Here is a 110388-nt window from a genome sequence, read left to right as displayed (position 1 = left end):
TCCATTTGATACTGGATATTTCCAGAGGAAAGATTGCCCGGGACCCTTCTCAGCCAAGCGCAATGGAAAGTGGTTCATTGTCTTGGAGGACGGGTCCGCCCTCGGTGGCAAGAATGGCTTCGAGAACCTCTATCCATTTTTCGGAAACCACACGGCTGTTCAAGTCGATGGAAAATGGGGGGTCATCGACCGCTCCGGCGCCTTCACTGTCAAGCCCCGCTTTGCTCGGCTGCGACCGGATCGCGAAGGCATATTCGTCGTGGACGAAGGTAAAGCCCCCCAATGGATCAATGCCTACGGTAAGCGCGTTGAAAAGCCTGCCAGAGATAGGCTAACCCCCGAGCCGACACTGAACTGCGAGGGCGGATTGCGCTTCTTCGAGAAGGCTGGCCTGTGGGGCTTGCAAGACGGCAAAGGAAAAACAGTCATTGAGCCGCAGTTTCGCGCGCTGTCCTGCTTCAAACAAGGCGTTACATGGGCGGCTGCGCCGGACGGTAAGGCGTGGTGCCCGATCGGTCCGAACGGGCAAAGGCGTGATGCCATGGAGTGCCGCGAGGAATACTATCCGACTAGCTTGAGCCACCATCGCCCTGAAAAACTCAGCGATGACCCGTACGAAAGCAGTGTCCTTTGGAATCGCGCCTGGCTGGATTATCAGGCGGGCAAGCGTGACAAATCGCCCGAATGGATTCCATGGAGATAAAGTGACCAGAATCGAATAATTTGTTCGCAGATAAGGCATAAGCAGCGGAGAGAGCAACCTAGCATCTCAGTCAACCCGATGCGCTGGAGCGCGCCGGTAGCTTCAACCGTTGAACGTCTGCTGTCCCAAGTAGCGAACGGCAGCAAAGGGCACAAAGCTGCCGGCAGGCTTTCCCCCTGTTTTCTGAGTTTGAACACAGTCAGGTTGAATCAAAAAACCAATTTCCCTGCCCCCATTGAATTTCCGCCTATGCAAACGGCGTAGCACCCTGTTTAAAGATGTATAGTGAATAACACTCACCATAAGGTGGTCTTTATTCAAGGGAGATAATCATGCGCACCATGCTGCTCGCAATTACCGTTGCCTCAACACTGCTTTCCCTGCCGGTCAGGGCGGAAACCTTCAGCGGTAGCGAGGTCAATCTGGTGGGTTCCGCCGCCATGCAAAGCGGCGAGTTGCAGCTGACCGGCAATCTCCAGGGACAAGGTGGCGCCGCCTGGTTGACCAGCCCGCTGGCGACGGCCCGTTCGTTTACGGTGACCTACGATTTCTCGCTGGCCAATGCCGGCCGGGAAAACATGGCGGACGGCGTCGCGCTGGTCCTCCAGAACAAGGGTGCGAATGCGATCGGCAATGTCGATGCGGGCAGCTATCTTGCCTACTTCGGCCTGGATGGCGTCGGTTCGGTGGTGCAGACCTGGTTCAACAATACGGCGGGTCTGAATATCGACGGGAATCCCTCAACCAGCAAAAAGGCGCCGACCCCGCTCGGTACGGCCCAACTGGTCACTGGCAGCGAGACCGTGAGCTACGATGCCGCAGCGCACCAGCTGAGCATGAGCGGTACGCTCAATGTGGACGGCAAGGCTTTCCCGATCAGCGATAGCGTCAGTATCGACCTCGCCGCCAAGTTCGGCCCGAGCATGTATCTCGGTTTCACCGGTGCGACCGGCGCAGCCTTTGCCGACCAGAGAATTACCCGCTTTGCGCTCACCATTCTTCCGGAGCAGAAGGTTGTGGTCGTGCCGGGAGAAACTACCGTCGTTGTCCCGGAAGAAAAATCCCACACCCTGCTGCTCATCGGCCTGAGCGTGCTGCTCGGGCTGGGTATCCTGCTGGTCTTGCTGCGGCGCAAGGACTGATTTGCGGCAATCCCCCGGCCTGGCCGGGGTTAAGCCGCCAGTTGCAGCGCTTTCTGGATCAGACCGATATTGATGGCGATGGCCGAGGGACGGTTCAGGTTGTGCGGCAGGTTGTGCGGCTTCAGCCAGCGGAATTCGGAATGTTCGTGGTTGAGTCGGGGTTCGAATTCGCTGTCGGCGAGCAGCAGGTAGTAATGCAGTTCGCGCAAGGCTTCGACGTAGCCCAGGCCCTGGATTTCGCTATCGCTGACGCCGCCGAAGTGGACCAGATCATCGCCCTTGCGCTCGATACCGGCTTCTTCCGAGAGTTCGCGCAGCAAGGCCTGCTGTGGCGTTTCGCCCGGATCGACATGGCCGCCGAAGAAATTCCAGACGCCGGGCTTGTTGACCGTCTCGGAACGCCTGCCGAACAGGAAGGTGCCGGCCGCTGGGCAATAGATGATGGCCCAGACGCCGGCCTGCTTGTTGAGTTTCATGAGTGCTTTCCCGCTTGCTTCAATCGCGCAATTCGCGCCCGGTCAGCTTGATGAAGACGTCTTCCAGGTTGGAGGCGCGGTGCAGGTAGCGCAGGCCGTCGGCGGCAGCCAGTCGGGCGAGCAGTTCGCGCGGTTCGCGGCAATAGAAGAAGGCGGTTTCGCCGCTCGTTTCGACGCGTTCGGCGAGTTGCCGATTGGCCTCGACGAAGGCGCCCAGGTTGCCGCCGGCTTCGTCATAGACTTCGATGACCTGCGGTTCGATGTGCTCGGCGATCAGTTGGCGCGGGCTGCCTTCGGTGATCTTCTTGCCGTGGTCGATGACCATCAGTCGGTCGCACAGGCGCTCCGCCTCATCCATGAAATGCGTCGTCAGGATCAGCGTCTTGCCGGCCGACTTGAGTTGTTTCAGTCGATCCCAGATCAGGTGGCGGGCCTGCGGGTCGAGGCCGGTGGTCGGCTCGTCGAGAAAGACGATATCGGGGTCGTTGACCAGGGCGCGGGCCAGGGTCAGACGCCGCTTCATGCCGCCGGACAGCGTTGCGATGCGGGCGTCGGCCTTGCCGGTCAGGCCGGCGAATTCGAGCAGTTGCGGGATGCGCGCCTTGACGTCGGCGTCCTTGAGGCCGAAATAGCGGCCGAAGACGAGCAGGTTCTCGCTGGCCGTGAAATCCGGATCGAGGTTGTCGAACTGCGGCACCACGCCAACGCGCGCCCTCGCCTGCTGGGCATCGACCGGAATGGCGCAGCCGTTCAGGCTGATTTCGCCGCTGTCCGGGCCGGTCAGGCCGAGGCAGAGGCGCAGCGTCGTCGTCTTGCCGGCACCGTTCGGGCCGAGCAGGCCGAAGCAGATGCCGGGTTCGACGGCAAAGGACAGGCCGGCGACGACTTCCGTGCCGCCATAGACCTTGCGCAGATTGGAGACGCTGAGTGCCGTCACTTAGTGTCGCCAGGCGCGCGTGATGATGTCGCGGATCAGGTGCAGACGCCGGTGGAAGAAATGGTCGGCGCCGGGCACCATGACTACGGGCAGGTCGAGCGGCAGCGCCCAGGCGTAGACGTTGGCGGGCGGCACCAGCGTGTCGTCGGCACCATGGATGACGATGGTGTCGTGCGGCACGGCTTCGGTGTCGTATTGGCGGCTGCCTTCGACGTGGCCGGAGGCGGTGCCGACCAGGACCAGGCGCTGCGCCGGATGCCCGGCTTCGGCCAGGCGCTTGGCGACGCGGGTCTGACAGTAGGCGCCGAACGAGAAGCCGGCCAGCACGACCGGCAGGTCGCCGCAGCGGCGTTTGGCTTCTTCGAGCACGGCGAGCAGGTCGTCGGTTTCGCCGATGCCTTCGTCGTGCTCGCCTTCACTGCCACCAACGCCGCGGAAATTCGGGCGGAAGGCGGCATAGCCGAGGCTGACGAAGGTTCGGGCCAGCGTGTAGGCGACCTTGTTGGTATTGGCGCCGCCACCCATCGGATGCGGATGGGCGATCAGCGCAATGCCCTTCGGGGCGTCCGGCCGCTCCATGATGGTGTCGATATTGCCGACCGGGCCGGCGACGATGATTTTTTCTTCCGGGGCTTTCATGTTCAGATCTTCAGGCGTTCGACGATGCGGCCATGCAGCAGGTGTTCGTCGATGATTTCATCGACATCGCTCTGGTCGATGAAGGAATACCAGGTTTCCTGCGGATAGACGACCATGACCGGACCCTGGTCGCAGCGGCCGAGGCAGCCGGCCTTGTTGATGCGGATATTGCCCGGGCCGTTCTTCTTCAGCTGGCCGATGCGGTCCTTGGCGTAGGCGAACATTTCCGAGCCGCCAATGCTGTTGCAGCACTGTTCGCCGGCGTCGCGCTGGTTGGTGCAGATGAAGACGTGGTGTTCGAAATAGCTCATCGTTTTCTCCTTGGGGCTGAGCATTATAACTGCCCGGTTTCACGCTGAATGCCGGGCGTGGCTCCAGTATTTCTCCAGACCGATGAGCAACGAACTGGCGATGCCGACCGCAAAGATTTCGCCCCACTCCTGCCAGCCGATCGGTGCTGTCTGGAAAACGCGGTTGAGCGGCGGCCAATAGGTGAGCAGCAATTGCAGCAGCGCCATGCTGCCGATGCCGCCCCATACCCAGAGATTGGAAAAGAGGCCGAGGCTCCAGAAACTGCGGGTCAGCGAGCGGCAGTTGAAGAGATAAAGCATTTCGACCATCACGAAGACGTTGACCGCTACGGTGCGCGCTTCGGGCAGCGTGTGCCCCTGTTTAAGTTCCCACAGGAACAGTCCGAACGAACCGGCGAGCAGCAGGATGGAGACAAGCACGATGCGCCGGATCAGCGCGGCATCAAGCACCGGCGTTTCCAGGCGGCGCGGCGCGCGGCGCATGATGCCGCGCTCGATCGGCTCGAAGGCGAGCGGCAGGCCGAGCAGCACGGCGGTGCTCATGTTGATCCAGAGGATCTGCAGCGGCGTGATCGGCAGGGTGGAGCCGAAGAGGATGGCGGCGACGATGACCAGGCCTTCGCCGAAGTTGGTCGGCAGCGTCCAGGTGATGAATTTGACCAGATTGTCCCAGACGCCGCGCCCTTCCTCGACCGCCGCCTCGATGCTGGCGAAATTGTCGTCGGTGAGCACCATGGCGGCCGCTTCCTTGGCGACTTCGGTGCCGCCCCGGCCCATGGCGATGCCGATATTGGCCTGCTTCAGCGCCGGCGCGTCGTTGACGCCGTCGCCGGTCATCGCCACGACCTCGCCGCGCGCCTGCAGGGCGCGGACCAGGCGCAGCTTCTGTTCCGGTTCGACGCGGGCGAAGACGTCGGTTGCGTGAGCGGCGACGGCGAGCGCCGCTTCGTCGAGTTCGGCCAGCTCGCGGCCGGTCAGCGCCTGTCTGGCATCGATGCCGATCTGCGCGGCGATGGCGAGCGCGGTGACGGCATGGTCGCCGGTGATCATCTTGACCCGGATGCCGGCCGAGTGACAGTTGCGGATGGCCGAAATCGCCGCCTTGCGCGGCGGGTCGATCATGCCGGCCAGACCGAGCAGGGTCAGGTCATGCAGGCTGTCGTCGTTGAGTGCGGCGCCCGGCCGGTTGAGGCGGCGGGCGAGCAGCAGCACGCGCATGCCCTGCTCGGCCAGGCTGCGGGCGGCGGCCTCGATTTCGGCGATTGCGAACGGAACTGACTGGCCGTGCTCGTCCAGACGGTCGACGCAGCGCGGCAGCAGTTTTTCCAGCGCGCCCTTGATGTAGATGATCTGGCCGGCATCGCCGGCATGTGCCGTCGCCATGTACTGGCGGGTGGCATCGAAGGGCAGGACGTCCTGGCGCGGGAACAGCGCCTGCAGGGTGTGTTCTTCGAGCTTGCCCTTGCGCGCCGCGACGAGCAGCGCGGCTTCGGTCGGGTCGCCGGTGATTTTCCAGTGCTGGCCGCTGCGTGCCAGGCTGGCATCGTTGCACAGGGCGCCGGCAACCAGGGCTTCGCGCAGGGCGCCGGCGATGCCGGCCGGCTGTTCATCGAGGCGGATGTCGCCTTCCGGGTTGTAACCGTGGCCGCTGACCGCGTAGTGCCGGCCGGCGCAGAGCAGCGCATGCACGGTCATCGCGTTTTCGGTCAGGGTGCCGGTCTTGTCGGAACAGATGACCGTCGTGCTGCCCAGGGTTTCGACCGCGGCCAGACGCCGGATGATGGCCCGGCGCTTGGCCATGCGGGCGACGCCGATCGCCAGCGTGACGGTGACGGCGGCCGGCAGGCCTTCCGGAATGGCGCCGACGGCGAGCGCGACGGCCGCCATGAACATCTCGAATGCCGATTCGCCGCGCAGCAGGCCGACGCCGGCGGTCAGCAGCGCCAGGCCGCCGATTGCCCACAACAGCCAGTTGGAGAAGGTCGCCATCTTGCGGGTCAGCGGCGTTGCCAGTTCCGGCGCGCTGGCGATCAGGTCGGCAATGCGCCCGGTTTCGGTGGCATCGCCGGTGGCAATGACCAGGCCGCAGCCCTGCCCGGCGACGACGGTGGCACCGGCATAGGCCATGTTCAGGCGTTCGGCGAGCAGGGTGTCGGCGGGCAGCACGTCGGTGTGTTTGGCGACCGGCAGCGATTCGCCGGTCAGCATCGATTCGTCGGTGTGCAGTTCGTGTTCGAGGAAGAGGCGCAGGTCGGCCGGCACGCGGTCGCCGGCGGCGAGCAGCACGATATCGCCGGGCACCAGCTGGCTGGCGTCCATTTGCTGGCGGTGGCCGCCGCGGCGCACGGTGACCGGTGTCGCGACGCTTCTGGCGAGCGCTGCCAGCGCGCCTTCGGCCTTGGCTTCCTGCCAGTAGCCGATGCCCGCGTTGAGCAGCACGACGGCGAAAATGACGCTCGAGTCCACCCCTTCGCCGAGGCCGGCGGTGACCACCCCGGCGCCGATCAGGACGAGGACCAGCGGCTGGATCAACTGGTCGGCAAAGCGCTTCCAGGCCGGGCGGCCGGGCACGGCGCTGAGCTGGTTGGGGCCGTGTTCGAGCAGCCGGCGGGCGGCTTCTTCGTCGCTCAGGCCGGCAGCGGTGTCGACCTCAAGGTGTTGGGCGACGGCCGCGGCCGTCTCGGCATGCCAGCTTACGGTCGACGTGTCGTCAGGAGCAGAAACGGCAGGGTCAGGAAGGGCCATAGGGTACCTACCAGTCGGGTCAAACCATTGAAGTTCAGGAAGTGTCCTTGCCGCCAGGTGGCGAGTGCAGCCATCGAATACGGGTTGGGCGGGGCAAGGTTGACCAGCACGGTAGCAGACATCAGGGCCAATGCGGCGAGCATTAAGCGCAGGGTGGCCGGCAGGGCCAGGCTGACGGCAAGAAAGAGCAGGGCGACGAGCAGGCCCATCTGCGCGCCGGGGGTCAGCCAGGCCAGCGCCTCTCCCGGATTGATCAGGATCGCCGAGGCCAGGGTGCGGACGACCAGGCCGAGGATCAGGAACAGCGGTACGACGATGTAGGCCCAGAGCAGGCGGGCCGTGAGCAGGCGAAGGATGAGACCGACCGCGATCGCGTTGAGGGCGGTGATGCTGGCTTCGATCAGCGCAAAGCTGTCGGCAGCGAAGGGAACGGCCCCGGCCAGACCGAGTGTCTGGCGCAGATCGCCGGCGCCGAAGAGCAGGGTTTCCGGCGAGAGCGGCACGAGCAGCCAGAGACCGAGCAGGGTCAGGCCGAGTTCGGCGTGCGGGACCGGCGCGATCAGGCGATGTTCGAGCGCGGTGATGCGGGCGAAGATGCGCGGCCCGACGTATTGCGCCCAGATCGCGCCGAGCAGTCCGCCCAGGCTGTTGCAGGCGAGATCGAGGTTGGACGGAACGCGCGAGGGCAGCCAGGTCTGCAGGCTTTCCAGGCTGAAACTGACGCCGGCGGCGAGCAGCACGGCCAGCACCGGCGCGCTGTAACGGCCGGGAATGCGGTCAAGCGCCAGGGTCAGCAGGAAGCCGAGCGGGATATAGACGGCGACATTGACGGCGAGATCGAAGACGGTCCAGTAACGCGGCCAGCCGCCTTCGAGGAAGGCGAAGGGCGAGATGCCGGTGTCGCGCCAGCCGGAGAACGGATGCAGGCTGCCATAGATGACCAGCCCGCACCAGGCCAGGGCCAGGTAGCGGGCGAGCAGGATGGGGCCACGGCCGTGCTGAGTCATGCAGCGGATTTTAGGGTGTATCCGGCGTCGCGTCAGCCGGTTTGGACACAAAGGTGTCGGCGTGCCCGCCGTTCCGTAACATTGTCAGGGTGTTTGGTGCGGGCGCGGATGATCGCTGGCGTGATGCGTTTCGGCGGCGGCACGGTGATGCAGTTCGGCGTGAATATCGGCCTTCGGCGTCGGTCGACCGATCCATTGCGGCAATAATGAGCCGGCAATCATGCCCAGGATGCTGACGCCGAGGCCGATCAGCTGCGGCGGCACGAGTTGGCCGACATTGGCCAGCGCGTAGGCGTAGTCACCGCTGGAAACGCTACTGCCGACCAGCGCCTCGACCAGCAGCCACGAGGCCAGACCGCCGAAAATGGCGGCCAGCGCGCCCTGCGTCGTTGCCCGCTTCCAGAAGGCGCCGAAGAAGAGCGGCACGAAGGCGCCGGCCAGTGTCACCTTGTAGGCGTTCTCGACCATCTTGAAGATGCTGGCGTTGGAGTACAACGCAAAGGCGAGCACGATGCCGGCGAAAACGACGATCGCGGCGCGCATGACGCGCAGGAACTGGTGGTCGCCCATGTGCGGGAAGAAATCGCGGACGATGTTTTCCGAGAAGGCGACGGCGGGGGCGAGCAGCGTTGCCGACGAACAGCTCATGATCGCCGAGAGTACCGCGCCGAAGAAGATGGCCTGGGCGAAGACCGGCGTGTGCTGCAGGACCAGCGTCGGCAAGACGAGTTGCGAGTCGGTCTGCAGCAGGCCGTTGAACAGCGTCGGGTCGATCAGCGTCGCCGAGTAGGCGATGAACATCGGCACGAAGGTGAAGCAGAAATAGATCGAGGCGCCGAGGATGGATCCCCACAGCGCGATCTTCTGGCTCTTGGCCGAGGTGATGCGCTGGAAGACGTCCTGTTGCGGAATCGAGCCGAGCATCATGGTGATCCAGGCGCCGAGGAAGGACAGCCACAGCCAGGGATCGGGCGGTGGGAAGAAATCGAGTTTGCCGGCCTCGGCCGCATGCTGGATCACCGTTTCGACGCCGCCGGTCAGGCCGGACACCAGCCAGGCGATGAACAGCATGCCGCCCATGATGACGCCCATCTGCACGAAATCGAGGATGGCGACCGAGAGCATGCCGCCGAAGGTGGTGTAGGTCAGCACGATGGCGGCGCCGAGGATCATGCCGGCCGGCTGGCTGAGGTAGCCGTCGGTGACGACATTGAAGACCAGGCCGAGCGCCTTGATCTGGGCCGATACCCAGCCGAGGTAGGAAGCGACGATGCAGAGCGTGGTCAGCACTTCGACCGAACGGTTGTAGCGCAGGCGGAAATAGTCGCCGAGGGTCAGGATGTTGAGCTTGTAGAGTTTGCGCGAGAAGAAGACGCCGGCAATGATGAGGCACATCGAGGAGCCGAACGGGTCGGCGACGACGCCGGAGAGGCCGTCCTTGACGAAGGTGGCGGAGACCCCGAACACCGCTTCGGCGCCGAACCAGGTGGCGAACACGGTGGCGGTGACGACCGGCAGCGGCAGGTGACGGCCGGCGACGGCGAAGTCCTTGGCGCTGTGCACGCTTCTTGCCGCAAAGAGGCCGATGCCGATGGAAGCGAGCAGGTAGAGAACGACGAACCAGATCAGCATGAGCTTGTGGTGAACCGAGCCAAGAGGTTGAAAACGCGGAAATTATAAGGTGATTGCGCCCTGCCCGGATCAGAACGGCGGCGGGCAGTGGAAACGCAGCGCCTCACCGGTCAACGGGTGGGAAAAGGCCAAATCCATGGCGTGCAGCAACAGGCGATCTGCCTTGCCTTCGGCGGCGCCAGCGTAAAGGTCGTCACCGAGAATCGGATGACCGAGCTCGGCCATGTGCACGCGCAACTGGTGCGAGCGGCCGGTAAAGGGTTCGAGTTCGACGCGCGTGACCTTGTTGATCGGGTCAAGTTCGAGGCGGCGGAAGCGGGTCAGCGACGGCTTGCCGATGTCGAAATCGACCTTCTGGCGCGGCCGGTTCGGCCAGTCGCAGATGAGCGGCAGTTCGACCTCGCCCTGCTCTGCCTTAAGCAGGCCGTCGACGACGGCGACGTAGCGCTTGTCCACCAGGCGGTCGCGGAAAAGTTTCGAGAGCAGTCGGTGCATTTCCTCGCCGCGCGCCAGCACGAGCAGGCCGGACGTCGACATGTCCAGGCGGTGCACGATCAGCGCATCGGCAAATTGCACCTGGATGCGGCTGACCAGGCAATCCGCCTTGTCTTCGCCGCGGCCGGGCACCGAGAGCAGGCCGGCCGGCTTGTCGACGATGAGCAGCGTGTCATCGACGAAAAGCGGGGTCAGGCCGGTGTCTACCGGCGGGCAATAGGCGCTCATGGCTGGCGGGGCGGGACGTCGCTGCAGCGACTGTCGGCGAACGGTCCACTCTGCCGCAGCCAGCCTTTTGCCGGCGCCGTCTGGGCGCAGATGCGCTGGCCGTCGAGGCGGCTGGCCCACCAGTACCAGGCGGCGGGTTTGCCGACGGCAGCGAGGGTCGTGGTCAGCATGAGCAGAGCGAAGAGGTGTTTGAATTGCATCGGGCGAATAATTTGCTTGCCAATAGCTTACTGTAAATGTACTGTATTTATACCCAGTATCCGGTGGGCGCCAAATCAGCCGGCGAGAATATACCGCGTGTTCTGTCGCTTTCTCCGGGTAATGCAGCAAAAGGATATTTGTTTGTCTTGAACCGGCCTTTCTGCTGATGCAGCAATTTCTATTCCATCTTCGGCCCCTGTGCCATAATCCGCTCAAATTTTCGAGGTACCCCCATGGACGACAACAAGGCAAAGGCGCTCAGCGCAGCGCTGCAACAGATTGAAAAGCAGTTCGGCAAAGGCTCCATCATGAAGATGGGCGATGCCGAGATCGACGAAGGCATCCAGGTGGTGTCCACCGGTTCGCTCGGCTTGGATATCGCGTTGGGCGTTGGCGGTCTGCCGCGCGGCCGCGTTGTTGAAATCTACGGTCCGGAATCCTCGGGCAAGACCACGCTCTGTCTGCAGGTCATTGCCGAAATGCAGAAGCTGGGTGGCGTTGCCGCCTTCATCGACGCCGAACACGCGCTCGATCCGCAATATGCCCAGAAGCTCGGCGTCAATGTCGGCGACCTGCTGATCTCGCAGCCGGATACCGGTGAACAGGCCCTCGAAATCTCCGACATGCTGGTCCGTTCCGGCTCGGTAGACATCATCGTCATCGACTCGGTCGCCGCGCTGACGCCGCGTGCCGAAATCGAAGGCGAGATGGGCGACCAGATGGTCGGCCTGCACGCCCGCCTGATGAGCCAGGCGCTGCGCAAGCTGACCGCCAACATCAAGAAGACCAACACCCTGGTCATCTTCATCAACCAGATCCGTATGAAGATCGGCGTCATGTTCGGTTCGCCGGAAACGACGACCGGCGGCAATGCGCTCAAGTTCTACGCTTCCGTGCGCCTCGACATCCGCCGCATCGGCTCGATCAAGAAGGGCGATGAAGTCATCGGCAGCGAAACCAAGGTCAAGGTCGTCAAGAACAAGGTGTCGCCGCCCTTCCGCGAAGCCATTTTCGACATCCTGTACGGCGAAGGCATTTCCCGCCACGGCGAAATCGTCGAACTCGGGGTTGCCCACAAGCTGGTCGAGAAATCCGGCGCCTGGTATTCCTACAAGGGCGAAAAAATCGGTCAGGGCAAGGACAATTCCCGCGAGTTCCTCAAGGCCAATCCGGAAATCGCCGCCGAGATCGAGGCGGGCATCCGCGAGGCGGCCAGCACCAATGTCATCAAGCCGGTCAAGGCAGCCAAGGTTGATGGCTGATCCCTCTGCTGCGCTGCGGGTTGCCGCGCTTCGACTCCTCACCCGGCGTGATCACAGCCGGGCGGAGTTGAAGGCCAAGCTCGCCGCGCAGGCGGAGTCGGAAGAACAGCTCGAAGCCGTGCTCGAACGCCTGCAGGCCGAGCGCCTGCTTTCCGACTCGCGTTATGCCAGTCAGCGCGTCGTCGCCCGTGCCGGGCGCTACGGCAATGCGCGGCTGAAGCAGGAACTGCGGCAATGCGGCATCGGTGATGACGACATTGCCGACGCCTTGCCCGAGGCCGGCGATGAAGCCGAGCGTTGCAAGGCGGTATGGGCGAGAAAATTCCGCGAGTTGCCGCAATCGGCGGCCGAGCGGGCCAAACAGATGCGTTTTTTGCAATATCGCGGTTTTTCCGGCGACGCCATTCGCCGTGTCATGCGCGGAGCCGATGAATGAGCGATGTCAAAGTGTCCACCCTGAGTGCCCACAACCTCAAGAAGCGCTACAAGTCGCGGACGGTGGTCGAGGATGTTTCCTTTGATGTCAAAAGCGGCGAGGTCGTCGGTCTGCTCGGCCCGAACGGTGCCGGTAAGACGACCTGCTTCTACATGATTGTCGGCCTGGTCGCGGCCGACGGCGGCGAGGTCTATATCGACGATGTCCGCCTCACCCACCTGCCGATGCACAGCCGGGCCCGCCTCGGCCTGTCCTACCTGCCGCAGGAAGCCTCGGTCTTCCGCAAGCTCAATGTTGAAGAGAACATCCGCGCCGTGCTCGAGCTGCTCAAGCTGCCGGAACAGGAACTCGACGACCGCCTGGAAGGCCTGCTCAGCGAACTGCACATCGGCCATGTCCGGCACGTCAATGCGGCCGCACTGTCCGGGGGCGAACGTCGGCGTGTCGAAATCGCCCGTGCCCTGGCCACCAACCCGCGCTTCATCCTGCTCGATGAACCGTTTGCCGGTGTCGATCCGATTGCTGTACTGGAGATCCAGAAGATCATCCGCTTCCTCAAGGAGCGCGGAATCGGTGTCCTGATTACCGACCACAACGTGCGTGAAACGCTTGGTATCTGCGATCACGCCTATATTATTAACGCCGGACGCGTTCTGGCGTCTGGACGGCCGGACGAAATCGTTGATAATGAAAGCGTCCGCAAGGTTTATCTCGGCGAGCACTTCAAGCTCTGACCGCTAGGCAGCACCCCAACCCGAACCGATGAAGCCAGCTCTCCAACTAAAACTATCCCAGCATCTGGCACTGACGCCGCAGTTGCAGCAGTCGATCAAGCTATTACAGTTGTCGACGGTCGAGATGCAGCAGGAAATCGAGCGTTACCTGCTGGAAAATCCGATGCTGGAGCGTGAGGACGAGGCCGGTACGGAATCCTTTGGGGCGGCGCAGCAATTCGATTCGCCGGCCAACGAAACGACGCGCAGCGAACCGGCCGAAGAGCGCGAGCGGGACTCCCGCGAGGAGCGCGAACAGGAAGTGCCGAGTGCACCGTCCGAAGTCGACGACGACCGTTGGGCTTCCGATGCCGGGACCTTTACCGGTGCCGGGCGCGACGAAGACGACGACAGCGATTCACGCGACATCCATTCGGCTGCAACCAGCCTGCGCGAGCATCTCGGCTGGCAGCTGGGCATGACCCAGCTCAGCGAACGCGATCGCAGCCTGGTCCGTTTCCTGATCGAAGCGCTGGACGATGACGGCTATCTCTCGGCCACGCTTGAGGAGCTGTGGGAAACCCTGCCGCCGGAATACGAGATCGAGCTCGAAGAGCTGGAAATCGCCCTGCACCACATCCAGCATTTCGATCCGACCGGGATCGGCGCACGCAATCCGAGCGAATGCCTGGCGCTGCAACTGAAAGCGATGCCGGCCGACGAGATACAGGCCCTTGCCCTGGCGATCGTCGAGAAACATCTGGAACTGCTCGCGGCGCGCGATTTTGCCAAAATCCGCCGGTTGACCGCCTGTGACGACGATGCACTGAAGGCGGCGCAATCGCTGATCGTCAGCCTCAACCCGAGGCCGGGGGCGCGTTTCTCGCAGACCGAAGCGCGTTACATCACGCCGGACGTGATGGTCAGGAAGCTCAAGGGCAAATGGACCGCCTACATCAATCCGGATGCCTACCCGCGCCTGCGCATCAACCGCCTGTATGCCGAGATTCTCTCGCGGCAGCGGCGCGGCAATGGCAACCTGACCGGCCAGCTGCAGGAAGCGCGCTGGCTGATCAAGAATGTGCAGCAGCGTTTCGAGACTATTCATCGCGTGACGCAGGCAATTGTCGATCGTCAGCGCCAGTTTTTCGAGCATGGTGAAGTGGCGATGCGGCCTTTGGTGCTGCGCGAAATCGCCGATATTCTCGGTTTGCACGAGTCGACCGTATCGCGCGTCACCAGCCAGAAATACATGGCGACGCCGCGCGGCATCTTTGAATTGAAATACTTTTTCGGCAGTCATGTGTCCACCGATACCGGTGGTGCCTGTTCTGCCACCGCCATTCGCGCCCTGATCAAGCAATTGATCAGTGCCGAGGATGGCAAGAAGCCCTTGTCGGATAGTCAATTATCCGAAATACTAGGCCAGCAGGGAATTGTTGTAGCCCGACGCACGGTAGCCAAATATCGCGAGTCACTCAACATCCCGCCGGTCAATTTACGCAAGACCCTGTAGAGAGAGGAGAAAAAATGAATCTGCAGATCGCTGGTCACCACATCGAAGTTACCCCGGCATTGCGCGAATACGTCGAGAACAAACTCGATCCCGTCGTTCGCCATTTTGACAAAGTCACCGGTGTTAACGTGGTTCTGTCCGTAGAGAAGCTCAAGCAGAAGGCTGAAGTGACGTTGCATGTGCCGGGCAAGGACATTCACGTTGAAGAAAACGGCGATGACCTCTACGCCGCCATCGATGCGCTGTTTGACAAGCTGGACCGTCAGGTTCAGAAGTACAAGCAAAAGGTCCAGGATCACCATCGCGGTGACAAGCCTGTACACCACATGGCTGACTAATAGCCGACCGGCCGCAGCAGAAGTGTTGCGGCCCTGGTTTTCAAATTCCCTATGAACAACCCCCTAACGAATATTCTGCCGGCTTCGCAGGTGCTTCTCGACCTTGATGCCAGCAGCAAAAAACGGGTGTTCGAACAGGCCGGCATGCTTTTCGAGAGCCATCTCGGACTCGCCCGCTCGGTCATTTTCGACAGTCTGTTCGCCCGTGAAAAACTTGGCTCGACCGGTCTCGGTCAGGGCATTGCCATTCCGCATGGCCGCATCAAGGGTCTCAAGCAGGCCTCCGGCGCCTTCATGCGCCTGACCACCCCGGTCCCCTTCGATTCCCCTGACGGACGTCCGGTCAATCTGCTCTTTGTCCTGCTGGTTCCCGAACAGGCAACCGAGCAGCATTTGCAGATTCTTTCCGAACTCGCCCAGCGTTTTTCCGATCGTACCTTCCGCGAAGCCCTGTTGGCGGCGTCGGATGCGGCCGCGATCGTGACCCTTTTCCAGTCCTGACTTCAGCCGTGCGCCACATCAGCCTGGTCCAGCTCTATGAGGACAACCGCGACAAGCTGTTGCTCAACTGGGTAGCCGGCCAGCAAAGCGATTGCATGATCGAGCTGAAGGCGGCAAACAACTATGGTGCCGATGTTGTCGGCCATATCAATGTCATCCACCCGGAGCGCCTGCAGGTCATGGGCCAGGCTGAGTATGACTGGGCCATGCGCATCGGCGAGCGCCGTTTCGGCCAGATGTTCCAGGATTTGCTGGAGGCGCAGTCGCCGGCCGTTATCGTTGCCGATGGCCTGACGCCGCCGCCGATGCTGGCGGAAGCCTGTCGCCAGTTCAATACGCCATTGATCCTTTCACCCAAGCCGTGTTCGGCGGTCATCGACCTGCTGCGTATCTATCTCTCAGCACGACTGGCCGACACCGTCAATCTGCACGGCGTCTTCATGGATGTGCTGGGCATGGGGGTGCTGATTACCGGTGATTCCGGGGTCGGCAAGTCCGAACTGGCGCTCGAACTGATTTCGCGCGGTCACGGCCTGGTCGCCGATGATGTCGTCGAAATGGCCCGCATCGCACCGACGACCATCGAAGGCCGTTGTCCGGGCATGCTGCGCGACTTTCTTGAAGTGCGCGGTCTCGGCTTGCTCAATATCCGGACCATTTTCGGCGAAACCGCTTCGCGGCGAAAAATGAAGCTGAAACTGATCGTCCATCTGCAAAAGGCGCTGGCCGGCAGCGATGCGCCACGTTTGCCGCTTGATGCCCAGACCCAGGAAGTCCTTGGTGTCGCAGTGCGCAAGGTGCTGATCCCGGTCGCGGCCGGGCGCAATCTGGCGGTCCTTCTTGAAGCTGCGGTGCGCAATACCATCCTGCAATTGCGCGGCATCGACAGCATGCAGGATTTCATGGATCGTCAGCAGCGCATCATGCTTGACGATGACGCCTGAATCGCCGATAGTTTGCGAGCCTTTTCCCTACTGATTCAGGAGTCGTTAATGAAAAAATTGCTTAGCCTGCTTGCCCTCGTTATGGCTGTATCTTCTGTCTATGCCGCCGATGACTGTGCTGCCCGTGCCGCGGAAAAGAAGCTGGCGGGTGCCGCCAAGAACAGCTTCCTGAAAAAGTGCCAGGCCGATGCCAAGGGACCGGAAGTGAGCGCCTGCGAATCGACGGCCAAGGAAAAGAAACTGGCGGGTGCTGCGCGCAACAGTTTTGTGAAGAAATGTGTGGCTGACGCCCAGGCTGGCGCCAAATAATAGCCGTTCCTGGCTGCCAGAGCAGGCCATCGAAAGATGGCCTGTTTTCGTTTACAGGTGTTCGAAAATTGCCTGGTCGGCCTTGGGATCCTTGATCGAGGCACCGAAACAGATAATGCCGCTGCCCTGCATCAGGATCTCGTGTTGACGTACAAGCACTTCCTGCTGGCCGGCAAAATTGACAAAGGTACCGTTGGTACTGGTATCGACCAGATAGTAACCGTTGTTGCGCTTTTCGATCCGTGCGTGCGCCCGCGAGGCCTTGCGATCCGAGATGTACAGCTTGCTGCCGGGATCGCGCCCCAAGGTAAGAACCCGCACCTTGTCATCGAGCAGATGGGCTTGGCCATGGTAGCGGACGCAGAGACGGTCGACCGGCATGACGCTGAGCGAACTGAACTGGCCTGGCACCACGTTTGCAGACCAGTCGATCTGGAAAATGTCGAGTTGTTCGCCATTCTCCTGAATTGTTCCCAAACTCGGCATCGGGCGGGTGTTGAGTGCGCCAATCGGGCCGAGCTCGGCAATCAGTGTGGTGCTGCCGAGGATCTGGTCGCGGCGGGCCAGACCGACAACGCGAGCGGCAGTGGTGATTACCTCGCCACTCAATTCACTGCCTGTTTCATTGACCAGACCGGCATGCAGACCGATGCGGATAGTCAGCTTCAGGCCCGAAACCGGTGGCAGATCGGCGATGCGCTGTTGCATGTCGATCGAGGCCTGGCAGGCGTCCTCTGCGGTCTCGAAGGCGGCAAGTACTTCATCGCCGACCACCTGAACAATGCGACCGCGGTAGCTTTCGATCGAGCGATTCATGCGTTTCAGGCAGCGTTCCACGGCATGCATGGCTTCCGTGTCGCCCAGGCGTTCAAACAGGCGGGCGCTGCCGGATACGTCGGCAAACATGACAATCAATTTGCGTTGCTGAGTGCTCATGGACTGCTCGTTGCCGCAAGATATTGAAAACGCGATTATAAACGGATTGTTGCAATCCCGGCGTTATGCGCCAAACTGGATGGGAATGCTGCCGCTGATCGGCATTTCCGGGCTGTCGAAGACGATATCCCCCTCGTCGACTGCCGTATCCAGCGTCAGGCCGCGGAAGTCGAACAGCTTGTTGTCGGCGAGATGCGAGGGCACGACATTCTGCAGTGCCGTCATCACCGATTCGGTACGGCCCGGGAAGCGCTTGTCCCAGTCCTGCATCATCTCGCGGATTTTCTGGCGTTGCAGGTTTTCCTGCGAACCGCACAAATTGCACGGGATGATGGGGAATTCCATGCCGCGCGCGAACTTGGCAATGTCGTTCTCGGCGCAATAGGCGAGCGGCCGGATGACGACGTGGGCATGATCGTCGGTCACCAGTTTGGGCGGCATCGCCTTCATCTTGCCGCCGAAGAGCAGGTTGAGGAACAGCGTATGCACCATGTCGTCGCGATGGTGGCCAAGGGCGATCTTGTTGGCGCCCAGTTCCTTGGCGGTTTTATAAATGATGCCGCGGCGCAGGCGCGAGCACAGCGAGCAGGTCGTCTTGCCTTCCGGGATCTTGTCCTTGACGATCGAATAGGTGTCAGCCTCGACGATGCGATGCTCGATGCCGAGCGATTCGAAATAGCGCGGCAGGATGTCGGCCGGGAAACCCGGTTGTTTCTGATCGAGATTCATCGCGATCAGCCGGAATTTGATGGGAGCGCGCTGCTGCATGGCCATCAGCATGGCGAGCAGGGTATAGGAATCCTTGCCGCCGGAGACGCAGACCAGGATGGTGTCGCCGTCCTCGATCATGTTGTAGTCGCCGATGGCCTTGCCGGTACGGCTTTCCAGGTATTTGCGCAGTTTGAGCAGGGTGTTCGATTGGGTCATGATGATCTTTGCCGGACGGATGCTGCTGAATTTGCAGCGAAAGGCGGAGTTTACCCCGAGAAGGGCGGCAATTTTCCGTTGTTCCGGCATTGCGCGCTATCCGTCTGCCAGGCGGTCGACGAAAATAAACAGCCCGAATTCGAAAGGCGCCCGTTTTGCCGGATAAAATCCGCGTTTTTCGGAGTTGCCATGGACCTGCCTCTCCCCTCTCCCGACGCACAAGCCCATAGCGAAAAACTGACGCACGCGATCCAGCAACAGATCGTTGCCGCGTGTGGCTGGCTGTCCTTCGCCAGTTTCATGGAACTGCTGCTTTATGCGCCGGGCCTTGGCTATTACACGGCAGGTGCGCATAAATTCGGTGCGGCCGGAGATTTCATCACGGCGCCCGGAATGACCGGCCTGTTCGGGCAGGCGCTGGCTCGCCAGGTCGCCCAGATCATGGCGCAATCGGCGCCTGTCGTGCTCGAGGTCGGGGCCGGCACCGGTCGCCTGGCTGCCGATCTGCTGCTTGAACTCGAGCGTCTGGAAGCCTTGCCGGCCAGTTATTGCATTCTCGACCTGTCGGCGGACCTGCGTCAGCGCCAGCAGGCGACCCTGGCGGCCGAAGCGCCGCATCTGCTCGATCGTGTGCGCTGGCTCGATGCCCTGCCCGAAGATTTCTCCGGGGTGGTGATCGGCAATGAACTGCTGGATGCGATGCCGGCGGATATTGTGGCCTGGCGTGAAGATGGCATTTTTGCGCGCGGTGTGGCCCTGGATGCCAATGGTGCTTTCGTCTGGGAAGAACGACCGGCGACCGGTGAATTGCTTGCCGCTGCCCGCGAGATCGGCGAACAATGCCAATTGCCGCCCGGATTCGAGAGTGAAATCAGTCTCGCCTGTCGTGCCTGGGCGGCGGAATGGGGGCATCGCCTGCAAAGCGGCGCCCTGCTCCTGATCGACTATGGTTTTCCGCGCCGCGAGTTTTATCACCAGCAACGGGCGCGCGGCACGCTGATGTGTCACTACCGCCACTTTGCGCACCCGGACCCGTTCTACTTGCCGGGGCTGCAGGACGTAACGGTCCACGTCGATTTCACGGCCATTATTGCGGCGGCGCACGGCAATGGCCTGGAACTGCTCGGTTACACCAGCCAGGGCCAGTTCCTGCTCAACTGCGGCATTCTCGATCGTCTGGGCGCCCTACCGGCGGCGACGCCGGACTACATTCGCGCGGCGAGCGCGGTGAACAAACTGCTGATGCCGCATGAGATGGGCGAACTGTTCAAGGTCATCGCGATCGGGCGGGGCCTGGACGAGCATTCGTCCGAAGCACTGTGCGGCTTTGTCAGTGGCGATCAGAGCCGGCGTTTGTAGTCCGATTTTCCGAGCAATATTCGCGCTTTTGTATTTTTTATTGCTTTCCCCGGACGGGCCGCTAAACTGAAGGCCTGATCCGGATCGTCGGGAAGGAAGAAACATGGATGTCTCCTCCGTAGGAACCTTGAGTAGCGCACTGTCGCAAGCCCAGACGGGCGATGCTGTCAGTACGCTGGTGCTCAAGAAGGCAATGGATATTCAGGCACAAAACGCCATGCAGTTGTTGCAGGCGGTGCCGCAGATGCCGAACAACCCGCCGAACCTGGGCAACAGTATCGACGTCAAGGCGTGATGTCGTTCAGCCAGTCGCGCAACATGGCCGCAACCAGCGGCCATTCTTTTTCGTGGGTCACGGCGTGACCCATATTGCGGAAAATATGTACCGGTAAGCCATAGGTGTGCGCCGTTGCCTGCACCAGGAAGGCCGGCACCAGCACATCGAGTTCGGCGCCCAGGATCAGCATCGGCGGGCGATGCATGGCATGCAGGTTGGGCAGGTTGAACATCGACATGTCCCACAGCGCCCGATGCGATTCAGGCTGCATGCGGTCCAGCCAGGCGGCCAGCATGGTCGGGTCGATTTCACCGGCAAACAGCGCTTCCTTGAGGATTTCCGTATCCGGGTAATTGCCGCTCATGATGCTGTTGATGTCCATGAACAGCTGCGGCTTCTGGAACATCAGATGGAACTGGGCGGCGATCAGGCCTTGCGGCGGTACCGAGCAGACCAGCGCCGCACCGGGTACCTGATGATGCTCCAGATACTTCTGGACGACGAAGCCGCCCATTGAATGACCGACCAGAACGGGCGGCGTACCCAGCCAATTGACCACGGTATTGACGTCGGCGACGAAGTCGTTGATCGAGTGCCAGTCGATCTGGTCGATGCCGGCACTGCCGCCGTGCCCGCGCAAGGACAGCGCATAGCAGGGATAGCCGGCCTTGGCGAGGAAGGGCATGAAGGTTTCGGTCCACATCCAGCCGCCGGCAAAGGCGCCATGAACGAAGAGTACAGGCGGGCGATTCGTTTTTTTGGCAGGCAGGCAGGAAAATACTTCCAGCCCTTCAATCATTTGAGTTTTTAGCATGGCAATCTGTGGGGTTGAAGCGTGTTTAAATGCGATTTTCACCCTGCGGTGCAAGGCTCAATGTTGAAGTGGATACTGACGCTGGTCGTCGCGATTTTTTTGCTCGGGATCATCACTCCCCATCTCGCGCGTTTCATCCGGTTCGGTCAGTTGCCCGGCGACTTCAGCTTCCGGTGGCGCGGTCGTCGCTACATGTTTCCGCTGGCCACGACGATCATTTTCTCGGCTTTGCTCTGGTTAATTGCGAAAGTCATTTAGCTGCTCTTTGACGGCAGCAATGCGCGCCTGCTGGATGCGTTCCGGAATGCTCGACTTGTCGGCACAGGCGGCGGCGATTTTGCCCGCTTCGACGCGGTTGACCGCTGCCAGGGCAGAAAGCAGGCGGGCCGGACTGTCGTAGGGGCGATCTTCCCAACCGAGGCGGCCGGTAAAGTCGCACAGGCAGGTATCGAGCAGTTGCTGGAAGCGTTCCGGCCGGCGCAGGGCGTCGGTCTTTTCCAGCAATGAAACCATGGTAGCCGGTTTCAGCTCGGCCGCCCGATGAATATTGCCGTGATGTCTGGCCATCAGCAGCGCCAGGTCGCGGCAATCGTTGGGAACCTTGAGGCGGGCACACAGTTGTTCGCTGAGATCGACGCTGCGCGCTTCGTGGCCGATGTGGCGGGGCAGGATGTCGGCCGGCGTGGTTGCCTTGCCGAGATCGTGGGTCAGGCCGGCAAAGCGGACCGCTAACGGGAAGCGATGGCGGGCCGTCTGTTCGAGCACCATCATGGTGTGGATGCCGGTATCGATTTCCGGGTGGTAATCGGCGCGCTGCGGCACACCGAACAATGCATCGAGTTCCGGCAATAGCCTGGCCAGTGCGCCGCAATCGCGCAGAACCATGAACATGCGGGCCGGATGGTCTTCCATCAGGCCCTTGGCGAGTTCCTGCCAGACGCGTTCGGCAACCAGGTGATCGACTTCGCCGCTGCTCACCATGCTGCGCATCAGGCTCAGGGTTTCCGGAGCGACCGAAAATTCGTGAAAACGTGCGGCAAAGCGGGCAATGCGCAGGATGCGGACCGGGTCTTCGGCAAAGGCCGGGCCGACGTGGCGGAGGATTTTGGCCTGCAGATCCTGTTGACCGCCAAACGGATCAACCAGCGTGCCGTCGTCGCCTTTGGCCATCGCATTGATGGTCAGGTCGCGGCGGGCGAGGTCCTGTTCCAGCGTGACATCCGGCGCCGCGTGAAAGCTGAAGCCATGATAGCCGTGCCCGCTCTTCCTTTCGGTGCGGGCCAGCGCATATTCGTCCTGAGTCTGCGGGTGCAGAAACACCGGGAAATCCTTGCCGACCGGCCGAAAGCCGCGCGCCAGCATGATTTCCGGTGAAGCGCCGACCACGACATAGTCGCGGTCGGCATTGGTCCGGCCGAGCAATTCGTCGCGGACAGCGCCGCCGACGATGTAAATCTGCACGGGCGAAGCGGGCTGGATTTAGCGTCCGGCGCGGAAGCGGAAGCTGTCGAGCTTGCCCTTCGGCGTGTTCTGCGCGACGTAGGTCGGTGCAATGGCTTCGAGTGCCGTCGGTTTCCAGTCGGCCGGCGGATTGCAACTGCTGTCGCAAACGCTGTCGACCTGCATCGAGCGCAGGTTGTCCGGCGAAAGCAGCGGCTGCGGGGCCAGCCACATCAGGCCGGCCTGCAGGTAGGCCCAGCTTTCGGACAGGGCGATGATCCTTGCCGTGCTGCGGGTCAGTTCGGCGGTGTAGTCGACCAGTTCGCGCAGGGTATAAACCTTGGGGCCGACCAGGTCGTAGGCCTGACCAAAGGTGGCTTCGTTGCCCAGACTGTCGACGAAGGCATCGGCGACATCGGCGGCCCAGACCGGCTGGAAGCGGGCATGTCCGAAACCGAGCGGGAAGATCGGTGCCTTTTTCAGGACGCTGGCGAAGGTGGACAGGAAAGAGTCGCCCAGGCCGAAAATCACCGACGGCCGGAACACGGTGACGTCCAGATCGCTTCCGGCGGCGAGCACGACGGCTTCGCCTTCGCCCTTCGAGGCGAGATATTCCGACGGCGCCTGCGGATCGGCCTTGAGTGCGCTCATATGCACCAGACGACGCACGCCGCTTGCCTTGCAGGCGGCAATGATCTTCTTCGGCAGTTCGACGTGCGCATTACCGAAATCCGGGCTGTACGGGAACTGGACATCGCGGCTGTGCAGGATGCCGACCAGGTTGATCACCGCATCCTTGCCCTGCATCAGCGATGCCAGGGTTTTTTCGCAGTGGATATCGACTTCCGGCATATCGATATTGGGCTGAATGATCAGCGCCTTGGTCCGTTCGCGACGGCGGGTCGGAATGGTGACTTCGATGCCGCGTTGCGAGAGGCGATTGGCAATGTAGGTGCCGAGAAAACCGCTACCCCCCAGCAGCAAGACCTTTTTGATGTCCATGTGGAACCCCGGAAACAGAATGCGAAAAACTTGAATTTTAAGGCAATTTCAGCGTTGCTGACGCTTGTGCCGCGGCTTTTTTCAAAGAGCGGCCGGCGAATGCAGTGCCTGTTCGGCAGCCTTGTCGAACAGCGAGTCGTGCGTGCAATTGCGGGCGCTGCCTGCCTTGAGCTTTTGTTCGAGCAGATCGGGATGCATGGCGAGCGCAAAACCCCAGTCCGGATTGGCGATCAGCAGCAGACCGCTGTCCGGACTGATCTGGCAGAGCAGCCCGCAGATGGCCTGCTCCTCGATCTCGGTCAGGCGCAGCCAGGTGCCGACCGGCGGCAATGCCGTGCTGTGGCCGGGCAGCGTTGCATCGGCGCCCAGGTCGTGGATTTTCAGCAACAGCTTGTCGGTGCTCAATTCGCTGATTGCCAGGCTCTTGCCGGCGCTGGCATAAGCAGTCGGAACGGCGATATCGGCTGGATTTGCCGCTCCGCGCATGGCGGTCGTCTGCAGCGCGAAACAGGCGTCGAGGAAGCTGCTCTGGCTGGCTTCATCCAGACCGATACGTGCCATGCCGGCATTCAGGCGCTGGACCACCGCGGGCAGCATCTTGGCAAGGTGTTTGCGGTCGTCGATCTCGGTCTTGGGCTCGATGCTCCACAGCAGATCCTTGACCAGGGCGGTGTTGTCCTGCCAGAGCGTGCTTTGCTCGCCATTCTCCATCCAGCTGACGAGCAGCACCTTTTGCCAGTGCGTGCGCAAAAATGTTGCGATCACGGCCGGCACGTTCGGCGAGAGGTGTTGCTCGATGAGGTCACGGCAACGTTGCTGCGCATGTTTGCGCCGCTCGACCTGGTGCAGCAGGGGTAAATACGCCGCAGCCGAACGGCTAATCTGGTTGTCGCGCTCGGTAATCAGTGCGTTCAGTTCGCCGATCGCCTTTTCGAAAACCTTGATGTCACTGGCTGACTTGTTGCGTATTCCGGCCGCGATATTGTCGATGCTCGCACAGAGCGGATTTCCGGAGGGGGTGTCGGAGGGCAGGCCAAGGGCGGCACGGGCGATCCGGTCAACCAGCAGATGGCCCGGATGTGCTTTGTCCGTGAAAAACCGGCTGTCGAGCAGCGCCAGTTTGAGGAGCGGAATCTGCAGGCTGAACAGGATGGTCTTGATCGCCTCCGGTAGTTCCGGCTGGTCGAGAATGGCCCGGAAAATCAGCGCGATACTGTCGATGCTGGCTGCCGCAGTTGTACCACCCGGGATGCCCAACTCACTTGAACCGAGCGAGGCCGGTTGGGGCGATGCACTGTCGGCCGCGTCAAACAGGCCGGGAATGAGCATTTCCAGCGACGGGCTGGTCGCGGTTGATGAATGAACCGGTGGCAGGGTCAGTTTTCCCGAACGAGCCAGGTCATCGAGGCGGGCAAATAGCGCTTCAAATGCCGCCGGTGCGAGTTTCTCCGGTGTCGCCGTGGCCGGGCCGAGCAGGCGGCTTTGCAGGTTGGTAGCCGGAGTCGGGGCGCTGCCGGCCGGGCTGCCAGCCACCGGGGTGCCAGCCTCCGGTGTCGTGATAATGGCGGGCTGGGCCGGCGCAACATGCCGTTCGGCGAGGAAATCGTTGAGCGCTGAATACAGACCGGTCAACGACCGGGAAAAGCCAATTTCCAGGCGGTCGACACGGGCCAGGGTCTTTTCCTGGCTTTCGCCCATGCGCGCGCACAGCTCGACAATCCCCTGGGAAATGCCGCGCGGCCCGACCGGGTTGTCGGTCGTACTCAGATCCGGACGATTGAGCAGGGTCATGAAGCGCAGATAGACGCGCCATAGATCGCCGCCGGTGCTTTCCATCAGATGGGCGGAAAAATTGCCGAGGCGGATTTCCAGTTCGAGATCGCTTTCATCCACCAGCGTGATGCGCGACGAGGTCAGCCCTTTGGCGACCTCGAAACCGCTGCGCCGGCGCGTTGCCGTCATTTCGTCGTAATAGGTGCCGACCGCCTGCAGGAAGGCCTTCACGGCATTGACCGGCAGGTTTTCGACTTCGAGCAGCGCATGCTCAAGTAACTTGAGATACAGCGCACGACAGTCGCGCAGGACATGAAAGGCATCACCCGATGCCTGGGGCGTGGCAATTGTCGTGGTCAGGTCACCCATGGGGCGGTCGCATGCTGGACGAAATAAAGGTGCACTTTAGGGCAAATCGGCATCTTTGGGGGTGTCGTTGCTGCGCGGACCGACGATACCCAGCCTGGCTTTCAGTGAATCCGGCTTGCCGTTGAATAATATCGAATAATAGACGGCATTGCTCATGACCTTCTTGACGTAGTCACGGGTTTCGCTGAAGGGAATCGACTCGGCGTAAATGGCGCCTTCCAGCGCCTGATCGGCCCGCCATTTCTTGGCCCGGCCGGGACCGGCGTTATACGCGGCCGAGGCGAGCACCGGATGGTTGTCGAGATTTTCCATGACCAGGCGCATGTAGCTGGTGCCGAGCAGGACGTTGGTCTGGGCATCGTGCACCTGGCTCTGGCTGAAGTCGCGCAGGCCGATCTTCTTGGCGACCCATTTGGCGGTGGCCGGCATCAGCTGCATCAGGCCGGATGCACCGACACTCGACTTGGCACTGGTGATGAAGCGGCTTTCCTGGCGCATCAGGCCATAGACCCAGGCGTCGTCGAGCGACTGGTTCTGGGCGGCGGGGCGGACCTGCTCGCCGTAGGGCGCGAGAAAGCGTAGCGTGTAATCGTGTTCGTTTTTGGTCCGGTCAGCCGTGTTGATGGCGCGGTCCCAGATCTGGTTGCGGCGGGCGAGGTCGGCGGCGGCGAGCAGTTCGCGGTCTTCCATGCCGCGCAGCGACCAGTTCCACTCGCGGACGGCCTCGGTGCGCATGTCGAGCCGGAAAAAAGCCATGGCGCGGCGGATTGCCGGGTTGTCGCGAGCCGCCTTCTGTTCTTCGGCCGTCGCTGCCTTGGCCTTGGGCGGCGGCGTGATGGCGCGGCCGAGTTCCTCGTCGGCCAGATTGCCGTAGAAACTGGCCTGGCCGGCAATTTTCTCGAACAGGGCGTTGGCGTCGGTGGTGCGGCCGCCCGCCTTGTGGGCGCGGCCCAGCCAGTAGATCCATTCGGGCTGGGCGGCGAGTGCCGCCGGCATGGCGAGTATGGTGTTGTGGACGATGCCCCATTCCCTGGCGCGCAAGGCGGCGCGCACCTTCCACTGGTAGGCGTCGTCGGACAGGGCAATCTTGCCGGCATTCTCGTACCAGGCGACCGCTTCCGGCATGTGCTTCTTGGCGGCTTGCAGGCCGATCTGGCCCCAGGCCCACTGCTTTTCGCCATCCTGCAGGCGGCTCTTCAGCTTGTCGAGTTCGTCGGCGGCGGCCCGCGGATCATTGGTGGCGATGCGCTGGATGGCAAAAATCGCCAGTTCGCGGCCGCTGCGGCTGGCTGACCAACTGCCCGGCTGGCGGACCAGATAGCCCATCGGATTCGCGATGGCGGCGTCCAGCGTCTTGCTGTCGGGCAACTGGTTGTCCGGCAGGTAGTTCAGCGTCGTCTTCGTCCAGACTGGCCGGTTTGCTTCCAGCTGGCGGCGGGCGCGCGCCCAGACATCGTCGCTGCCCATGCGCTGGGCGACGACCAGCGCGTCAAGCACCGGCCGGCAGGGCTCGGGCGGCTCGATCTGGGTCAGCCAGAGTTTTTCTGCTTCGTCGAGGACGGCCTTGTCATTGCGGGCGAGGCGGGCCTGCTGGCTGTAACAGGTGACATCCGCTTCGGGGGCGATCAGCCGGGGATATTCGCTATCGACGTCGCTCCAGTTGGCGCGTTTGCCCAGCCAGCGGATCCAGTCGGCGCGCAGCTTCTCGGCGACATAAGTCTTGTCGTTGCGCTCAAGGAAGGCGCGCATGCCGGCGGCGTCGCCCTGGTCCATCCACATGCGCAGCCGGTAGTTTTCGACGTAGGCGGCCAGTTCATGGTTGCCGAGCTGGCTGCTGGCCCGCTCCAGCTTGTTGCGATCACCGCTGCGGAAGGCGTCACGGGCGGCGAGAAAGGCAAAGTCGTTGCTTTCCTGTGCTACAAGCGGGAGTGAAACCGCTAGACTTAATACGAATACGTGAAACTTCATGCTGGATTTGACATTTGACTAATGAATGAGCTGATCGAGGATAACACGGCCTGGCGACGGGCAATGCGGCGCGAGATGGTGGCGCGTCGGGCGGCGCTCGGCGAAGTGCAGCATGCAGCGCTGTCGGCGGCCATCGTGGCGCATCTGCTGGACTGCCTGCCATGTCCGCGCGTGGTCGCCTTCTGCTGGCCGATCAAGCATGAGCCGGATGTGCGGGCGTTGGTCGATGCCTGGGGGGCGCAGGGCGCCAAGGCGGCTTTGCCGGTGGTGGTCGCCGCAGATACGCCGCTCGCCTTTCGTCACTGGCTGCCGGGCGCCGAGCTGATCGCCGATCGCTACGGCATTCCGACGCCGGTCGCCGGAGATTTCCTGGTGCCCGACCTGATCCTGTTGCCCCTGAACGGTTTTGATGCGGCCGGCTATCGCCTCGGTTACGGCGGTGGCTATTTCGATCGCACCCTGGCGGCGCTGGAGCCGCGTCCGCTGGCGGTCGGCGTCGGCTTCGAGATCAACCGCCTGGACAGCATCCGGCCGGAAAGCCACGATCAGCGGCTGGACTGGATTGTCACCGAGGCGGGCGCCTTCAGGCCTGCCGCCTGAGACCGTAGATGCCGAGCGCAAAGAGCAGGCCGATCAGGGCCGCCAGAATGGCCTGGCGCAGATCGTAAAGGCCGGTACGCAGGGCCAGTTCGAGTGTGTAGCCGGAGTGCAGGGCGAGCAGTCCGGCGGCAAGGGTCAGCGCCAGCCAGGAACGGCGCGAGCCGCTGCCCTGCCCTTTGCGCCAAAACGATTCGGCGGCGATCCAGGCGGCGCTGGTCTGGGCGATGGCGGCGAGAAGCAGGGCGAGAACGGCGAGCAGGTAGGGATTCATGTGGTTTGGCAGGCTTTGCTGAAACGGCTGAGCGCTTCGTCCAGCGTCGCCCGGGTGCAGCCGAAATTGAGGCGCAGCCAGCCCGGCGCGCCGAAGTCGGCACCGTCCGAGAGGCCGAGGCCGTGTGCTTCGAAATGGGCGGCCGGCTTGGCCAGCCCGAGTTCGCGGACATCGATCCAGGCCAGGTAGGTTGCTTCGACATGACTCATTTTGGCTCCCGGCAGCGCGTTGACCGCTGCTTCCACGCGGTCGCGGTTGCCGGCCAGGTAGGCGACCAGTTCGCGGTGCCAGTCGGTGCAGTCGCGATAAGCCGCTTCGCAGGCGGCCAGGCCGAGCACATTGACGTGCGGCACGATGCCGTTCATGGCCCGTTCGAAACGCCGGCGCAGGCCGGGATCGGGAATGACGGCGAAGGCGCAACCGAGGCCGGGGATGTTGAAGGTCTTCGATGGCGCCAGCAGCGTGATGCTGCGCTGCGCCGCATCCGGCGACAGGCTGGCGAACGGGATGTGGCGCTTGTCGGCGTCGAGGATCAGGCCGCAATGGATCTCGTCGGAGCAGACGATCAGGTCGCGCGCGGCCGCGAAGGCGGCGAGCTCGAGCAGTTCGTCGCGACACCAGCAACGCCCGACCGGATTATGCGGATGGCAGAGCAGGAATAGCCGGCTGGCGGTCGACGCGGCAAAAAGGGCATTTTTGTCCCACTGCCAATGGCCGTCCGGGCACGCCAGTTCGACCCGGTGCAGGGCGCGGCCGGAGAAATGCGGTGCCGACAGGAAAGGCGGATAGATCGGCGTCGCCGTCAGCACGTCGCCGTCGACCGCGCGGCAGGCGACGTTCAGGCCGCTGACCAGGCCGGGCAGCCAGACCAGCCATTCCGGCTCGACCCGCCACTGATACTCGTCCTCAAGGTGGGCGAGTACGGCGTCGGTCAGCGACGGCCAGGCGCCGCCATAGCCGAAGACGCCGTGGCTCAGGCGTTGCTGCAGGCGCTCAAGGACGGCCGGCGGCGCGGCAAAGTCCATGTCCGCCACCCACAGCGGCAGGACATCGCGCCCGGCGTACTTGCTCCACTTGATGGAGTCGGAAGCACGCCGGTCGAGCGGCGTGTCGAAAATGCTCAAACCTCGAGGTGCTGGTAGAGCGGGGTCGACAGGTAGCGTTCGCCGAACGAGGGAATGATCACGACGATCAGTTTGCCGGCGTTTTCCGGGCGCTTGGCGAGTTCGAGCGCGGCCCAGGTCGCGGCGCCGGAAGAAATGCCGACGAGCAGGCCTTCTTCGGTCGCCATCTGGCGCGCCGTGCTGAAGGCGTCTTCGTTCTTGACGCGGATGACCTCGTCGTAGACGCCGGTATTGAGCACGCCCGGCACGAAGCCGGCGCCGATGCCCTGGATCGGGTGCGGGCCCTTGGCGCCGCCGGAAAGCACCGGCGAGGAATCCGGTTCGACGGCGACGATCTTGACGCCCGGCTTCTTCGCCTTGAGCACTTCGCCGACGCCGGTGACGGTGCCGCCGGTGCCGACGCCGGCGACGAAAATGTCGACCTGGCCGTCGGTGTCGCGCCAGATTTCCTCGGCTGTCGTGTGGCGGTGAACTTCCGGATTGGCCGGGTTTTCAAATTGCTGCGGCACGAAATATTTCGTATCGGCGGCGGCCAGTGCCGCAGCCTTGGCGATCGCGCCGCCCATGCCTTCGGGGCCCGGGGTCAGGATCAGTTCGGCGCCGTAGGCCTTCAACAGCAGCTTGCGTTCGCGGCTCATCGTTTCCGGCATCACGAAGGCGGCCTTGATGCCGCGTGCGGCGCAGACCATGGCCAGCCCGATGCCGGTGTTGCCGGAGGTCGGTTCGAGGACGACGGTATCGGGACCGATCTTGCCGGCGGCGATGGCGGCGTCGAGCATGGCGACCGCGATGCGATCCTTGACGCTGTGGCCGGGATTGAAGAATTCGAGCTTGGCGGCAATCGTCGCGCCACAGCCGGCGCTGACGCGGTTGAGGCGAACCAGTGGTGTGTTGCCGACCAGCTCGGTCACGTTGTTGGCGATTTTCATGTGGGGTCTCCGGTTGGGATCTGCGAATTGTAGGCGACTCTGCGCTCGTTGTGGGTTGGCCGGCAGTCGGCCGCCGGTTCGCCGAACAGGCGGCCCTGGCCGAGCTGGATGCCGGCGGCGCGCGCCGCGACCAGAGTATCGGTATTGTCGATGCCGGAAAGTTCGAAATAAAGCGGTTCCGGGCGGTCGACCGTGTCGGGCGGGCCAATTTCATTCAGGCGCACGATGGCCGGTTGCAGGCGCTGCAGCAAATCGGTGGCGAGCGCCGTCTGGCGCAGGGCGAGGCGGTAACCGCGCCGGCGGTAGTTGGCGAGTGCCGTGTCGAGGCGCTGGTCCGTGCCGATTCCGACGGCATCGATGTCGAGCACGATGTCTTCCGGCGCCAGGCCGCAGCGCTTGAGGATGGCTTCGTACACCAGGCCGTGCTGGCTTTGCACGGCGAGCAGGTGGCGCGGGTGGATGGCGAGCTGCAGGTAGCCGCCGGCGTAGCGCTGCTGCGCGAGAAAGTTGAGCGCATGCAGGGTGCGGCACAGGCGGTCGAAATGGACGATGGACTCGGGGCTGCTGCAGCGTTCGTAGGCCGTCTCCGGACTGAGCGGCGTGCCATCCTCGCTGCGCACGGCGAGCGTCGCCTGGTGCCCGACGATGCGTTCCTGCGCCAGATCGACGATGGGCTGAAAGCGCGAGGCGAGATGCAAGCCGTCATGCCAGGCGGCGACCCGCTTGCCCTCCGGGTAAAGCGTACTCTGCCCGGCACTGTCGGCGGCATTGAAATAGCGGACCAGTTCGCTGAGTGGCATGCGGCGCTCCTTTCCTACTTTTTCAGGTAAATGCGGTCGAAGCTGCCGCCGTCGGCGAAGTGCGCCTTCTGCGCCTTCTGCCAGCCGCCGAAGGTGTCGTCGATGGTGACCAGCTTCAGTTTCGGGAACTGCGCCGCGTATTTGGCAGCGACCTTGGCGTCGCGCGGCCGGTAATAGTGCTTGGCGGCGATGTTCTGGCCTTCCTCGGAATAGAGGTAGTCGAGATAGGCCTGCGCGGTGAGGCGCGTGCCGTGCTTCTCGGCAACCTTGTCGACGACGGCGACCGGCGGCTCGGCAAGGATGGACAGGCTGGGGGCGACGATCTCGAATTTGTCGCGGCCGATCTCGTTGACCGCCAGCTGCGCCTCGTTTTCCCAGGCGATCAGCACGTCGCCGAGGCCGCGTTCGACGAAGGTCGTGGTCGAGCCGCGCGCGCCGGAGTCGAGCACCGGCACGTTCCTGAACACGGCGGCGAGGAATTCGCCGGCTTTCTGCTCGTTGCCGCCCGGCTGCTTGAGGGCCCAGGCCCAGGCCGCCAGGTAGTTCCAGCGCGCGCCGCCGGAGGTCTTCGGATTCGGCGTGATGACGCCGACGCCCGGTTTGGCGAGGTCGCCCCAGTCGCGGATGTTCTTCGGGTTGCCCTTGCGGACGAGGAAGACGACGGTCGAGGTGTAGGGCGAGGAATTGTTCGGGAAGCGTTTCTGCCAGTCGGCCGGAATCAGCTTGCGCTCGACCAGGGCGTCGATGTCGTAGGCCAGGGCGAGCGTCACGACGTCGGCGTCGAGGCCGTCGCGCACCGCCATCGCCTGCTTGCCGGAGCCGCCGTGCGACTGGCGGACATTGACCTGCTGGCCGGTCTTGCTCTGCCAGTGCTTGCTGAAGGCGGCGTTGAAATCCTTGTACAGCTCGCGCGTCGGGTCGTAGGAGACGTTAAGCAGCGAGGTCTGGGCAAAGGCTGTGCCGATGGCCAGCGTAGCGGTCAACGCCGCGGAAAGGGCAAATTTGCGCATGAAAAACTCCGGTCATCGAATGATTTTGATGACCGGAGTTTAGGGAGGGCTGGTTATTCTGTAAAAGAATGGATTGTTAATTCGTTATAACAAATCTTGATTAGCCAAGAAAGAGCTTGTAGGCCGGATTCTGGCTTTCGTCCCAGTGGGCGTAGCCCAGGTTCTTGAGGAAATTCCGGAACTCGTCCATCTCGGCGGCCGGCACCTGTATGCCGACGAGGACGCGGCCGTAGTCGGCACCGTGATTGCGGTAATGGAACAGGCTGATGTTCCAGCCGGCGCTCATCTGGGTCAGGAAATTCATCAGGGCACCCGGCTTTTCCGGGAACTCGAAGCGGTAAACCAGTTCCTGCATGCCTTTTTCACAGACCTGCGGCGCATGTCCGCCGACCATGTGGCGAATGTGATTCTTCGCCATCTCGTCGTCGGTCAGGTCGAGCGCCGGGTAGCCGTGCTTGACCAGCTGTTCGACCAATTTGCCCGATTCGTGGCGGTCGACCACCTGGATACCGACAAAAACGTGGGCCTCGCTGGCCGTGTGGTAGCGGTAGTTGAACTCGGTGACGTTGCGCTTGCCGATCAGGCCGAGAAATTTCTTGTAGGCGCCCGGCTTCTCCGGCAGCGTCACGGCGAGCACGGCTTCGCGGCGCTCGCCGACCTCGGCGCGTTCGGCAACGAAGCGCAGGCGGTCGAAATTCATGTTGGCGCCGGAAGTCACGGCGACCAGGTTCTTGTCCTTCAACTTGTGCTGGCGCGCGTATTCCTTGGCGCCGGCGACGGCCAGAGCACCGGCCGGCTCGACGATGGAGCGGGTGTCCTCGAAGACATCCTTGATCGCGGCGCAGATTGCATCGGTGTCGACCAGGATGATGTCGTCGAGGTATTCCTTGCACAGGCGGAAGGTTTCCTCGCCAACGTATTTCACCGCCGTGCCGTCGGAGAACAGGCCAACCTGCTCGAGGCGGACGCGCTTGCCGGCGGCGATCGACTGCTTCATCGCATCGGCGTCGAAGGTCTCGACGCCGATCACCTTGATTTCCGGACGCAGGCGCTTGATGTAGGCGGCAACGCCGGCCGCCAGGCCGCCGCCGCCGATGGCGCAGAACACGGCGTGGATCGGTCCGTTGTGACGTGAGTGCTGGCGCAGGATTTCCATGGCGACAGTGCCTTGGCCGGCGATCACTTCCGGATCGTCGAAAGGATGCACGAAAGTCAGCTTCTCGGATTTTTCCAGCTCCAGTGCATGCGCGTAGGAGTCGTCGAAGGAATCGCCATGCAGCACGACTTCGCCGCCGCGGGCGCGCACCGCGTCGACCTTGATCGCCGGCGTCGAGGTCGGCATCACGATCACCGCCCGGCAACCCAGTTTTGCCGCCGACAGTGCCACGCCCTGGGCGTGGTTGCCGGCCGAAGCGCAGATCACGCCGCGCTTCATCTTCTCGGCCGAGAGGCTGGCGATCTTGTTGTAGGCGCCGCGCAGCTTGAAGGAAAACACCGGCTGCATGTCTTCGCGCTTGAGCAGGATCTTGTTGCCGACGCGGATGGAAAGGTTCGTCGCCAGTTCGAGCGGCGTTTCAATCGCAACGTCGTAAACCTGTGCGTTGAGAACTTTTTCCAGATAGTCGGGTACGGCGTGCATGGTGTTTTCCTGCGGGGTAAAAGACGAAATCTAGCAGCTTCCCGCGGTGTTTGTCTCTTCGGGGCATTGCACGGCGATATCCGGGGGCCCAGAATTGCCGGCTTATTAAAAAATAATCAGGAGAATCTGCATGCGCACCGGGAAGCTGGCTACCCGAGTTGCGATCACTGTGGCGGGCGTTTGTGGCCTGGCCTTTGCGATCGTGGCAATTTTTTCGTTGTTCACCTTTTCACGCGCCGAGCGGCTGAGTGCCGAAGAGGCGGCGCGCGGTCAGGTTTCGGCCGTCGTGGACCTGCTCGAACTGACCGCCAAGACGCACGAAGCGGCTGGCCGCAAGCGCATGGGTGTTCTCAAGATGATGCTGGGCGATACGCTGAAGTCAGCGGACGCGACCGGCGAGAAGGATGCTTTCGGCCTGCCCGTCTATCGGGCGGGCGGCGAAGTGGTCAATGGCAACGAAAAGCTGATGCTGCGCTGGAAGGAGCTGCTGATCGCCGAGCCGGCCTTGCTGTTGTTCAACGACAAGGGCGAGATGGTGCGGGCGGCGACGCTGCTCAAGGACAAGGACGGCAAGAGCATGGTTGGCAAGCCGATTGCCGCCAATACCCCGGAAACGAAGACGGTGCTTGAAGGTAATGAATGGTCGGGCGTCGTCCAGCGCAGTGGCAAGTTTTACGTCAGCGCCTTCCTGCCGATCAAGAATGGCCAGGGCAAGGTGGTTGGCGCCTGGTCGGTGCGTTCGAATGTCAGCGACGACATGGCGCGCCTGAATGAAACCCTGAAAGGCATGAAGTTCGGCGATACCGGCTATCCCTACGCGATCAAGGTTGAAGCGAACGTCGAAGACAGCTATTTCACGCTGCATCCCAAGCTTGAGGGCAAGAACACGAAGGAAGTGAAAGGCCCGATGCTGATGCTGGCCAGCGAAATGTCGGCCAAGGCGGAAGGAACGATTGTTTATCCCTATACCGACGAGAGCGGCAGGGAGCGCGAGAAGATCGTCGTCTTCAAGCGTTCGCCGGCCTGGGGCTGGACGGTGGCAGGTGGTACCTGGATCGACGAATACAACAAGAACGCCGCCGCGATGCGCTGGCAACTGGGCCTTGCCTGTTTGCTCGGTGCCCTGCTTTGCGCCATCGCCGCCTGGGTCGCCGCCAACCGCGGCCTGGCCGGGGTGATGCCGGTGGCGGAGGGGGTACGCCGGATGGGGGCGGGCGATTTCTCGCAGGCGATTCCGCCGGCCCACTGCGAAATCGGGGTGATTGCCAGCGAAGCGAATACTGCCAGGGAAAACATCGGCGGCCTGGTGCGCAACATCGCCCGCTCGTCGACCACGGCCTTTGCTTCGGCCGAGTCTCTTGAGCGTGCCGCCCAGTCGGTGGCTGCCGCGGCCGAAGAGCAGTCGGCGTCAGCCAGCGAACTGGCGGCTGCTGTCGAGCAATTGTCGGTGAGCATCACCCATACGGCCGATCAGACCCTGCATTCCGAAAAGGCGGCGAACGAAACACTGGCGCTGGCACGGCAAGGCATGGCGGCAGCGACCGCGGTCAGCAGCGAAATGCGCAAGATTGCCGAAGAAACGGCCAGCGCCGAAGCCCTGATGGCACAACTGGCAGGCAATGCCCGGGAAATCGCCGGCATGGCCGGGTCGATTTCCGAACTGGCCGACCAGACCAACCTGCTCGCCCTTAATGCGGCTATCGAAGCCGCCCGCGCCGGCGAGGCCGGGCGCGGCTTCGCCGTGGTGGCCGATGAGGTACGCAAGCTGGCGGAAAAATCCGCGCAGTTCACGGCGCAGATTACCCAGACCGTGTCCGCCACTTCGTCCGGTACCGCCAGTGCCGCCGAGAATGCCAAGCAGATCGCCGGTCAGGCCAGGGAGGCGTCGCGCCTCGCCGCCGAGGCCGAAACTGCTCTGGAGGCGATTGCTGAATCGGGCCGCCGCTCGGTCGAGGCATCCTCGGAAATCGCCAGTGCCGCGAACGAGCAGGGCACGACCAGCCATGCCATCGCCCAGGCCGTCGAGCGCATTGCCCAGTCGGCCGACTCGAACAGTCTGCAGGCGGGCAGCCTGCTCAGCGAGGTGCGCGCGCTGGAAAACGTGGCGCGCTCGCTGGAGCAAAGCGCGGCCAGTTTCCGCACTTGACCCTGCCCGAGTTCGATCCCGCTTACGGGCTGTGGGGCCTCGGCCTCTACAGCCTGCTCGCGGCGACGTTGTTGCCGGGTGGCTCCGAGCTGGCCCTGTATGCCTTCCTGCGCCAGGAGCCGAATCTGGTTTTTGCCGCGCTGGGCGTGTCGACCGTTGGCAATACGCTGGGCGGCATGCTGTCGTGGTGGGCCGGGCGCTATTTGCCGCGCTGGCAAAAGCTTGAGCGTCTGCCTTATCTGGCGGCGTTCCAGCGTTGGGGCAGTTCCGTCCTTTTGTTGTCCTGGCTGCCGCTGGTTGGCGATGCCTTTTGCGTTGCCGCCGGCTGGCTGCGTCTGCACTGGTTGCCCTGCTGCCTGTTCATGGCGATTGGCAAGTTTGTCCGTTACTGGCTGGTGGCGCAGACGGCCTTGCCGCACTGAGACTCTTAGCGGTTGGTGCCCGCTGAGTGTTCGCGTGCCAGCGCCTGCTTCTGTTCTTCCTTGATCTCCTGCCAGGAGCGTCCGGCTTCGATGCCGGAAAGACGGTTTTCGAATTTGCGGCAGGTCCTGGCGAGGACCGACTCAAGCGTGATGCCGTGCGCCTTTTCCAGCGCGATCACGGCATTCAGGCTGTTCCAGAGCAGGTCGCCCAGTTCGTCTTCCAGGTAGGCGCCGCGCTGCCGGGGAATTTCCTCGATAACCTCGTCGACCTCGTCCTTCAAGCCGTGCAGATAGCTTTCCGGGCCCTTGTACCAGGGATTGTTCCGGTCATACACGGCTTTGCGTCTGACGATTGCCAGCAATTTTTCGAAGTTTTCCATGGCAACCAGGTCGATTAACGGGGGCTGCCGCGATTTTGCCCGAGACATGCTGTCGTGTCGCCGGTCGACACGATGTGGGGCGGCATTTTCGCCTGGCCAAGGGCAAATCGGGCCGGCAAGCTGCGCAAACGGACTGAACCCCGGGCCGTTGTCGTGGTCGACTGAACCCGCGTCTTGCGCTGCAATACGCTAAAATCCACCTTTTGACGGACCCCCGGCTGCTTCCATGACTGCCCGCCTGCGCGAAATCCCCTACAACTACACCTCGTTTTCCGATCGCGAGATCGTCATCCGCCTGCTCGGCGCCGACAACTGGGCGGTGCTCGACGAACTGCGCAGCGAGCGCGTCACCGGTCGTTCGGCGCGCATGCTCTACGAAGTGCTCGGCGACATCTGGGTTGTCCAGCGCAACCCGTATCTGGAAGACGACCTGCTCGACAATCGCGAGCGGCGCGATGCGCTGGTCAGCGCCCTGCGTCACCGCCTGAGCGAAGTCGAAAAGCGGCGTGCCGAAAGCGCCCAGGAAGACAGCGTGCGCGCAGCCCGGGTCAAGCGCCTGGTCGAGGCGGCGCACGAAGCCGTCAATCGTTTCGAGGCCCGCTTCGGCGAAACCATCGACTTGCGTCGCAAGGTGCTGAAGTATCTCGGCAAGCATACGCGCAAGGACAACATCGCCTTCGACGGCCTGGCGCGTGTCTCGCACGTTACCGATGCGACCGACTGGCGCGTCGAATATCCTTTTGTCGTCCTCTATCCGGATACCGAAGAGGAAATCGGCCATCTCGTGCGCGGCTGCATCGAAGCCGGCCTGACCATCATTCCGCGTGGCGGCGGCACCGGCTATACCGGCGGCGCCGTGCCGCTGACGCCCTACTCGGCGGTGATCAATACCGAAAAGCTGATCGACATCGGCCCGGTCGAGGAGCTGGTGCTGGCCGGCCATGAAACGCCGTACGCGACGATCCGCACCGGCGCCGGCGTGGTCACCGATCGCGTCGCTGAAGCCGCCTCGCTGGCCGGCCGCGTCTTCGCAGTCGACCCGACCTCGGCTTCCGCGTCCTGCATCGGCGGCAACATCGCCATGAATGCCGGCGGCAAGAAGGCCGTGCTGTGGGGCACGGCGCTCGACAACCTGGCCTGGTGGAAGATGGTCGATCCGGACGGCAACTGGCTGGAAGTCGAGCGCGTCAATCACAACTACGGCAAGATCCACGAGCAGGAAAATGTCGAATTCCGCCTGAAGCGCTTCGACCCGAGCGGCAAGAAGCTGCTTGGCGAGGAAGTCCTGACCATGCCGGGCGCCGCCTGCCGCAAGGTCGGGCTGGGCAAGGACGTCACCGACAAGTTCCTCGGCGGCGTGCCGGGCGTGCAGAAGGAAGGCACCGACGGCATCATCGTCGCGGCGCGCTGGGTGCTGCACAAGATGCCGCCGGTGACGCGCACCGTCTGTCTCGAATTCTTCGGCCAGGTGCGCGAAGCCGTGCCGGCCATCGTCGAGATCACCGATTACTTCAAGCCGGGCGGAGCCGGTCTTGCCGCCGGCGTGCAGCTGGCAGGCCTCGAGCACCTCGACGAGCGCTACGTCAAGGCGGTTGGCTACGCGACCAAGGCGAAGCGCCACGGGCGGCCGAAGATGGTGCTGCTCGGCGATCTCGTCGGGCATGACGAAAACGCCGTGATGGCGGCCGCTTCCGAAGTCGTCCGCATGTGCAACGTGCGCGGCGCCGAGGGCTTCATTGCGGTCAACGCCGAAACACGCAAGAAATTCTGGCTCGACCGTTCGCGAACTGCCGCCATTTCGCGCCATACCAATGCCTTCAAGGTCAATGAAGACGTCGTCATCCCGCTGCCGCGCATGGGCGATTACTGCGACGGCATCGAGCGCATCAACATCGAGTTGTCGACGCAGAACAAGCTTGCCCTGTGCGACGCGCTGTCCGAATTTCTCAAGGGCGAACTGCCCTTGCACCGCGGCGACACGACGCTCGACACCGACGTGCTGATCGGCGATCGCCGGCAGGCGGCCCTGGACTATGTCGAGGCGGTGCGTCTGCGCTGGGAGTGGCTGCTCGACAATCTCGATCTGCCCTTGGCCGAAGCCGAATCGCGCTTCCTGTCCTATGGCGTGCAGGCCGGTGAGCTGAGCAACCGGGCGGAAAATCCGCGTCTCTTCCACCGTCTGCAGGATTACTCGGTTCGCGTCTCGTGGAAACAGGAACTGCATTCGCGGCTGTCCAAGATCTTCGACGGCAGCGTTTACCGCCCGATCATCGAGCGCATCGAGGCGATCCACAAGGAAACCCTGCGCGCCCGCGTCTTTGTCGCGCTGCACATGCATGCCGGCGACGGTAACGTGCATACCAACATCCCGGTCAATTCGGACAATTACGAGATGCTGCAGACGGCCAACAAGGCGGTCGAGCGCATCATGCACCTGGCGCGTTCGCTGAACGGCGTGATTTCCGGCGAACACGGCATTGGCATCACCAAGCTCGAGTTCCTGACCGACGCCGAGATTGCGCCCTTCCGCGCCTACAAGCAGAAGGTCGATCCGCACAACCATTTCAACAAGGGCAAGCTGATGCCCGGCGGCGACATGGGCAATGCCTACACGCCGTCGTTCAGCCTGCTCGGCACCGAGTCGCTGATCATGGAGCAGTCCGAGATCGGCAAGATCTCCGACATGGTCAAGGACTGCCTGCGCTGCGGCAAGTGCAAGCCGGTCTGTTCGACGCATGTGCCGCGTGCCAACCTGCTCTACAGCCCGCGCAACAAGATCCTGGCGACCTCGCTGCTGGTCGAAGCCTTCCTTTACGAGGAACAGACCCGACGCGGCATTTCGCTCAAGCATTTCGACGAATTCAACGACGTCGCCGACCATTGCACGGTCTGCCATCGCTGCGTCAAGCCCTGTCCGGTCGACATCGATTTTGGCGATGTTTCCGTCGCCATGCGCAATTTCCTGCGCAAACAAGACAAGAAGCGCTTCAGCCCCGGCACCGTGGCGGCGATGACCTATCTGAACCTGAAGGATCCGGCGACCATCAAGCTGATGCGCGGCGTCATGATGGACTTCGGCTTCAAGGCGCAGCGCCTCGCCCACAAGGCGGCCAAGGCGCTCGGCCTGATCCAGGACAGCCGCGCCCATCCGCCGGCCACGCTGGGTGCGCCGAGCGTCAAGACGCAGGTCATCCACTTCCTCAACCGGCCGATGCCGGGCAACCTGCCCAAGCGTACGTCGCGCGCCCTGCTCGACATCGAGGACGCCGAAGTGATCCCGGTCATCCGCAATCCGCAGAAGACGACCGAGGACTCGGATGCCGTCTTCTACTTCCCCGGTTGCGGTTCCGAGCGCCTGTTCTCGCAGGTCGGTCTGGCCACCCAGGCCATGCTCTACGAAATCGGTGCGACCACGGTGCTGCCGCCGGGCTACCTGTGCTGCGGCTATCCGCAGACCTCATCGGGCGACGAGGACAAGGGCCAGAAGATCACCACCGACAATCGTGTGCTCTTCCACCGTGTCGCCAACACGTTGAACTATCTCGACATCAAGACGGTGATCGTGTCCTGCGGCACCTGCATGGATCAGCTGCAGAAGTACCAGTTCGAGAAGATCTTCCCCGGTTGCCGCCTGCTCGACATCCACGAATATCTCATGGAAAAGGGCGTCAAGCTGGAAGGTGTCGAAGGCACGCGCTACATGTACCACGATCCCTGCCATACGCCGATGAAGGCCTATGCGCCGCTCGCCGTGACCAAGGCGCTGATGGGCCAGGACGTGCCGCTGACCGACCGCTGCTGCGGCGATTCCGGCTCCTTCGCCTATTCGCGTCCGGATATCGCGACCCAGGTCAAGTTCCGCAAGCAGGAAGAAATCGAGAAGGGGGCGACGGCCTTGCGCGCCGACGGCTTTACCGGTGACGTCAAGATCCTGACTTCCTGCCCGGCCTGTCTTCAGGGCCTGTCGCGTTACGATGACGATGCCGGCACCAAGGCGGATTACATCGTCGTCGAAATGGCCAAGCACCTGCTCGGTGAAAACTGGATGGTGCAGTATGTCGACCGTGCGAACAACGGCGGGATCGAGCGCGTATTGCTCTGATTTTTCGCTTTTTCTGGCCGTCTACCGGTAAATGCCAGGCATTCATCCGGTAGCGGCTTGCAGTATTCCGTTTCCGGTGTAATGCTTTCTCCATATAGGGGGATGCGAACGTGGATAACAGCGGCAAGGCTTGTGAATTGTGTGCGACGACTGGCGGAGAGGTGCTCTGGCAATCGTCGCTCTGCCGTGTCATCCGGGTGGCGGACCCGCACTACCCCGGCTTTTGCCGGGTCATCCTGAATGCCCATGTCCGTGAAATGACCGATCTTGACGCCGGCCAGCGTCGGCAGTTGATGGATGTCGTTTTTGCCGTCGAGGGCGTGGTCCGGGCCTTGTTCAAGCCGGACAAGATCAATCTGGCCAGCTTTGGCAACATGGTGCCGCATGTGCACTGGCACGTCATACCGCGTTGGCAGGATGACCGTCATTTTCCCGAACCGATCTGGGGGGCGGTACACCGCGATGGTATTGTCGGGATACCGGAAGTTGATGATGCCAGCCTGGTTGCTGCCTTGGCGCTGGCGCTTGGAACTGTCGGGCAATAGACTGGATCCATCATGAGCACGAATAACAACAATCTTTCCGAACTGTTGATTCCGGATCTGCAAAGCGGGATGGACTTCATCGCGCAATTGCCGCTGGCCAATCCGGCGCAGGCCGAACTGCAGCTGATCCGTTTTCTCGATACCCTGCTGGCGAGTCCGCCTGATCCCGGTGTGCTGCTGGCATTGCTTGAACAGGCGCGGGTGCCGATGTGTTTCGTCGAAGAGGAAATGGCGCGGCGTTATCACAACAAGGCTCTTCCGCTTGCCGACGAGGAAGAGAGCTGTTTCCAGCAGGTGGTGGCGGCCTGGCGTCGCATGAGCAAGGCGTATGCGCTGTGTGCCCGGATCGAGGAACCCGACGCCGAGAATCCCCAATACAACGCCCTGATGGCGGCCATCCTGCATCGCTGCCTGTACTACACCGGCATGGTTATCCTCGAGCACTACCGGGCGCGCCGCGAATTGCCGGCCGGCATCTGGATGGAGTTGCACGGCTATTACGAAACGGCCGAGGAATGGGGCGTTGCCTACACACCGGTCGAGGATGCCCTGGAAAACACCTTGCAGGCGACACACTGTGCGGCTGCCTATACGACCCTGTTGTTGATCGAAATTGCCAGTCCGTACAGCAACAGCGTGCGCAATCTCAATCTGATCCGACGCTGGGCCGGCATGTGGGCACCGCTGGTGTCGATTCATCCGCTCGAAAACGACTTGGAAGTTCCTCCCTACGTGGTCGAGTTGATGAAGGATGTCCCGCTGCACCCGGGGGCTGTCGCCGATGGTCCGGACGATGATGCCCGTCGGCTGGATACGACGCGCCTCGGTCTGCAGATCAATCACATGATCAGCCAGTTGCGGCAGCGCATGACGCCCTCCCAGCTTGGCCTGGGCGAGGAAACCTCCGGCCATGTCATCCAGCTCCTCGAGCATCTCTCGCGGCCCTGGACGCAGTCGGCTTCGCCGCGCAAATTCCGGCGCTTCGATACCGAGGGAATTGCACATGTGGCGACCGGCTTCGATGCCATGCATTATTGCGTGACCGGTCAGGAGTTCGAGCAGCCCGATTCCGCCAAGGCCTACTCGCGCGACGAGTTCGATCAGCTGTTCACCTTCCGCGACCGGGCCGAACCCGGGGTGGCGTTGAGCATCAAGCCACAGATCAGTTTTCCGGTTGATGAGTGGTCGGTGATCAATCATTCGGCGAACGGCTTTCGCCTGGCGAGAACCTGCGCCGGGCAAAAGCTGGCGCATAACCAGTTGATGGTGGTTCGGCCGCATGACGGCGAGCATTTCCTGCTCGTCTACGCCACCTGGCTGATGCAGGAAGAAAATGGCGGCCTGGTTGTTGGCGTCGCCATTTTGCCCGGCATGCCGAGTGGCTGCGCCGTTCGCTATGCCGGTGAGGGCAATTCGGTGAATCACCGCTTCATGCGTGCGTTTTTGCTGCCATCGGTGCCCGTCGTCCATGAAGAGGCATCCATTGTCTTGCCCGCCGGGGTCTATCAGGCCAGTCGTGTGCTGGAAGTTTTTTCCGGAGGGCAAATCTGGCAGTTGCGCCTCAAGCACATCCTGCAGCGGGGTATCGATTTCGACCGGATCAGTTACGACTCCCTTTGATACATCTTGCCGCCGGGGGAGAACGAGTGCGCTAAACTATCGCCCTCACTCCGGAGATCACTATGGCTGGCATTGATCGGGACACACCGATTCCAAGCGAAATCAAGCTGCACCAGAAATCACGTCGGCTGGAGATCGCCTACGCGGACGCTGAAAGTTTCACGCTCGATTTTGAATACCTGCGGGTCTATACCCCATCGGCCGAGGCACGCGGTCACGGTCCGGGACAGGAAACCCTGCAGACGGGCAAACGTAACGTCGATATCGAGCGTATCGAGCCGGTTGGTACCTACGCCCTGCGTCTGGTTTTTTCCGACGGCCACGACAGCGGACTTTATTCCTGGGACCTGCTCTACAACCTGGGCAAGCACCAGGCTGAACTCTGGGCGGAATATCTGAAACAAATTGAAGCGCAAGGCTTGTCCCGCGATGTCGATACGACCTCGCGCCCGGCGGCCGGAGGATCTTGCGGTCACCATCACTGAAACCATGACTAAAGACACTACACATTTTGGCTACGAGACCGTAGCCGAGCAGGAAAAAGCCCGGCGTGTCGCCGACGTATTCGATTCGGTCGCCAGTCGTTACGACTTGATGAACGATCTGATGTCGGGCGGCATGCATCGTCTGTGGAAGGCTTTCACCATCCAGCGTAGCGGTGTGCGCGAAGGCTCGCGCGTGCTCGATGTGGCTGGCGGTACCGGTGACCTTTCGCTGGCTTTTGCCAAGCGGGTCGGCAAGAGCGGCCAGGTCTGGCTGACCGACATCAATAACGCCATGCTGGCGCGCGGTCGCGATCGCCTGCTCGACAAGGGCTACATGGTGCCGGCTGCGCAATGTGATGCGGAAAAGCTACCCTTCCCCGACGACTGGTTTGATTGTGTGACGGTCGCTTTCGGCCTGCGCAACATGACGCACAAGGATGCGGCGCTGGCCGAGATGTATCGTGTCTTGCGCCCGGGCGGCCGTCTGCTGGTCCTCGAGTTCTCGAAAATCTGGAAGCCGCTGGCGCCGGTTTACGATTTCTACTCTTTCCAGGTCATCCCGCGTGTTGGCCAGCTGGTTACCAATGACTCGGACAGCTATCGCTACCTGTCGGAATCGATCCGCATGCATCCTGGTCAGGAAGAGTTGAAGGAGATGATGGAAAAAGTCGGCTTCGAGAAAGTTGAATATTTCAACATGGCGCTCGGCGTCGTCGCTCTGCATCGCGGCTTCAAATTCTGAAATGAGTACGCCTGGAAATCGCCTGTTTTCAGGCGTCGACCGCTACACGCCTGGTGAACCGGGATGAGCGCATTGCTTCGCCTTGTTCCCGCCGCCCTGAATCATCTGCTTCTTGCCGAGTCCTGGGCGCAGGAACGCCTGCGTTCCCACGCCGGCAGTCATGCACTGATCCAGGCGGGGCCGCTTGATCTGCATCTGCTGGTCGATAATGATGGCCTGTTCCAGGCAGGTTCGGCAGAGCACTCTCCGGCCGTGACCATCAGCCTGCCGCTTGATACACCGATTCGTTTCCTGACCGACCGGAAAAGTGTTTTTCAGGCGGCGAAGCTTTCCGGCTCTGCTGATTTTGCCGAAACCTTGGCGTTTGTGTTTCGTAATCTGCGCTGGGATGTCGAAGCTGATCTGGCGCATTATGTCGGCGATATCCCGGCTCGCCGGCTTGAAATGGCGCGGCATACCCTGAGCAGGCAAGGCCGGGAGTCGTTTACGCGCTTGTTCACAAATCTCGCCGAGTATGCGAGCGAAGACTCCGACTGGATTGTGCCGCGCCGCGAACTCGAGGCATTCGGGCGGCAGGTCGATGTTTTGCGCGACGATCTCGCACGCCTGGAAAAACGTCTGGCTCGTCTCTGACTACCAATGTTTCGAGCAAATAAAAAGGGCAGCCTAAGCTGCCCTTTTTGTCATCCGGATAACCGGAATCAGTGTACCGACTTGCGCAGACGCTGAATGGCCTGAAGCTGGGCGATGGCCTGGGCCAGCTCCGCTTCGGCAGAGGCGTAGTCCATTTCGGCTTGCCGGTTGGCAAGCGCTTCTTCGGCACGCTTCTTGGCTTCCAGAGCCTTGGCTTCGTCCAGGTCATGAGCACGGATGGCGGTATCTGCCAACACGGTAATCATGTCGGGCTGAACTTCCAGCATTCCACCAGACACATAGACCAGCTCGAAATCGCTCTGATCCGGCACCTTCAGACGAATGGTGCCGGGCTTGATGCGGGTGAGCAAGGGCGTATGGTGCGGCAGAATGCCGAGTTCCCCGGCTTCACCGGGAAACACCGCCATTTCCACCAGGCCGGAGAAGATGGACTCCTCGGCGCTGACGACATCACAATGAACAGTCATTACCATTACTGGCTCCTATGCCGACGCCGCATCACTGCAGCGTCTTGGCCTTCTCGATGACTTCCTCGATACCGCCGACCATGTAGAACGCTTGTTCCGGCAGGTGATCGTATTCGCCGGCACAAATGCCCTTGAAGCCCTTGATCGTGTCCTTGAGGGAAACGAACTTGCCCGGCGAGCCGGTGAAGACTTCAGCAACGTGGAACGGCTGCGACAGGAAGCGCTGGATCTTGCGAGCGCGGGAAACGGCGAGCTTGTCTTCAGGAGACAGTTCGTCCATACCCAGAATCGCGATGATGTCACGCAGTTCCTTGTAGCGCTGCAGATTCATCTGCACGGCACGGGCAACCGAGTAATGCTCTTCACCAACGACTTGCGGATCGAGCTGGCGCGAGGTGGAGTCGAGCGGATCGACAGCCGGGTAGATACCCAGGGAGGCGATGTCACGCGACAACACAACGGTGGAGTCGAGGTGCAGGAAGGTGGTAGCAGGCGACGGGTCGGTCAAGTCATCGGCAGGCACGTACACGGCCTGGATGGAGGTGATCGAACCCACCTTGGTCGAGGTGATACGCTCTTGCAGACGGCCCATTTCTTCAGCCAGCGTCGGCTGATAGCCCACGGCGGAAGGCATACGGCCGAGCAGTGCGGACACTTCGGTACCGGCCAGCGTGTAGCGATAGATGTTGTCGACGAAGAACAGGATGTCACGACCATCATCACGGAAACGTTCGGCCATGGTCAGACCGGTCAGCGCGACGCGCAGACGGTTGCCCGGCGGCTCGTTCATCTGACCGAACACCATCGCGACCTTGTCGAGAACGTTGGAGTCCTTCATTTCGTGATAGAAGTCGTTACCTTCACGGGTACGCTCACCAACACCGGCAAACACCGACAGACCGGCGTGTTGCTTGGCGATGTTGTTGATCAGTTCCATCATGTTAACGGTCTTGCCGACGCCGGCGCCACCGAACAGGCCAACCTTGCCGCCCTTGGCGAACGGGCAGATCAGGTCGATAACCTTGATGCCGGTTTCCAGCAGATCGACGGAAGACGACAGTTCGTCGAACTTCGGTGCGGCTGCGTGGATTTCGCGCAGTTCGTCGCTGTCGATCGGACCGGCTTCGTCGATCGGACGGCCGAGGACGTCCATGATGCGACCCAGCGTGCCCATGCCGACCGGCACGGAGATGCCAGCACCGGTGTTGTTAACCTTCATGCCGCGGCGCAGGCCGTCGGATGAACCCATGGCAATGGTGCGAACCACGCCGTCGCCCAGCTGTTGCTGAACTTCGAAGGTCAGGCCTTCTTCCGCCATGCCGTTTGCTTCAGAAGCATCGAGCTTGAGGGCGTCGTAGACCTTCGGCATTGCTTCGCGCGGGAAGTGGATGTCCACAACGGCGCCGATGCACTGAACGATTGAACCTTGACTCATATTCAAATCCCCAAAAATTAAAATCTACGCGTCACACCGCGGCGGCGCCGCTGACGATTTCCGAGAGTTCCTTGGTAATCGCAGCCTGACGGGCCTTGTTGTAAACCAGCTTCAAGTCACCGATGACGGTCTTGGCGTTGTCGGAAGCGGACTTCATGGCAACCATCCGGGCGGACTGCTCGGAGGCCATGTTTTCGGCCACAGCCTGATAAATCATTGCTTCGACGTAACGGATCAAAAGATCGTCGATGACCGCCTTGGCTTCCGGTTCGTACACGTAATCCCAGTTCGACTTGGACGAACCAACAGCTTCGCCAGTCAGCGGGAGAACTTGTTCGAAGACCGGTTCCTGCTTCATCGTGTTGATGAAGCGGGTGTAGCCGATGTAAAGCGCATCGATCTCACCGTTCATGTAGGCATCAAGTTGAACCTTGACCGGCCCGATCAGCTTTTCCAGATGCGGCGTATCGCCAAGAGCTGTTACGTGCGAAACGATCTTCGCACCGGCACGCTGCATGAAGCCGAGACCCTTGTTGCCGATGCAGGTCGCCTGAAATTTCGTGCCCTGAGCATCGAATTCCTTCATCTTGATCACCGCAAGGCGCAAGAGGTTGGAGTTCAAACCGCCGCACAGACCCTTGTCCGACGTCACGAGAACGATGCCGACATTGGCTTGTTCACGCTTGTTCAGGAAGGGATGCTTGTACTCGGTCAGGGCGTGCGACAGATTGCCTGCAACGCGCCGGATTTTCTCGCCATAAGGACGGGCAGCACGCATCCGCTCCTGCGCTTTGCGCATTTTGGATGCGGCCACCATTTCCATGGCCTTGGTGATCTTGCGCGTGTTTTCGACGCTCTTGATCTTGTTGCGAATTTCCTTGCCGCTAGCCATGCAATTCTCCTAGCCGATCAGGCCCAGCTGCTCTTGAAAGCGGCGATCCCGGCAGCAAGTGCCTTTTCGGTGTCGCCACTGAGGTCTGCAGTCGATTCCATGGTGTTCATGACATCGGCGCAGTTGGCCTTCAGGTAGCTGATCATGGCCTTTTCGCATTCCAGGGCACGCTTGACTTCGACATCGTCGAAATAACCCTTGTCAGCTGCGTACAGCGTGACGGCCATGTCGGAGATGTTCATCGGCGAGTACTGGGCCTGCTTCATCAGCTCGGTCACCAGGCGACCACGCTCCAGCTGCTTGCGGGTTGCTTCGTCGAGATCGGAAGCAAACTGGGCGAACGCAGCGAGTTCGCGGTACTGGGCCAGAGCCAGACGGACACCGCCGCCGAGCTTTTTGATCAGCTTGGTCTGGGCAGCGCCACCGACGCGGGACACGGAGATACCGGCATTGATAGCAGGACGGATACCGGCGTTGAAAAGGTCGGTTTCCAGGAAGATCTGGCCATCGGTAATCGAGATCACGTTGGTCGGAACGAAGGCAGAAACGTCACCTGCCTGGGTTTCGATAACCGGCAGTGCGGTCAGCGAACCGCTCTTGCCCGTGACTTCGCCATTGGTGAACTTCTCGACCCAGGCTTCGGAAACGCGAGCGGCGCGTTCCAGCAGACGGGAGTGGAGATAGAACACGTCGCCCGGATAGGCTTCGCGGCCCGGCGGACGGCGCAGCAGCAGGGAAACCTGACGGTAGCCCCAAGCCTGCTTGGTCAAATCGTCATAAATGATCAGTGCGTCTTGACCGCGGTCTCGGAAATACTCGCCCATCGTGCAGCCGGCATACGGAGCCAGGTATTGCAGAGCAGCGGATTCGGAAGCGGAAGCAGCAACGACGATGGTGTATTCCATTGCGCCGTGTTCTTCGAGCTTGCGCACGACGTTGGCGATGGTGGAAGCCTTCTGGCCGATAGCAACATAAACGCAGAAGAGGTTCTTGCCCTTCTGGTTGATGATGGCGTCGACTGCAACGGCGGTCTTGCCGGTCTGGCGGTCGCCAATGATCAGCTCGCGCTGACCACGACCAACCGGAACCATGGAGTCCACACACTTCAGACCGGTTTGCACCGGCTGGGAAACGGACTTGCGCCAAATAACGCCCGGAGCAACCTTTTCCAGCTTGTCGGTCAGCTTGGCGTTGATCGGGCCCTTGCCGTCGATCGGCTGACCGAGGGTGTTGACCACGCGGCCAAGCAGTTCCGGACCAACCGGCACTTCCAGAATTCGACCGGTCGTCTTGACGACGTCGCCTTCAGAGATGTGCTCGTATTCGCCAAGAATAACGGCGCCGACAGAGTCGCGCTCGAGGTTGAGTGCCATGCCGAAGGTGTTGCCGGGGAATTCCAGCATTTCGCCTTGCATGACGTCTTGCAAACCATGCACGCGCACGATACCGTCAGTGACGGAAACCACGGTGCCCTGCGTGCGCACTTCCGATGCGCCCTGCAGGTTCTGGATTTTGCTCTTGATCAGTTCAGAAATTTCGGAAGGATTCAACTGCATGAAATTCTCCTAGTTGTTCAGCGCCACGGCCATCGAGTCGAGTTTGCCGCGGACTGAAGCATCCAGCACCTGGTCACCGACGGCAATTTTCACCCCACCGATCAGGCTCGGGTCGATTACGACGCGAGCAGTCAGGCGGGTACCAAAGCGGGGCTCGAGCTGTTGCAGCAGAGCAGCGATTTGGCTGTCGTCAATGGGAAATGCGGAATGCACCACCGCCTCCTTGACCCCTTCTTCCTGGCTCTTGGCCAGTTCGAAAAGCCGGGAAATCTCCGGCAGGAGTGCGAGACGCCGGTTTTCTGCGAGGGTACGAATAAAGCTGCCAAGGGTTACGTCGCTGTCTTCAGACAGCGAAATCAACAGATCGGCAACCTGCTCGGCGGAGAGCCGGGGATTGCCCATGACCGAAGCCATGTCCCCGTCCTGGGCGATAAAGGCCAGACGCTGGAGGCGTGCAGACCAGATGCCCTGCGCCCCGGTTTCCTGAGCGATGCGAAATGCAGCGTCAGCGTAGGGGCGAGCGATGGTGACAGATTCAGCCATAAGCTTTACAGATCCTGTTTGATCGTGGCCAGAATATCGGCATGAGCCTGGGCATTGATCTCGCGACGCAGAATTTGTTCTGCACCGGCAACCACCAGGGAAGAGACTTGTTCGCGCAATTGTTCCTTGGCGCGTACAGCTTCCTGGTCGATTTCTGCCTTGGCGCCTGCGACGATGCGGTCAGCTTCGGCCTTGGCCGTTACCTTTGCTTCGTCGATAACCTGAGCGGCACGCTTTTCAGCGTTGGCGATCAGTTCGGCGGCCTTTTCCTTGCCTTCACGGAGAGCATCCGTGGAGCGCTTGGTAGCCAGTTCGAGATCATGCTTGCCGCGTTCAGCGGCAGCCAGTCCATCCGCGATCTTCTTCGCACGCTCGTCGAGCGCCTTCACAATGGGGGGCCACACGAATTGCATCGTGAACCACGCCAGAATGAAGAACACAACGAGCTGTGCAAACAACGTTGCGTTCAGATTCACGGTATTAGTCCTCTAAAGAGTTGATCGGTTGAGGACCGATTAAACCAGCTTGAACGGATTGGCGAAGGCGAACATCATGGCGATACCAACGCCAATCAGGAATGCAGCGTCGATCAGACCGGCCAGCAGGAACATCTTGGTTTGCAGAGCGTTCATCAACTCAGGCTGGCGGGCAGAGGCTTCAATGTACTTGCCGCCCATCAGGCCGATACCGATACAGGCACCGATAGCACCCAGACCAATGATCAGGCCGGCAGCCAGAGCAACAAAACCGAGAACGTGTTCCATGACAACTCCTTGCTAAGTTAAAAAATAAAAGACTACAAAGTTACAACGAAATCAGTGCGCTTCGTGAGCCTGGCCGACATAGACCAGCGTCAGCATCATGAAGATGAAAGCTTGCAGGGCAACAATCAGGATGTGGAAGATTGCCCAGATCGAACCGGCGACGATGTGGCCGAGGAACAGGGAAACGCCGGTGGCGCTTGCAGTCCAGGCTGCACCCATCAGTGCGATCAGCATGAATACCAGTTCGCCTGCATACATGTTGCCGAACAGTCGCATGCCGTGGGAAACGGTCTTGGCGAGGAATTCGATCATCTGCATGGCGAAATTGATCGGGTAGAGCAGCGGGTGGCTGCCGAACGGTGCGGTGAAGAGTTCGTGGATCCAGCCGCCAATACCCTTGATCTTGATGTTGTAGTACACGCAGACTAGCAGGACGCCGGCCGACATGCCCAGCGTGCCGTTAAGGTCGGCGGTCGGGACAACGCGCAGATAGGCGTGATGGTCATCGGTGATGGTCTGCCACAGCGTCGGCAACAGATCGACCGGCAGGAAGTCCATCGAGTTCATCAGGAAGATCCAGATGAACACGGTCAGCGCCAGCGGGCCGACGAACTTGCGGGATTCGGCGCTATGGACGATGCCCTTGGCCTGGTCGTTGACCATTTCAAGAACGATTTCGACGGCTGCCTGCATGCGACCCGGCACGCCGGAAGTGACGCTCTTGGCGACACGCCACATGACGAACAGACCCAGTACGCCCATCAGGACGGAAAAGATCATGGTGTCGAGATTGAGAACGCTGAAATCGATCACATCCTTCTGCGCATGACCGGTGGTATTCCATTGCGTCAGGTGGTGAACGATGTATTCGCCGGCGGTCGGCGCGTTTGCTGCTGTTTCTTCGTGGCCTGCTGTAGACATAATCAGGGTTTCTTCCAGAACGCTATAAAACCTGCATGCAAAACAATCGCGAAGCCGATCAACAAGCTGGGCCAGTGCATCTCGGGATACCCCTTGATGGCGATTGCCAGTAATCCAATGGTGACGCCGATCTTGAGGAACTCACCGATGAAGAAGTTCGCCGCGTAGATATTGCCGGGGCGGTTGCTCAACATCGTCAGCCGGACGGCAAAGAAAAGGTTGGGAAGTATGCTGGCGATCGCCGCCAATCCCACCGAAACAAGCCCCCGCGTTCCCACGATTAAACCAGCCCCGATTGCTGTTATCACTGCCGCACCAAATTGGAGATAAATCGCCTTGTACATGGTGCCTTGCAATCGTTGACCGGACGTGCCACACAGACCTAAATGATACAAGACTGGGCATTTCTACGTCAATGAAAATTAGGGGTTTTCCCGTAGGATTTCGTTGACTGGCGCGGTTTACCGGGGTTTAACGCAGTTTGCCGAGGATGCCGTCGAGTTGATCGAGGTCGCCGAATTCGATGGTGATTTTGCCGGCGCCCTTCTTGTTGCTGCGGATCGCGACATTGGCGCCCATGACATCGGAAAGTTCTTCCTGCAGGCGCAGCAGGTCACGGTCGACCGGGCGCTCGGCGGCTTTTTCCGGTGGTGTGAGGATCTGCTGCACAAGGCGTTCGGCTTCGCGCACCGACAATCCCTTGAGCACGATGCGCTGGGCAACGGCAACCTGCTGTGCTGCGGGCAGCGGCAGCAGGGCGCGGGCGTGGCCCATGTCGAGCTTGCCGGTCATCAGCAATTCCTGGGCGGCACCGGTCAACTGCAGCAGACGCAGCAAATTGGAGGCGGCCGGACGCGAACGGCCAACCGCATCGGCGGCCTGCTGGTGGGTCAGACCGAACTCGTCGATCAGGCGTTGCAGGCCCTGGGCTTCTTCGAGCGGATTGAGGTTTTCGCGCTGGATGTTCTCGATCAGGGCCATGGCCAGCGCCTGTTCGTCGGGGATGCTGCGCACGAGGACCGGGACTTCGCTCAGGCCGGCCAGTTGCGAGGCGCGCCAGCGGCGCTCGCCGGCGACGATTTCGTAGCGTTCGGCACCCGGCGTGCTGTCGACGGCACGGACCAGGATCGGTTGCATGACGCCCTGGGTCTTGATCGAGGCGGCGAGTTCGGCGAGCGACTCCTGGTCCATGTGGGTGCGCGGCTGGTATTTGCCGGGGCGCAGACGCTCGACCGGCAGATTGCGCTGTTCGTCACCCTGCGGCTTGTCGCTGCCGGAAAGCAGGGCATCCAGGCCGCGGCCGAGTCCTTTCATCTTGATCATGGGGCGACCCTCTCGAGAATTTCTTTGGCGAGCGCGCTGTAGGCCTGCGCACCCTTGGAGTTTTTGTCGAAGGCAATCACCGGCTTGCCGTAGGACGGTGCTTCGGCGAGGCGGACGTTGCGCGGCACGATGGTCTTGTAGACCTTGTTGCCGAAGTGGCTTTCCAGTTCGTTCGAGACCTGTTGCGTCAGCGTGCTCTGCGGGTTGTACATGGTGCGCAGCAGGCCCTCGATCTCGAGGCGCGAATTGAGGTGGTGGCGAACCTTGCGCAGGGTTTCGACGAGGTCGGAGAGGCCTTCCAGCGCGTAGTACTCGCACTGCATCGGGATCAGCACGGAATCGGAGGCGACCAGGCCGTTGACCGTCAGCATGTTGAGCGCCGGCGGGCAGTCGATCAGGATGAAGTCGTAAGTGGCGTGGCCGGCCTGTAGGGCGTTCTTGAGGCGGTATTCGCGCTGATCGAGTTCGATCAGCTCGACTTCGGCACCGGCCAGTTCGCGGTTGGCGGGCAGGATGTCGAAGTCGAATTCGGTCTTGATGCAGACCTCGCTTAGTGTCGCGGCACCGATCAGCAACTGGTACACCGTGGGCAGCGCTTCCTTCTTGGTGATGCCGGCGCCGGTCGTTGCATTGCCCTGCGGGTCCATGTCGATCAGCAGCACGCGCTGGCCTTCGGCGCCGAGCGAGGCAGCCAGATTGACGGCGGTGGTCGTCTTGCCGACGCCGCCCTTCTGGTTGGTTATGGCGAGTACTTTCATGACCCGGCTTTCAGAATGATCAAATGGCGTTCGGCATCCAGCCCCGGCACATGCAGTGGAATAATGGCTTCCACAACGATGTCGACCGGCAGGGATTCAAGTTCGGCATCCGGACGGACGCCCTTCATGGCCAGCCAGCGCCCGCCTGGCGCCAGCAGGTGGCGGGTTAGGCTGATGAACAGGCCGATCTCGGCAAAGGCGCGCGAACTGATCTGCGCATATTGTCCCTGCATTTCCTCGACCCGGGCGTGATGCGCCCGAATATTCTTCAGGCCGAGTTCGATCGCCGCCTGTTGCAGGAAAGTTGCCTTCTTCTGCACGGTATCGACCATGCTGACCGACAGTTCGGGGCGCGCGATTGCCAGCGGAATGCCGGGCAGGCCGCCGCCGCTACCGACATCGAGCAGCGCGCCGGGGCCGACATGCGGCAGGATCGCGAGCGAATCGAGCAGGTGATGCGAAATGACCTGTTCCGGATCGCGCAGCGCGGTCAGGTTGTAGGTCTTGTTCCACTTCAGCAGCAGGTCGCGGAAGGCGAGCAGCTTGTGCTGCGCCTCTTCCGGCAAGTCGATGCCGAGTTCGGCGAGGCCGGCGGCTAGGGTCATGGCGCTCATGCGGCCTGGCTCAGGTTGAAGCGCTTGAGGTGGATCAGCAGCAGCGAAATCGCCGCCGGCGTGATGCCCTGGATGCGCGAAGCCTGACCGATGGTCTGCGGCTTGTGCAGGGCCAGTTTCTGCTTCACTTCATTGGACAGGCCGGCCACCTTGCCGTAATCGAGATCGACCGGTAGCGCGGTATTTTCGTAGGAACTCGACTTGGCGACTTCCTCGGCCTGGCGGTCGATATAGCCCTGGTACTTGGCGGAGATTTCCAGTTGTTCGACGACCGCCGGGTCGCTCAGCGCTTCACCGGCGCCGGGCAGCGTCAGCAGCGAGGCGTAGGAAATTTCCGGGCGGCGCAGCAGTTCGAACAGGTTGTACTCATGCTCGATGGCCTTGCCGAGTACGCGTAGTGCATCCTCGGCCGGCAGGATTTTCGGATTGACCCAGGTCGCTTTCAGGCGCTCCTGCTCGGCGGCGATGGCATCGCGCTTTTGGCAGAAGGCAGCCCAGCGGCTATCGTCGATCAGGCCGAGCGCCCGGCCCTGTTCGGTCAGGCGCAGATCGGCGTTGTCCTCGCGCAGGCTGAGGCGGTATTCGGCGCGGCTGGTGAACATCCGGTACGGGTCGGAAACGCCGCGCGTGATCAGGTCGTCGACCAGCACGCCGAGGTAGGCCTCGTTGCGCTTCGGACACCAGCCTGCTTCGTTGCGCAGGTAGCGCACGGCATTGACGCCGGCGAGCAGGCCCTGCGCGGCAGCCTCTTCATAGCCGGTCGTGCCGTTGATCTGGCCGGCGAAGAACAGACCGTTGATCGCCTTCGACTCCAGCGTGTCCTTGAGGCCGCGCGGATCGTAGAAATCGTATTCGATGGCATAGCCGGGGCGCAGGATGTGGCAGTTTTCCATGCCGCGGATCGAGCGCACCAGTGCCAGCTGGATGTCGAAAGGCAGGCTGGTGGAGACGCCGTTCGGGTAGATCTCGTGCGTGGTCAGGCCTTCCGGCTCGAGGAAGACGTTGTGCTGGTTCTTGTCGGCGAAGCGGTGGATCTTGTCTTCGATCGACGGGCAGTAGCGCGGGCCGACGCCTTCGATGACGCCGGTGTACATCGGCGAGCGGTCGAGGCCGCTGCGGATGATGTCGTGCGTGCGCTCATTGGTTTCGGTGATCCAGCACGGCAGCTGGCGCGGGTGCTGGGCGGCGTTGCCGAGGAAGGAAAAGACCGGCAGCGGGTTGTCCGAATGCTGTTCTTCCATCACCGAGAAATCGATGGTCTTGCCATCCAGGCGCGGCGGTGTGCCGGTCTTCAGGCGGCCTTGCGGCAGATTCAGTTCCTTGAGGCGTGCCGCCAGCGATACCGAGGGCGGATCGCCCATGCGGCCGCCGGTGTAGTTCTCCAGGCCGACGTGTATCTTGCCGTTGAGGAAGGTGCCGGCGGTCAACACCACGGAATCGGCCAAAAAGCGGATGCCGAGCTGGGTGACGGCGCCGCAGACCTTGTCGCCTTCGACGATCAGGTCGTCGCAGGCTTCGGCAAAGATGGTCAGGTTGGGCTGGTTTTCCAGGCGCGAACGGATTGCCTGCTTGTACAGCACGCGGTCGGCCTGGGCGCGGGTGGCGCGCACGGCCGGGCCCTTTGAGGCATTGAGGATGCGGAACTGGATACCGGCTTCGTCGGTCGCTGCCGCCATCGCCCCGCCCAGCGCATCGACTTCGCGCACCAGGTGGCCCTTGCCGATGCCGCCGATCGACGGGTTGCAGCTCATCGCGCCGAGCGTGTCGAGATTGTGGGTCAGCAAGAGCGTGTTCGCCCCCATCCGCGCTGCGGCCAGCGCAGCCTCGGTGCCGGCATGACCGCCGCCGACAACGATGACATCAAAACGGGTGGGATAGAGCATGGGAATAGCCTTGCTGCGGTGCAGTATCGGGAGCCGGATTTTACGTCAGGTCGCTGAAAAATCGAAGTTTTCGCCGCGCCGCTGCCGCGCTGCGGCGAGTAGCAGGTCCGGGGCTGACCGGCGGCCGCATCCCGGCATGCCTTGCCCTGCCTGCCGAACTCAAGTAACTTGCCGAGATTCGCACTAGGCAAGCAAATAGCATGAGCGCTCTCGATAACGACGAGATGCTGCTGGTTTTGCAGCAGTCACTGACAAAAAAGCGGGTTTTGATCGTCGACCGGCACCCGCCGGCGCGCGAATCGCTGCGCCTGATGCTGGCTGCGCTCGGGGTGACTGCCGTTCACGGCGCCGGCAATTCGGCCGAGGTGATTCGCCAGGTCAAGACCAACCGTTTCGATATCGTGTTGTCCGACTTTGTTCTCGATGACGGCCGCGATGGCCAGCAGTTGCTCGAAGAATTGCGGCATGCCCATCTGATTCCGCTCGGCACGGTCTATCTGATCATCACCAGCGAGCGCGGTTACACCAACGTCGTGTCGATGGCCGAACTGGCGCCGGACGACTACCTGATCAAGCCGTTTACGGCTGACCAGTTGCAGGCCCGCCTGGTCAAGGCGATTTTCAAGAAACACGTATTGCGCCGGATCTACGAGCAGATCGAGCGCGGCGCCCTGCAGGAGGCGATTGCCGCCTGTGACCGGGTGATCCAGCAGCAACCGGCCTACATGTACGATGCGCTGCGCTTCAAGGGCGAATTGCTGCATACCCTGGGCAAGACGGCGGAAGCCGAAGAGGTGTTCCGCCGCGTGCTCGAAGGTCGTGTCGTGCCCTGGGCCAAGATGGGACTGGCCACCGCCTTGCGCGATCGCGGGGCGCTCGATGAGGCCGGCGATCTGGCCGAGCAGGTGCTGGAAGAGGCACCGGAGTTCCTTTCCGCCTACGATTTCCTCGCCTCCGTGCATGAGGCCAAGGGCCGTCTGGTCGATGCGCAGCATGTCCTGCAACGGGCGGCTGATGCCTCGCCGCACAACACCATCCGGCAGCGGCTGGTCGGCGATACGGCGGCGCGCAACAAGGATCTGCTCGGTGCCGAAAAGGCCTATGCCAAGGTGATTGATCGCAGTCGTGGCTCCAGCCTGCGCACCGTGGACGACTTTGCCAACCTGTCGCGGGTGCTTGTTGAAAAAGGCGACGTCGCCGCTTCGCGCAAGATCACCGCCGACATGAAGCGCGAATGGCGCGGCGACAAGCAGGCCGAACTGGCGGCACTGGTCACCGAAAGTCTCTGCCTCGACATGGAAGGTTCGTCCGACAAGGCGCAAGGCCTGGTCGAGCAGGCCATCGCCCTGCAGCAGGAGGTCGTTGCCGAGGCCGGTGCCAAGGGCAAGCATGTCTCGCAACGCCTGGCCGTCGATCTGGCGCACGCCTGCTACGCCACAGGCAAGCAGGATGCGGCGCAGAAAATCATGCGCCAGGTGGCTGCCGAAAATCATGAAGATCCGCATCTGATCGGGCATATCACCAGCGTGTTCGAAAAGACCGGGCAGCCGGATGCCGGTAAGGCCTTGCTCGATCAGGTCGGCAAACAGATCATCGAACTCAACAACAAGGGCGTCATGGCGGCGCGCAATGGCGATCTGGAAGGCGCCGTCGAGTTGCTGATCCAGGCGGCCGAACAGGTTCCCAACCTGCAGTTCCTGGTCAATGCCGCGAAGGCCATTTTCACCCTGCTCGACAAAAAGGGCTGGGACAAAGAGTTGGCGGCGCGCGCGCAGGATTATCTGCAGCGCGCCCAGCGCAAGGATCGCAAGAGCGCCAAGGTGGCCTCGGCGCGCGAACTCTATGTCACGGTGGCCAACAAATACGGCATCGAAGTCGACGCGGCCTGAACGGCGTTTGCCGGCAGCAACATCCTGAAACCATTTATTCTGCGGCGGGCGTCCATCGTCTGCCGCACTCGGGCGTTATTCGTTCATCTCACCGCCTGAATGTCCGGAGTTTGCCATGCGCCGCCAGCCTCTTTTCCTGCGTCTGTTCCTGATCCTGTTTGCCGTGCTGGCCGCTGCGCCGGCGCAGGCCGATCCGCCGGCGCGGGTCGGGCGTCTCGCGCTGGTTGAAAATGGTGTCAATTTCCGGGTTGACCGTGACGACGAAGGCGGGCCGGCCAGCATCAACTGGCCGATCAGCAGCGGCGCGGTACTTGAGAGCGAACGCCGCGGTCGTGCCGAGGTCTGGGTCGGATCGACGGCTTTTCGTCTGGCCGGCGGCGCCAGTCTTGCCTTTCCGGTGCTCGATGATCGCGAAGTCAGCCTGCAGTTGCAGCGCGGCACGCTGGCGGTGAGCATTCTCGACCCCGAGCAGAGCAATGACGTGACGGTGCAGACGCCGGAAGGCCGTATCCGCTTTGCGACGCCGGGGCGTTTTCGCATCGACGTTTTCTCCGATCACACCGAGTTGACCGCCCAGGCCGGTCAGGCGGTGTTCAATGACGGCGAACGCAACACGCCGGTGCGGGCGGGCCAGAAGGCCAGCCTCTACGCCGGCGAGCCGCTTCGCATCGCGGCCGATTACGATCGCGATGCCTTCGATTACTGGGTTGGCGAGCGCGAGAATGCCGCCCTCGCCAGCCAGTCACGGCGCCATGTTTCGCCGGCGATGACCGGTTACCAGGATCTGGACGCTTACGGTGACTGGCAGGTCCGGACCGAATACGGTGCCGTCTGGTATCCGCGGAGCGTCGCCGACGACTGGGCGCCCTACCGGGTTGGCCGCTGGGCCTGGGTTGCGCCCTGGGGCTGGACCTGGGTCGATCAGGCGCCATGGGGTTTTGCCCCCTTCCATTACGGCCGCTGGGTGCAGGTGCGCGGGCGCTGGGGCTGGGCGCCGGGAACGTATGTTGCCCGTCCGGTCTATGCGCCGGCCCTGGTGGCCTGGATCGGCAATCCGGGCTGGAGCGCCAGTTTCAGTTTTGGTGCGGCGCCGGCGGTCGGCTGGTTCCCGCTCGCCCCGCGCGAAGTCTATGTGCCCGGTTTTCATGCCAGCTCGGCCTATGTGCATCGGGTCAACCATGCGCATATCCGCGACATGGGCCTGGTTGACCGGGCAATGCGCAACGGACCGCCGCAATCCTATGTCCATCGCGCCTTGCCGCAGGCGGTGACGGTCGTGCCTTCGGCCTTCCTGCGCGAAGGGCGGCCGATCAACGCCGGCGACATGGGGCGGCACGAGCGGCGTGATCTGGAGCGCGTGCCGCAGGTTCGCGCCGCACCCGACAACGTATTGCGGCCGCCGGCCGGGGGCCGCCAGTTGCGTGATGAAAGCCGGCGCGACGCAGGCATGCCGTTCGGTGAAGGCCGGTCGTTCCGGCGTGACGATGGGCCGCGTCAGCCTGCGTTGCAGGGCGAGCCGCGCAGTCGTGATGGCATGCCGGCGGGCGATGCCGATGGTCGCCGACGTGACGTGATGCCCGGTCGTTTGCCCGAACGTAGCGAGGATGGGCGGCGGCCCGCCGTTGTGCGTGAAAATCCACTGTCGCCGCAAACCTTGCCCGCTGTCGATGCGCCGCGTCAGGAACGGGATAGCCGGCGTCCGGGCTTCACGCGTCAGGAGCGTGAAGTGGTCCGTCCGGTCGACGCGCCAAAAACACCGGAAATGCCGGTGGTGCGTGAAGAGCGGCGGCCGGCGGTGATGCGTGAGAACCCGTCGTTACCGTCTGCGGGTGGCGATATGCCGCGCCAGGATGGTGATAACCGGCGGCCGGGCTTCGTGCGTCCGGAGCGCGAAATCGCCCCTCCGGTAGACGCGCCGCGAACCCAGGAAATGCCGGTGGTGCGTGAAGAGCGGCGGCCGGCGGTTATACGTGAGAACCCGTCGTTACCGTCTGCGGGCGGCGATATGCCGCGCCAGGAGGGTGACAGCCGGCGTCCGGGCTTCATGCGTCAGGAACGTGAAGTCGCCCGTCCGGTCGACCTGCCGAGAATGCGGGAAATGCCCGTCGTTCGCGAAGAACGGCGGCCGCCCGTGGTGCGCGAGGCGCCGGCATTCCAGCCTGCTGCTGTCGAGCCGCAGGTTCGCCAGCGCGAAATCCAGCGTCCGGATTTTTCACGGCAGGAACGCGAGATGCCGCGCCCGGTCGACGTGCCGCGTCAGCGCGAAATGCCGCAGGCGGCACCGCAGCCGATGCGGGCACCGATGCCGCAGGCCGCGCCCGCCCCGGCCCGCGAAGCGCCGCCGGGCGACAAGCGTGGCGAACGTCGGCGCGAACGCGACGAGCGTTGATTGCATGAAATGAAAACCGGTCGGCCGTAGCGGTCGACCGGTAAAAAAGGCCGTTTTTACTTTTGCTTGTGACCGAGGCCGAGATAGGCCTCGATGACGCGCGGATCGGCGGCCAGTTCGGCGCTCGGGCCGGACAGCGAGACTTCGCCGGTTTCCAGCACGTAGCCGTAATCGGCGATCTGCAGCGCGGCGCGCGCGTTCTGCTCGACGAGCAGGATGGCGACGCCGGTCTGCTTGAGTTCGGCGATGATGCGGAAGATTTCCTTGATGATCAGCGGTGCCAGGCCGAGGCTGGGTTCGTCGAGCATCAAGAGCTTGGGCTTGGCCATCAGGGCGCGGCCCATCGCCAGCATCTGGCGTTCGCCGCCGGACAACGTGCCGGCGAGCTGGGCGCGGCGTTCTTCGAGACGCGGGAAGAGCTCGAAGACCTCGTCCATGGTTTCCATCTGGTCGCGGTGGCCGGTGCGGTAGCGGTCGAAGGCGCCGAGCAGCAGGTTGTCCTCGACGCTCATCTCGGCGAACAGCTCGCGCTTTTCCGGAACCAGCGTCATGCCCTGGCGGACCAGGGTTTCGACTTCGCGCTCGCGGCCCTGGGCGTGGCCCATGTAGACGATCTCGCCATCGGCCGGCAAGAGGCCCATCAGCGAGGCGAGCAAGGTGGTCTTGCCGGCGCCGTTCGGGCCGATCACGGTGACGATCTCGCCGCGCCGGATGGTCAGATTCACTTCGTGCAGCGCCTCGACCTTGCCGTAGGCGACGCGCAGGTTCTTCACGTCGAGGATGACCTCGTGGTCGTGCAGGTGTGCGTGCTTGCTCATCATTCAACTCCGCCGAGATAGGCTTCGAGCACCTTCGGGTCGCGCTGGACCTCTTCCGGCTTGCCCTCGGCGATCTTCTCGCCGAATTCCATGACCACGACGCGATCGGCCAGGCCCATGACGAAATCCATGTCGTGTTCGACGAGCAGGATGCCCATGCCTTCGGCGCGCAGTTTCTTGAGCAGTTCGCCGAGCGCGACCTTTTCCTGGTAACGCAGGCCGGCGGCCGGTTCGTCGAGGAGCAGCAGGCAGGGATCGGAAGCAAGGGCGCGGGCGATTTCGACGATGCGCTGCTGGCCGAGGGCCAGGCTACCGGCCGCATCGAACATGTGGTCTTTGAGGCCGACCCGTTCGATCTGGCGGGCGGCTTCGGCGAGCAGGCCTTGTTCTTCGGCGCGGTCGAGGCGCAAGGCCGCGGCCAGCACGCCCTTGTTGCCGCGCAGATGGGCGCCGATCGCGACGTTTTCGAGCACGCTCATGTTGCCGAGCAGGCGCACGTGCTGGAAGGTGCGGCTCATGCCGCGCCGGGCGATGTCGCGCGCCAGCAGCTTGCCGGTCGACTCGCCGAGGAAGGCGATTTTGCCGGAAGTGGCCGGGCTGACCGCCGAGATGCAGTTGAACATCGTGCTCTTGCCAGCGCCGTTCGGGCCGATCAGCGCCATCACCTCGCCCGCCTGCACCGACAGCGACATGTTGTTGTTGGCGACCAGGCCGCCGAAACGCTTGGTGACTTCCTCGGCCGTCAGCAGCACGGTGCCGGCAGCGGTAGCCGCGCGTTTGGGCAGCATTTCCGCCTGCGGTACGGCGCGTTGCAGCGAACGTGTCGGCAGGCGGCGCAGGATGACCGGCCACAGGCCGTCGCGCGCTTTCTGCAGGATCAGCACCATGGCGACGCCGAACACGATGATCTCGAAATTGCCGCTCTGGCCGAGAATCTGCGGCAGCCAGTCCTGCAGCCACTGCTTGAGGATGGTGATCAGGCTGGCGCCGAGCACGGCGCCCCAGACGTGGCCGATGCCGCCGACGACGCCCATGAACAGGTATTCGATGCCCTGCGCAATGGCGAACGGCGTCGGATTGACGAAGCGCTGCAGGTGCGCGTACAGCCAGCCCGAGATGCTGGCGAGCAGCGCGGCGATCAGGAAGATGACGATCTTGGTGTGCGGCGTATTGACGCCCATCGCCTCGGCCATCACGCTGCCGCCCTTGAGGGCGCGAATGGCGCGGCCCTGGCGCGAATCGAGCAGGTTGCGCACGGCCAGGATGGCGAGCAACACGAACAGCCAGATCAGGTAGAAAAATTCGCGGCCCGATTTCATGTCCCAGCCGAACAGCGAAACGGCCGGGATGCCGGTGATGCCGGTATGGCCGCCGAGCAATTCGAGATTGCCGAACAGGAAATACAGGCTGATGCCCCAGGCGATGGTGCCGAGCGGCAGGTAATGGCCGCCCATGCGCAAGGTGATGAAGCCGAGCAGAAAGGCGACGCTGCCGGTCAGGACAAGACCGATGAACAGGGTCGCCCACGGCGAGAAACCGTAGCTCGTGGTCAGGTAGGCGGTGGTGTAGGCGCCGAGCCCGACGAAAGCGGCCTGGCCGAACGAGGTCAGGCCGCCGACCCCGGTCAGCAGCACGAGGCCGACGACGACGACGGCGTAGAGGCCGATGTAGTTGAGCAGCGTGACGTGGAATTCGGGCAGGACCTGCGGCGCAATGCCGAGCAGGACGACGAAAATGGCGAGTGGGAGGTGGCGCATCACTCGGTCGCCTCCGAAAGATTGTGCATGATTGAAAATTCTGTTTGTCGGCGACAAGCGCGTTGCGCCGTACTCGCATCCCCGCCAAGCGGGGCCCCTGCTCGGTGGCGCATCACTCTTCCTCCTCCTCGACATGCTTGGAGGTCAATGAGCGCCACAGCAGCACCGGGATGATCAGCGTGAACACGATGACTTCCTTGAAGGCGCTGGCGTAGAACGACGAGTAGGATTCGAGCAGGCCGACCAGGATGGCGCCGAGGGCGGCGACCGGATAGGAGGCGAGGCCGCCGATGATGGCGCCGACGAAGCCCTTGAGGCCGATCAGGAAGCCGGAATCGTAGTAGATGGTGGTGATCGGCGCGATCAGGATGCCGGAGAAAGCACCGATCGCGGCCGCCAGCGTCAGGCACAGCTTGCCGGCGAGGGCGGGCGGGATGCCCATCAGGCGGGCGCCGGTGCGGTTCATCGCGGTGGCGCGCAGCGCCTTGCCGTAGATGGTGCGCTCGAAGAAGAAATAGAGGCCGATGATCAGCGCCGCCGAGGCGACCACGACCAGCACGGTCTGTCCTTGCAGCGGCGCGCCGGCCAGCTCGAAGCTGATTTCGGTGAACGGCGGTGTACGCGAGCCTTCGGCGCCGAAGAAGAGCAGGCCGAGACCGATCAACGCAACGTGCACGGCGACCGAGACGATCAGCAGCACGAGTACCGAGGCACTGGCCAGCGGCTGGAAGGCGAGGCGGTAGATCATCGGGCCGAGCGGCACGACGAGCAGCATGGCAATCACCACCTGCAGCCAGAGCGGCAGCTCGGTCGGTGGGATCGCGAACAAGCCGGCAGCAGCGAGCAGCGGCAGGCCGACATTGAAGATGAGCAGCGGCGGCAGCTTGGCGTAGCGTTTTTCGCGCAGCAGCTGAAAGCCGTCGAGCACGGCGATGGTCGCACCCAGCCCGACCAGCAGCCAGATGGTGCCCGGCACCTTGCCGGCCTGCAGCGAGGCAAGAGTCAGCGCGCCGTAGGCGACGAATTCGCCCTGCGGAATGAAAATGACGCGGGTGACCGCGAAGACCAGCACCAGCGCAAGCGCCAGCAGGGCGTAGATGGCCCCGTTGGTGATGCCGTCCTGGCCGAGAAGAAGAAGGATTTGAAGGTCCATGGCTTACCGATGACTGCTTGCCGGCGCCGGCCAAAATGCACCGCCGGCCGTGGAATCACGGCCGGCGGCGGGATTGGGCCAGCGTGGAGCGGCTAGATTATTTGACCAGTTTCCAGGCGTTGTTTTCGATGGTGGCCATGACGCGGGCGCGCTGGTCATAACCCTGGTGGTCGTTGGGCGTCAGGTTGAAGATGCCGTGGGCAGCCGGCAGGTTCCTGGTGCCTTCGATGGCGTCGCGCAGGGCGCGGCGGAACTCGACGCTACCCGGCTTGGCCTTCTTGAGGGCGACCGGAATGGCGCTGCCGAGCAGCACGCCGGCGTCCCAGGCGTGACCGCCGAAGGAGCTGACGCTGCCCTTGCCGTAGGCGGCTTCGTACTTGTTCACGTATTCCAGGGCCGATTTCTTGACCGGATTGTCGTTCGGCAACTGGTTGGCGATGACCATCGGGCCGACCGGCAGGAAGGCGCCTTCGACATCCTTGCCGCCGACGCGCAGGAAGTCGTTGTTGGCGACACCGTGCGTTTGATAGATCAGGCCCTTGTAGCCCTTTTCCTTGAGCGCCTTCTGCGGCAGCACGGCCGGCGTGCCGGCGCCGCCGACCAGGATGGCATCCGGCTTTGCAGCCATGATCTTGAGGATCTGGCCGGTCACCGAGGTGTCGTTGCGCTGGTAGCGCTCGCTGGCGACGATCTTCAGCTTGCGGGCTTCGGCGATCTTGGCGAACTCCTTGTACCAGCCTTCGCCGTAGGCATCGGCAAAGCCGATGAAGGCGACCGTCTGCACATTCTTATCGGTCATGTGCTGGACGATGGCGGTCGCCATGTGCGCGTCGTTCTGGGCCGTCTTGAAGACCCACTGGCGCTTGGCATCCATCGGTTCGACGACGATTGCCGAGCCGGCCATGGAAATCATCGGTGTTTCGTTGTCGACCGCTACGTCCATCATGGCCAGCGAGTTCGGCGTCGTGCTCGAACCGATCACGACATCGACCTTGTTTTCGCTGATCAGCTTCTTGATGTTCTTGGCGGCGGCGGTCGGGTCGGTGGCGTCGTCGAGGATGATGTAATTCACCTTCTGGCCGCCGATACTGGCCGGCAGCAGGGCAATCGTGTTCTTTTCCGGGATGCCGAGCGAGGCAGCCGGGCCGGTGGCTGAAACGGAAACGCCGACATTGATGTCAGCGAAGGCGGCGGCAGAAAATGCAGCGAGAACAGCCAGAGCCAGCTTTTTGGACATGATTTGCTCCATGGACGGATGTCGAAAGGTCGAAATTTTAACACGGTAGCGGCCGGACTCCTGCCCGGCCGCGCCTTGGCGGGGATAGGCGTTGCTATTTCGCCAGCTTCCAGGCGCCGTCCTGGATGTTGACCATGACGCGGGCGCGCTGGTCGAAGCCGAGGTGGTCGGTCGGGCTCATGTTGAAGACGCCATGTGCGGCCGGCAGGTTCCTGGTCGCTTCCAGCGCATCGCGCAGCGCCAGGCGGAACTCGCGGCTGCCCGGCTGGGCCTTTTTCAGCGCCGCCGGGATGGCATTGCCGAGCAGCAGGCCGGCATCCCAGGCATAGCCGCCGAAGGCGCTGATGCTGCCCTTGCCATGCACGGCTTCGTACTTGCTGACATATTCGCTGGCGGCCTTCTTGACCGGATTGTCGGCCGGCAGTTGCGCCGCGACCAGTACCGGGCCGGTCGGCAGCACCGTGCCTTCGCAATCCTTGCCGCAGACGCGCAGGAAGTCGTTGTTGGCGACGCCGTGCGTCTGGTAGATCAGGCCCTTGAATCCCTTTTCCTTGAGCGACTTCTGCGGCAGCGCGGCCGGCGTGCCGGCGCCACCGATCAGGATCGCATCCGGTTTGGCGGCAAGCAGCTTGAGGACCTGGCCGGTGACGCTGGTGTCGGTGCGGTTGAAGCGCTCGTTGCCGACCAGCTTGAGCTTGCGCACCTCGGCCAGCTTCGAGAATTCGTTCCACCAGCCTTCGCCGTAGGCGTCGGAAAAGCCGATGTAGGCAACGCTCTTCACGTTGTTGCTGGTCATGTGCTCGATGATCGCCGTGGACATCTGTGCGTCGTTCTGCGGCGTCTTGAATACCCAGCGCCGCTTGTCGTCCATCGGCTCGACGATGCGTGCCGAGGCGGCGAGCGCGATCATCGGCGTTTCGTTTTCGGCGGCGACGTCGATCATGGCCAGCGCATTGGGCGTCGTCGTCGAACCGATCACGACATCGACCCGGCTCTCGCTAATCAGTTTCTTGGTGTTCTTGACCGCCGTGGTCGTGTCGGAAGCATCGTCGAGCACGATGTAATTGATCTTCTGGCCGGCGATGGTTTTCGGCAGCAGCTCGATGGTGTTCTTTTCCGGAATGCCGAGCGAGGCGGCCGGCCCGGTCGCCGACAGGGTCACGCCGACATTGATGTCGGCCAGGGCGTTGGCGGCAAGTGCGGCGAGCAGTGTGGCGAGCAATTTTTGCTTCATTTTGTCTCCCTATGGTGAATTTATTCTGTAAAGGTGAAAACAGTATGCCCTGCCGGCTTTTCCCGCAAGTCGCCAGCGCCATGCCTCATGCTAAAGTCGGCGTTTTCTGCACAACAGGTTCTGCCATGTTCTCTGGAATCATCGCGGCGGTTGGCCGCATCACCCATCTGACGCCGCGCGAAGTCGGCTACCGCCTGACCGTCGACGCCGGCAAGCTCGACCTCGGCGAAGTCCAGTTCGGCGACTCGATCGCCCACAACGGCGTCTGCCTGACCGTGGTTGCCCGCGAAGGCAATCAGTTCATGGTCGATGTCTCGCCCGAGACGCTGTCCTGTACCGTCGGCCTCGACGCGCCCGGCCCGGTCAACCTGGAAAAAGCCCTGCGTTTGAACGATGTCATCGGCGGCCACCTGGTTTCCGGTCACGTCGACGGCGTCGGCGAAGTGCTGCGCTTCGACCCGGTCGGCGATAACCGCCTGCTCGAAATCCGCGCCCCGAAAGACATCGCCAAGTTCATTGCACGCAAGGGCTCGATCACCGTCAATGGCACCAGCCTGACGACCAATGACGTGAATGGCACTGACTTCACCATCAACCTGATCCCGCACACGCTGGAAAACACCACGCTGCAGTACCTGCAGGCGGGCAGCCGGGTCAATCTCGAGATCGACCTGCTCGCCCGCTACTGCGAGCGCCTGCTCAGCGCCGACAAGGCGGACTGAGGCAAGGTGGCCGGTCTTCCGCGCGCCAGCGGTCGACCGGCAAAAAAGCGCATTTTTCCCGGCCAGCGGCGAGCCGATCCGAGTTTTTCTACGGATTTGCCGGGGTGCGCCGGCCCGCTGTTTTCTGCGACAATTTGCCACACCCGTTGCTTGGCTTCGACCCCTTAGAATCGGCCTGCCCCGGATCCCGGCCTGGCCGGGTTTTGTTCATTTCACCGATTGCCCGCTACCGTGACTGCCGTTTCGCTGCCCCCGCTGGATCGTTCCGAAGTCAAGGCGACGCCCGGCGAACGCCTGATCAACGGGCTGGTCGTGCTGGCGCTGCATCTGCTGCTGCTCTACGCGGCGCTTTATGTCTCGGTGAAGAACGAACTGGTCGAGTTGCCGACCAGCATCAGCGTCCGCCTCCTGCCCATGCTCGAGGAACGCAAGCCCGATCTGCCGGCCCGCCCCTTGCCGCCGCCACCGAAGGCGGTGCCGCAGGTGCACAAGCCGGTGCAGGCGGCGCCGGTCCTTGCTGTCGAAACGCCGATGGCAGCGCCGGCGACCTTTGTTGTCGCGCCACAGCCACCGGCCCCGCCCGCGCCGCCGGTGATTGCGCCGCCGGCGCCGGTTGCCGTTGTCGCAGCCCGTTTCGATGCCGATTACCTGCATAATCCGAAGCCGGTGTATCCGGCAATTTCGCGGCGCAATGGCGAAGAGGGCAAGGTTTTGTTGAAGGTCCGGGTCAGCCCGCAAGGCGCGGCGCTGGATGTGGCGGTGTCGCGTTCCAGCGGTTTCAGCCGTCTGGACACGGCGGCGCTCGATGCCGTGACGCGCTGGCGCTTCGTGCCGGCCCGGCGCGGCGACGAAGCAGTTGAATCCTCGGTGATCGTGCCGGTCACCTTCGCGCTAGAGTAAGGAAAGGAAAAGCATGGAATCGCAAATGGGCCTGGCCCACTTCTGGGGGCAGGGCGATCTGGTCACCCACACCACGGCAGTCATTCTGGCGCTGTTGTCGCTGGCCTCCTGGTCGGTGATCGTCAGCAAGCTGATGTCCTTGTGGCGGGCTTCGCGGCTGCAGGAGCGGGCGCTGAGCGGGTTCTGGAATGCCGATTCCCTGCCCGAGGCACTCGAAGGTTTGCGCCGCGACGATGTCTCCGGTGTGTTTTCCGGTCTGGCGCTGACTGGCGCGCATGCCGCCCAGGCGCACCAGCAGAATGCGGCGCGCGGCATCGGCGCCGGCGTCAATGCCAGCGAGTTCGTGACGCGGGCGATGCGCTCGCACATCGTCAATACCCAGGCCCGCAACGAGCGTGGCCTGACCTTTCTCGCTTCAGTCGGCTCGACTGCTCCCTTCATCGGCCTGTTCGGTACGGTGTGGGGCATCTACCACGCGCTGGTCAGCCTGTCCGGCGCGACGCAGGTGGTACTCGACAAGGTCGCCGGGCCGGTTGGCGAGGCGCTGATCATGACCGCCGCCGGCCTGTTTGTCGCGATTCCGGCGGTGCTCGCCTACAACGCGTTCACCCGCGCCAATCGCCTGGTCGCGGTGCAACTCGACGGCTTCGCGCACGACCTGCATGCCTACCTGACGACCGGCGTGCGCGTTGGCGGCAATGCCAACCTGGTCAGTCTCGACGCCGCGCGCGGCAACCGGCAGGGCTGAGCCATGGCATTCGGCAGCTTCGACGAGAGCAGCAGTGGCCAGCCGATGGCCGAGATCAACACGACGCCGCTGGTCGACGTGATGCTCGTCCTGCTCGTCATCTTCATCATCACCGCGCCGCTCTTTCACCAGGCGGTGCCGATCGACCTGCCGCAGGTCAGCGCGACCAAGCTGGAAGACAAGCCGGTCGTCATCCAGCTGGCGATCGATGCCGACGGCAATATTTTCTGGGATGGCGCGGCCATGGCGCGGGCCGATCTCGATGCCCGCTTCGCCGAAGCCAGTGCGCGCCAGCCGGAACTGCACCTGCGCGCCGATCGCGGCGTGCGCTACGAAAAGGTGGCTGACGTGATGGCCGCGGCGCAGCGCGCCCACATCGTCAAGATTGCATTTCTGACCGATCCGGCGCGTTGACCGCTGGGATCAGGCTTGCGCCTGATCGTCGGGGCTGCAGTGGCGGTGGATGACTTCCAGCATGTTATCGGCGCGGAAGGGCTTGGCGATGAAATCGTCCATGCCGGCGGCCAGGCAGTTGTCGCGGTCGGCGCTCATGGCATTGGCGGTGAGTGCGATGATCGGCAGGCGCGGCCGGCCGGATTCGCTTTCCCGCACGCGTAGCTGGCGGGTCGCTTCGAGGCCGTCCATGTTGGGCATCTGCATGTCCATCAGGACCAGGTCGAACTGCTCGGCCGCACAGGCGGCCAGTGCCTGTAGTCCATCTTCGGCAAGGATGACTTCACACCCGAATTTTGCGAGCAATTTCTTGCCGAGGATCTGGTTGACCGGTGTGTCTTCGACGAGAAGGATTTTTTTGCCGGCCAGGCTGTGGTTCGGCAACGATGTGATCGTCGGAGTGCTGGCCGCGGTGTGTGGCGTTTCGGTCAGCCGGCAGCAGATCGAAAAGTGGAAAGTGCTGCCCTGGCCGGGCTGGCTGACGACATCGATTTCGCCGCCGAGCAGCTTGACCAGGCGGCTGACAATCGCCAGGCCGAGGCCGGTGCCGCCGTACTTGCGCGTGGTTGAGCTCTCCGCCTGGGAAAACGGGGCAAAGATCATTTCCTGCTTGTTGCCCGGAATGCCGATGCCGGTGTCGACGACGGAAAAGTGCAGTTCCAGCGCGTCGACCGTTGCCAGCGGTTCAGCCCGAACCTTGATGCTGACACTGCCGTGCTCGGTGAATTTCAGGGCGTTGCCAACCAGATTGCTCAGTATTTGCCGCAAGCGCACCGGGTCGCTGACGACCTGTCCGGGCAGCGTGTTGTCGGCCTGCCAGCCAAGCGACAGACCTTTTTCGCTGGCCTGGGCCGAGTAGATTCCGACCATGCTGTCGAGCATTTCAGTCAGGTTGAGCGAGACCGCTTCGACGCCAAGCTGGCCGGCATCGATCTTGGAGAAATCGAGGATGTCGTTGAGCACGCGCAGCAGGCTTTCGCCCGACAGCTTGACCCAGGTCAGGTATTCGCGCTGCTCGGCGGTCAACTCGGTGGATAGGGCCAAATCGGTCATGCCGAGAATGCCGTTCATCGGTGTGCGGATTTCGTGGCTGACGGTGGCCAGGAAAGCGGTTTTTTCGCGGGCACCGGCTTCGGCGGCCTGGGCCAGGCGCTTTTCCTCGTCGCGCGCTTCGGTCAGCTCGCGAATCCGTTCGGCGATGGCGCGCGACATCGCATTGAAGGTCGCACCCAGGCGCCCGACCTCGTCATTGCCTTCCGGCACCGGCGGCGGCGTCAGGTTGCCGGCGGCGACTGCCCGGCTGGCCAGGGTCAGCGCACTCAGGTGGCGGGTCAGGAAATAACCGAGCAGGGCCATCAGTCCTGCCGAGAGAATGATTTCGAGCAGCGCGATGCCGACTCCCTGCTTGAACAGCTGGCCGTGTGCCTGGATGATCTGTTTGAGACTGAGGCCGAAATGCAGGATGGCGAGTTTCTGGCCATAGGCGTCGACCGGAATCATCACGTCATAGCGTGGCGACGCCTTTTCGTTGTCGAAGAGACGGAATTCCTGGTCCGGCAGCGGCAGGTCCTGATCGGCCGGCCAGCCACTGCTGGCCAGGCGTTTGCCGCTGATATCGGTGACGGCAACGTAGTCGATGCCATCGACTGCCGAACTCTCGTCGAGTACGGCCTGCACGGTCGCGTAATCGCGCTGGGCGAGCGGCGCGACGATGGCGGCGATCAGCACCGGCGCGATCTGCTCGGCATGTACCTTGGCCTGGGTGCCCATGTTGTCGGTGAGCAGGCGCAGGCTGTTGGCGACTAGCAGCGTCAGCATCAGCGCTTCGACGGCAATGGCCACGAGCAGCAGTTTTCCCCGAACCGTATGCAGGGGGAGGAAATGCATCATTTGCCCTTGAGAATCTGCCGGGTTTCCGCCGCGTAGGGTTCCATCGCTTCGAGTTCTTTCGGACGCAGCTTGCGATAGCCTTCCAGCTTGTTCTGCTCAAAATATTTGCGGCCCTCTTCCGAGTCGGCGAATGACCACAAGGCCGCTTCGACCTTGGCTTGCTGACCGCTCTGCCGCTTGTTGAGCAGATAGACGCGGCCGGCCATGGCCTCGCTTTCGGCCACGATGCGCAGCGCCTCCTGCTGCTCGGCCGGAAGTTTCTGGAAGTTGGCCAGCGAGGTGAAGGCCAGCGCGGCATCGCCGGCCAGCACCTGGCGGCTGACGCTGTCGGCCGCCGACACGTAACGCACGGTCAACTCCTTGATGTTGTTGCTTTTCAGCCAGCGCACGCCCCACAGTGAAACCAGCGAGGTGGGTGACAGGGCGAGCACGGTTGCACCGTTAAGATCGCTCGGCTTGCGGTACTTGTTGTCCTTTGCCACCAGGGCGACGGCCTTGAAATCGGCCTTGTAGGTGAGCAGCGGCAGATAGCCGGCGTCGGTCTGGTAGAGACGCGCCTGGTGACCGGTCGTGACGGCAATGTCGTATTCCTGGTTCAACGCACGGCGCCCGAATTCCGTGAAGTCGGGTGCGGTCTGGATGTCGACCGGCTGACCCAGGGTGCGCTCGAGATGGTGGCGTAGCGGCTGGTACATTTCGAGAATTACCCGGGCGCTGGTGTGCGGTGCAATGCCGACCTTGAAGGTGTTGCCCTGGGCATGGGCGGTGGAAGTAAATAGGCTGGCTGAGAGCAGGAGCAGCCCGAATATTTTCTTGGTATGCATGGTGATGACTCAGCTATTGAGTTTTTCAAGCGCTTCGCGCAACTTGGCCGGCTCGTCGAGGCGGAGCATGCGGCGTACTGCGGGGGTGAGCTCGTTGACTTCGGATTTGAGGACGTGACTCTTGACTTGCAGGATCTGCGACGGGTGCATCGAGAAAATGCGCAGGCCCATGCCGAGCAGCAGGCGGGTCAGCGCGGTATCGCCGGCCATTTCGCCGCACACCGAAACCGGGATGCCGACCTTTTCGGCGCTCGCCAGCGTATGCGCGATCAGCATCAGCACCGCCGGGTGCAGCGGGTCGTAGAGGCTGGCGACCTGTTCGTCGGAACGGTCGATCGCCAGGGTGTACTGGATCAGGTCGTTGGTGCCGATCGACAGGAAGTCGAGGCGGCGCAGGAACAGGCCGACCGCCAGGGCGGCGGCCGGAATCTCGATCATGCCGCCGACCTGGATGTTCTCGTCGAAGCTGATTTTCTCGCCGCGCAGGCTGGATTTGGCCTGCTCGAGCGCGGCCAGCGTCTGGTCGATCTCGTGGGCGTGCGCCAGCATCGGGATGAGCAGCTTGATCGGACCGTATTTCGAGGCGCGCAGGATGGCCCGCAACTGCGTCTGGAACATGCGCGGCTCGGCCAGGGACAGGCGGATGGCACGGCGACCCAGTGCCGGGTTGGTGTGCACGCGGTCGTTGGCGTTGTTGTCGGGACGGATGTCCTTGTCGTTGCCGAGGTCGAAGGTACGGATGGTGACCGGGCGGCCGGCCATGCCCTTGACCACCTTCTTGTAGGCCTCGAACTGTTCCTGCTCGTCCGGCATGTCGCCACGGTCGAGGAAGAGGAATTCGGTACGGAACAGACCGATGCCCTCGGCGCCGGCGGCGAGCGAAATCGGCACGTCGCCCGGCAGCTCGATGTTGGCGAACAATTGCACGTCCACGCCGTCGAGGGTCTGCGACTTGGCGGTAATCAGGCGCTTGAGCTTGGAGCGCTCAAGCTCGATCTGGTTCTTGCGCAGCAGGTATTCTTCAAGGACGCGCGGGTCCGGATTGACGATGACGACGCCGCGCGTGCCATCGACGATGATCTGTTCGCCGTCGCGGATCAGCGAGCGGGCATTCTCCATGCCGACCACCGACGGGATCGCCAAGCTGCGGGCGAGAATGGCGGTGTGCGAGGTGGCGCCGCCGACATCGGTGATGAAGGAGGCGAAACGGTGGTCCTTGAAGGCAATGACATCGGCCGGCGACAGATCGTGCGCGACGACGATGCGGCTTTCTTCCTTGACGCCCTTGGCCGGTTTGAGCACCGCCTTGCCGGGGCGGCCGAGCAGTTCCTTGATGACGCGCTCGACGACCTGGACGACGTCGAACTTGCGCTCGCGCAGGTAGGGGTCGTCAAACTGTTCGAACTGTCCGACCAGGTGCTCCATCTGCTGCACCAGCGCCCACTCGGCATTGCAGCGCCGCTCGCGGATGATCTCGCGCGGCTTGTCGACCAGCTCCGGGTCTTCCAGGAACATGGTGTGGATATCGATGAAGGCGGCGAGTTCGGCCGGGGCGTGCTCGGTGGTTTCCTTCATGGTCAGCAGTTCGCTCTTGACCAGTGCGACGGCGGCTTCGAAGCGGGCAATTTCCTTGTCGACCATGCGCGGTGCGATGGTCAGGTGCGATACTTCCAGCGTTGCGTGCGACATCAGCATCGCCCGACCGATGGCGATGCCGCCTGAAACACCGAGACCGTGCAGGGTAAAGCTCATGGCGCCTTACTCCCCTTCGCCGAAGTAGTCGGCAATCAGCGCGAGCAGCGCGGCCATGGCTTCGGTCTCGTCGGCGCCGTCGGTTTCCAGCGTTACTTTCGAGCCCTTGCCGGCAGCCAGCATCATCACGCCCATGATGCTCTTGGCGTTGATGCGGCGGCTGCCCTTGCTCATCCAGACTTCGCACTGATACTTGCCGGCGAGCTGGGTCAGCTTGGCGGAGGCGCGGGCATGCAAACCCAGCTTGTTGATGATTTCGGCTTCCGTGGTCTGCATTTCAGTATTCCTGCATGTTGATGACGCCGTCGCGGCCGCCGCTGGTGGCGCGCGTCAGCAGGGTTTCCATGCCCTTGTCGCGGTAGGTCAGGGCGCGCAGCAGCATTGGCAGATTGACGCCGGCGATGCCTTCAATCCGACCCGGTTCGAGCAGCTTGAGTGCGAGATTGGCCGGGCTGGCGCCGAAGATGTCGGTGAGTACCAGTACGCCCTTGCCGTTATCGACCAGTTGCAGCATCTGGCGGGCCAGCGGCAGGAGGTCGAGCGGATCGTCCTGGGCGGCAACGCCGAGCTGGTTGAGCTGGACCGGGCGCTTGTTGAGGACGTGGCAGGCGTTCTGGACGAGAGCCTCGCCGTAGCTGCCGTGGGTGATGAGTAGAATTCCGATCATGCGTCGGATTCTACCGCCCTTTTTCAGCGTCGGCTGACGATCAGGATACCGACCACGACAAGGGCGGCACCGGCCATCTGGGCCAGCGAAATGTGCTCGTCGAGAAGCAGCCAGCCGAAGGCGATGGTGAGCAGCGGTCCGACCATGCCGTAGAGTGAGGCCTGGCCGGCGCCGATGCGGCGGATCGCTGCCGATTGGGCAAAAACCGGCACGATGGTGGCGAACACCGCCATCGCCAGACCCCAGCCGTAGACCGGCCAAGGCTGGATGAAGGCGGTCAACGGCTGGACAAGGGCAAAATGCAGCAGGGTGACGGCCGACGACATCAACATCGCCAGCGCCGAGAAGCGCATTGCCCCGAGGCGGGCGATCATCGGGCCGCTGCCCGACAGGTAGATGGCGTAGGAGATGCTGGAGCCGAAGACCAGCGCGCCGCCGAGCCAGACATCGCGCGCCTCGTTCAGGCCGAGGTCGTGCATGAACGCAAAGCCGATGCCGCAATAGCAGAGCACGACGGCAATGCCTTCGCGGCGCGAGAACGGTTTGCCCTGGAAGAGTATGCCGATCAGGATGGTCAGCGTTGGGTAGGTGAACAGGATCAGGCGCTCGAGCCCGGCCGAGATGTAGGACAGGCCCAGGAAATCGAGAATGCTGGCGCCGTAGTAGCCGCAGCAGCCGAGCAGGAAGAGTTTGCCCCAGTCGCCGCGGCTGAGGCTGGCGCCGGCTTTCTGGCCGGCCAACCCGACCCAGAGAAAGACCGGCAGCGCGAATCCCATGCGCAGCGCGAGCAGCGTGATCGCGTCGACGCCGTACGGATAGGCCAGCTTGACGAAGATCGCCTTCATCGAGAAACCGAAGGCGGCAAGCAGGGCGAGGCCCGCACCGAGGGCGGCATGGCTGGGCTGGGCGTTCGATTTTGGCAAAGTCGTTCTCGTGGATTGCAGTCAGGTGGTCATTGAATACGCCACACAGACGCTTGGCAATTGCTAATATCCAAAGCGAGCATTCGTTGGAGACGAAACCATGTATTACGACCTGCCCGATCTGCGCCTGGTCGCCGCGATCGCCGACAGCGGCAGCCTGACGCGTGGCGCGGCGCGCGTGCATCTCGCGCCCTCCTCGGCCAGCCATCGCCTGACCCAGCTCGAAGCGGCGCTGGGCGTGCCGCTGTTCAGCCGGCATGCGCGTGGCCTGGCACCGACGCCGGCCGGCGAGTCGCTGTTGCGCCACGCGCGCCAGGTTTTCGCCCAGCTCGAACAGATGCATGCCGACCTGGCACCCTACGCCAGCGGTCTCAACAGCCAGGTCACGGTGTTTGCCAACACCAATGCGATCAACTGCTTCCTGCCCGAGGATCTCGGCGATTTCCTGCGCGATCAGCCACGCATCCGGGTCAGCCTGGAAGAACAGCCGAGTCCGGCGATCATCCAGGCGGTGGCGGCCGGCCAGGTCGAGATCGGCGTCGTCGCCGCGGCGGGCAAGCCGGCCGGACTGGAAACCCTGCCCTACCGGCGCGACCGCCTGGTCCTCGTGGTGCCGGCGGCACATCCGCTGGCGGCGCGCGCGGCCGTGGATTTTGCCGAGGTGCTCGCTGAGCCCTTCGTCTGCCTGCACGCCGGCAGCGCCATCCACACCTTCATGATGAACGCCGCCGCCCAGCTCGGCGGCAGTCTCGATGTGCGCATCCAGGTGCGCAGTTTCAATGCCGTCTGCCGCATGGTCGCGGCTGGTGTCGGGATCGGCATGGTGCCGCGCTCGGCAGCGCCCGGCGTAGCGGTCGACGCGATAAAAACGGTCGAAATCAACGATGCCTGGGCGCCGCGCGACCTGCAGCTGTGCGTGCGTTCGCGCGCCGCGCTGAGCCCGGCGGCAAGCGCCCTGTTCGAGCATCTCGCCGGCAAGGGCGCTGCCGGCTAGGCGGGCTGCGGAAAAGCCGCGAATTTATTTAACATTGCCGTCGCAACATCGCTGCCGCCGGCCAACAAAAATACAGGGGCCGGCTTCATGATTCTGTGAGGAATTAGATGTCTTTCATGCCATGGACGGATGCCCTCGCAATGGGCATCCAATCCATCGATAACCAGCATCGCTGGTTGGTCGATGCCACCAACCGCCTGCATGCCGAAATCAGCAAGACGGCGCCCGAGCGTAGCGTGCTCGGCGAGATTCTCGAGGGCCTGGTCGATTACACGATGAACCACTTCGTGCTTGAGGAAGAGTTGTTCGAGCGCTTGGGCTATCCGGAAATGCCCGCCCACAAGGTCGAGCACGACGCGTTCACGGCGAGTGCCATGCAGTTGCTGCTGCAGTTCGAGAGCGGAGAAAGTGTCGGTCCGCCGGTCCTCGACTTCCTCAAGGAGTGGTTGCTGCACCACATCCTCAAGGTGGACCGCGCCTACGCGCCTTTTCTCAAGGCGGCCGGCGTTTCCTGAGCCGCTTCGGCTAGAGCGGCCGCTTGACGGTCAGGGCGCCGCGGATCTGGCCCTTGGTATAGCCGGTGGCCTGGTCGTGCGGGTAGCTCTCCGCCAGTTTGGCCTTGAGGCCTGCGTCCAGGCTCTCGGCCGGGCCGTGGCACTTGAGGCAGACATCGCCGGTCGGCAGCGCCTTCATGTAGCGCAGCACGGGCTTGCCGTCGAGCGTGACAATCTCGCTCTTTTCCAGGGTTTCCGGCTTTTCGCCATGTGCGGCGCGGATGTTGAAATCGGCGAGGACGCGGGCTTCCCAGAGATCGGGCGTGCCGCGTTCGGCATTGCGGCTCTTCAGGCTGACGCGGCGGATGTCCCAGCCGGTTTCCTTGCGTTTTTGCGCGATCAGTTCCGGCGCCTGTTCCTTGCAAACCGGAATCGCGCCGGCCACGCCCTTGTCGGCCACCGCTTCCTGCATGGCGTTGACGACCTTGGGCACGACCGGCAGCACGGCCTTCTTCGTTTCTGCGGTCAGGGCGGCAATATCCTGGGCCAGGGCGGGCAAGGCGGCGAGCAGCAGGCTGAGCGGGAGAAGCTTTTTCATGGCGGAGTCCGTTTGAAAATTAGAGAATGCTTATATTAAGCGTTTGTCCGCCGTGCCGGCAAAAGAAAACGGCACGGAAAACTCCGTGCCGTCGCAGCCTCGGGTTGCGCGAAGCCGGCTCAGAGCAGTTCCAGCAACTCGCCGGCCGGTGCCCAGGTGCATTGGTTGGGTTTGAGGTTGCTGTCCTTGCCGGCAAAAAAGGCACCTTCGAGTTGTTCGCTGGCGAAGAAGAACAGGCCGCCGGCGGATTTGAGCCTGGCGACAATGTCCTTCGATTTCATGCCGCGCGCCAGCAGGAATGCGTAGGCCGGCACGCACCAGCGTTCGCCACGGAAGGTCCATTGCTCCCATGGCATGCCGACATCCGGCTTGCCGGTTTCTCCTGTGGGTATCGGGTTGGCGCCGCTTGTCTTGATCAGTTTGAGGAACCAGTCCTTTTTCACCTTGCTGCCCGGGCAGGATTTGCGTGTGGTCGGGTCGTCGCGGTGGAACAGGATGCTCTCGGCGTTGACCTTGAGTCCCAGCCAGCTGCTCAGGGCGCTGCAGCTTGCCGCCGCAGTCTGCCAGCAGGCGAGGCCGCGGCCGCTCAGCGGGTCTTCCGTGTCGTAGTCACCGAGCACTTCGATGCCGATCGCCGAACTGTTGAAACTGACCGCATGCACGCCTTTTTTCTGCAGGTCGCACATGCCGAAGATTTCGTCATCGTCGATGAACAGGTGCGGTCCGGCGCTCCAGTGTTTCTCGTTCTGGTAAAAGTCGCGCAGGTTGCGGATGTGCTGCAGCAGAAAGCCGCGTGGTCGCTGGGCAAGCGACGGGGCGCCGGTGTGATGCAGGGTGATCGCCCGGCACCAGGCGGGCGGCTCAATGCTTGCGAGATATTCGACCAGTGAATCAGGGGTCCAGACCAGACCGACATTTTCGTATGCCATGGTGTCATCTCCTTGGGTCAGTGTGCTCCTCAACCCAAGGTAGATGGCGCGCCGGCAATGTCAAGGTCATTCCGGCGGCTTGCTTTACGCAAGACAGAAGGGCGGTGAAAACCGCCCTTTTTTCAGCGTCGACCGCCGAGGATGGAGCCGAGCACGCCGCGCAGGATCTGCTTGCCGAGTTCGCGCCCGACCGTGCCGGCCATGCCGCGCGCGGCACTCTTGGCGGCCGCCTCGATCATGCCTTCACGCTTGCCGCCGCGCGGGCCGGTGCTGCCGCCGAGCATTTCGCCGATGCTGTCGAGGATGCCGCCACCGGAAGCTTCGGGCGCCGGGGCGCTTTGTCGCGGCTGCGGGCTGGCGGTCGGTCGGGCCTGACCGGCATGGTTGCCCCAGTCGTCGACATCCGGGGCGGCGTTGCCGGCCGGCGGCGCGGGAATCGCACCGGGGGCCGGCTGCTGGGCGGCCGGTTTGCCGCGCAGGATTTCGTAGGCTGATTCGCGGTCGACCGTCTGGCCGTAGGTGGCGAGCAGCGGCGAAGCCTGGATCATCGCCTGGCGTTCGGCGGCCGTCAGAGGACCGAGGCGCGAGGCGGGCGGGAAGATGGTGCTGCGTTCGACCATGCTCGGCCGGCCCTTCTCGTCGAGGAAGGAGACCAGCGCCTCGCCGACGCCGAGTTCGGTGATCACGGTGGCGGCATCGAATTTCGGATTGGCGCGCATGGTCTGCGCCGCTGCCTGCACGGCCTTCTGGTCGCGCGGCGTAAAGGCACGCAGCGCGTGCTGGACGCGGTTGCCGAGCTGGCCGAGGATCTTTTCCGGTACGTCGAGCGGGTTTTGCGTGACGAAATAGACGCCGACGCCCTTGGAGCGGATCAGCCGGACGACCTGCTCGACCTTGTCGGTCAACGCTTGCGGTGCATCGGAAAAGAGCAGGTGGGCCTCGTCGAAGAAGAAGACCAGCTTGGGCTTGTCGAGGTCGCCGGCTTCCGGCAGTTGCTCGAACAGTTCGGAGAGCAGCCAGAGCAGGAAGGTGGAGTAGAGGGCCGGCGACTGCACGAGCTTCTCGGCGGCGAGCACGTTGATCACGCCGCGGCCGTTGGCATCGACCTGCATCAGGTCGTTGATGTCGAGCATCGGCTCGCCGAAGAAGACGTCGCCGCCCTGCTCTTCGAGCGTCAGCAGGCCGCGCTGGATGGCGCCGATCGAAGCGGCCGAGACATTGCCGTATTCGGTGGTGAATTCCTTGGCGTTTTCGCCGACGTACTGAATGCTGGCGCGCAGATCCTTGAGGTCGATCAGCAGCAGGCCCTTGTCGTCGGCGATCTTGAAGACCAGTTGCAGCACGCCGGTCTGCGTGTCGTTCAGATTGAGCAGGCGGGCGAGCAGCAGCGGCCCCATGTCGGAAATGGTGGCGCGCACCGGCACGCCGCCCTGGCCGAAGACATCCCAGAAGGCGACCGGATTGGCATAGGGGGCGAAGCCTTCGAGACCGAGTTCGGCGAGGCGCGCTTCCAGCTTCGGGGTAACCGTGCCGGCGGCGCCCATGCCCGACAGGTCGCCCTTGACGTCGGCCATGAAGACCGGCACGCCGGCAAACGACAGGCGTTCGGCAATCGACTGCAGGGTGACGGTCTTGCCCGTGCCGGTGGCGCCGGTGATCAGCCCGTGCCGGTTGGCCATCTGCGGCAGCAGCGCCGGATAGCTGTCTTCGGACTTGGCAAGGTACAGGGGCTCGGACATGGCAACAGACTCCTCGTGAATGATTTTCACATTCTAGCAATGCCGGCGCTGCCAATTGTCAATGAAGGTAAAACGGCCGCGTGCATGCCGTTCTGACGGGAAACGCCGCTGCAGGTAAAATGCCGCCTTCTTTGTTTATTGCAGTGAGAAAAGCATGGCAGGTCATAGTAAATGGGCCAATATCCAGCACCGTAAGGGTCGCCAGGACGAGAAGCGCGGCGCCGCCTTCTCCAAGATTGCCAAGGAAATCACCGTGGCCGCCAAGATGGGCGGCGGCGACAGCAACTTCAACCCGCGTCTGCGCGTCGCGATCGACAAGGCCAAGGGCGTCAACATGCCCAAGGACAAGATCGATACCGCGATCAAGAAAGGTACGGGCGAACTCGAAGGCGTCGAATACATCGAGATCCGCTACGAAGGCTACGGCATCGGTGGCGCGGCGATCATGGTCGACTGCCTGACCGACAACAAGGTGCGGACGGTGGCCGAAGTGCGCCACGCGTTTTCCAAGTTTGGCGGCAACATGGGTTCGGACGGCTGCGTGGCCTTCCAGTTCAAGCATTGCGGCCAGATCCTGTTCGCGCCGGGCACCGACGAAGCGGCGCTGATGGATGCGGCGATCGAAGCCGGTGCCGAGGATGTGGCGACCAACGACGACGGCTCGATCGAAGTGATCACCGCGCCGAACGACTACATCGCGGTCAAGGATGCGCTCGAAGCCGCCGGTTTCAAGCCGGAGTTCGGCGAAGTGACGATGAAGCCGGAAGGCGAAAACGTCTTTGCCGGCGAGGAAGGCGTGAAGATGCAGAAGCTGCTCGACGCGCTGGAAAACCTCGACGACGTCCAGGAAATCTACACCACCGCCGTCATCGAAGACTGATCGGCACCTCGATGGAGCTGCCGATCATCATCGACATCGAAGCCTCGGGCTTCGGGCGCGGCAGCTATCCGATCGAGATCGGCTACTACACACCGGACGGCGAATCGTATTGCACGCTGATCCGTCCGGAAGCCGCCTGGACGCACTGGGATGAGTCGGCCGAGCAGGTGCACGGCATCCCCCGCGCCTTGCTCGTCGAAAAAGGCCGGGCGGCACTTGATGTCTGTCTCGACCTGAACCGGCAATTGCGCGGCAAGGTGATTTATTGCGATGCCTGGGCCTATGACTACGTCTGGCTTAGCCTGCTTTTCGATGCGGTCGATCTGCTGCCTTCGTTCCAGTTGAAGGACCTGCGCGAGTTGCTGGGCGATTGCGAGCAGAGCCACTGGCATGCCAGCCGGCAACTGGTCGAAGTACGCCTGCAATTGCGCCGCCACCGCGCCAGCGGCGATGCCCGCACCCTGTTCGAAACCCTGCGCGAAACCCGCCTGCGCTGCGCCATCAAGTCCGAATCCGGGGCCTGAGCCGCATGCAGCGTTTCTATCCTGTCCTTTTCGTCTTCCTGTGGAGCACCGGCTTCATTGGCGCCAAGTACGGCCTGCCTTTCGCCGACCCCCTGTCATTCCTGCTCGCGCGTTACGGGCTGGTGATTGCGCTGATGACGGCAATTGCCCTGCTGACGCGGGCGCCGTGGCCAAAGACGCCGGTGCAATGGCTGCATATCGGGGTTTCCGGCGTGCTGGTGCATGCCGTCTATCTCGGCGGTGTGTTCATCGCCATCAAACACGGCCTGCCGGCCGGCGTGACGGCGCTGGTGGTCGGCATGCAGCCGCTGTTGACGGCTTGCGGTGCCGGCTGGCTGCTTGGCGAAAAGGTCAGTGGCCGGCAGTGGACCGGTCTGGCGCTCGGTTTCGCCGGGGTTGGGCTGGTCGTCTCTGGCAAGTTCGGCGATGCGGCGGCACTCGGCCCGATGTTGTTGCCGGCCGTGATTGCGCTGTTCGGCATTACTGTCGGCACGCTCTACCAGAAACGCTATTGCGCCCGCTTCGACCTGCGCACCGGCTCGGTGATCCAGTTCGTGCCGACTGCCCTGGTGACGGCCATCGCCATCGCGCTGACCGGCGAGTTCCAGATCGAGTGGAATGGCCAGTTCGTCTTTGCGCTGGGCTGGCTGGTGCTGGTCCTGTCGATCGGCGCGATCGGTTTGTTGAACCTGCTGATCCGCAGCGGTAGCGCGGTCAATGTCGCCAGCCTGTTCTATCTGACGCCGCCGACCACGGCACTGATTGCCTGGGCGGTTTTCGGTGAAATCCTGACGTTGACCGCTACGGCCGGCATGTTGCTGGCGGTGAGCGGTGTTTACCTGGTGGCGCGGGCGAAATGAGCGAAATACCCCGCATTCTCGGCCTCCGGCTTGTTGGCTTTAGCTCCGGCCGCGGGCTTTGCCCGCTTAACCGGCGCTGCCGATTAGCCTGCGCTGAAGCCGGTCACCTTTCTCGCAGGCGGAGTGGGGCATGAGCGTTCCACGCATTCTCGGCATCGACCCCGGCTTGCGCATCACCGGCTTTGGCGTCATCGAAAAGCACGGTAACCAGCTCCTCTACGTCGCCAGCGGCTGCATCAAGTCGAACGACAAGCAGTCATTGCCGGAGCGCATCAAGACGCTGTTTGCCGGGATCAGCGAGGTGATTGCGACCTATGCGCCGAATCAGGCGGCGGTCGAGAAGGTCTTCGTCAACGTCAATCCACAGTCGACTTTGCTGCTCGGCCAGGCGCGCGGCGCGGCCTTGAGTGCGCTGGTGCATGCCGACCTGACGGTGGCTGAATACACTGCGCTGCAGGTCAAGCAGGCGGTGGTCGGCCACGGCAAGGCGGCCAAGGAGCAGGTGCAGGACATGGTCGTGCGTCTTTTGTCGCTGCCCGCTTCGCCCAGCGCCGATGCCGCCGACGCGCTCGCCTGCGCCATTTGCCATGCGCATGGCGGGCAGGGTTTGGGGGCGCTGGCGACCGCCGGGTATCGCGTTCGCGGCGGCCGGCTGATAGGATGAGAACCTGTGTGAAATTACAGTACCTCGTCCTGAAAGAGATCGCGTCGCAATGATAGGCAGACTGACCGGCATCCTGGCCGAAAAAAATCCCCCGCAGATCGTGCTCGACGTCAATGGCGTCGGCTACGAACTCGATGTGCCGATGAGCACCTTCTACAACCTGCCGGCCAATGGCGAGAAGGCGACGCTCCTCACCCACTTCGCGGTGCGCGAGGACGGGCATTATCTCTACGGCTTCCTGAGCGAGGCCGAGCGCTTTGCCTTCCGCCAGTTGCTCAAGGTCTCCGGGATCGGCGCACGTACCGCGCTGTCGGTACTCTCCGGCCTGTCGGTTGGCGATCTTTCGGCGGCCGTGGCGCAGCAGGAACTCGGCCGCCTGATCAAGATTCCCGGCATCGGCAAGAAGACGGCCGAACGCCTGCTTCTCGAATTGAAGGGCAAGCTGGCCGAAACCACCGGCGTCGCTCTCCGCTCACCGGTCGACGATGCGAAACAGGACATTTCCAACGCCCTGCTCGCGCTCGGCTACAACGAAAAGGAAGCGGCTTCAGCGATGAAGCTGCTGCCAGCCGATGTCGGGACCTCGGACGGTATCCGCCAGGCCCTCAAGCTGCTCTCCAAGGTCTGATGTTCAATAGCGAAAATCCCAAGCAACTGGCGCAGGTCGCGCTGGTCGTGCTGCTTATCGTCGGCTGCCTGGCGGTGTTGTGGCCGATGATCGGCGCCGTGCTCTTTGCCTTCGTGGTCTGGATCTGCACCTGGCCGGCCTATTCGGAAAAGCTGCTGCCCCGCCTTGGCGGACGCGACACCCTGGGCGCCACGCTGATGACCCTGCTCCTCGTGCTGATCATGCTGCTGCCGACGGTTTTCCTGGCCGGCAGCCTGGCGCACGGCGTCGACAAGCTGATCGCCCTGGTCAAACCCTATGTCGAACAGGGTATGCCGCTTGACCCGCCGGCCTGGCTCAGCGGTCTACCGTTCTTTGGCGGCGAAATCCAGGCGTTCTGGCACAACATCGCGAGTAATCGCGATGAGCTGAATGCGCTGGTCAAGCAACTGGGCGGGCCAGCCCGCCAGTTTGCGCTGGCGCTCGGCGGTATTGCCGCCAATGGTCTGTTGCAGCTGGCGCTGGTTCTGTTCGTGGTGTTTTTCCTTTATCGTGATGGTGCCAAAGTGAGCAATGCACTGAAAGTGGGTGCTCACAAGCTGGGTGGTGAACTGGGCGAAGAAATGCTGGAAAAGACGCGCGGCACGGTGATCGGCGTCATGCTCGGTATTGTCGGCACGGCGGCAGCGCAGGGCGCGGTGGCGACGATCGGTTTCCTGATTGCCGGTGTGCCGGCTGCGATGCTGCTCGGCTTTGCCACTTTTTTCCTGTCGATGATCCCGATCGGCCCACCCCTGATCTGGGGCGGTGCTGCTGCCTGGCTGTACGCCCAGGACCAGACCGGCTGGGCGATTTTCATGGTGCTTTACGGTCTGTTCGTGATCAGCAGCATCGATAATTTCGTCAAGCCCGTCCTGATCGCCCGCGGCGCCGGCATTTCCATCCTGCTGATCGGCCTCGGTGTGCTCGGTGGCGTGCTGGTTTTCGGCTTCATCGGCATTTTTCTCGGGCCGGTGCTGCTGGCGCTCGGCCACATGCTGTTCGGGCGCTGGACGCGTGAGGAAGACCCCGCATGATCGAAACCGACAAACTGGTGGCGGTCGAGCGCATCATCGCGCCGCAGAGCAAATCGGCGCAGGAAGAAGCCCTCGAACGTGCGCTGCGCCCGAAGCGCCTGGCCGATTACACCGGCCAGGTGAAAATCCGCGAACAGCTGGAAATCTTCATCCAGGCTGCCAAGAATCGTGGCGACTCGCTCGATCACGTCTTGCTCTTCGGTCCGCCCGGCCTCGGCAAGACGACGCTGGCCCACATCGTCGCCCACGAAATGGGCGTCAACATGCGCCAGACCTCGGGGCCGGTGCTCGAACGCGCCGGCGACCTGGCGGCGATCCTGACCAATCTCGAGCCGCACGACGTGCTGTTCATCGACGAAATCCATCGCTTGAGCCCGGTGGTCGAGGAAATCCTCTACCCGGCGCTGGAAGATTTCCAGATCGACATCATGATCGGCGAAGGGCCGGCGGCGCGCTCGGTCAAGCTCGACCTGCCGCCGTTCACGCTGATCGGCGCGACGACCCGGGCCGGCATGCTGACCAATCCGCTGCGCGACCGTTTCGGCATCGTCGCCCGCCTCGAGTTCTACAACGCGCAGGAATTGCAGAGCATCGTCAGCCGTTCGGCTTCGCTGCTCAATGCGCCGATCGACCCGGAAGGTGCACTCGAAATCGCCAAGCGCTCGCGCGGTACGCCGCGTATCGCCAACCGCCTGCTGCGGCGGGTGCGCGACTATGCGGAGGTCAAGGCTGACGGCAGCATCACCCGCCCGGTCGCCGATGCCGCGCTGCACATGCTCGACGTTGACCCGGCCGGGCTCGACATCATGGACCGCAAGCTGCTTTCCGCCATCATCGACAAGTTCGGCGGTGGTCCGGTCGGCGTGGACAACATCGCGGCCGCGATTGGCGAAGCACGCGATACCATCGAGGACGTGCTCGAGCCTTACCTGATCCAGCAGGGCTACCTGCAGCGCACGCTGCGCGGCCGCATCGCGACGCCGGCCATCTATCGCCATCTCGGTCTGGCCGAGCCGAACAGCGCCGTGGTGCGCGACCTGCTCGCCGACGAATAGTCTCGCCAGACGGTCGACGCAAAAAAGCCCCGGACTTCCATCCGGGGCTTTTTTGTTCGGGAGATGCGCTTACTTGACGCTTGCAGCAGCCGGGGCAACCGCCGGAGCAACCGTGGCGGCGGCTTCAGCCTTGGCAGCCTTCTTTGCCTTGTGGGCCTTCTTGGCCGGCTTGCTTTCCGCGACCGGGGCAGCTTCGGCCTTGACCGGAGCGGCGCTCTTCACGGCTTCGGTCTTGACGGCTTCGGCAGCCTTCGGTGCTTCAACCTTCTTTTCGACGGCAGCAGCGGCCGGGGCGACGACCTTGGCAGTCGGTGCGGCGGCAGGCGCGGCGGCCGGCGCCTGGGCGAAAGCGGCAGAAGCGAAACCAGCGGCAACAGCAAGAGTGATGATGGACTTGAACATTTTGAATCTCCTTGAGCGGGGTGGTTTGGTTTTCCGGTGCTGCGATATTGCAGCGCCTTGTGCCGAATAACGCCGCTGGTTACCGCCTGGATGTCAGTGCGAATGTAAGCCGGTGTATCGCTGTGTGACCGGGATGTTTCCAGGCATTGCTGCTGAGCGGTCGACGCGAAAATCAGCAAGGAAACACACCGTTACATACTATTGTTGCAGCGCAAGGTAAAATCGCACGATGAAATACGAGCCCAAGCCCAACGCCTTTTCGATCCCCGTGCGCGTCTATTACGAGGATACCGATGCCGGCGGGGTCGTTTATTACGCCAATTACCTGAAATTCTTCGAACGCTGCCGCACCGAGTGGATGCGTTTTGCCGGTCACGACCAGTCGCAACTGGCGGCCGATGCCGGTATTGGCTTCGTTGCCCGCAAGGCAAGCTGTGAATATCTCAAGCCGGCCCGCCTCGACGACGAGCTGACCGTCGGCCTCGAAGTCGAAAAGCTGACCCGCGTCCGCGTCGTCTTCCGCCAGCATGTCCGGCGCGGTGATGAAGAGCTGGTCACCGGCTCGGTCGAGATTGCCTGTGTCAACATGGCGACGATGACGCCTTCCGCGATTCCCGAATTCCTGCACAGCAAACTGGAAACCCTTAAATGAACGTCACCCAGGACCTTTCCATCCTCCAGCTCATCCTGCACGCCAGCGCGGTGGTGCAGGTCGTCATGGCGCTGCTCGCCGGCGTCTCCTGCATGTCCTGGTACTACATCGCGATGAAGTGGTTCTCGGTGCGCCAGGCGCGCGCCAAGACCGAAAATTTCGAGCGCGACTTCTGGTCCGGCGGTGATCTCAACAATCTCTACAACAGCGCGGTCAACGACCGTCACCACGCCGGTTCCATGGAACGCATCTTCGAGGCCGGCTTCCGCGAATTCACCAAGCTCAAGGGCCAGAAGAACCTCGATCCGAAGGACATCGTCGATGGTTCGCGCCGCGCCATGCGCGCCACCTTCCAGCGCGAGATGGATGCGCTCGAGTCGCACCTCTCCTTCCTCGCCTCGGTTGGTTCGGTATCGCCGTATGTCGGTCTGTTCGGTACGGTGTGGGGCATCATGCATGCCTTCCGCGGCCTCTCCAATGTCGGCCAGGCGACGCTGTCGTCCGTCGCGCCGGGTATTGCCGAAGCGCTGGTCGCCACCGCCATCGGCCTGTTCGCGGCGATTCCGGCGGTGCTCGCCTATAACCGCTTCTCGCACGACATCGACCGCCTCGCGGTGCGTTACGAGTCGTTCATGGAAGAGTTCTCCAACATCCTGCAACGGCAGATGCGTTAAAAATGGCCACGCTTGCGCTGACTTCGTTGGCTCCTTCGCCGTGCGCGCAGCACTGTCTCACTCGCCGCCTGCCCAGCGCTGCGCGTGATCGATTTTCACGGGAGCTGTGATGCGCCAGCGCCGACTCAAAGCCGAGATCAACGTCGTTCCGTATATCGACGTGATGCTCGTATTGCTCGTCATCTTCATGGTGACGACGCCGATGATGACGACCGGTTCGGTCGACCTGCCGACCACCGGCGCCGCTTCGCAGAAGCCGGCCAAGTACGTCAAGGTTGAAGTCCAGGCGGATGGCAGTCTTGCGGTGTTCAACGTCAGCGGCAAAGAAACCAAGGTCAAGGGTGTCAGGGAAATGAAGGAACAGCTGAGTTCCCTCAAGGAAGGTGACGAGGAAATTGCCGTCCTGGTCGCCGGCGACAAGGAAACCCAGTTCAAGAACGTCATTGAAGTGCTCGATGAGGTCAAGCGGCTGGGCTTTGCCAAGGTTGGCCTGGAAACCGGCAGCAAATAGCATTCATGATCGACCAGCGCCCTGAAGAGCCCGGCAAGAAATACGCATTGGCGTTCACCTTCGTGGTGCACGTCGGGCTGATCGCGGCGCTCTTCCTCGGTGTGCAGTGGAAGCGCAGTCCGCCGGAAGTGATGGAAGTCGAACTGTGGTCGGCCCGTCCGGTCCCTGCGTTGCAACCGCCACCTCCGCCGCCGCCCGAACCGGAGGTACGGCCGGAACCGAAGCCCTTGCCCAAGGTCGAGCCTAAGCCCGAACCCGTGCTGAAAAAGCCGGATATCGTGGTCAAGGAAGACAAGAAAAAGCCCGAACCCAAGAAACCCGAGCCTAAGCCCGAACCGCCCAAGCCGGAACCGAAGAAACCCGAGCCCCCCAAGCCCGAGCCGAAAAAGCCGGATGCGCCGAAATTCGATTTCGACAAGGAATTGGCCAGGGAAACCAATCAGTTGAAGGCGTCGACCGCCAAGGCGACGGCTTCGGCACAGCAGATGGCCAACGCGGCGGCAGCGGAAGCCGAACAGCGGGCGTCGGCGAACAAGCGCGGTTTGGCGGATTACGTGAACAAGATCCGGGTGAAAATCAAAAGCAATCTTTCCATGCTGCCACCGGGAATACAGGGCAATCCCGAAGCTGTGTTCGAGGTCAGTCAGCTGCCATCGCATGAAATTCTGGACGTCAAACTAAAGCGATCCAGTGGTAATCCCGCGCTGGATCGGGCGATCGAAGCTGCTATCCGCAAATCCTCGCCCCTGCCCAAGCCGGACGACGCATCGCTTTTCCAGCGCACGCTCGAAATCAAATACAAGCCGTTTGAAGAGTAAAATCGCGCGAAACTTATTGAAAATGAACGACATGCATAAAATCTCCCGATATTTCCTCGTTCTGTTTGCGCTCTGCCTGAGTGCACTGGCCCAGGCCCAGCTTTCGATCGAGATCACCGGTGCCGGTGCCAATCGCATTCCGGTCGCCATTGCCGATTTTCTCGGCGATGCGACGGCCTCGCGCATCGTCACCTCGACCGTGCGTTCCGATCTCGAGCGCAGCGGCCTGTTCAAGCTGGTCGATACGACCGGCGTCGCGCTCGATGAAAATTCACCGGTCAATTTTGCCGACTGGAAGAGCAAGGGTTCCGATGCACTCGCTGCCGGCAGCCTGCTGCGCAGCCCGGATGGCCGCATGGAAGCGCGCTTCCGGATCTATGACACGCAAAAGGGTGTGGCGCTGGGCGGCGCGGTCTACGTGACCAGCAACCAGCAATTGCGCGCCGCTGGGCATCGTATTGCCGATTACATCTACGAAAAGCTGACCGGCGAGAAGGGCGTCTTCTCGACCCGCATCGCCTATGTCGTCAAGGCGCGCGGCCAGTTCCTGCTGCAGATCGCCGATGCTGACGGCCAGGGCGCCGCCACCGCGCTGACCTCGACCGAACCGATCATCTCGCCGACCTGGTCGCCGGACGGCAGCAAGCTGGCCTATGTGTCCTTCGAGAAGAAGAAGCCGGTGATCTACGTGCATTCGATCACCTCCGGTCAACGCCAGATTGTGGCCAATTTCAAGGGCTCCAATTCGGCGCCGGCCTGGTCGCCGGATGGCCGTCGCCTCGCCGTCGTTCTCTCCAAGGACGGCAATTCGCAGCTTTATGCGGTCAATGCCGACGGCAGCGGCGTTCAGCGCCTGACCCAGTCGGGTGGCATCGATACCGAACCGCGTTACTCGGCCGATGGCGGCAGCATTTATTTCACCTCGGATCGCGGTGGCAGCCCGCAGATCTACCGGGTTGGCGCCAATGGCGGTGATTCCCAGCGCATCACTTTCGAGGGCAGTTACAACGTCTCGCCGCGCCCGTCGCCGGATGGCAAGAGCCTGGCATTCATTGCCCGGCGCGAAGGTCGCTTCCAGTTGGCAGTTATGGATCTGGCCAGTCGCCAGGTGCAGGTGCTGACGGATTCCCACAAGGACGAATCGCCAAGTTTCGCCCCCAACAGCCGCATGATCCTGATCGCCACTGAAGTCGGCGGGCGCGGCGTACTATCGGCTGTGTCCAGCGATGGCAGGATCAAACAGCGCCTCTCGGTCGCCGCAGGTGATGTGCGCGAACCGGCCTGGGGCCCGTTCTATCAATAATCCCTCCCGGAGAATGTTGTGAAAAAATTATTTATCCCCGCCCTGCTTTCCGCACTCATCGTTGGTTGCAGCTCCACCCCGATTCCTGATGAAAATTCCGGTGCACCGGTCGAGTCGCGTGGCGGCTCGGGTGCCAGCACCGGTGTCGCCCCGGTGATTGCCGGTGGCGTTGATGCCAACGGCCTGCCGCGTGAACTGACTGATCCGAAGAGCGCGCTGGCCAAGCGCAGCATCTTCTTCGATCTGGACAGCTACGAAGTCAAGGGCGAGTACAAGGATCTGGTTGCCGCCCACGCCAAGTATCTGGTTGCCAACCGTGGCTTCAAGGTCCTGCTGCAAGGCAACACCGACGAGCGCGGCAGCCGTGAATACAACCTGTCGCTCGGCCAGAAGCGTGCCGATGCCGTGCGTCGTTCGCTGACCCTGCTCGGCGCCCGTGAAGACCAGGTTGAATCGGTCAGCCTCGGCGAAGAAAAGCCGAAGAGCGATGGTCATGACGAAGCCGCCTGGGCGGAAAACCGTCGTGCCGACATCCTTTACAAGGGTGCCGACGGTCGCGGCGAGTTCTGATCATGCGTCGCCTCCGTCTGGTTCTCCTGATCGCCTCACTGGGTGCCACACAGGCCCAGGCCGGCATTTTTGATGACGAGGAAGCGCGTCGCCAACTGACTGACTTCAGGATCAAGACGGAGGCGCGCTTTGACCAGCAGGCCAAGGCGCAGCTCGAGTTGTCGGCGCAGATCCAGCGCCAGGCGGATGAAATTGCCCGCCTGCGCGGTTTGCTGGAAACCCTGGGTTACAAGCAGGAAGTCGGCGACAAGCGGACGCAGGATTTCTATCTCGATCTGGATTCGCGCCTGCGCAAGTTCGAAACGCCGGTTGCCGCTGCGCCAACGCCGGATTCGACCAACACGCCGGCCGCCGCAATCAAAGGCGATCCGGCCAAGGAAAGCCAGGACTACGAAGGCGCCCTGAACCAGTTCAAGGCGGCCAAGTACAAGGAAGCTGCTGCGGCTTTTGCTGCTTTCGTGCAGAAATATCCGGACAGTTCGCTGGCACCCAATGCCCAGTACTGGCTGGGCAATGCCTGGTACGCCCAGCGCGACTGCAAGCGGGCGATCGAGGCACAGAGCATCGTGACGACCAAGTATCCGGACAGCGCCAAGGCGTCGGATGCCTGGCTGGCGATTGCGACCTGCCAGCAGGAACTGGGCAACCCGACCGGCGTCAAACGCTCGCTGGAGACCGTGATTGCCAAGTATCCGAATACCCCGGCTGCCGAATCGGCGCAGCAACGTCTGAAGAAAAAATGAGCGGCAGCGCTTCCGCGTGATGCGGGAGCGCCTCCGTTGCGCGGCCATGACGGCCGACTCGCGTGAGAGTTACCTGTGGCCCTGAGAATCACTGAAATCTTCTACTCGCTGCAAGGCGAGGCTTCCCGCGTCGGCCTGCCGACCGTATTCGTACGCCTGACCGGTTGCCCCTTGCGCTGTGTCTGGTGCGATACCGAATACAGCTTTACCGGTGGCGCCCCGGCAACCATAGCGTCGGTGCTGGCCGAAGTGGCGAAATACCCGGCCCGCCAGGTTTGCGTTACCGGCGGCGAGCCGCTGGCGCAGAAGGAATGTCTGCCGCTGCTGGCGGCGCTGTGCGATGCCGGTTACGACGTATCGCTGGAAACTTCCGGGGCGCTCGATATCGCAGCGGTCGACCCGCGTGTGGCGCGAATAATGGACTTGAAGGCGCCCGACTCCGGCGAGAGTGCGAAGAATCGCTGGGAAAATCTCGGCCTGCTCGACGAACAGGACGAGATCAAGATCGTCATCGCCAGTCGGGCCGATTACGAATGGGCACGTAGCGCCTTGCGCGAACACCAGCTCGATACCTTGTGCCCGGTGCTTTTCTCGCCGGCCCAGGGGCGCATCGAAGCGGCCGATCTGGCGGCCTGGATTCTCGAAGACGGCCTCAATGTGCGTTTCCAGCTGCAACTGCACAAGCTGCTTTGGGGTAACATGAAAGGCAAGTAAGGGGAGAGATCCATGACCAGCAACCGCCGCCAGTTTTCCCGTATTCGCTTCCAGACCGAAGCCAGCCTGTTTTTGCCGAGCGGCGAAATGGCTGTCGAGGTGCTTGATCTCTCGCTCAAGGGTGCCTTGGTGCGTCCGCATGCAGCGGTGTTCACCAAGATCGGCAGTCGCTGCACCCTGGAGGTCCAGCTCGACGATGCCGGCCCGATCATCCGCATGGAATGCACGGTCGTGCATAGCCAGGCCGAGCTGCTCGGCTTGTCCTGTCGCGAGATTGATCTCGACAGCATTACCCATCTGCGCCGCCTGGTTGCCCTCAATCTTGGCGATGAAACCCTGCTCGACCGCGAGCTCGGACTGCTGACCCACAGCTGACCGGATTCTTCCGGTGATGGTCCGCCGCAAGGATTGGTCTGACCTATCCTTGCGGCATTGTCATTGCTGGGCTAGTATCTTCGCCAAACTGAAACGAACGATCGTTGGAGATCGGCGCGAGAAGATGGGGGATGAGGGGGAAAAATGTCCGATGAATGGAACGAGTTGGTTTTCCGTCCGGTTTCGTTGCCGGTCAACTGTGTGACCGGCCCATTGTTGGCTGCTGCCCTCAATGGCTGATCGCATTCCCTCTGGTGCTTGTGTCCTGACCGAGCTTGAAGTGGCGCCCGGCAAGACCTTGCCGGAGCTCTGCGAGATCCAGCATGCCATCCTGGAAAATGCCGGGCGCGCCATCATTGCCACCGATACGACCGGCACGGTCATTTATTTCAACCCGGTAGCCCGGCACATGCTGGGTTATGCCTGGAGCGAGGTGGTCGGACAGCAGGTGGCGTCGATCTTCCATCTCGAAGCTGAAATCGAGTCGCGGGCCCGCCTGCTTTCGTTCGAGCTTGAGCGCGACGTCCGTCCCGATTTCGAGGTGTTCGTTGCCCGTCTGGCCGACAACCAGGCCGCACATGAGGAGTGGACCTATGTGCGCAAGGACGGTTCGCAGTTTCCGGTCGAGCTGACGGTCAGTGCGCTGAAAGATTCCCGCGGCAGACTGATCGGCTATCTCGGTATTGCCAGTGATATTTCCTGGCGTACCCGCCTTGAGCAGGACATGCAGATCGCGGCCCTGGCGTTCAAATCGCAGGCGGCCATCATGGTGACCGATGCCGAGCGTCGCATCCTGCGGGTCAATCCCGCCTTTACCACCCTGACCGGTTATTCCGCCGAAGAAAGCATGGGGCGAACGCCGGCGATGCTGAAGTCGGGCCGGCACGATGCGATGTTCTATCGGCAGATGTGGGATAGCCTGAATGCCAACGGACATTGGCAGGGGGAAGTCTGGAACCGGCGCAAATCCGGCGGCATTTTCCCCGAATGGTTGACCATCAGCGAGGTGCGGGACGATCGCGGGATGTTGACCCATTACGTCAGCACCTTCTCGGACATCTCCGATCTGAAGCTGGCCGAATCGGAAATCCACAATCTGGCCTTTTTTGACCCGTTGACCGCCCTGCCTAATCGGCGGCTGTTGCTCAACCGGCTTGGTCTGGCACGGGTCGCCGGCAAGCGCAGCCAGCAATTCGGTGCACTGCTGATCATCGATCTCGATCATTTCAAGAATCTCAACGACACGCTCGGCCATGATGTCGGCGACCGTCTGCTGGTTGAGGTCGCCCGTCGCCTGCGCGCCTGCATTCGCGAGGGGGATACGGCGGCGCGCCAGGGCGGGGACGAGTTCATCGTCATGCTTGAGGACCTGGGCAGCGAGGCGGAGATCGCCAGTATCCAGGCGGAAGCGGTTGCCGAAAAAATCCGGCTCAGCCTCAACGAGCCCTTCCTGGTCTGTCCCGATATCCAGCACTTTCATTCGGCGAGCATCGGCGTCAGCCTGTTCTGCGGCCACGACAAGACCACCGAGGCGCTGCTCAAGCAGGCCGACATCGCCCTCTACAAGGCCAAGGACGCCGGCCGCAACAGCGTGCGCTTTTTCGACAGCGCGATGCAGACCGCACTCGATACGCGGGCCAGTCTCGAATCGCGTCTGCGTCGGGCGCTCAGTCGCAATGAGTTCGTGCTCTACGTGCAGGCCCAGGTCAACAGCGCCCGCCAGCTGATCGGGGCGGAAACCCTGTTGCGCTGGCAACCGCCGGACGGTGCGATGATCGGCCCAGCCGACTTCATCCCGCTCGCCGAGGAAACCGGCCTGATCGTGCCGATCGGCACCTGGGTGCTCGATACCGCCTGCGCCCAGTTGCGGCGCTGGGCCGACAATCCGGCCACGCAGCGGCTTTACCTGTCGGTCAACGTCAGCGCCCGGCAATTCCGTCAGCCGGATTTCGTCGATCAGGTACAGGCCGCGCTGACGCGGCATGCCGTGCAGCCCAAATTGCTCAAGCTGGAACTGACCGAAAGCCTGCTCCTCGACAATGTCGAGGGCGTGGTCGCGAAGATGCAGGTGCTGCGCGAGATTGGCGTACGTTTCTCGCTTGATGATTTCGGCACCGGCTATGCCTCGCTTTCCTACCTCAAGCGTTTTCCCTTCGAGCAGCTCAAGGTCGATCGTTCCTTCATCCGCGACATTGCCGTCGATCCCGACGATGCGGCGATCGTGCGGGCGATCATCGCCATGGGCAACACGCTGCGCCTCAACGTGGTGGCCGAGGGCGTCGAGTCGGAAGCGCAGCATCGTTATCTGGTCGAGCATGGCTGCACCTGTTTTCAGGGCTATCTGTTCGGTCGACCGATCGCGTTTGCCGATTTTGAGGAAAGCCTGGCCGGCTACGGTCAACCGCTGGAAACGCCCGATAACTGGATGATCTAGTCGTTTCGACATGAGCCGAAGGGCAAAATCCTGCTGCAGGATGGGCCGGATGCCGGCACAATCGCGGCTGTTCAGTTTTTTCCTGCCCCACTATGAAACCTGCTGTCGTCCTTCTTTCCGGCGGACTCGATTCCGCCACCTGTGTTGCGCTGGCCAGAAGCCAGGGCTTTGACTGCTACTGCCTGTCCTTCGACTACGGCCAACGGCACAGCGCCGAGCTCGATGCGGCGCGCCGGGTGGCCGCGGCGCTCGGCGCCGTCGAGCATCGCGTGATCAATTTCGGCCTCGCCCAGTTCGGCGGTTCCGCGCTGACCGACACCTCCATCGCCGTACCGACCGGCGGCGTGCAGCCCGGCATCCCGGTGACCTACGTCCCGGCGCGCAATACCATCATGCTTTCGCTCGCCCTGGCCTGGGCCGAAGTGCTCGGCAGCCGCGACATCTTCGTCGGCGTCAATGCGGTCGACTACTCCGGCTACCCGGATTGCCGGCCCGAGTACATCGCCGCCTTCGAGAAGATGGCCAATCTGGCGACCAAGGCCGGCGTCGAGGGCGTCAAGCTGAGCATCCACGCGCCGCTGATCGACCTTTCCAAGGCGCAGATCATCCAGACCGGTACGGCGCTCGGCGTCGATTACGGTCTCACCGTTTCCTGCTACCAGGCCGATGCCGATGGCCACGCCTGCGGCGAATGCGATTCCTGCCGCCTGCGTGCCGAAGGCTTTGCCGCGGCCGGGGTGGCCGATCCGACGCACTACGCGGCCTGAGCATGGAAGCCCTTTCCGCCACCAGCATCATCTGGCTCGCCTTCGCCCTGGCCTTCTGTTTCGGTGCACTCGGCCAGAAGACCTCGTTCTGCACCATGGGCGCGGTTACCGATATCCTCGTGATGGGCAACTGGAGCCGCATGCGCATGTGGCTGCTGGCGATCGGCGTTGCGGTGCTCGGCGCCGGTGCGCTGCACGCGGCCGGTTTGATCGATCTCGACAAGTCGATCTACCGCGGCGCCAGTTTCAACTGGCTGTCCTGCCTGGTTGGCGGCGGCTGCTTCGGCGCCGGCATGGTGCTGGCTTCCGGCTGCGGCTCGAAGACGCTGATCCGCATCGGTGGCGGCAACCTCAAGTCGCTGGTCGTCTTCATCGTGCTCGGCCTGGTCGCCTACATGACGATGCGCGGCGTGCTCGGCGTCTTCCGTGTCGGCGTGCTCGACAAGGTGACGCTGACTTTGCCCGGCGGTCAGGACGTGCCGGCCTTGCTGCGCTCGGCAGGAGTCGAGGCGCAGACCGCTTTTGCGCTTGGCGTACTCGGCATCGGCGGCGGCTTGACCGCTTTCTGCCTGTTCAAGCGCGATTTCTGGACGCTCGACAACCTGCTCGGCGGCTTCGGGGTCGGTCTGGCGGTCGTCGCCGCCTGGTATGTCAGCGGCCATCTCGGCTATCTGGCGGAAGACCCGGAGACACTGCAGGAAGCCTTTGTGGCGACCAACAGCGGGCGCATGGAAGCCTTCAGTTTCGTCGCGCCGAGCGCTTATTTCCTTGAGTTGCTGATGCTGTGGTCGGATACCAGCCGCAAGATGAGTTTCGGGATTGCCAGCGTGCTCGGCGTGGTCGCCGGTTCGGCGGCCTGGGCCTTGCTGAGCCGCAGTTTCCGCTGGGAAGGTTTTGCCGGTGTCGATGACATCGCCCGCCATCTGATCGGCGCTGCGCTGATGGGCTTTGGCGGCGTCACGGCGCTGGGCTGCACGGTCGGTCAGGGGATCAGCGGCATCTCGACGCTGGCGCTCGGTTCCATCGTCACTTTCCTGGCCATTGTTGGCGGTGCGGCGCTGACCATACGTATCGAGTACTTCGGCGTTTCCGGCGGCTGCACGAAGTAGTTTTTGCCTTTTCCCGGCGGTCGACCGTTCAGGCGCCCTCGTTTTCCTTCAGTTTCTCGATGACCAGCGGAAAGGCGCCGGAGCCGATCAGGGCGACCGCGGACACGACAAAGGCCAGCCCGGCCATCGGGTCTTCAAGCACCGGATGCAGGCTGGCACCGAAACCGGCCAGGCTGATCAGGCCGGGAATGGCACAAAGCAGGCCGAGGCTGCTCAGGGCGACGAAGGAAAACGGGTAGCGGCGCATGCTCGGGATACTCGGAAAAAGGGGTTGGTCGGCGGAACGAAGCTCGCCAGTGTAGCCAGCCGTTGTGGCCGCCGGCAAGGCATTGATCGACGGCCAGCGGTCAACCCGCTGCAGCGGCACATTTTCCTTCGTGGATGGACTGTTTCAGCCAGCCGGCGACGGCTGCAGCCGGCATCGGCCGGGCGAAGTAATAGCCCTGGGCGACGTCGCAACCCATGGCGTCGAGGCGGCGGAAAGTCGCCTCATCCTCGATGCCTTCGGCGATGGTGCTGATGCCGAGCGAGGCGGCAAGCTGGATGGCGGTGAGTACGATTTCATGGCTGCGCAGCGAGCTGTCGATTTCCTGGACAAAGTTCTTGTCGATCTTGAGGCAGGAAATGGGCAGGCTTTTCAGCGTTTCGAGGCCGGCATAACCGGTCCCGAAATCATCGAGCGCGATCGCGATGCCAAGCGCCGAGAGTTGCTCCAGTACCTGACTGACGCTGTTTCTATCTTCGATGATGACCGTTTCGGTCAGCTCGATCTTCAGTTCGTGCGGCCGCATGGCATGGCTGTTAAGGAGCTGGCGGATGCGGTCGACGATGCTGAGGTCGCCAAGTTCATCGGCCGACAGGTTGACGCTGACAAAGGGCGGCAGGCCGCCGTCGGGCTGGCAGTGCTGGCGCAGGCCGGCCCAGTCGGCGACGGCGCGCTGCAACACCCAGGCGCCCAGCTTGTGGATCAGCCCGGTGCGTTCGGCCAGACCGATGAACTCGAGCGGCATGATCATGCCCAGCGTCGGGTGGCGCCAGCGGACCAGGGCTTCGAAGCCGACCAGGTTGCGCCGCGAAAAGCTGATCAGCGGCTGGTAATACAGTTCGAGCTGGTCGAAATCGAGGGCGTGCGCCAGATCGCGGGTCAGGGCCAGGGTGCGCAGGGCGCAGGTGCGGTCATCGCTGCCGGCCATCGCCGAGCCTTCGTCCGGGTGTTCGCGGTGCTTGCTGCGAAAGCGCTGCAGCAGCAGTTCGAGCAGGTGCCGGATGACCGGGTCGCTGCGCTTGAGCAGTTCATTGACATGCTGACGTTCGATGCGGACCAGGGTGGTCGGCTCCAGCGTGCGGACCGTGGCGGTGCGCGGCAGGTGGTCGAGCAGCGCGACTTCGCCGAACAGTTCGCCGACGCCAAGGATGGCGACGCGCTGCTGGTCGGGGCCGGCCAGTACTTCGACGCTGCCGCTTTCGATGGCGTAGGCCGAATCGCCCGGTTCGTCGATGCCGAACACGGTACAGGCGGCCGGAAAATGTTCGCGGGGGAGTTGGTCCATCATGCGCTGCCTTGCCGGATTGCGTGCTGCGATTATGCATCAGCCGGGAACGCCGGGCCGCTTTCGTACTCTACCTCTACATATTCCTGCCAACGCAACCATCCGGACCGCCATGAACGCACCTGCCTCGCCCCGCTTCGACAACAGCTTTGCTGCCTTGCCCGAGGCCTTTTACACCCGTCTGGCGCCGCAGCCCCTGAGCAATCCGCATGTCGTCGCGATCAGCGATGAAGTGGCCGGGCTGGTCGGTCTGGAAGCGGAGCTGCTGAACAGCCCGGAGTTCGCCGAAATCTTCGCCGGAAATCGTCTGCTGCCGGGCAGTCAACCGCTGGCCGCCGTCTATTCCGGACACCAGTTCGGCGTCTGGGCCGGCCAGTTGGGCGACGGTCGGGCGCATCTGCTCGGTGGCCTGCGCAACGAACACGGGCACTGGGAAATCCAGTTGAAGGGGGCGGGCCGCACGCCTTATTCGCGCGGTGCCGACGGGCGCGCTGTGTTGCGCTCGTCGATCCGCGAGTTTCTCTGTTCGGAGGCGATGGCCGGGCTCGGCATCCCGACGACGCGTGCCCTGTGCATCGTCGGCGGCGACCAGGCGGTGCGCCGCGAGCAAATCGAAACGGCGGCCGTGGTCGCCCGCGTCGCGCCTGGTTTCGTGCGTTTCGGTTCCTTCGAACATTGGGCCTCACGTGACCGGCAGCCTGAATTGAAGCAACTGGCCGATTACGTGATCGACACCTTCCGCCCGGCGTGCCGTGATGCGGCCAACCCCTACGCTGCGCTGCTCGCCGACGTGGCCCGCCGCACCGGCGAGATGATCGCGCACTGGATGGCGGTCGGCTTCATGCACGGCGTGATGAACACCGACAACATGTCGATTCTCGGCCTGACCCTCGATTACGGCCCGTTCGGTTTTATGGAAGCCTTCGACCCCGGCCATATCTGCAATCACTCTGATGACCAGGGACGCTACACCTACCGCAACCAGCCGCATATCGGTCAATGGAACCTCTATCGCCTGGCCGATGCCTTCCTGCCGCTGATCGGCCGGCCGGCGCAGTGCAAGGCCGCGGTCGACGAGCATTACGGCCCGGCTTTCGAAGGCAGGTTCGAACAACTGATGCGCGCCAAGCTCGGTTTGCGCGACGGCTTGCCCGACGACGAGAACTTCATCGGCGAAACCTTCGGCTTCCTGCAGCAGCACCGCCCCGACTTCACGCTGTTCTTCCGTTCGCTGGCGAAATTGCCGGCGGCGGTCGACCGCGAAAATATGGCCAAAACCGACGCCCCGTTGCGCGACCTGTTCGTCGACCGTAGTGCCTGCGACACCTGGCTCGCCGAGTGGCGCGCCCGCCTGGCGCAAACGCCGTGGCCGGATGCCGAACGGCAGGCGGCGATGCGGGCGGCGAGTCCGAAATACGTGCTGCGCAACTGGCTGGCCGAGGTCGCCATCCGGAAGGCGAAGAGCGGCGATTTCTCGGAGGTGCAGCGCCTGCTCACCTGCCTGCGCCGGCCTTACGACGAACAGCCGGAGTTCGAGGCTTACGCCGCCTTGCCGCCGGACTGGGCGAACGGACTCGCGGTCAGCTGCTCGAGCTGATTGGCAGCGCCGCGAAGTCGGCGGAGAATGCCGGCTTTAATCCGTGTCGCTTGCCGCTCATGAACCAGGTCGATTCCCCCGTCGTACTTTATGCCGAGAGCCCGGCGGCGCTGCTTGCCGCCCATTACCGTGCCGTCTGGCAGCGCGGCGAGCCGGACATGGCGGAAATCAATCCGGCGCTCGATGTCGAAAGCCTTGGCTTTGCCCGCCACGCCGGCGACTGGTTCGGCGTCGTCATCACGCCGTGGTTCCTGCGCCTTTACCTGTTGCCCGGCGGCGGCACCCTGTGGGGCGAGATTCCAGCCGGCCAGCGGCGCTTTCTCGAACTGCCGGGCGGTACACTGCCCTTCGTCTCGGCGCGCGAGGAGGAACTCGGTACCTATCAGTTCAGCACGCTGATCACGCCGATGAGTCTGGTGCCGGACATGGCCGCGGCCCGCCAGATAGCGGTCGACGCGCTGCAAGCCTTCATTTTCGGCATGCCGTCAGCAGTGCCGCCGAGCCTGCCCGCGGCACCGGCCCCCGACACTTCCCGGCGCGGCTTTTTCCGCCGCCTGGCCGGCAAGCGTTAGCGCTGTTAATAGATAACCAGGAACAAAATCAGGGCGATGTAGAAGAGAAAGCCGGCCAGCGCCTGGCCGGCCCGGCATCATCGACCCAGGACAGGCGGCTTGCCCGGCCGGGCGGCGCGCTATCGCTCATGCTGGCGGTCAGCCAGCGACCCAGGCTGATCACTGGCACGACCGCCTTGCCGGTGTAGTAAAAGACAATCTGGACGAGGACTTCGCCGATCACGGACACGATGAACTCGCCGATGATTGAGGCTGCCATGTGCACCTCCGTAAAAAAAGGCCGGCTGGATTGCTCCGCCGGCCTTCTGCCATCTGCTGCGTCAGTGTTACTGGACTTGCTGGATACCGGCCAGCACCCAGCCGCCATTGCCGCTGCGCGGCTTGGTCATGTGCCACATTTCGTCGAAGGCTTCCGGCGCGGCGTTCTTTTCCTCGCGGATCAGGCCGGTGAAGCGCACGCTGACGACGTAACGGCTGGCTTCTTCGGCAACGTCGAGCACTTCGGCGTTAAGCTGGACGACGTCGGTTTCCTGCTTTTCAGCGCCGCGTTCGGCCATGCCCAGCTTGATCTCGGCAAACATCTCGGGCGAGGTGAATTCGCGGATGTCCTCGAGGTTGCCTGCATCGTTGGCGGCCTGCAGACGGATGAAGTTGACCTTGGCGTTACGCACGAAGCCATCGACATCGAAGCCGGCCGGAATGTTGCCGCTGTTCGCTGCATTGGCAGCCGGGGCGGCAGCAGAACCGCCAGCCGGAATGAAATCAGGCTGCGGTGCGGCATTGCCGCCATAACCGGCGTTGGCATTGGCGTACTGCATGCCGGGTTGGGCACTGGCCGCCTTCTTGCGCATCAGGAAGCCGAACAGCATCACGGCGCCCATGACCAGCAGGCCGATCATCATCATGTTGGCCAGGCCTTCGCCGAAGCCGAAATGCGAAGCCAGCGCGGCGAGGCCGAGACCGGCGGCGAGGCCGGCGAGCGGGCCCATCCACGAGCGCTTGGGCTGGGCTTGCGGTGCGGCGGCCGGTGCTGCCTGATTCTGGGTCGGGGCGGCGTTGGTCGCCTTGTTCGGGGTCACGGCCTGGCGCTGCATGCCGGAAGAGCTGCCGCCACCGAGGCGACGGGCGGCTTCGGCGTCACCGGTGGTCAGCGTAAAGCCGAGGACCAGAGCCGCGGCCATCAAAGCAAATGATTTCATGTTTGTCTCCATCGAGGTGAGTGCTACGGGCCGGATCATAGCCGGCTTATGTTTCCAGAAAAATATGGATTAAATGCATTTACTCTTCGTAAAAAACGGAGAGTATCAGGCGAACAGGGCGGCGCAGGCGAGCGGGTTCGATGGAAAGTAGAAATGCACGTAGGAAGCGGTCAGGCGCGCCAGCCGGTAAATCGCCTCGCCACTACGGCCATCCGGAGTATGCGCGCGGAGGAGCGGCGTGAGCGGTGTTTCGCTCTTCGAATAATGGAAGGTGTGGCCGGCCAGCCGTCCTTCCGGCAGATCGGCGAACTGGGTGCCGAGGGCGGCCAGGCGCGGTTGCATGACCGAGACGCCGGGCAGCAGGCCGGCGAAGGCATGTGTCGCACCGGCCTTGTCGGTGACCTGCTCGAACAGGCTCATCATGCCGCCGCACTCGGCGAGCAGTGGTTTGCCGGCCGCGACGTGGGCGCGCAAGGCGGTCCACAGCGCCGAGTTGGCCGAAAGCGCCGTGGCATGCAGTTCGGGATAGCCGCCGGGCAGCCAGACGGCGTCGCACGCCGGCAGCGTTTCGCCGGCGATGGGCGAGAAGAAGTGCAATTCGGCACCGAGCGCCGTCAGCATTTCCAGGTTGGCCGGGTAGATGAAGCCGTAGGCGGCGTCGCGGGCAATCGCGATGCGCCGGCCGCTGAGCAGTGGCGCGACGCCGGGTGCGGCAACATTGGCGAATTCGATGCTGTTTGGCAGGTCGACCGTTGCGGTGGCGGCCAGCGCATCGGCGAGTTGGTCGAGGCGGCTTTCCAGATCGTCGATCTCGGCCGCCTGCAGCAGGCCGAGGTGACGTTCGGGCAGTGCCGCCGCGGCATTGCGCGACAGCGCGCCGAACCAGCCCATGCCGGGCGGCAGGCTGTCCTTGAGCATGCCGGCATGACGTTCGCTGCCGACGCGGTTGGCGAGCACGCCGGCAAAGGGCAGGCCGGGCCGGTAGCTGGCGAGGCCGTGCGCAACGGCACCGAAAGTCTGGGCCATCGATCCGGCATCGATCATCGCCATGACCGGAATGCCGAAGCGGCAGGCGATGTCGGCGGCGGACGGCGTTCCGTCGAACAGGCCCATGACGCCTTCAATGAGGATCAGGTCGGAATCGCGCGCGGCGCGCGCCAGCCGCCAGCGCGCATCGTCCTCGCCGCACATGCCGAAATCGAGGTTCTGGCACGGTCGACCGCTGGCCACGGCATGAATCTGCGGATCGAGAAAATCCGGGCCGCACTTGAAGACGGTAACGCGCCGGCCTTGCCTGGCATGCAGGCGGGCGAGCGCCGCAGTGACGGTGGTCTTGCCCTGGCCGGAGGCGGGGGCGGCGATGAGCAGGGCGGGACAGGCGAGCGACATGGCGGCTCCGGCAGGTAAAACGGGGTTTGTGGCTAGGCGTGGAACTGGCCGGGACTCACCACTCCAGCCCCGGCATCGCCTTGATGCCGGCCTGGAAGGCGTGTTTCTCGTTGCCGATGTCGCTTACCGTGTCGGCGGCGGCGCGCAGGGCTTCCGGGGCGCCGCGGCCGGTGACGATGACGTGCTGCATGAGCGGGCGGGCGAGCAGTTTGGCGATCACGGCATCGAGATCGAGCCAGCCGTACTTGAAGGCGTAGGTCATCTCGTCGAGCACGACCAGGCCGATTTCCGGGTTGCCCAGATGTTCGCCGGCAATCGACCAGGCGTGGCGGGCAGCGGCGGCATCGCGTTCCTTGTCCTGGGTTTCCCAGGTGAAGCCTTCGCCGCCGACATGCCAGGTAACGTTCGGCTGGGTGCGGAAAAAGGCTTCCTCGCCGGTGTCCGAGCGACCCTTGACGAACTGCACGACGCCGACCTTGAGGCCGTGACCGAGGGCGCGGGCGACGACGCCGAAAGCAGCCGACGACTTGCCTTTGCCATTGCCGGTGTTGATCAGCAGCACGCCGCGTTCGGCCTGGGCGGCGGCGATCTGGTTGTCGATCACGGCCTTCTTTTTCTGCATGCGTTGTTCGTGGGTAACCATGTCTTACTCCGGGATGAAGCAGCGCCGGCCGTTGTCGTCGATCTGGCGCAGGGTGTAGCCGTAGAGTCCGGACAGCGTTTCGCCGGTCAGGACGGTGTCGACCGGTCCGAGTTCGTAGTGGCCGTCGCCGTGGATGAGCAGCGCGCGGTCGCAAAAACGGTGGGCCAGCGCCGGGTCGTGCAGGACCATGACGACGCCGGCGCCGCAATCGCGCGCCGTACCGGCAAACAGTTCGAGCGCGGCCATCTGATGATTGAGGTCGAGGTGCGACAGCGGCTCGTCGAGCAGGTAGAGCGGCGCCGCCTGGGTGAGCAGCGTGGCGATCGACAGACGCTGGCGTTCGCCGCCGGACAGCGTGTGGATCTGGCGTTCTTCCATGCCTTGCAAACCGACGGCGGCCAGTGCGCCGCGCGCCAGATCGGCATCGCGCGTCGTTTCCCAGTCCCAGCGTCCGAGATGCGGATGGCGGCCAGTCAGCGCCGTTTCGAGTACGGTCGAGCCGAACGGATCGGCGTGGAATTGGCCGAGCCAGGCGCGGCGCAAGGCAGCGTCGCGCGGCGGCAACAGCGCGGCATCCTCGCCGCCGAGCAGCACGGCGCCGGCAGCCGGTGGGCGCAGGCCGGCCAGCGTCGCGAGCAGCGTCGATTTGCCGGCGCCGTTGCGGCCGAGAATGGCCAGGCGTTCGCCGCCGTTCAGCGCCAGATCCAGACGGTCGACGACGCGCCGACCGCCGATTTCGACGGCCAGTTGGCGGGCTTCGAGCAAGGGGCCGGTCATTTCGGTTGCCGCGCGAGCAGGATGAGGAAGACCGGCACGCCGATCAGCGCAGTGAGCACGCCGACCGGCAGTTGCTGCGGCGCGATCAGCGTCCGGGCCAGCGTATCGGCCAGCACCAGCAGCGCACCGCCGGCCAGCACCGAGGCCGGCAGCAGCAGGCGCTGGTCGTTGCCGGTCGCCAGACGCACCAGGTGCGGCACGACCAAGCCGACGAAACCGATCGAGCCGGCCGTGGTCACCGAAGCGGCGGTAGCCAGCGAAGCGAGCAGGAAAATGGCATAGCGCAGGCGGTTGACCGCTACGCCGAGCGCCTGCGCCTGCAGCATGCCGCGCGCCAGCAGGTTGAGTTCGCGGGCAAAGGGCATGGCCAGGGCCAGACCGACGACCAGCGCGAGCAGGCCGGGCAACCAGCCCGAAGCCTGGGCGAGATCGCCCATCAGCCAGTAGAGCATGCCGCGCAGGCGATCTTCGGGGGCGATGGCGAGCATCAGCGCGACCAGCGCACCGCAGCCGGCAGCGACGATGACGCCGGTCAGCAGCAGGCGCGTCTGCGTCCAGCTGCCGTCGCCGTGCGCCAGCCCGAACACCAGGAACATCGCGCCGAGCGCGCCGGCAAAAGCCAGCCCGTCGATGCCGAGCGCCGGCAGGCCGAGCAGGATGGCAAACAGCGCGCCGCAACCGGCGCCGCCGGAAATCCCCAGCACGTAAGGATCGGCCAGCGGATTGCGCAACAGCACCTGCATCAGCGCGCCGGCCAGCGCGAGCAACCCGCCGCAGGCAAAACCGGCCAGCGCGCGCGGCAGGCGCAGTTCGAGCACGACATCGATGCCGGGCACTTCACGCCCGAGCAAGGCAGAGAAAACGTCGGCCGGCGGAATGCGCAGACTGCCCACCGTCAACGCCAGCCCGATACTCAGCACCGCCAACAGGGCAAGGCTGGCAAGGATCAGGAAGGCGCGGCGGCGGGTGGGCATGGCTTTTAGAAATTCGCCTGGATACCGATGCGCCAGGCCCGGCTGAAGTTAACCGGATAAATCGCATCATCGCGAATCCAGATACCGTTCTTGCGGGCAAACAGGTTTTCGATCGAAGCGAAAAGTTCGAATTTTTGATAGCGATAGCGATATGCAACATCGGTCGATGCGTAAGCTCGCTGCTTTTGTGCATTGTTGTTATCAAAATCTTCGGCCGCCCATGCCGCGGAGCGCCACGCCTGATTCAGGCTGATCGTGGAGCGTTCGCCAAAGCGATAGGTCGCCCCCAGATTGACGGTGTGTTTTGAAACGCCGGGCAGATCCTTGCCGTTATAGGCGCCACCGCCGTCCTGTTCCCGATCAATGATGGCGCGGGTGTAGGCGTATTTGCCTGAAACAGACAAGCTGTCGGTTGCTTTCCAGGTGTTCTGGAATTCGATCCCGTATTTATGTGACTTGTCGATGTTGGTGTTGTAAGACGTAAGCCAGCTGCCAGTTGAGTAGTAATAAATTTCGTTGTCGAGTTTTGCATGGAATAGCGTCACCTTCAGGCGGTTTGCTGCCGTAACGTGATTAATCCCGAGATTGAGCGTGTTGACCTTGGCCGGGGCGATGAACTGGTTGAAAGTGCCGAAATTGAAGAAGCGGTCAATGTCGGGGGCCTGGAAGGCATGGTTCAGGTTGGCAAATGCGGATAACTGGTTGTTGAAGCGGTAATTGGCGCCAATATCCCAGCCTTGGAGGTCATTGTCCTGTTTGAGCGACGTGCCAGCCGTCGGATTGTAGGCATAAGCGACTTTTTCTTGGCGAAGGCCGGCAGACAGGGTCAAGGCATCGATGAATAACTGTCCGTTTGCAAACCAGGCTGAGTTTTTCTTGGTAGTCTGATCGGAACTGCCAAAGCGGGTGCCGTCAAATTGCTGGTAGCCACCGGTGAGAGCTATGCGACTGCTTTCATAAGTGGCAACAATTTCGTCGGTCTTGTGATCGTAATTGGAAATCCAGCCGACAAAGGCGGATTGCTTGTCTTCTTGGGCGTGGCTAGCGCTTAGTTTTAGTTGCTCGGTAAGTTGGTAATCGAGGCTGCCGCGAACGTAGTTCGACTTGAGTTCCTGATAGGAGTAGGTATTTCCAGCGCTTTGTGACGGGTTACTGTTGAACTGGCTTTGCGTAAGGGAGCCGGGGTAGCGAGTTTCCAGATTGGCGTTATAGCCATCCAGCTTCACGGTTAGCGCATCGCCAAGTTTGCCGCTGAGGGTAAGGCGGGCGATTTCACTGTCAGAACTTGCTTTGTGTCCGGCAACATCGGCCTTGCTCGCGCCATCCGTCGCGCTGCGGTCATAGCTTCCGCTGATTGAGAAATACTCGTTGCGGGTTCCTGCCGTGACAGTTGTTCCGAAGCTCTGGTTGTTTCCGGCATAGGCCTGAATGCTCACGCCTTGGTGTGCCTTGGTGTAGATCTGTATCGTTCCGGCGGTGGCGCCATCACCATAAATCACCGAGCCACTACCCTTGGTGATCTCGATCCGGTCAATGTCGGACAAGGCGACGCCACCGATCAATTGGGGATTCATGTCGATATTGTTGAGGCGCTGACCATCGACGCTGACGACGATGTTCTGGTAGCCATCGCCGATGCCATAGCCGCGCATGTCGATTTTTGGCGTGAATCGATTGCCGTAGCTGGGCATGACCGAAACAGAGGTATGGTTGGCCAGGTAGTCGTAAAGCGTCAGGGCGCCAGAATTGTCGATATCGGCTCTGGTGTGTACTTCTGAGGCGTAAGTTGCGGCAACGTCAGATGTCGGAATGCGTGCTGCCGAGACGACGATATTGGCGAGTTCTTGAGGCTGGCTAGCGGCCGTGGCGATGTTTGCAAACAGGATGGGCAGCAGCGCAGCCAGCGGCTTTAAACGTGGATTCATGATTTCCCCTTCCCGACAGGCGTCCCCGCACGTCGGAACAGCATTGAAAAGGAAGCGCAGGGAGTGAGTTCAGGTCGGGGACCGGCACCACCGCCCCGTGGTACTTCCATTGGTGTCCAGGCCGGTATCCGGGCTTGCAAGTCTTGACGCGCCGCCTTCCCAGGTTTGCACCCAGTGGCCTGATGACGCGCCCGCACTTGCTTACCGTTGCGGGGGCAGCAGCGGAATGGTCTCCTTGGAGACGCACCGCTTTCCCGTTTAACTGCGCTTGGAGAGTCCGTGCACAGCACCTGTAACGGCGCGCATTCTACCTTGTGACGTATTGCTGCGCAGCAAAAATTACAGTTTGTCCTTCTACAAACTACTTTGAGAATAAAGGCTTAGTCCTTGACCATGCGGGGTTTTAACATTTATAGTCCGGGCCATGAATAGCGAACTCGAAGCGCTCGAAGGCAAGGTTGAACAGGTCGTTGCCCTGGTTCAGCAGTTGCGTGCCGAGAACGAAGTACTGAAGAACCAGATGGCTGCGGCCGAGGTCGAGCGCCTGCATTTGCGGCAGACCATGGCGGCTGCGCGCGAACGCCTCGAAGGCCTGGTCGACAAGCTGCCCGAGGATGTCTGAGATGAGCGCCGAGACCAATTTCCTTGATGTCAAGATCATGGGCCGCGAGTACCGCGTTGCCTGTACCGCCGAGGAGCGCGATGCGCTGTTGCTGGCGGTCGATCTGGTCGACGGCAAAATGCGCGAAATTGCCCAGCGCACGAAGAGCACCATTGCCGAGCGTGTTGCTGTCATGGCTGCCCTGAACATCGCGCACGAGCTGCTTTCCGGGGATTCCCGCAGTGGCGAAAAAAGCTTTGCGGAAGCGGTTGATACTTCCGAAGCAAAGCGTAGAATCGACGACATGGGAGCACGGATAGACACCGTGCTGGCGCCCCAGCAGCAACTGGATCTCTGATCAATTCCTGCTGATCCCGGCGTCGTCCGCCGAGTGTCCCCTGCGGTGTTTGTTAAGGCCATATATTCCTTGAACCAATGCTAATTGGCATCGGTTGCGGACCGTCAATCCGCTGTTGTGCGTGCTCTTCGTCGAGCGTGCCTGATGCGGAAGGAATGCAGCCACTCTGGACTCAGGTTCAGGATGCCGGCCTGACGGCACTTGCGGGGGCCAATCTTCAACGGGTGGCAGAATTTCTGCCACCCGTTTTCATTTCCGAAATCGTGACATGAACTACTGGTTGATGAAATCCGAGCCCGACGAGGTGTCGATCGACGACCTTGCTGCCGCGCCCGATCGGACGGTGCCCTGGTTCGGCGTACGCAACTACCAGGCGCGCAATTTCATGCGCGACGCGATGCAGATCGGCGATCTTGCCTTCTTCTATCATTCCGGCTGTGCCGAGCCGGGCATCGCCGGTATCTGCGAGGTGTGCTCCGAACCCTATCCGGATGCGACGCAGTTTGAGCCGAAGAGCACAACACCGGCCGGGCGCAGGGATAACCCGTATTTCGATCCGAAGGCGACACCGGATAATCCGCGCTGGCTGTTGCGTGACGTCTGTTTTGTCAGCAAAACAAGTTTTCTCTCACTCGGCGAACTGCGTCGCCATCCGGAACTGGCTGGCATGCGCCTGCTGGCGCGTGGTAATCGCCTGTCGATTATGCCGGTGGCTGCAGACGAATGGAGTTTCATCGTCGGGCATCTGCTGGGCGATGATCCACTGAAAGGGTCTTGAACATGGCTGTTGAATGGCTGATTGCCTATTTGTTGCTGGGTGCCCTGGTCGGGGTGTTCGCGGGTCTGCTCGGGGTGGGTGGTGGCGGCATCATGGTGCCCCTGCTGACGGCGATGTTTGCTGCCCAGGGGGTGGGTAGCGAGCATCTGGTCCATCTGGCACTCGGTACGTCGATGGCGGCCATCGTCTTGACTTCGCTCTCCAGCCTGCGTGCCCATCATGCGCACGGCGCGGTGCGCTGGGATATCGTCAAGGCGATTGCGCCGGGTGTCCTGCTTGGCACTTTTGCCGGTACTTTTGTCGCCTCGCAGGTGCCTACCCGTCCGCTCGCCATCTTCTTTGCCTGCTTCATGGCCTATGTGTCGCTGCAGATGATTCTCAACGTCAAGCCAAAGCCGACGCGCAACCTGCCCGGCGCCGCCGGCATGGCGGGCGTCGGGGCGGGCATCGGGATCATTTCGGCGCTGGTGGCGATCGGCGGCGGTTCGCTGTCGGTGCCGTTCATGACCTGGTGCAACGTCAAGATGCAGAATGCAATCGGCACCTCGGCGGCGATCGGCTTGCCGATCGCGCTGGCCGGGGCGCTGGGTTACCTGATCAATGGCTGGGGCAGTGCCGGCTTGCCGGACTGGTCACTCGGCTATGTTTACCTGCCGGCTTTCCTGCTGATCAGCAGCGTTTCCTTTTTCACGGCGCCGCTCGGTGCGCGCCTGGCACACCGCCTGCCGGTCGCGACGCTGAAAAAGATCTTCGCCGGGGTGTTGATTCTGCTTTCGGCGAAGATGCTGCACACGGTGTTTGGCGGCTGATCAGCGCGCCTTGAACACCGGTTTGCGCTTGGCCAGGAAGGCGTCCAGGCCTTCCTTGTAGTCCTCGGTGTCGAGGAAGGCGAAGGACGCGGCTTTTTCTTCGTCGTTGAGCGGTCGACCGTTCTGCAGACGGCGAATCCATTGCTTGTGCCAGCCCGCGACCAGTGGCGCACCGTTGCAGATGCGTCGGGCGGTGGCGTAAGCCTCGTCCTCGACCTGAGCATCCGGCACGACGCGCGTCACCAGGCCTTTTTCGTAGGCCTCGGTGGCGGTCAGGATGCGGCCTTCGAGCAGGATTTCCTTCATAACCGCAGCGCCGGCCAGCTTGAGCAGGCCTTCCATT

Annotated in this window: 116 protein-coding genes, 1 other RNA gene and 1 riboswitch (2 of these 118 only partly in view); of the genes, 56 read left to right on the top strand and 61 right to left on the bottom strand. The window is 62.7% G+C overall.

What is annotated here, in order from left to right:
• Positions 1–703, top strand: the final stretch of a protein-coding gene (locus tag KIG99_RS09835) for a WG repeat-containing protein (RefSeq protein WP_226460001.1). 1280 nt of this gene lie to the left of the window's left edge; the window shows 703 of its 1983 coding nt (coding positions 1281–1983); the start codon falls outside the window, past its left edge; its stop codon occupies positions 701–703.
• A gap of 332 nt (positions 704–1035) precedes the next feature.
• Complete coding sequence (locus KIG99_RS09830; RefSeq protein ID WP_226460000.1) at positions 1036–1845, top strand: L-type lectin-domain containing protein; 810 nt, start codon at positions 1036–1038, stop codon at positions 1843–1845.
• Between the two features lie 29 nt (positions 1846–1874).
• On the opposite strand, the gene KIG99_RS09825 is transcribed toward KIG99_RS09830, so the two are convergent.
• From KIG99_RS09825 to KIG99_RS09785, 9 genes are all read right to left on the bottom strand, one after another.
• Positions 1875–2321, bottom strand: coding sequence for an NUDIX hydrolase (locus tag KIG99_RS09825; protein ID WP_226459999.1), 447 nt, complete (start codon positions 2319–2321; stop codon positions 1875–1877).
• Positions 2322–2340: 19 nt separating this feature from the next.
• Entirely contained in the window at positions 2341–3258 is a 918-nt protein-coding gene (locus KIG99_RS09820) for an ATP-binding cassette domain-containing protein (protein ID WP_226459998.1), read from the bottom strand.
• Positions 3259–3897 carry an alpha/beta hydrolase gene (locus KIG99_RS09815; protein ID WP_226459997.1) on the bottom strand — a complete coding sequence of 213 codons (639 nt, stop codon included), beginning with the start codon at positions 3895–3897 and terminating at the stop codon, positions 3259–3261.
• Positions 3898–3899: 2 nt separating this feature from the next.
• The gene (locus tag KIG99_RS09810; protein WP_226459996.1) at positions 3900–4208 is read right to left on the bottom strand and encodes a (2Fe-2S) ferredoxin domain-containing protein; all 309 of its coding nucleotides are present in this window, start codon (positions 4206–4208) and stop codon (positions 3900–3902) included.
• 39 nt (positions 4209–4247) lie between these two features.
• Complete coding sequence (locus tag KIG99_RS09805) at positions 4248–6953, bottom strand: cation-transporting P-type ATPase (protein WP_226459995.1); 2706 nt, start codon at positions 6951–6953, stop codon at positions 4248–4250.
• A complete protein-coding gene (locus tag KIG99_RS09800) occupies positions 6902–7960 on the bottom strand; it encodes a VanZ family protein (protein WP_226459994.1) in 1059 nt (352 codons plus the stop codon). The genes KIG99_RS09805 and KIG99_RS09800 overlap by 52 nt, the downstream gene beginning before the upstream one ends.
• An 84-nt stretch (positions 7961–8044) precedes the next feature.
• A complete protein-coding gene (locus KIG99_RS09795) occupies positions 8045–9592 on the bottom strand; it encodes a sodium:solute symporter family protein (RefSeq protein WP_226459993.1) in 1548 nt (515 codons plus the stop codon).
• Positions 9593–9661: 69 nt separating this feature from the next.
• Positions 9662–10315, bottom strand: coding sequence for an RluA family pseudouridine synthase (locus KIG99_RS09790; RefSeq protein WP_226459992.1), 654 nt, complete (start codon positions 10313–10315; stop codon positions 9662–9664).
• The gene (locus tag KIG99_RS09785; RefSeq protein ID WP_226459991.1) at positions 10312–10515 is read right to left on the bottom strand and encodes a hypothetical protein; all 204 of its coding nucleotides are present in this window, start codon (positions 10513–10515) and stop codon (positions 10312–10314) included. The genes KIG99_RS09790 and KIG99_RS09785 overlap by 4 nt, the downstream gene beginning before the upstream one ends.
• A 234-nt stretch (positions 10516–10749) precedes the next feature.
• On the opposite strand from KIG99_RS09785, the gene recA reads away from it, so the two are divergent.
• The 8 genes from recA to KIG99_RS09745 are packed head-to-tail and all read left to right on the top strand — an operon-like array spanning position 10750 to position 16535.
• Positions 10750–11778, top strand: a complete 1029-nt coding sequence (gene recA / locus KIG99_RS09780; RefSeq protein ID WP_226441725.1) for a recombinase RecA — start codon at positions 10750–10752, stop codon at positions 11776–11778.
• Entirely contained in the window at positions 11771–12214 is a 444-nt protein-coding gene (recX, locus tag KIG99_RS09775) for a recombination regulator RecX (protein WP_226441724.1), read from the top strand. The genes recA and recX overlap by 8 nt, the downstream gene beginning before the upstream one ends.
• Positions 12211–12948 (top strand): LPS export ABC transporter ATP-binding protein, encoded by a 738-nt coding sequence (lptB, locus tag KIG99_RS09770; RefSeq protein WP_226459990.1) that lies wholly within the window; start codon positions 12211–12213, stop codon positions 12946–12948. The genes recX and lptB overlap by 4 nt, the downstream gene beginning before the upstream one ends.
• A gap of 28 nt (positions 12949–12976) precedes the next feature.
• Complete coding sequence (locus KIG99_RS09765) at positions 12977–14443, top strand: RNA polymerase factor sigma-54 (protein ID WP_226459989.1); 1467 nt, start codon at positions 12977–12979, stop codon at positions 14441–14443.
• A gap of 14 nt (positions 14444–14457) precedes the next feature.
• Entirely contained in the window at positions 14458–14781 is a 324-nt protein-coding gene (gene hpf / locus KIG99_RS09760) for a ribosome hibernation-promoting factor, HPF/YfiA family (protein ID WP_226441721.1), read from the top strand.
• Between the two features lie 51 nt (positions 14782–14832).
• The gene (ptsN, locus tag KIG99_RS09755; protein ID WP_226459988.1) at positions 14833–15282 is read left to right on the top strand and encodes a PTS IIA-like nitrogen regulatory protein PtsN; all 450 of its coding nucleotides are present in this window, start codon (positions 14833–14835) and stop codon (positions 15280–15282) included.
• 8 nt (positions 15283–15290) lie between these two features.
• A complete protein-coding gene (gene hprK / locus KIG99_RS09750; RefSeq protein ID WP_226459987.1) occupies positions 15291–16226 on the top strand; it encodes an HPr(Ser) kinase/phosphatase in 936 nt (311 codons plus the stop codon).
• A gap of 48 nt (positions 16227–16274) precedes the next feature.
• Positions 16275–16535 carry a hypothetical protein gene (locus KIG99_RS09745; protein WP_226459986.1) on the top strand — a complete coding sequence of 87 codons (261 nt, stop codon included), beginning with the start codon at positions 16275–16277 and terminating at the stop codon, positions 16533–16535.
• 51 nt (positions 16536–16586) lie between these two features.
• Here KIG99_RS09745 and KIG99_RS09740 read toward each other — a convergent pair whose 3' ends face one another.
• Positions 16587–17471 carry an adenylate/guanylate cyclase domain-containing protein gene (locus KIG99_RS09740; protein WP_226459985.1) on the bottom strand — a complete coding sequence of 295 codons (885 nt, stop codon included), beginning with the start codon at positions 17469–17471 and terminating at the stop codon, positions 16587–16589.
• Between the two features lie 63 nt (positions 17472–17534).
• Positions 17535–18398: a tRNA 2-thiocytidine(32) synthetase TtcA gene (ttcA, locus tag KIG99_RS09735; protein ID WP_226459984.1), complete on the bottom strand. Its 864-nt coding sequence runs from the start codon at positions 18396–18398 to the stop codon at positions 17535–17537.
• A 189-nt stretch (positions 18399–18587) separates the two neighbouring features.
• On the opposite strand from ttcA, the gene KIG99_RS09730 reads away from it, so the two are divergent.
• Together KIG99_RS09730 and KIG99_RS09725 are read left to right on the top strand one after the other, a co-directional pair.
• Positions 18588–19757, top strand: a complete 1170-nt coding sequence (locus KIG99_RS09730) for a class I SAM-dependent methyltransferase (protein ID WP_226459983.1) — start codon at positions 18588–18590, stop codon at positions 19755–19757.
• 103 nt (positions 19758–19860) lie between these two features.
• Positions 19861–20052, top strand: a complete 192-nt coding sequence (locus KIG99_RS09725) for a YjfB family protein (RefSeq protein WP_226441714.1) — start codon at positions 19861–19863, stop codon at positions 20050–20052.
• On the opposite strand, the gene KIG99_RS09720 is transcribed toward KIG99_RS09725, so the two are convergent.
• Positions 20042–20833 (bottom strand): alpha/beta hydrolase, encoded by a 792-nt coding sequence (locus tag KIG99_RS09720; protein ID WP_226459982.1) that lies wholly within the window; start codon positions 20831–20833, stop codon positions 20042–20044. The two genes, KIG99_RS09725 and KIG99_RS09720, sit on opposite strands and share 11 nt — an antisense overlap.
• A 75-nt stretch (positions 20834–20908) precedes the next feature.
• On the opposite strand from KIG99_RS09720, the gene KIG99_RS09715 reads away from it, so the two are divergent.
• Positions 20909–21106, top strand: a complete 198-nt coding sequence (locus tag KIG99_RS09715; RefSeq protein ID WP_226441712.1) for a DUF2905 domain-containing protein — start codon at positions 20909–20911, stop codon at positions 21104–21106.
• Here the strand turns inward: KIG99_RS09715 and KIG99_RS09710 are convergent.
• The 4 genes from KIG99_RS09710 to KIG99_RS09695 form a co-directional block, all read right to left on the bottom strand.
• Positions 21086–22309 carry a multifunctional CCA addition/repair protein gene (locus KIG99_RS09710; RefSeq protein WP_226459981.1) on the bottom strand — a complete coding sequence of 408 codons (1224 nt, stop codon included), beginning with the start codon at positions 22307–22309 and terminating at the stop codon, positions 21086–21088. The two genes, KIG99_RS09715 and KIG99_RS09710, sit on opposite strands and share 21 nt — an antisense overlap.
• Positions 22310–22327: 18 nt before the next feature.
• Positions 22328–23290 carry a complex I NDUFA9 subunit family protein gene (locus tag KIG99_RS09705; protein ID WP_226459980.1) on the bottom strand — a complete coding sequence of 321 codons (963 nt, stop codon included), beginning with the start codon at positions 23288–23290 and terminating at the stop codon, positions 22328–22330.
• Between the two features lie 81 nt (positions 23291–23371).
• Positions 23372–25432, bottom strand: coding sequence for a DUF1631 family protein (locus tag KIG99_RS09700; protein WP_226459979.1), 2061 nt, complete (start codon positions 25430–25432; stop codon positions 23372–23374).
• Positions 25433–25468: 36 nt separating this feature from the next.
• Positions 25469–27400 (bottom strand): lytic transglycosylase domain-containing protein, encoded by a 1932-nt coding sequence (locus KIG99_RS09695; RefSeq protein ID WP_226459978.1) that lies wholly within the window; start codon positions 27398–27400, stop codon positions 25469–25471.
• A gap of 21 nt (positions 27401–27421) precedes the next feature.
• On the opposite strand from KIG99_RS09695, the gene KIG99_RS09690 reads away from it, so the two are divergent.
• The gene (locus KIG99_RS09690) at positions 27422–28000 is read left to right on the top strand and encodes a 5-formyltetrahydrofolate cyclo-ligase (protein WP_226459977.1); all 579 of its coding nucleotides are present in this window, start codon (positions 27422–27424) and stop codon (positions 27998–28000) included.
• Here the strand turns inward: KIG99_RS09690 and KIG99_RS09685 are convergent.
• The 6 genes from KIG99_RS09685 to ilvA form a co-directional block, all read right to left on the bottom strand.
• Positions 27984–28271 (bottom strand): hypothetical protein, encoded by a 288-nt coding sequence (locus KIG99_RS09685; RefSeq protein WP_226459976.1) that lies wholly within the window; start codon positions 28269–28271, stop codon positions 27984–27986. The two genes, KIG99_RS09690 and KIG99_RS09685, sit on opposite strands and share 17 nt — an antisense overlap.
• The gene (locus tag KIG99_RS09680; RefSeq protein WP_226459975.1) at positions 28268–29395 is read right to left on the bottom strand and encodes a MalY/PatB family protein; all 1128 of its coding nucleotides are present in this window, start codon (positions 29393–29395) and stop codon (positions 28268–28270) included. The genes KIG99_RS09685 and KIG99_RS09680 overlap by 4 nt, the downstream gene beginning before the upstream one ends.
• Positions 29392–30324 carry a cysteine synthase A gene (cysK, locus tag KIG99_RS09675; RefSeq protein WP_226459974.1) on the bottom strand — a complete coding sequence of 311 codons (933 nt, stop codon included), beginning with the start codon at positions 30322–30324 and terminating at the stop codon, positions 29392–29394. The genes KIG99_RS09680 and cysK overlap by 4 nt, the downstream gene beginning before the upstream one ends.
• Positions 30321–31124 (bottom strand): EAL domain-containing protein, encoded by an 804-nt coding sequence (locus KIG99_RS09670; RefSeq protein WP_226459973.1) that lies wholly within the window; start codon positions 31122–31124, stop codon positions 30321–30323. Before KIG99_RS09670 ends, cysK begins: the two co-directional genes overlap by 4 nt.
• Positions 31125–31138: 14 nt before the next feature.
• A complete protein-coding gene (locus KIG99_RS09665; protein WP_226459972.1) occupies positions 31139–32134 on the bottom strand; it encodes a sulfate ABC transporter substrate-binding protein in 996 nt (331 codons plus the stop codon).
• Between the two features lie 100 nt (positions 32135–32234).
• On the bottom strand, positions 32235–33773 hold the full coding sequence (gene ilvA, locus KIG99_RS09660) for a threonine ammonia-lyase, biosynthetic (RefSeq protein WP_226459971.1): 1539 nt from the start codon (positions 33771–33773) through the stop codon (positions 32235–32237).
• Positions 33774–33903: 130 nt separating this feature from the next.
• Here ilvA and KIG99_RS09655 point away from each other — a divergent pair, with 130 nt between their 5' ends.
• Positions 33904–35919 (top strand): methyl-accepting chemotaxis protein, encoded by a 2016-nt coding sequence (locus tag KIG99_RS09655; RefSeq protein ID WP_226459970.1) that lies wholly within the window; start codon positions 33904–33906, stop codon positions 35917–35919.
• Entirely contained in the window at positions 35916–36341 is a 426-nt protein-coding gene (locus tag KIG99_RS09650; RefSeq protein WP_226459969.1) for a YqaA family protein, read from the top strand. The genes KIG99_RS09655 and KIG99_RS09650 overlap by 4 nt, the downstream gene beginning before the upstream one ends.
• Before the next feature lie 5 nt (positions 36342–36346).
• Here KIG99_RS09650 and KIG99_RS09645 read toward each other — a convergent pair whose 3' ends face one another.
• Positions 36347–36721, bottom strand: a complete 375-nt coding sequence (locus KIG99_RS09645) for a MazG nucleotide pyrophosphohydrolase domain-containing protein (RefSeq protein WP_226459968.1) — start codon at positions 36719–36721, stop codon at positions 36347–36349.
• Between the two features lie 226 nt (positions 36722–36947).
• Here KIG99_RS09645 and KIG99_RS09640 point away from each other — a divergent pair, with 226 nt between their 5' ends.
• The 6 genes from KIG99_RS09640 (at position 36948) to KIG99_RS09615 (ending at position 44848) form a co-directional block, all read left to right on the top strand.
• Entirely contained in the window at positions 36948–40823 is a 3876-nt protein-coding gene (locus KIG99_RS09640) for a DUF3683 domain-containing protein (protein WP_226459967.1), read from the top strand.
• 110 nt (positions 40824–40933) lie between these two features.
• A complete protein-coding gene (locus KIG99_RS09635; protein ID WP_226459966.1) occupies positions 40934–41368 on the top strand; it encodes an HIT family protein in 435 nt (144 codons plus the stop codon).
• Positions 41369–41380: 12 nt separating this feature from the next.
• Entirely contained in the window at positions 41381–42988 is a 1608-nt protein-coding gene (locus tag KIG99_RS09630; protein ID WP_226459965.1) for a hypothetical protein, read from the top strand.
• A gap of 62 nt (positions 42989–43050) precedes the next feature.
• Positions 43051–43473: a gamma-butyrobetaine hydroxylase-like domain-containing protein gene (locus KIG99_RS09625; protein WP_226459964.1), complete on the top strand. Its 423-nt coding sequence runs from the start codon at positions 43051–43053 to the stop codon at positions 43471–43473.
• 4 nt (positions 43474–43477) lie between these two features.
• A complete protein-coding gene (ubiE, locus tag KIG99_RS09620; RefSeq protein ID WP_226459963.1) occupies positions 43478–44215 on the top strand; it encodes a bifunctional demethylmenaquinone methyltransferase/2-methoxy-6-polyprenyl-1,4-benzoquinol methylase UbiE in 738 nt (245 codons plus the stop codon).
• A 63-nt stretch (positions 44216–44278) separates the two neighbouring features.
• Positions 44279–44848 (top strand): ubiquinone biosynthesis accessory factor UbiJ, encoded by a 570-nt coding sequence (locus KIG99_RS09615; protein WP_226459962.1) that lies wholly within the window; start codon positions 44279–44281, stop codon positions 44846–44848.
• 68 nt (positions 44849–44916) lie between these two features.
• On the opposite strand, the gene KIG99_RS09610 is transcribed toward KIG99_RS09615, so the two are convergent.
• From KIG99_RS09610 to mnmG, 13 genes are all read right to left on the bottom strand, one after another.
• A complete protein-coding gene (locus KIG99_RS09610; RefSeq protein WP_226459961.1) occupies positions 44917–45342 on the bottom strand; it encodes a F0F1 ATP synthase subunit epsilon in 426 nt (141 codons plus the stop codon).
• Between the two features lie 25 nt (positions 45343–45367).
• On the bottom strand, positions 45368–46771 hold the full coding sequence (gene atpD, locus KIG99_RS09605; RefSeq protein ID WP_226459960.1) for a F0F1 ATP synthase subunit beta: 1404 nt from the start codon (positions 46769–46771) through the stop codon (positions 45368–45370).
• 31 nt (positions 46772–46802) lie between these two features.
• Entirely contained in the window at positions 46803–47663 is an 861-nt protein-coding gene (atpG, locus tag KIG99_RS09600; protein WP_226459959.1) for a F0F1 ATP synthase subunit gamma, read from the bottom strand.
• Positions 47664–47680: 17 nt separating this feature from the next.
• The gene (gene atpA / locus KIG99_RS09595) at positions 47681–49219 is read right to left on the bottom strand and encodes a F0F1 ATP synthase subunit alpha (RefSeq protein ID WP_226441688.1); all 1539 of its coding nucleotides are present in this window, start codon (positions 49217–49219) and stop codon (positions 47681–47683) included.
• 9 nt (positions 49220–49228) lie between these two features.
• On the bottom strand, positions 49229–49762 hold the full coding sequence (locus KIG99_RS09590) for a F0F1 ATP synthase subunit delta (protein ID WP_226459958.1): 534 nt from the start codon (positions 49760–49762) through the stop codon (positions 49229–49231).
• Positions 49763–49767: 5 nt separating this feature from the next.
• A complete protein-coding gene (locus KIG99_RS09585; RefSeq protein WP_226441686.1) occupies positions 49768–50238 on the bottom strand; it encodes a F0F1 ATP synthase subunit B in 471 nt (156 codons plus the stop codon).
• A gap of 39 nt (positions 50239–50277) precedes the next feature.
• Positions 50278–50526, bottom strand: coding sequence for a F0F1 ATP synthase subunit C (atpE, locus tag KIG99_RS09580; protein WP_027457100.1), 249 nt, complete (start codon positions 50524–50526; stop codon positions 50278–50280).
• Positions 50527–50577: 51 nt separating this feature from the next.
• Positions 50578–51447, bottom strand: a complete 870-nt coding sequence (gene atpB, locus KIG99_RS09575; RefSeq protein WP_226459957.1) for a F0F1 ATP synthase subunit A — start codon at positions 51445–51447, stop codon at positions 50578–50580.
• Between the two features lie 2 nt (positions 51448–51449).
• Positions 51450–51791 carry an ATP synthase subunit I gene (locus KIG99_RS09570; RefSeq protein ID WP_226459956.1) on the bottom strand — a complete coding sequence of 114 codons (342 nt, stop codon included), beginning with the start codon at positions 51789–51791 and terminating at the stop codon, positions 51450–51452.
• Between the two features lie 127 nt (positions 51792–51918).
• Positions 51919–52770, bottom strand: coding sequence for a ParB/RepB/Spo0J family partition protein (locus KIG99_RS09565; protein ID WP_226459955.1), 852 nt, complete (start codon positions 52768–52770; stop codon positions 51919–51921).
• Positions 52767–53528, bottom strand: a complete 762-nt coding sequence (locus tag KIG99_RS09560) for a ParA family protein (protein WP_226459954.1) — start codon at positions 53526–53528, stop codon at positions 52767–52769. Before KIG99_RS09560 ends, KIG99_RS09565 begins: the two co-directional genes overlap by 4 nt.
• Entirely contained in the window at positions 53525–54142 is a 618-nt protein-coding gene (gene rsmG, locus KIG99_RS09555) for a 16S rRNA (guanine(527)-N(7))-methyltransferase RsmG (RefSeq protein WP_226459953.1), read from the bottom strand. The genes KIG99_RS09560 and rsmG overlap by 4 nt, the downstream gene beginning before the upstream one ends.
• The gene (mnmG, locus tag KIG99_RS09550) at positions 54139–56025 is read right to left on the bottom strand and encodes a tRNA uridine-5-carboxymethylaminomethyl(34) synthesis enzyme MnmG (RefSeq protein ID WP_226459952.1); all 1887 of its coding nucleotides are present in this window, start codon (positions 56023–56025) and stop codon (positions 54139–54141) included. The genes rsmG and mnmG overlap by 4 nt, the downstream gene beginning before the upstream one ends.
• 200 nt (positions 56026–56225) lie before the next feature.
• Between mnmG and KIG99_RS09545 the strand changes: the two genes are divergently transcribed.
• Together KIG99_RS09545 and KIG99_RS09540 are read left to right on the top strand one after the other, a co-directional pair.
• Complete coding sequence (locus KIG99_RS09545) at positions 56226–57914, top strand: response regulator (RefSeq protein ID WP_226459951.1); 1689 nt, start codon at positions 56226–56228, stop codon at positions 57912–57914.
• Between the two features lie 115 nt (positions 57915–58029).
• Positions 58030–60303 carry a DUF6600 domain-containing protein gene (locus tag KIG99_RS09540; protein WP_226459950.1) on the top strand — a complete coding sequence of 758 codons (2274 nt, stop codon included), beginning with the start codon at positions 58030–58032 and terminating at the stop codon, positions 60301–60303.
• Positions 60304–60359: 56 nt separating this feature from the next.
• Here KIG99_RS09540 and KIG99_RS09535 read toward each other — a convergent pair whose 3' ends face one another.
• The 5 genes from KIG99_RS09535 to KIG99_RS09515 form a co-directional block, all read right to left on the bottom strand.
• Positions 60360–61121 (bottom strand): ABC transporter ATP-binding protein, encoded by a 762-nt coding sequence (locus KIG99_RS09535; protein ID WP_226441677.1) that lies wholly within the window; start codon positions 61119–61121, stop codon positions 60360–60362.
• The gene (locus KIG99_RS09530; protein WP_226459949.1) at positions 61121–62878 is read right to left on the bottom strand and encodes a branched-chain amino acid ABC transporter ATP-binding protein/permease; all 1758 of its coding nucleotides are present in this window, start codon (positions 62876–62878) and stop codon (positions 61121–61123) included. Before KIG99_RS09530 ends, KIG99_RS09535 begins: the two co-directional genes overlap by 1 nt.
• Positions 62879–62990: 112 nt before the next feature.
• Positions 62991–64031: a branched-chain amino acid ABC transporter permease gene (locus KIG99_RS09525; RefSeq protein WP_226459948.1), complete on the bottom strand. Its 1041-nt coding sequence runs from the start codon at positions 64029–64031 to the stop codon at positions 62991–62993.
• A gap of 97 nt (positions 64032–64128) precedes the next feature.
• Positions 64129–65268, bottom strand: a complete 1140-nt coding sequence (locus KIG99_RS09520) for an ABC transporter substrate-binding protein (RefSeq protein WP_226459947.1) — start codon at positions 65266–65268, stop codon at positions 64129–64131.
• A gap of 94 nt (positions 65269–65362) precedes the next feature.
• Entirely contained in the window at positions 65363–66502 is a 1140-nt protein-coding gene (locus KIG99_RS09515; protein WP_226459946.1) for an ABC transporter substrate-binding protein, read from the bottom strand.
• 125 nt (positions 66503–66627) lie between these two features.
• On the opposite strand from KIG99_RS09515, the gene KIG99_RS09510 reads away from it, so the two are divergent.
• From KIG99_RS09510 to KIG99_RS09495, 4 genes are all read left to right on the top strand, one after another.
• Positions 66628–67224: a riboflavin synthase gene (locus KIG99_RS09510; RefSeq protein ID WP_226459945.1), complete on the top strand. Its 597-nt coding sequence runs from the start codon at positions 66628–66630 to the stop codon at positions 67222–67224.
• Between the two features lie 231 nt (positions 67225–67455).
• On the top strand, positions 67456–68124 hold the full coding sequence (locus KIG99_RS09505; protein WP_226459944.1) for an energy transducer TonB: 669 nt from the start codon (positions 67456–67458) through the stop codon (positions 68122–68124).
• Between the two features lie 13 nt (positions 68125–68137).
• The gene (locus KIG99_RS09500) at positions 68138–68872 is read left to right on the top strand and encodes a MotA/TolQ/ExbB proton channel family protein (RefSeq protein WP_226459943.1); all 735 of its coding nucleotides are present in this window, start codon (positions 68138–68140) and stop codon (positions 68870–68872) included.
• Between the two features lie 3 nt (positions 68873–68875).
• Positions 68876–69286: an ExbD/TolR family protein gene (locus KIG99_RS09495; protein WP_226459942.1), complete on the top strand. Its 411-nt coding sequence runs from the start codon at positions 68876–68878 to the stop codon at positions 69284–69286.
• A 9-nt stretch (positions 69287–69295) separates the two neighbouring features.
• Here the strand turns inward: KIG99_RS09495 and KIG99_RS09490 are convergent, their stop codons facing one another.
• The 6 genes from KIG99_RS09490 to KIG99_RS09465 are packed head-to-tail and all read right to left on the bottom strand — an operon-like array spanning position 69296 to position 75381.
• Positions 69296–71215 (bottom strand): ATP-binding protein, encoded by a 1920-nt coding sequence (locus tag KIG99_RS09490; RefSeq protein ID WP_226459941.1) that lies wholly within the window; start codon positions 71213–71215, stop codon positions 69296–69298.
• The gene (locus KIG99_RS09485; RefSeq protein WP_226459940.1) at positions 71212–72039 is read right to left on the bottom strand and encodes a phosphate/phosphite/phosphonate ABC transporter substrate-binding protein; all 828 of its coding nucleotides are present in this window, start codon (positions 72037–72039) and stop codon (positions 71212–71214) included. The genes KIG99_RS09490 and KIG99_RS09485 overlap by 4 nt, the downstream gene beginning before the upstream one ends.
• A 9-nt stretch (positions 72040–72048) precedes the next feature.
• A complete protein-coding gene (gene ptsP, locus KIG99_RS09480) occupies positions 72049–73791 on the bottom strand; it encodes a phosphoenolpyruvate--protein phosphotransferase (RefSeq protein WP_226459939.1) in 1743 nt (580 codons plus the stop codon).
• A 6-nt stretch (positions 73792–73797) separates the two neighbouring features.
• Positions 73798–74067, bottom strand: coding sequence for an HPr family phosphocarrier protein (locus KIG99_RS09475; protein WP_226459938.1), 270 nt, complete (start codon positions 74065–74067; stop codon positions 73798–73800).
• Position 74068: 1 nt separating this feature from the next.
• Complete coding sequence (locus KIG99_RS09470) at positions 74069–74458, bottom strand: PTS sugar transporter subunit IIA (protein WP_226441664.1); 390 nt, start codon at positions 74456–74458, stop codon at positions 74069–74071.
• 23 nt (positions 74459–74481) lie between these two features.
• Complete coding sequence (locus tag KIG99_RS09465; protein ID WP_264180405.1) at positions 74482–75381, bottom strand: DMT family transporter; 900 nt, start codon at positions 75379–75381, stop codon at positions 74482–74484.
• A 100-nt stretch (positions 75382–75481) separates the two neighbouring features.
• Between KIG99_RS09465 and KIG99_RS09460 the strand changes: the two genes are divergently transcribed.
• The gene (locus KIG99_RS09460) at positions 75482–76375 is read left to right on the top strand and encodes a LysR family transcriptional regulator (protein ID WP_226459937.1); all 894 of its coding nucleotides are present in this window, start codon (positions 75482–75484) and stop codon (positions 76373–76375) included.
• Positions 76376–76482: 107 nt separating this feature from the next.
• Positions 76483–76890, top strand: a complete 408-nt coding sequence (locus KIG99_RS09455; RefSeq protein ID WP_226459936.1) for a bacteriohemerythrin — start codon at positions 76483–76485, stop codon at positions 76888–76890.
• A gap of 10 nt (positions 76891–76900) precedes the next feature.
• On the opposite strand, the gene KIG99_RS09450 is transcribed toward KIG99_RS09455, so the two are convergent.
• The 3 genes from KIG99_RS09450 to KIG99_RS09440 form a co-directional block, all read right to left on the bottom strand.
• Positions 76901–77467, bottom strand: a complete 567-nt coding sequence (locus tag KIG99_RS09450; RefSeq protein ID WP_226459935.1) for a Tll0287-like domain-containing protein — start codon at positions 77465–77467, stop codon at positions 76901–76903.
• A gap of 119 nt (positions 77468–77586) precedes the next feature.
• Positions 77587–78396 (bottom strand): peptidoglycan recognition protein family protein, encoded by an 810-nt coding sequence (locus KIG99_RS09445; RefSeq protein ID WP_226459934.1) that lies wholly within the window; start codon positions 78394–78396, stop codon positions 77587–77589.
• 122 nt (positions 78397–78518) lie between these two features.
• The gene (locus KIG99_RS09440) at positions 78519–80135 is read right to left on the bottom strand and encodes a helicase HerA-like domain-containing protein (protein WP_226459933.1); all 1617 of its coding nucleotides are present in this window, start codon (positions 80133–80135) and stop codon (positions 78519–78521) included.
• 154 nt (positions 80136–80289) lie between these two features.
• On the opposite strand from KIG99_RS09440, the gene KIG99_RS09435 reads away from it, so the two are divergent.
• The 7 genes from KIG99_RS09435 (at position 80290) to ruvB (ending at position 85801) form a co-directional block, all read left to right on the top strand.
• A complete protein-coding gene (locus KIG99_RS09435) occupies positions 80290–81015 on the top strand; it encodes a YebC/PmpR family DNA-binding transcriptional regulator (protein WP_226441657.1) in 726 nt (241 codons plus the stop codon).
• Between the two features lie 11 nt (positions 81016–81026).
• Entirely contained in the window at positions 81027–81539 is a 513-nt protein-coding gene (locus tag KIG99_RS09430; protein WP_226459932.1) for a 3'-5' exonuclease, read from the top strand.
• A 5-nt stretch (positions 81540–81544) separates the two neighbouring features.
• Positions 81545–82399 (top strand): DMT family transporter, encoded by an 855-nt coding sequence (locus KIG99_RS09425; RefSeq protein WP_226459931.1) that lies wholly within the window; start codon positions 81545–81547, stop codon positions 82397–82399.
• Between the two features lie 130 nt (positions 82400–82529).
• The gene (ruvC, locus tag KIG99_RS09420; protein WP_226459930.1) at positions 82530–83063 is read left to right on the top strand and encodes a crossover junction endodeoxyribonuclease RuvC; all 534 of its coding nucleotides are present in this window, start codon (positions 82530–82532) and stop codon (positions 83061–83063) included.
• A 49-nt stretch (positions 83064–83112) separates the two neighbouring features.
• Positions 83113–83691 (top strand): Holliday junction branch migration protein RuvA, encoded by a 579-nt coding sequence (gene ruvA / locus KIG99_RS09415; RefSeq protein ID WP_226459929.1) that lies wholly within the window; start codon positions 83113–83115, stop codon positions 83689–83691.
• Positions 83691–84746, top strand: a complete 1056-nt coding sequence (locus tag KIG99_RS09410; RefSeq protein WP_226459928.1) for an AI-2E family transporter — start codon at positions 83691–83693, stop codon at positions 84744–84746. The genes ruvA and KIG99_RS09410 overlap by 1 nt, the downstream gene beginning before the upstream one ends.
• Positions 84743–85801: a Holliday junction branch migration DNA helicase RuvB gene (gene ruvB / locus KIG99_RS09405; protein ID WP_226459927.1), complete on the top strand. Its 1059-nt coding sequence runs from the start codon at positions 84743–84745 to the stop codon at positions 85799–85801. Before KIG99_RS09410 ends, ruvB begins: the two co-directional genes overlap by 4 nt.
• Before the next feature lie 69 nt (positions 85802–85870).
• Here ruvB and KIG99_RS09400 read toward each other — a convergent pair whose 3' ends face one another.
• A complete protein-coding gene (locus KIG99_RS09400; protein ID WP_226459926.1) occupies positions 85871–86203 on the bottom strand; it encodes a hypothetical protein in 333 nt (110 codons plus the stop codon).
• Between the two features lie 229 nt (positions 86204–86432).
• Between KIG99_RS09400 and ybgC the strand changes: the two genes are divergently transcribed.
• The 12 genes from ybgC (at position 86433) to KIG99_RS09340 (ending at position 96873) form a co-directional block, all read left to right on the top strand.
• Positions 86433–86855, top strand: a complete 423-nt coding sequence (ybgC, locus tag KIG99_RS09395) for a tol-pal system-associated acyl-CoA thioesterase (protein WP_226441649.1) — start codon at positions 86433–86435, stop codon at positions 86853–86855.
• Complete coding sequence (gene tolQ, locus KIG99_RS09390; protein WP_226459925.1) at positions 86852–87529, top strand: protein TolQ; 678 nt, start codon at positions 86852–86854, stop codon at positions 87527–87529. Before ybgC ends, tolQ begins: the two co-directional genes overlap by 4 nt.
• Before the next feature lie 109 nt (positions 87530–87638).
• The gene (locus tag KIG99_RS09385) at positions 87639–88040 is read left to right on the top strand and encodes an ExbD/TolR family protein (RefSeq protein WP_226459924.1); all 402 of its coding nucleotides are present in this window, start codon (positions 87639–87641) and stop codon (positions 88038–88040) included.
• 5 nt (positions 88041–88045) lie between these two features.
• A complete protein-coding gene (locus KIG99_RS09380) occupies positions 88046–88858 on the top strand; it encodes an energy transducer TonB (protein WP_226459923.1) in 813 nt (270 codons plus the stop codon).
• Positions 88859–88889: 31 nt separating this feature from the next.
• Complete coding sequence (tolB, locus tag KIG99_RS09375; RefSeq protein WP_226459922.1) at positions 88890–90161, top strand: Tol-Pal system beta propeller repeat protein TolB; 1272 nt, start codon at positions 88890–88892, stop codon at positions 90159–90161.
• An 18-nt stretch (positions 90162–90179) separates the two neighbouring features.
• Positions 90180–90731, top strand: a complete 552-nt coding sequence (pal, locus tag KIG99_RS09370; protein ID WP_226459921.1) for a peptidoglycan-associated lipoprotein Pal — start codon at positions 90180–90182, stop codon at positions 90729–90731.
• A 2-nt stretch (positions 90732–90733) separates the two neighbouring features.
• Complete coding sequence (gene ybgF, locus KIG99_RS09365; RefSeq protein WP_226459920.1) at positions 90734–91474, top strand: tol-pal system protein YbgF; 741 nt, start codon at positions 90734–90736, stop codon at positions 91472–91474.
• A gap of 75 nt (positions 91475–91549) precedes the next feature.
• A complete protein-coding gene (gene queE / locus KIG99_RS09360) occupies positions 91550–92188 on the top strand; it encodes a 7-carboxy-7-deazaguanine synthase QueE (RefSeq protein WP_226459919.1) in 639 nt (212 codons plus the stop codon).
• 12 nt (positions 92189–92200) lie between these two features.
• Complete coding sequence (locus KIG99_RS09355) at positions 92201–92563, top strand: PilZ domain-containing protein (RefSeq protein ID WP_226459918.1); 363 nt, start codon at positions 92201–92203, stop codon at positions 92561–92563.
• 232 nt (positions 92564–92795) lie between these two features.
• Positions 92796–94997: a sensor domain-containing protein gene (locus KIG99_RS09350; RefSeq protein WP_226459917.1), complete on the top strand. Its 2202-nt coding sequence runs from the start codon at positions 92796–92798 to the stop codon at positions 94995–94997.
• 92 nt (positions 94998–95089) lie between these two features.
• On the top strand, positions 95090–95764 hold the full coding sequence (gene queC / locus KIG99_RS09345) for a 7-cyano-7-deazaguanine synthase QueC (protein WP_226459916.1): 675 nt from the start codon (positions 95090–95092) through the stop codon (positions 95762–95764).
• A 2-nt stretch (positions 95765–95766) separates the two neighbouring features.
• On the top strand, positions 95767–96873 hold the full coding sequence (locus KIG99_RS09340) for a YeeE/YedE family protein (protein WP_226459915.1): 1107 nt from the start codon (positions 95767–95769) through the stop codon (positions 96871–96873).
• Between the two features lie 28 nt (positions 96874–96901).
• Here KIG99_RS09340 and KIG99_RS09335 read toward each other — a convergent pair whose 3' ends face one another.
• A complete protein-coding gene (locus tag KIG99_RS09335; protein ID WP_226459914.1) occupies positions 96902–97120 on the bottom strand; it encodes a hypothetical protein in 219 nt (72 codons plus the stop codon).
• 100 nt (positions 97121–97220) lie between these two features.
• Positions 97221–98426: an EAL domain-containing protein gene (locus KIG99_RS09330; RefSeq protein ID WP_226459913.1), complete on the bottom strand. Its 1206-nt coding sequence runs from the start codon at positions 98424–98426 to the stop codon at positions 97221–97223.
• Positions 98427–98535: 109 nt separating this feature from the next.
• Between KIG99_RS09330 and KIG99_RS09325 the strand changes: the two genes are divergently transcribed.
• On the top strand, positions 98536–100020 hold the full coding sequence (locus KIG99_RS09325) for a protein adenylyltransferase SelO (RefSeq protein WP_226459912.1): 1485 nt from the start codon (positions 98536–98538) through the stop codon (positions 100018–100020).
• A gap of 59 nt (positions 100021–100079) precedes the next feature.
• Entirely contained in the window at positions 100080–100592 is a 513-nt protein-coding gene (gene hybE / locus KIG99_RS09320) for a [NiFe]-hydrogenase assembly chaperone HybE (protein WP_226459911.1), read from the top strand.
• Between the two features lie 28 nt (positions 100593–100620).
• Here the strand turns inward: hybE and KIG99_RS09315 are convergent, their stop codons facing one another.
• The 7 genes from KIG99_RS09315 to KIG99_RS09285 form a co-directional block, all read right to left on the bottom strand.
• The gene (locus KIG99_RS09315) at positions 100621–100851 is read right to left on the bottom strand and encodes a hypothetical protein (protein ID WP_226459910.1); all 231 of its coding nucleotides are present in this window, start codon (positions 100849–100851) and stop codon (positions 100621–100623) included.
• Positions 100852–100918: 67 nt separating this feature from the next.
• On the bottom strand, positions 100919–101791 hold the full coding sequence (locus KIG99_RS09310; RefSeq protein ID WP_226459909.1) for a Tim44 domain-containing protein: 873 nt from the start codon (positions 101789–101791) through the stop codon (positions 100919–100921).
• Between the two features lie 105 nt (positions 101792–101896).
• Positions 101897–103180 (bottom strand): cobyrinate a,c-diamide synthase, encoded by a 1284-nt coding sequence (locus KIG99_RS09305; RefSeq protein WP_226459908.1) that lies wholly within the window; start codon positions 103178–103180, stop codon positions 101897–101899.
• A gap of 55 nt (positions 103181–103235) precedes the next feature.
• The gene (gene cobO, locus KIG99_RS09300) at positions 103236–103823 is read right to left on the bottom strand and encodes a cob(I)yrinic acid a,c-diamide adenosyltransferase (protein WP_226459907.1); all 588 of its coding nucleotides are present in this window, start codon (positions 103821–103823) and stop codon (positions 103236–103238) included.
• 3 nt (positions 103824–103826) lie between these two features.
• Positions 103827–104600 (bottom strand): ABC transporter ATP-binding protein, encoded by a 774-nt coding sequence (locus tag KIG99_RS09295; protein ID WP_226459906.1) that lies wholly within the window; start codon positions 104598–104600, stop codon positions 103827–103829.
• Positions 104597–105574, bottom strand: coding sequence for a FecCD family ABC transporter permease (locus tag KIG99_RS09290; RefSeq protein ID WP_226459905.1), 978 nt, complete (start codon positions 105572–105574; stop codon positions 104597–104599). Before KIG99_RS09290 ends, KIG99_RS09295 begins: the two co-directional genes overlap by 4 nt.
• A gap of 5 nt (positions 105575–105579) precedes the next feature.
• Complete coding sequence (locus tag KIG99_RS09285; RefSeq protein ID WP_226459904.1) at positions 105580–107499, bottom strand: TonB-dependent receptor; 1920 nt, start codon at positions 107497–107499, stop codon at positions 105580–105582.
• A gap of 102 nt (positions 107500–107601) precedes the next feature.
• Positions 107602–107808, bottom strand: a riboswitch (cobalamin riboswitch).
• Positions 107809–107923: 115 nt separating this feature from the next.
• On the opposite strand from KIG99_RS09285, the gene KIG99_RS09280 reads away from it, so the two are divergent.
• From KIG99_RS09280 to KIG99_RS09260, 5 genes are all read left to right on the top strand, one after another.
• Positions 107924–108121, top strand: a complete 198-nt coding sequence (locus KIG99_RS09280; protein ID WP_226441625.1) for a hypothetical protein — start codon at positions 107924–107926, stop codon at positions 108119–108121.
• Position 108122: 1 nt separating this feature from the next.
• Positions 108123–108458, top strand: a complete 336-nt coding sequence (locus KIG99_RS09275; protein WP_226441624.1) for a cell division protein ZapA — start codon at positions 108123–108125, stop codon at positions 108456–108458.
• A gap of 34 nt (positions 108459–108492) precedes the next feature.
• A non-coding RNA gene (ssrS, locus tag KIG99_RS09270) (6S RNA) lies at positions 108493–108672 on the top strand.
• 54 nt (positions 108673–108726) lie between these two features.
• Positions 108727–109236, top strand: coding sequence for an EVE domain-containing protein (locus KIG99_RS09265; RefSeq protein WP_226459903.1), 510 nt, complete (start codon positions 108727–108729; stop codon positions 109234–109236).
• A 2-nt stretch (positions 109237–109238) separates the two neighbouring features.
• Positions 109239–110045 carry a sulfite exporter TauE/SafE family protein gene (locus KIG99_RS09260; RefSeq protein ID WP_226459902.1) on the top strand — a complete coding sequence of 269 codons (807 nt, stop codon included), beginning with the start codon at positions 109239–109241 and terminating at the stop codon, positions 110043–110045.
• On the opposite strand, the gene KIG99_RS09255 is transcribed toward KIG99_RS09260, so the two are convergent.
• On the bottom strand, positions 110046–110388 hold the 3' end of the coding sequence (locus KIG99_RS09255) for an enoyl-CoA hydratase/isomerase family protein (RefSeq protein WP_226441622.1). It continues 434 nt past the right edge of the window; only the last 343 of its 777 coding nucleotides appear in the window; its start codon lies beyond the right edge, outside the window; its stop codon occupies positions 110046–110048.

The organism is Quatrionicoccus australiensis (assembly GCF_020510425.1).
Classification (GTDB): domain Bacteria; phylum Pseudomonadota; class Gammaproteobacteria; order Burkholderiales; family Rhodocyclaceae; genus Azonexus; species Azonexus australiensis_A.
The sequence above is the reverse complement of the archived record's forward strand: the minus strand, read 5'-3'. Positions and strand labels throughout refer to the sequence as shown.

What these genes read in the sequence shown, in the direction of transcription:
- KIG99_RS09355 (WP_226459918.1), top strand. Translation starts at nt 92,201, where the DNA reads ATGACCAGCAACCGCCGCCAGTTTTCCCGTATTCGCTTCCAGACCGAA.
- KIG99_RS09560 (WP_226459954.1), bottom strand. Translation starts at nt 53,528, where the DNA reads ATGAAAGTACTCGCCATAACCAACCAGAAGGGCGGCGTCGGCAAGACG.
- KIG99_RS09715 (WP_226441712.1), top strand. Translation starts at nt 20,909, where the DNA reads ATGTTGAAGTGGATACTGACGCTGGTCGTCGCGATTTTTTTGCTCGGG.
- KIG99_RS09275 (WP_226441624.1), top strand. Translation starts at nt 108,123, where the DNA reads ATGAGCGCCGAGACCAATTTCCTTGATGTCAAGATCATGGGCCGCGAG.
- KIG99_RS09810 (WP_226459996.1), bottom strand. Translation starts at nt 4,208, where the DNA reads ATGAGCTATTTCGAACACCACGTCTTCATCTGCACCAACCAGCGCGAC.
- atpA (WP_226441688.1), bottom strand. Translation starts at nt 49,219, where the DNA reads ATGCAGTTGAATCCTTCCGAAATTTCTGAACTGATCAAGAGCAAAATC.
- KIG99_RS09665 (WP_226459972.1), bottom strand. Translation starts at nt 32,134, where the DNA reads ATGCGCAAATTTGCCCTTTCCGCGGCGTTGACCGCTACGCTGGCCATC.
- KIG99_RS09290 (WP_226459905.1), bottom strand. Translation starts at nt 105,574, where the DNA reads ATGCCCACCCGCCGCCGCGCCTTCCTGATCCTTGCCAGCCTTGCCCTG.
- KIG99_RS09490 (WP_226459941.1), bottom strand. Translation starts at nt 71,215, where the DNA reads ATGATGCATTTCCTCCCCCTGCATACGGTTCGGGGAAAACTGCTGCTC.
- KIG99_RS09400 (WP_226459926.1), bottom strand. Translation starts at nt 86,203, where the DNA reads ATGTTCAAGTCCATCATCACTCTTGCTGTTGCCGCTGGTTTCGCTTCT.
- KIG99_RS09280 (WP_226441625.1), top strand. Translation starts at nt 107,924, where the DNA reads ATGAATAGCGAACTCGAAGCGCTCGAAGGCAAGGTTGAACAGGTCGTT.
- KIG99_RS09630 (WP_226459965.1), top strand. Translation starts at nt 41,381, where the DNA reads ATGAGCACGAATAACAACAATCTTTCCGAACTGTTGATTCCGGATCTG.
- KIG99_RS09670 (WP_226459973.1), bottom strand. Translation starts at nt 31,124, where the DNA reads ATGCCACTCAGCGAACTGGTCCGCTATTTCAATGCCGCCGACAGTGCC.
- cysK (WP_226459974.1), bottom strand. Translation starts at nt 30,324, where the DNA reads ATGAAAATCGCCAACAACGTGACCGAGCTGGTCGGCAACACACCACTG.
- KIG99_RS09410 (WP_226459928.1), top strand. Translation starts at nt 83,691, where the DNA reads ATGTTCAATAGCGAAAATCCCAAGCAACTGGCGCAGGTCGCGCTGGTC.
- KIG99_RS09725 (WP_226441714.1), top strand. Translation starts at nt 19,861, where the DNA reads ATGGATGTCTCCTCCGTAGGAACCTTGAGTAGCGCACTGTCGCAAGCC.
- KIG99_RS09700 (WP_226459979.1), bottom strand. Translation starts at nt 25,432, where the DNA reads ATGGGTGACCTGACCACGACAATTGCCACGCCCCAGGCATCGGGTGAT.
- KIG99_RS09435 (WP_226441657.1), top strand. Translation starts at nt 80,290, where the DNA reads ATGGCAGGTCATAGTAAATGGGCCAATATCCAGCACCGTAAGGGTCGC.
- KIG99_RS09695 (WP_226459978.1), bottom strand. Translation starts at nt 27,400, where the DNA reads ATGAAGTTTCACGTATTCGTATTAAGTCTAGCGGTTTCACTCCCGCTT.
- tolQ (WP_226459925.1), top strand. Translation starts at nt 86,852, where the DNA reads ATGAACGTCACCCAGGACCTTTCCATCCTCCAGCTCATCCTGCACGCC.
- queC (WP_226459916.1), top strand. Translation starts at nt 95,090, where the DNA reads ATGAAACCTGCTGTCGTCCTTCTTTCCGGCGGACTCGATTCCGCCACC.
- KIG99_RS09475 (WP_226459938.1), bottom strand. Translation starts at nt 74,067, where the DNA reads ATGCAGACCACGGAAGCCGAAATCATCAACAAGCTGGGTTTGCATGCC.
- rsmG (WP_226459953.1), bottom strand. Translation starts at nt 54,142, where the DNA reads ATGAGCGCCATGACCCTAGCCGCCGGCCTCGCCGAACTCGGCATCGAC.
- KIG99_RS09310 (WP_226459909.1), bottom strand. Translation starts at nt 101,791, where the DNA reads ATGAAATCATTTGCTTTGATGGCCGCGGCTCTGGTCCTCGGCTTTACG.
- KIG99_RS09805 (WP_226459995.1), bottom strand. Translation starts at nt 6,953, where the DNA reads ATGGCCCTTCCTGACCCTGCCGTTTCTGCTCCTGACGACACGTCGACC.
- KIG99_RS09325 (WP_226459912.1), top strand. Translation starts at nt 98,536, where the DNA reads ATGAACGCACCTGCCTCGCCCCGCTTCGACAACAGCTTTGCTGCCTTG.
- KIG99_RS09825 (WP_226459999.1), bottom strand. Translation starts at nt 2,321, where the DNA reads ATGAAACTCAACAAGCAGGCCGGCGTCTGGGCCATCATCTATTGCCCA.
- KIG99_RS09565 (WP_226459955.1), bottom strand. Translation starts at nt 52,770, where the DNA reads ATGATCAAGATGAAAGGACTCGGCCGCGGCCTGGATGCCCTGCTTTCC.
- KIG99_RS09730 (WP_226459983.1), top strand. Translation starts at nt 18,588, where the DNA reads ATGGACCTGCCTCTCCCCTCTCCCGACGCACAAGCCCATAGCGAAAAA.
- KIG99_RS09425 (WP_226459931.1), top strand. Translation starts at nt 81,545, where the DNA reads ATGCAGCGTTTCTATCCTGTCCTTTTCGTCTTCCTGTGGAGCACCGGC.
- KIG99_RS09460 (WP_226459937.1), top strand. Translation starts at nt 75,482, where the DNA reads ATGTATTACGACCTGCCCGATCTGCGCCTGGTCGCCGCGATCGCCGAC.
- KIG99_RS09295 (WP_226459906.1), bottom strand. Translation starts at nt 104,600, where the DNA reads ATGACCGGCCCCTTGCTCGAAGCCCGCCAACTGGCCGTCGAAATCGGC.
- KIG99_RS09705 (WP_226459980.1), bottom strand. Translation starts at nt 23,290, where the DNA reads ATGGACATCAAAAAGGTCTTGCTGCTGGGGGGTAGCGGTTTTCTCGGC.
- KIG99_RS09380 (WP_226459923.1), top strand. Translation starts at nt 88,046, where the DNA reads ATGATCGACCAGCGCCCTGAAGAGCCCGGCAAGAAATACGCATTGGCG.
- KIG99_RS09830 (WP_226460000.1), top strand. Translation starts at nt 1,036, where the DNA reads ATGCGCACCATGCTGCTCGCAATTACCGTTGCCTCAACACTGCTTTCC.
- ptsP (WP_226459939.1), bottom strand. Translation starts at nt 73,791, where the DNA reads ATGAGCTTTACCCTGCACGGTCTCGGTGTTTCAGGCGGCATCGCCATC.
- KIG99_RS09545 (WP_226459951.1), top strand. Translation starts at nt 56,226, where the DNA reads ATGAGCGCTCTCGATAACGACGAGATGCTGCTGGTTTTGCAGCAGTCA.
- KIG99_RS09450 (WP_226459935.1), bottom strand. Translation starts at nt 77,467, where the DNA reads ATGAAAAAGCTTCTCCCGCTCAGCCTGCTGCTCGCCGCCTTGCCCGCC.
- KIG99_RS09330 (WP_226459913.1), bottom strand. Translation starts at nt 98,426, where the DNA reads ATGATGGACCAACTCCCCCGCGAACATTTTCCGGCCGCCTGTACCGTG.
- tolB (WP_226459922.1), top strand. Translation starts at nt 88,890, where the DNA reads ATGCATAAAATCTCCCGATATTTCCTCGTTCTGTTTGCGCTCTGCCTG.
- ubiE (WP_226459963.1), top strand. Translation starts at nt 43,478, where the DNA reads ATGACTAAAGACACTACACATTTTGGCTACGAGACCGTAGCCGAGCAG.
- KIG99_RS09335 (WP_226459914.1), bottom strand. Translation starts at nt 97,120, where the DNA reads ATGCGCCGCTACCCGTTTTCCTTCGTCGCCCTGAGCAGCCTCGGCCTG.
- KIG99_RS09445 (WP_226459934.1), bottom strand. Translation starts at nt 78,396, where the DNA reads ATGGCATACGAAAATGTCGGTCTGGTCTGGACCCCTGATTCACTGGTC.
- ybgC (WP_226441649.1), top strand. Translation starts at nt 86,433, where the DNA reads ATGAAATACGAGCCCAAGCCCAACGCCTTTTCGATCCCCGTGCGCGTC.
- atpG (WP_226459959.1), bottom strand. Translation starts at nt 47,663, where the DNA reads ATGGCTAGCGGCAAGGAAATTCGCAACAAGATCAAGAGCGTCGAAAAC.
- KIG99_RS09625 (WP_226459964.1), top strand. Translation starts at nt 43,051, where the DNA reads ATGGCTGGCATTGATCGGGACACACCGATTCCAAGCGAAATCAAGCTG.
- KIG99_RS09790 (WP_226459992.1), bottom strand. Translation starts at nt 10,315, where the DNA reads ATGAGCGCCTATTGCCCGCCGGTAGACACCGGCCTGACCCCGCTTTTC.
- atpB (WP_226459957.1), bottom strand. Translation starts at nt 51,447, where the DNA reads ATGTCTACAGCAGGCCACGAAGAAACAGCAGCAAACGCGCCGACCGCC.
- KIG99_RS09525 (WP_226459948.1), bottom strand. Translation starts at nt 64,031, where the DNA reads ATGGACCTTCAAATCCTTCTTCTTCTCGGCCAGGACGGCATCACCAAC.
- KIG99_RS09785 (WP_226459991.1), bottom strand. Translation starts at nt 10,515, where the DNA reads ATGCAATTCAAACACCTCTTCGCTCTGCTCATGCTGACCACGACCCTC.
- KIG99_RS09385 (WP_226459924.1), top strand. Translation starts at nt 87,639, where the DNA reads ATGCGCCAGCGCCGACTCAAAGCCGAGATCAACGTCGTTCCGTATATC.
- cobO (WP_226459907.1), bottom strand. Translation starts at nt 103,823, where the DNA reads ATGGTTACCCACGAACAACGCATGCAGAAAAAGAAGGCCGTGATCGAC.
- atpD (WP_226459960.1), bottom strand. Translation starts at nt 46,771, where the DNA reads ATGAGTCAAGGTTCAATCGTTCAGTGCATCGGCGCCGTTGTGGACATC.
- KIG99_RS09470 (WP_226441664.1), bottom strand. Translation starts at nt 74,458, where the DNA reads ATGATCGGAATTCTACTCATCACCCACGGCAGCTACGGCGAGGCTCTC.
- KIG99_RS09655 (WP_226459970.1), top strand. Translation starts at nt 33,904, where the DNA reads ATGCGCACCGGGAAGCTGGCTACCCGAGTTGCGATCACTGTGGCGGGC.
- KIG99_RS09540 (WP_226459950.1), top strand. Translation starts at nt 58,030, where the DNA reads ATGCGCCGCCAGCCTCTTTTCCTGCGTCTGTTCCTGATCCTGTTTGCC.
- ruvA (WP_226459929.1), top strand. Translation starts at nt 83,113, where the DNA reads ATGATAGGCAGACTGACCGGCATCCTGGCCGAAAAAAATCCCCCGCAG.
- KIG99_RS09570 (WP_226459956.1), bottom strand. Translation starts at nt 51,791, where the DNA reads ATGTACAAGGCGATTTATCTCCAATTTGGTGCGGCAGTGATAACAGCA.
- KIG99_RS09610 (WP_226459961.1), bottom strand. Translation starts at nt 45,342, where the DNA reads ATGGTAATGACTGTTCATTGTGATGTCGTCAGCGCCGAGGAGTCCATC.
- KIG99_RS09265 (WP_226459903.1), top strand. Translation starts at nt 108,727, where the DNA reads ATGAACTACTGGTTGATGAAATCCGAGCCCGACGAGGTGTCGATCGAC.
- KIG99_RS09640 (WP_226459967.1), top strand. Translation starts at nt 36,948, where the DNA reads ATGACTGCCCGCCTGCGCGAAATCCCCTACAACTACACCTCGTTTTCC.
- KIG99_RS09720 (WP_226459982.1), bottom strand. Translation starts at nt 20,833, where the DNA reads ATGATTGAAGGGCTGGAAGTATTTTCCTGCCTGCCTGCCAAAAAAACG.
- KIG99_RS09440 (WP_226459933.1), bottom strand. Translation starts at nt 80,135, where the DNA reads ATGTCCGAGCCCCTGTACCTTGCCAAGTCCGAAGACAGCTATCCGGCG.
- KIG99_RS09350 (WP_226459917.1), top strand. Translation starts at nt 92,796, where the DNA reads ATGGCTGATCGCATTCCCTCTGGTGCTTGTGTCCTGACCGAGCTTGAA.
- KIG99_RS09315 (WP_226459910.1), bottom strand. Translation starts at nt 100,851, where the DNA reads ATGGCAGCCTCAATCATCGGCGAGTTCATCGTGTCCGTGATCGGCGAA.
- KIG99_RS09520 (WP_226459947.1), bottom strand. Translation starts at nt 65,268, where the DNA reads ATGTCCAAAAAGCTGGCTCTGGCTGTTCTCGCTGCATTTTCTGCCGCC.
- KIG99_RS09535 (WP_226441677.1), bottom strand. Translation starts at nt 61,121, where the DNA reads ATGAGCAAGCACGCACACCTGCACGACCACGAGGTCATCCTCGACGTG.
- KIG99_RS09615 (WP_226459962.1), top strand. Translation starts at nt 44,279, where the DNA reads ATGAGCGCATTGCTTCGCCTTGTTCCCGCCGCCCTGAATCATCTGCTT.
- KIG99_RS09645 (WP_226459968.1), bottom strand. Translation starts at nt 36,721, where the DNA reads ATGGAAAACTTCGAAAAATTGCTGGCAATCGTCAGACGCAAAGCCGTG.
- mnmG (WP_226459952.1), bottom strand. Translation starts at nt 56,025, where the DNA reads ATGCTCTATCCCACCCGTTTTGATGTCATCGTTGTCGGCGGCGGTCAT.
- KIG99_RS09530 (WP_226459949.1), bottom strand. Translation starts at nt 62,878, where the DNA reads ATGCGCCACCTCCCACTCGCCATTTTCGTCGTCCTGCTCGGCATTGCG.
- KIG99_RS09745 (WP_226459986.1), top strand. Translation starts at nt 16,275, where the DNA reads ATGAAAAAATTGCTTAGCCTGCTTGCCCTCGTTATGGCTGTATCTTCT.
- hpf (WP_226441721.1), top strand. Translation starts at nt 14,458, where the DNA reads ATGAATCTGCAGATCGCTGGTCACCACATCGAAGTTACCCCGGCATTG.
- KIG99_RS09285 (WP_226459904.1), bottom strand. Translation starts at nt 107,499, where the DNA reads ATGAATCCACGTTTAAAGCCGCTGGCTGCGCTGCTGCCCATCCTGTTT.
- lptB (WP_226459990.1), top strand. Translation starts at nt 12,211, where the DNA reads ATGAGCGATGTCAAAGTGTCCACCCTGAGTGCCCACAACCTCAAGAAG.
- ybgF (WP_226459920.1), top strand. Translation starts at nt 90,734, where the DNA reads ATGCGTCGCCTCCGTCTGGTTCTCCTGATCGCCTCACTGGGTGCCACA.
- atpE (WP_027457100.1), bottom strand. Translation starts at nt 50,526, where the DNA reads ATGGAACACGTTCTCGGTTTTGTTGCTCTGGCTGCCGGCCTGATCATT.
- KIG99_RS09340 (WP_226459915.1), top strand. Translation starts at nt 95,767, where the DNA reads ATGGAAGCCCTTTCCGCCACCAGCATCATCTGGCTCGCCTTCGCCCTG.
- KIG99_RS09800 (WP_226459994.1), bottom strand. Translation starts at nt 7,960, where the DNA reads ATGACTCAGCACGGCCGTGGCCCCATCCTGCTCGCCCGCTACCTGGCC.
- KIG99_RS09685 (WP_226459976.1), bottom strand. Translation starts at nt 28,271, where the DNA reads ATGAATCCCTACCTGCTCGCCGTTCTCGCCCTGCTTCTCGCCGCCATC.
- KIG99_RS09690 (WP_226459977.1), top strand. Translation starts at nt 27,422, where the DNA reads ATGAATGAGCTGATCGAGGATAACACGGCCTGGCGACGGGCAATGCGG.
- KIG99_RS09500 (WP_226459943.1), top strand. Translation starts at nt 68,138, where the DNA reads ATGGAATCGCAAATGGGCCTGGCCCACTTCTGGGGGCAGGGCGATCTG.
- ttcA (WP_226459984.1), bottom strand. Translation starts at nt 18,398, where the DNA reads ATGACCCAATCGAACACCCTGCTCAAACTGCGCAAATACCTGGAAAGC.
- ruvC (WP_226459930.1), top strand. Translation starts at nt 82,530, where the DNA reads ATGAGCGTTCCACGCATTCTCGGCATCGACCCCGGCTTGCGCATCACC.
- recX (WP_226441724.1), top strand. Translation starts at nt 11,771, where the DNA reads ATGGCTGATCCCTCTGCTGCGCTGCGGGTTGCCGCGCTTCGACTCCTC.
- KIG99_RS09510 (WP_226459945.1), top strand. Translation starts at nt 66,628, where the DNA reads ATGTTCTCTGGAATCATCGCGGCGGTTGGCCGCATCACCCATCTGACG.
- KIG99_RS09590 (WP_226459958.1), bottom strand. Translation starts at nt 49,762, where the DNA reads ATGGCTGAATCTGTCACCATCGCTCGCCCCTACGCTGACGCTGCATTT.
- hybE (WP_226459911.1), top strand. Translation starts at nt 100,080, where the DNA reads ATGAACCAGGTCGATTCCCCCGTCGTACTTTATGCCGAGAGCCCGGCG.
- KIG99_RS09455 (WP_226459936.1), top strand. Translation starts at nt 76,483, where the DNA reads ATGTCTTTCATGCCATGGACGGATGCCCTCGCAATGGGCATCCAATCC.
- ilvA (WP_226459971.1), bottom strand. Translation starts at nt 33,773, where the DNA reads ATGCACGCCGTACCCGACTATCTGGAAAAAGTTCTCAACGCACAGGTT.
- KIG99_RS09740 (WP_226459985.1), bottom strand. Translation starts at nt 17,471, where the DNA reads ATGAGCACTCAGCAACGCAAATTGATTGTCATGTTTGCCGACGTATCC.
- KIG99_RS09260 (WP_226459902.1), top strand. Translation starts at nt 109,239, where the DNA reads ATGGCTGTTGAATGGCTGATTGCCTATTTGTTGCTGGGTGCCCTGGTC.
- recA (WP_226441725.1), top strand. Translation starts at nt 10,750, where the DNA reads ATGGACGACAACAAGGCAAAGGCGCTCAGCGCAGCGCTGCAACAGATT.
- KIG99_RS09430 (WP_226459932.1), top strand. Translation starts at nt 81,027, where the DNA reads ATGGAGCTGCCGATCATCATCGACATCGAAGCCTCGGGCTTCGGGCGC.
- KIG99_RS09485 (WP_226459940.1), bottom strand. Translation starts at nt 72,039, where the DNA reads ATGCATACCAAGAAAATATTCGGGCTGCTCCTGCTCTCAGCCAGCCTA.
- ptsN (WP_226459988.1), top strand. Translation starts at nt 14,833, where the DNA reads ATGAACAACCCCCTAACGAATATTCTGCCGGCTTCGCAGGTGCTTCTC.
- KIG99_RS09765 (WP_226459989.1), top strand. Translation starts at nt 12,977, where the DNA reads ATGAAGCCAGCTCTCCAACTAAAACTATCCCAGCATCTGGCACTGACG.
- ruvB (WP_226459927.1), top strand. Translation starts at nt 84,743, where the DNA reads ATGATCGAAACCGACAAACTGGTGGCGGTCGAGCGCATCATCGCGCCG.
- KIG99_RS09515 (WP_226459946.1), bottom strand. Translation starts at nt 66,502, where the DNA reads ATGAAGCAAAAATTGCTCGCCACACTGCTCGCCGCACTTGCCGCCAAC.
- KIG99_RS09495 (WP_226459942.1), top strand. Translation starts at nt 68,876, where the DNA reads ATGGCATTCGGCAGCTTCGACGAGAGCAGCAGTGGCCAGCCGATGGCC.
- KIG99_RS09815 (WP_226459997.1), bottom strand. Translation starts at nt 3,897, where the DNA reads ATGAAAGCCCCGGAAGAAAAAATCATCGTCGCCGGCCCGGTCGGCAAT.
- KIG99_RS09305 (WP_226459908.1), bottom strand. Translation starts at nt 103,180, where the DNA reads ATGTCGCTCGCCTGTCCCGCCCTGCTCATCGCCGCCCCCGCCTCCGGC.
- KIG99_RS09795 (WP_226459993.1), bottom strand. Translation starts at nt 9,592, where the DNA reads ATGCTGATCTGGTTCGTCGTTCTCTACCTGCTCGCTTCCATCGGCATC.